This window comes from Paenibacillus sp. JT22N15 (assembly GCF_059383755.1).
This window is the reverse complement of the sequence record NZ_JBXENV010000007.1, coordinates 1-115343: the sequence shown is the minus strand read 5'-3', so window position 1 is coordinate 115343 and position 115343 is coordinate 1. Positions and strand designations below refer to the sequence as shown.

Below are 115343 nucleotides of genomic sequence, written 5' to 3'. Positions count from 1 at the left end.
TCCTCCTAATTGTCCAAATCAATTTAACGCAGGCTACGCTAATAATGTTTCCCGCGGCCGCGTATTGTATGTAATTAAAAAAAAGCAAAACCACGCCCCTTTTGAAGGAGGTGGTTTTGCTTGCCCATGAAATATTTAGCTATGCTCATCCATTATTTAAACAATATATGGTGCCACACATGAATGCCGTGCGAGCCTTTTTTGAGTCTCAGCAGCAAAGCCAGCCAAGATCTCACCGCATGGAACATGCTGAGCTTAGCCGTACAATGCCATTCCGTCTGAAAATAAGTTCCTTGGTATACCGGCTGCACCTGGAGCACCGGATCGGCTTTAAGCAGCACGAATTGTGAAATGACGCCCAGCATCGTCGTTTTAATCGACCATACTGCCCCCGTCGTCATGGCCGTCCACATCGCGTCTCCAACGCCTACCGTTGTCGACCATTTCCATTCGGTCAATTGCACCTTTTTCAGCAGCTGCTTGACCCAGCCTCGCAAATTATCGGTAACTTCCACCGCATGCTTCAGTTTTTCTATAAACCGCTGTACATTTTCGGCGTCAATTTTCCCCTGCTGCTCTTTGGAATGCTGTACGCCCGCACGGTTGGTACTAATTTGCTCATGCAGCCGAATCATGGCCCCCTGCAATTTCATCTGCGGGATCTTCACCTTATAGTGCAGCAGCCCGTACAGCCCTACAATTCGCACATCGATATGGTCAAGCTCGCCCTTCCTAGTCAGCTTTCCATATACACGCACCGGCGAAGCAAGGGCCAGCAGCAATAAGAACAAAAAAAAGAGACCTGCCGCCGTCATCAAGCCGTAAAGGTTTCCGGGCATTTTGCTTCCTCCGTTTTCCTATTATGGATTGAATATAGTATGACCCGGCGGTCAAATCTCATTCTCTGCAAGCTTGATTAATTCGGCGGAATCTCGTCAATGGTCATTTGCCGCTCGCCGATGCGTTCAAACAGCATTTGCGTCTGTTCTTCAAGGGCGTCTTCTACATCGATGTGCTTCGGCTCTGGCAAAGCTTTAATGCTCGACAAGCCGAAATAATCGAGGAACGCTTTGGTCGTGCCGTACAAAATAGGACGTCCTATTGCTTCCGCGCGGCCCACCTCTTCAATTAAATCTTTAGAGACGAGCGACTGAATCGCTCTATCGGTTTTGACACCGCGAATTTCCTCGATATCAATACGGGTAATCGGCTGGCGGTAGGCAACGATTGATAACGTCTCCAGCGCTGCTTGAGACAGCTGCGATCGTGTTGGCGTATAGGCCATCCGCTCAAAATAAGCTGCGTGATCAGGATGCGTCGTCAACCGATATGCACCAGCAACCTCCGTTACCTGAACGCCCCGCTCCTCCCGCGCCAAATCCCGGTGCAGCTCATACACCAAATCGGCAGCAAGCTCAGCATCAAACTGCATAATATCAGCAATTTGCCGCTTGGTCAGTCCTTCATCTCCTGCCATGAACAGCAGGCCCTCAATAATCGACTTCAACTTCTGATAATCCACTGTCCTCTGCATCCCCTCTCCAATGAATGACAATATCATCAAACAGCTGATGCTGAAAACAACGAATATGCTTCATCTTCATCAACTCCAAAATCGCCAAAAACGTTACGACGATTTCATGCTTGTCCATATTTTCACGAATCAGCTTTGAAAACTGCACCGTCTCATACTGCCGCAGTACTTCAACAATGTCGCGAATCCGATCCTTTACGGAAATTTCGTCCCGCTGCACGGTCGCCACAAATTGGCGCCTCGCTGCCTTTTTGAGCGCACGCTGAAAAGCCGCTACCAGATCAGACACATGCAGGCCCTCAAGCGGGTTAATGTCCTGCTCCTGCAAAAAGGGGGTCATGTCCTCCGGCTCACGCGAAAAAACGAGGCTCCGCTGCGTTTCCTTCTCGCGCAACTGCTCGGCAATTTGCTTGAATTTGCGGTATTCCACGAGCTTCTGAATGAGCTCATCACGAGGATCAAGGCCATCATCCGGCCAGTCCTCATATTCTTCCTCAAACACGGGCGGCTTCGGCAGCAGCTGCCTGCTCTTGATGGCCAGCAGCGTAGCTGCCATCACCAAAAACTCGCTGGTCACCTCAAGCTCCATCTCCGTCATTGCGTTCAAATAGTCCATATACTGATCTGTAATCTCATTGATCGATACCTCATGAATATCGATTTCTGCTTTATCAATCAAATGCAGCAGCAAATCCAGAGGCCCTTCGAAAGATTCCAGCTTGTAAAGCACTGACACTGCCATTTCCTCCCGACTAATCTTCCGATAAAATCGCTGCGCCACCCGTAAGCGTAAACAGCTGCTGCCAACACACACTAGCGGCATCCATCCGTTACGCTGAAAATATAGAAAGGCCTCTTCTCAGAGGCCCATCTCGCGAGCTGCAAGCCTTAAGCTTAATTATGCAGCAATTTTGTCAAATTAGCCATCTCTATTGCACTAGCAGCTGCTTCATACCCTTTATTTCCAGCTTTTGTTCCTGCGCGTTCAATCGCTTGCTCGATGGAATCAACCGTCAATACGCCAAAAATCGTCGGTACGCCCGTTTTCAAGCCAACAGCCGCTACCCCTTTGGCCGCCTCATTGCACACATAATCAAAATGCGGCGTTGATCCTCTAATAACGGCGCCAAGCGTAATAACCGCATCGTATTTGCCGCTCTCTGCCATTTTTTGCGCGATAAGCGGAATTTCAAAAGCTCCTGGCACCCAAGCAACCTCAACCTCATTATCCAAAGCGCCATGGCGTTTAAACGCATCAAGCGCTCCGCTCAGCAGCTTGCCGGCAATAAATTCGTTAAACCTTCCAACAACGATTCCGTAACGCAAGCCTTCCGATACTAAATGTCCCTCATATACATGCGGCATAATTAAATTCCTCCCAAATGGTTTTTATAATATTTTTAATATTACTGTTGTTCCTGGTTTTGATCCTGAAAATCGAACAGATGGCCCAGCTTCGCCTGCTTCGTCCGCAAATAACGATCATTGTCCTTATTCGCTTCCATTTGAATCGGCACACGCTCGGTGACTTCAAGGCCATAGCCTTCCAGCCCTTTAATTTTGCGCGGGTTGTTGGTGAGCAGGCGCATTTTGCGAATGCCGAGATCGCGCAAAATTTGTGCGCCAATACCGTAGTCCCGCAAGTCCGGCGCAAATCCAAGCTGCAAATTGGCATCGACCGTATCCAGCCCCTGCTCCTGAAGCACATAAGCTTTCAGCTTGTTGATCAGACCGATTCCGCGTCCTTCCTGGCGCATATAGAGCAGCACGCCATTGCCCGCTTCCTCAATTTGCGACAGCGCTGCCGCAAGCTGCGGCCCGCAATCACAACGATGCGAATGGAACACATCGCCCGTCAAGCATTCCGAGTGCACGCGCACAAGCAGCGGAGTTTCTGGATCAATCTCGCCTTTGACAAAAGCAACATGCTCCTTGCCGTCTACATCATTCGTAAAACCAATCGCTTTAAAATCGCCGAAATCCGTTGGCATATTAACCTCAACGACACGCTCGACGAGCTTTTCCTTCGCATTGCGGTATATAATCAGCTCTTGGATTGTAATAAGCTTGAGATCATGCTCATGCTTAAACGCCACGAGATCCGGCAATCTTGCCATCGTGCCATCTTCATTAATGACCTCGCAAATGACCGCTGCCGGTTCCGAGCCGCACATCAGGGCCAGATCGATACCTGCCTCTGTATGGCCTGCCCGTCTGAGCACACCGCCATCTTTCGCAATTAGCGGGAAAATGTGGCCCGGCTTGCGGAAATCTGCCGCCTTCGTGTTCGGGTCAATGAGCGACTTGACCGTCTCGGAGCGCTCATGCGCAGAGATGCCGGTCGTTGTGGAGATATGGTCAACGGAAACGGTAAACGCCGTTCCATGAAAATCCGTGTTGCGCGCTACCATCGGCGGCAGCTCCAATTGCTCCGCCCGCTCTGCGGTAATCGGAACACACACAAGCCCCCGCGCCTTTGTAATCATAAAATTGATGACTTCAGGCGTCGCCATGGAGGCCAGCGCAATGAGGTCGCCCTCATTTTCCCGATCCTCATCATCTACAACGATAACGGGCTTGCCAAGCAGCAAATCCTCAAGCGCTTCCTCAATCGTATTGAACAAAGATTTCTCTAAAGGCTGATCCTGCTGTCCCATAAAGCTTCCCTCCCTGATCATTCACCACTTCAACTAACCACTACCTGGTTATTACATAAATCCATTTTCACTTAAAAAAGCAGCGCTCAGCTTTGCTCCGCCAGCCTTGCCGGCTTTGCCGCCGGAAGCCGCACCAGCCTCGCGTGCTGGCTTGAAATGCAGCAAATGCTCCACATATTTGCCAATCATATCGCATTCGATATTAACCGAATCGCCTATGCGCTTATCCAGTAATGCCGTTTCTCCCAGCGTATGTGGGATGACCGATACCGAGAAGCCAGAATCATTCGTCCCGACAACCGTCAAGCTGATGCCATCAATAGCGATCGAACCTTTAGGAATGACATATTTCAGCGTTGCCGCATCATGGAGCTTTATGCTGAATATGACAGCATTAGCGTCGGTTTCCCTTTTGGCAATGATGCCTGTACCGTCAATATGCCCCTGCACCATATGACCGCCGAAGCGCCCTCCTGCCAGCATCGCCCGCTCCAGGTTGACCTGCTCCCCGGGCTTCAGCTGGTGAAGATTGGAGCGCCGGTACGTTTCTGGCATTACATCAGCATCAAAGGTGCTGCCTGTAAAGGAGATGACTGTCAGACAAACGCCGTTTACCGCTATGCTGTCACCCAGCGCTACGCCTTCGAGAACGCGGGAAGCAGCAATCGTTACTACCATAGCCTCACCCTGCTTGACCACCCGTTTCAACTTGCCGACTTCTTCAATCAGACCTGTAAACACGGCCAGCCCTCCTCTCTAAACATCGCGATAGACAGGGTAGCCGCTAATGCAAATATCAGCTCCCGCTTGTTCCACCTGCATACGCTCCAGCTCAATAGCCTGTGCCATTTTCTCGAAGCCTTCAAAATCAAAGGTGCCGGGAGCGGCTGCCCCGCCAATAATTTTAGGTGCCATATAAAGCATGATTTTGTCGATGAGTCCGGCTGTCAGCATCGCGCCATTAAGCTTGCCGCCACCTTCCAGCAAAACCGAACCAATTTCCAGCTCGCCAAGCTTTCTCATCGCTTCTGGCAAATCCACCTGCTTGCCAGTGCCTGCCCGAATGAGCTCAACGCCAGCTGCCAGCAGCTCCTGCGCCTTGGCATCATCCGCCTGCTCAGTTGCGATGACGATCGTCCTTGCCGTCCGATCCGTCACCACACGCGCGGTAAGCGGCAGCTTAAGGCTGCTGTCGATGACTATACGCACCGGATGCAGCGCCGGAACGTCCGCTCTCGTCGTCAGCTGCGGATCATCGGCAAGCACGGTGCCGATACCGACCATGATGCCCATATGCTGATGGCGCAGCGTGTGCACCTGCTCCCTTGCCGCACTGCCCGTTACCCATCTGCTGTCGCCGGTGCGGGAAGCGATTTTGCCGTCGAGCGTGCTCGCTGTCTTAAGGGTGACAAACGGCAGCTTCGTCGTAATGTATTTGTTGAATTTCTCATTCATTTGGTTGGAGCGGTCTCCGAGAAGGCCTACTTCAACCTCAATGCCGCATTCCTTCAGCCGTTCAAGGCCACGCCCAGCTACCTGCGGGTTCGGATCGGTCGTAGCCACGACTACCCGTGCGACCTTGGCATCAATGAGCCGTTCGCAGCAAGGAGGCGTCTTGCCAAAATGGCTGCAAGGCTCCAGCGTCACATAAGCGGTGGCGCCTTCCGCTTCCTCTCCCGCCATTTGCAGCGCATGCACCTCGGCATGCCCGGTTCCCCGCTTGAGATGCGTGCCAAGGCCAATAATCCGGCCATCCTTTACAACGACGCAGCCGACGACGGGATTAATATCCGTCTGCCCCGCCGCTTTCTCTGCCATATCCAGTGCCAAGCTCATATAATAACTGTCATTCAAAATATCCATGAACGCAAAAAACCTCCATTAGCAACATAGCCAACGGAGATGAGAGTATTCCTTAGAGACCCGCTTTCAAGTACACAAATAATCGATTTTAACAGACCTAATTGCCCAGCAAAAAAAAGTGCAAGCAAATAAGCATGAAATCACGCCTTGAAAGTGTCTCCTTCTCCCATCCAGACTGTACTGTCGGTCCCGGAATTGCACCAGGTCAGCCGTATACAAACCGCTCATGCGTTCACACGCTCTGAATGGAATGTACACGGGTCACGGACTGACAGGCAGCAGCTATGTCGCTTCATCGTTCAAAGCGCTTAGACAGCCTCCTGATCACCGCCGGTTGGGAATTTCACCCGACCCCGAAGGAAAGTCACTGTATTATTTTTATAAAATATTGGTCACTTACTTTTAAAATGTAACTCTGATGAAATGTTACCACCGCAAAATTGAAAAAGCAAGAAATTTCGATTTTAATTCTCAGGTTAGCAGCCACACTGTTCTATTCTTTTGTAAAAAAGCCGCTTGTTTTTCCGACGAATCGAAAAAACAAACGGCCTTCCCGCAACGATTAAACCGTTACGATTTCAACTTTTTCCATTTTTTCGCCTTGGCGGAACGTGTCAACATGCTCCATGCCTTTAGCGACTTTGCCAAATACAGTGTGTCCGCCATCCAAATGCGGCTGTGGAGCATAGCCGATGTAGAATTGGCTTCCGCCTGTGTTGCGTCCAGCATGCGCCATTGCAAGCGTACCACGCTCATGCTTGTTCGGGTTAATCTCACAGTTGATTGTGTAGCCAGGTCCGCCAGTGCCGTTGCCTGTAGGGCAGCCGCCTTGAGCAACGAAGCCCGGAATTACGCGGTGGAAAGTCAAACCATTATAAAAACCATCGTTTGCAAGCTTCTCAAAGTTTGCAACTGTGTTAGGCGCATCTTGATCAAAAAGGTCAATAATAACCTCTGCTCCGTTTGCCATTGTAATTTTCGCTTGTTTTGCCATCTATTAAACATCTACCTTTCTATATCCGAATAAGACTACGTTACCAAATTTAACCCTTATTTCGCAAGGGCTGTTTTGCGAAGTCTTGCCGGAAGCAAGTCATTGCCGACAATATTGTCCAAAGATTCGCGCTGAACGACGAGATCAGACACGCCATCTTTGACAAATACGACGGCTGGACGGCGGAAACGGTTGTAGTTGCTCGCCATCGAATAATTATAAGCGCCCGTGCAAAATACTGCAAGCAGATCGCCGCTGTTTGCTTTCGGCAATTCCAGATCAATAATGAGCTTGTCGCCGCTTTCGCAAGCTTTGCCCGCTACGGTAACGGTCTCTTCGTTCGCTTCGTTCGCACGATTCGCAAGCATCGCTTCATAAACGGATTGATACAGCGCCGGACGCGGGTTATCCATCATGCCGCCGTCTACAGCGATATATTTGCGCACGCCTGGTATTTCTTTGCTCGTTCCAACGGTATAAAGCGTTGTGCCTGCATCGCCAACCATGCTGCGGCCTGGCTCAACCCAAATTTCAGGAAGCGGGAAATCCGCTGCCGTAAAGCTGGAAATAAGCGTATCCGTGATCGCTGCCACGTATTGAGCAACTGGAAGCGGGGAATCTCCGTCAACATAACGGATGCCGAAGCCTCCGCCAAGGTTGATAACCTGGAACGTCAAGCCAAGGTCTTGGCGAATTTCAATCGCAAACGCCGACATTTTCTCAACAGCCATCTGGAAGCCGTCTACTTCAAAAATTTGCGAGCCGATGTGGGAATGAACGCCAAGCACATCCAGATTGGACAGCTCCATCGCTTCTTTAATCGCCTGCTTAGCCGCGCCATTCGTCAAGTCGAAGCCGAACTTGGAATCCTGTTGGCCTGTGGAAATATAGTCATGCGTATGCGCCTCAACACCCGGCGTAATCCGCAGCAAAATTTTAACTGTCAAGCCTTTGTCCTTCGCCAGCGCATTAAGCACTTTAAGCTCAATAGAATTGTCTACTACGAAGCAGCCGATGCCTGCATCAAGCGCCATGTTGATTTCATCCGGCGATTTATTGTTGCCGTGAAAGTGGATGCGCGCTGCCGGGAAGCCCGCTTTCAGCGCCGTATGAAGCTCTCCGTCGGAAACGACGTCAAGTGACAGGTTTTCCTGCTCGGCAAGCGCACACATGGCCATTGTGCTGAATGCTTTGCTTGCATAGGCCACTTGGAATTGCAGGCCGGATTGTTGAAAAGCAGTCACATATTCATTCGCACGCTTACGCACAAGCGCCTCATCGACAATATATAGCGGCGTACCATATTCTTTCGCCAGCTCCGTTACATCGCAGCCACCGATTTCCAAATGCCCCTGGGCATTAACTTTGCTCGTTCCATGCAAGTACATTGTTATTATTCCTCCATACGTGAATAGATTCGATTTGCACCAATAGCAACAGTATATCGTAATCTACCCGCAAGCGTAATGGATAATTTAACATGTCATTTGCATTTTTTCCGATTTCACTCCGTTTTAGGCATTTTATCGAGCTGCTGCGGCCGCAGCAGATTGGGCCGCTTGCGATTTTGCAGCACGGGCGTCCGGAAAATAATACTCATCATCGCTCTGAAGTCGAACGGGATGAACGGCCACATGTAAGGGCGGTTGAATGAACGCTCCATGCACAAAAACAGCAAGATGACCGTCGTCCCGACAATAAAGCCAGGAACCTGGAGAGCAGCTACAAGCGTAATGAGCACAAGTCTGATAATCCGGTTCGCCAGGCCCAGCTCATAGCTCGGCGTCGCAAACATGCCAATAGCCGCAACCGACATGTACAAAATGACCTCGTTGACGAAAATGCCTGTCTTCACTGCAATATCCCCAATGAGAATAGCCGATACGAGCGACATCGCCGTTGCCAGCGAAGTTGGTGTATGCACCGAGGCGAGGCGCAGCAGATCGACGCCGACCTCTGCCAGCAAAAACTGCACGAGCAGCGGCAGCTTGCCGGTTTTTGAAGGTCCGAGAAATTCCAGCGCCTGCGGCTTTAGCTCAGGATGGATAACGAACAGCAGCCAGAGCGGCAGCAGAAAAAGCGAGGCGAATATGCCAATAAATCGTACCCAGCGCAGATAGGTACCGATAAACGGCGTCTGGCGATTTTCCTCGACATGCTGGATAAGATCGAAATACGTCGTCGGCAAAATCATGACGCTCGGCGACGTATCCACGAAGACGACAACTGCCCCTTCAAGCAAATGTGAGGCTACGACGTCTGGACGCTCAGAGTAACGCACAAGCGGGAATGGGCTCCAGCCCCGTTTAACGGTCGCCTCCTCCAGCTGCTTGTCGGCAAGCGGAAGGCCGTCAACCTTGACGATCGAAATTTTTTCCTTAATGGATTTAAGCAATTCCTTGTCTACCAGATCGTCAATGTAGGCGATACAGACATCCGTCTGCGTTCGCTCGCCGATCTGCACCAGCTCGTAACGAAGCTGCGGGTCGCGCAGTCTGCGCCGTACAAGCGATATATTCATCATCAACGTTTCGACGAAACCGTCACGGCTGCCCCTGACGGCCCGCTCCAGGCTCGGCTCGTCCGGCGAGCGGGCCGGGTAGTTTTTGGCGTCAATGAGCAGCGCCGTCGCTTCCTTGTCGATGAACAGCGCCGTTCCCCCAGAGAGAATGCCCGTCAGCAGCTTGTTCCAATCCTGCTCAGACCTAACTTGAGTCGCTGGCACATACATATCTAGAAAGGCATGCAGCGCATCGGATGACAAATCGTCCGGCTGCAAATAGGTCAGCCGCTTAAGCACTTCTGTTTGCAGCGTATCCTTTGCCAAACCGTTCATAAACACGAAGGCAACCCGCCGCTCGCCGAAGATCATTTCCCGAACGACAACATCGAAGCTGGTGCCGTAGCCAAGCTCATTTTTCAGCCGCTCCAGCACGTCATCCAAATCAGAAGGTATTCGTTCCTCTCGGCCATCCTGCCCTTGCTTGCTGCCCTGCCCTTTGCCTTGCGACTTCCTTCGTCCCAGCGTTTTAGAACGGGCATGCAGCGGCTGGCCGTGGCCATGCTGCCCTTCCTCCCTATTTTGCTGCTGGTCGCTTCTACTCTCCTCGCGTCGCTCCTGATGCTCCCCTCCAACAAGCTGCTTGGCGTGAATAAACTCCTTCACCTGCCGCCAGCCTCGTTTTCTTTTGCCGGATGAATGGATGTCCCTATCTGTATCCGTGCCCCGCTCATTTCCCAGCTTCATCATGTCAGGAATACTAGCGTGCTTGTAATCTTGTCCCGGTTCATTATGCTGCTCCTGATCCTTATCCATCTTCTTCCTTCACCTCACTCAGTTCTCCAGCATTGCCATCTTATTTCTCTGCCATTTTCCTACCATTGATACCAAAGCCAGTCCAGCAGCGATCCCAATGTTTTGCCAAGCACCATCGCCATCACAAGGCCAACTAAATAGTCCGACAAATGGATGCGTTTGGCGAGGATGGGGAAGACGTTCAGCACCTCCGTAAGCGCCGCCGCAAGCAAGCCGACGAAAATGCCGTTCAGCAGCCCGGCAGCCATTTGTGATGTAATGCCTGCAAGCGAAAGCTTCCAATCGAAAAAATCTGCGAATGTCCAATAGACCGCCCCGCTTATAACGGCCGTCTCAAACCAAATGGACAGGCTATAGGCATAAGCGATCTGCGCAAGCCGCGGAATAAGATCCAGCACCGTTAGCAGCGCCACCAGTCCGCTGCCTACTGCAAGTCCTCCCGATAAGCCCAGCATGACAATAAATGCATGAATCGGCCAATCAAGCATCGTCCTCACTCCGAGCGGTTTGGCGATCATTTTTTTTACGCATCTCGTCGGCGATGACGTAGGCGTTCACATTTTCCTGGTAGGTGAACAGCTCTACCTCAAGCGGATTCGGCTCTTCATTGAACCTTTTTCGGAACAGATGGTTGAAAAACAGCACCATGCCCAGCCCTATGCCGAAGGAATATGGAATTTGAAACCACAGCGGATGCTCGTTATGCTCTCCGGTAATCAGCTCGACGATCCGAATATGGACCTCCTTCATGCTGACGTCGGTATGGAAGTTCATAATTGCCAGACCCGCGCCAAAAAACAGCAGCAGCCACGAAAAAATAAGCAGCGGAATCCGCGGCTTGGGCGGCTTGTCCGCAATCATGACCAACACCTGCGGATCGCCATAGGCTTCAATAGACAAGCCTGGCTCAAGCTCCCGCAGCCGGCTGACGATTTGCAGCAAATCGATGACGACGCGGTTGCCGTCTGGCTTGCTGTGACGATATAGAACGAGCTGGCCCAAGCGGCGTTCCTGCTCTTCGGACTCGCCAAGCAGCCTCGCCGCCTGCCCGAGCGTCACTTCTTTCCCGGGGCGTATTCCAATCCGCTTGCGCAAGCGCAAATAGAGAGGCTGCCGCTGCATCGTATCCATCCGTCATCAGTCCTTTATCTGTACTTGGGTTCGTTTCCCTTTTAGTATGAGAAAAACAGGAATAAGATAGTCACGCTGCAGCAGGTAAAAACAAGAAAAAAAGATCAAACCGCCTACAAGGCGATTTGATCTTTGATGGACTGCAATATTTTTTTCTCCAGACGCGACACCTGTACTTGTGAAATGCCTAGACGACTCGCTACTTCTGATTGCGTCTTGTCCCGGTAATAACGCAAATACACGATGAGCCGTTCCCGCTCGCTAAGGCCTTCGATAGCCTCGGTAAGCGCAAGCTTGTCGAACCAGCGCTCCTGCGAATCATCGGCAATTTGATCCATCAGCGTAATGGGATCGCCGTCATTTTCAAATACCGTCTCATGAATCGAGGTTGGCGGCTTATTCGCTTCCTGCGCAAATACGACATCCTCCGGCGTAATGCCCAGCCGTTCCGCTACTTCACTAATAGTCGGCAGCCGTCCCAGCACCTTGGAAAGCTCGTCTTTCATTTTGCGCACCTTATTCGCCGTTTCCTTGAGCGAGCGGCTGACTTTAAGCGTACCGTCATCTCGCAAAAACCGCTGGATTTCACCGATAATCATCGGCACGGCATAGGTGGAAAATTTAACATCATAGGAAAGGTCGAATTTGTCAACCGATTTGAGCAGACCAATACAGCCGATCTGAAACAGATCGTCAGGCTCATAGCCCCGGTTGATGAAACGTTGAACTACTGACCATACCAAACGAATATTGCATCCTACAAGCGTGTCCCTTGCCAACGTGTCGCCAGACTGGCTTAACGCAATAAGCCGCTTTACTTCCGCATCATCCAAATACGGCTGAGCCGTTTGTTTCAACCCGGAATCCATGAGGTTCAACCCCTATGCGCTAGTTGTATAGCGCTTTTTTCGATTCAATTCGTTTCAGCATGCTGACGCGCGTACCGCCGCCAAGCTCGCTGACAACCTCGAATCGGTCCATAAAATTTTCCATGATCGTAAAACCCATGCCCGAGCGCTCAAGCTCCGGCTTGGAAGTGTAAAGCGGCTGGCGAGCCAAGTCCAAATCTTCAATACCGCGTCCATGGTCAATAACCGTCAAGGAGATCGTTTCTCCTTCAATATAACCCTCTATCGTCACTTTGCCGGCTGCGTCGCTATCATAGCCGTGAATAATCGCATTGGTTACCGCTTCCGAGATTGCTGTCTTTAAATCATTCAGCTCCCCAAGCGTCGGATCGAGCTGGGAGACGAAGGCTGACACCGCTACGCGGGCAAAAGCCTCGTTCTCTGAGCGGGCGCTGAAGGTTAATGTCATTTCATTGCTTCGCTTCACGATACCACCTCCAGACTTGAAATCGCCATCCGTTCATTATCATGAATTTCCAAAATTTTAAACAAGCCCGACATTTCAAAAAGCCGGTGAACGCTTGGACTAACGGCGCAGACAACCATTTTCCCGCCTCTTGCCTTCACCTGCTTATACCTGCCCAGAATGACGCCAAGCCCCGAGCTGTCCATGAATTGCAAATCCTTCAAGCTGAGAATGATGTGGTCGCTGCTTCCTCGTAAAATCGCATCCTCCATCTTGACCTTGACGACGTCGGCTGTATGATGATCCAGCTCTCCGCGCAGACGTACAATAAGCACATTGCGATAATGCTCCAGTTCAGCTTGCAAATTCATAATTGCTGTTCATCTCCTTTAAGCTGTGCATTTGGATAGAACTAGCATTTCTCCAGCGGGGCATGTGTTTCCTGCACGGCGACAAAACTAGAAGCAGAGCCCTAAGAGGTGACAAAATATGCAGCTTAAGCTCGCTATTTTCTGGCAAAACGCACGGAATGAATCCAGATTACCCTGTTCAATCCGATTTAATCCGGTTTAAGCGAACAATCCGCCAAACGAGCGCTTCAGCATTTTCCACCAGCCAGCCCGTTCAATCGTCTGCGGCGCATCAACGGGGAATTCCTTCAGCAGCTTGTCTCCCTGATAGACGAGAAGCTTGCCGATCGGCGCACCAATCGCAACAGGCGCTTTAAGCGAGCCGTCGATTTTCAGCTCATAGCGGATATCGCTCGTGTTTGCCCCTTTTTTGAGCAGCACGCTGTATGCATGGGGAGCGACCAGCTCAAGCTCGGACACCACGCCCTTCTCCACATGCACCTTGCCCATGGCATCGCCCTCTTTAAAAATCGGATGCGTCATATATTGGGCAAACGCATAATCAAACATTTGCGACACTTCCGTATTGCGTGTCTTCGTATTCGGCTCGCCCATTACGACTGCAATGATGCGAAGCCCATCCCGTCTTGCCGTGGCCGACAAGCAAAACTTAGCTTCATTCGTAAATCCGGTTTTCAGGCCGTCTGCACCGCTATAGAACCGCACAAGCTTATTTGTGTTGACGAGCCAGAATGGCTTCTCTGACGTTTTACGCAAATAATCCTGATACATTCCCGTGTATTTCGTAATATTCGTATGCTTGAGCAGCTCACGCGACATAACCGCAATGTCATGGGCCGACGAATAATGATCCTTTGAAGGCAAGCCGTTGCAATTGGCAAAATGGGTTTCCTTCAGCCCGAGCTGCTTCGCTTTCTCATTCATCATCGCCACGAATTGCTCCTCGGTGCCTCCAAGCTTCTCTGCCATCGCAACAGAAGCATCATTGCCAGAGGCTAGAGCAATTCCTTTAATCATGTCGTCAACGGTCATTTCCTCGCCGGGCTCCAGAAAAATTTGCGAGCCGCCCATGGAAGACGCATATTCGCTCGTCTGCACCTTGTCGGTCAGCTTGAGCTTGCCGTCAGCCAGCGCCTCCATAATAAGCAGCATCGTCATAATTTTGGTGATGCTTGCCGGAGGCAGCTGATCATGGCTGTTTTTCTCGTAAATAATCGTTCCACTGTCCGCATCCATAAGAATGGCAGAACGGGCCGATGGCGCCAAATGAGGCTCCGCGCTTCCGGACTGCTCCGCTGCTGGCAGCGATGGGAAGAGCGGTGTCTCAGCCGCTTCTGCCGCGAATACAGCGGTTGGCAAAGAGACAGCTAGCGCAAGGATGCATAAGCACAGTTTATTCCGTAGTTTTTTCAAGAACAGATTCCCTCCTATGAAGCTGCGGCATGCCCGTACTCCGCAAAATGTTCGGTTCACGGGAATTCGCCGCAATTCGGCTATATTTAAATATAAGAATTTATAAGTTTTACACTTATAAATGGGCTTATATTTCACCCGCGAAACGGAAGCTTTGCCGCCAAAGGACGGCTTCAGCCGTTTACGCTTGTCTTCCACAGTGTCGCCTGTTTTTATGTAAATTATTCCAAAATGCTTATATTCGCAAAAAAAACCGCCCTCGCAGAAGCTTTAGCTTCCTGCAAGAACGGTTTTTGAATTTTTTATGTCATTACTTGCCAATTAAATCTAATTACCCCTTTTTATTGCGACAGTCGCCTTCGCTAAGCATCATTTGGCAGTTCTCAACATACGCTTCATGCCACTATCTCTGTTTATTTATGGCTGGAAACAGTACGTCGCTCTTCCTGCGCACGCACGATTAAAACGTCTAGCGATTGGCTTAGCCGCAGTACCTCTCGGTGAAGAAAAGTTTGTTTGATAAGCGCCGTCTCAACCATTTTATCGCGCAACTTCTCCATCTCCAAGAGCAATTGCTTGTCCATTTAACTCCACTCCATTTTTCTATAATTACGGACATTATACGACGATGGCGTTTTAAAATACTGTCACAATGAGTCGAGCCAATTGTTACAATTGTGTTACAAGTTTGCGGACAAAATAACACCAATTTCCAGCTTATTTAAACTACTTAAGCAGTAAACTGTTCTTTAAATGAGCGGAACCAAACCTTTTACAAGGTCTAAAAATTGAGATTTCACGCGCTCTGCCGTCTCCATAACCTCTTCGTGGTTAAGCGGCTGATCCAAAATCCCCGCAGCCATATTCGTAATACAAGAAATGCCAAGAACTTCAATTCCCGCATGTCTTGCGGTTATCACTTCCGCAACGGTCGACATTCCGACAGCATCTGCCCCCAAAACGCGCAGCATGCGAATTTCCGCAGGCGTTTCATACGTCGGTCCGAGCAGTCCAGCGTATACTCCCTCAGCTAGTGCAAGCCCTTGGCTTGCCGCAAGTTCACGGGCAATACCGCGCAGTCGTTTGCTGTAAGCCTCCGACATATCAGGGAAACGAACGCCCAGCTCGTTATCATTTGGGCCAATCAGCGGGTTTTTGCCTGTCATGTTCAGGTGGTCAGAAATCAGCATCAGGTTGCCGGATTCAAACGCAAGGTTGACGCCGCCAGCCGCATTCGTCACAAGCAGCGTTGATACGCCAAGTGCCTTCATTACGCGTACCGGAAATGCCGTCAGCTCTGGGCCGTAGCCTTCATACATATGAAAGCGGCCGCGCATCAATAGTACTGGCCGGCCGGACAAGGTGCCAATGAGAAGCTCTCCTGCATGGCCTTCCACTGTGGACACCGGGAAATGCGGAATATCGTGGTACGCAATCGTCACTGGATTTTCCAAATGATCGCCTAAAACACCAAGACCGGAGCCCATAATCAGGCCAACCTCTGGCAACAAGTCCGTACGTCCGGCAATGTAGGATGCCGCTTCTTTAATTTGTGCTGCTGTAATTACGCTCATAGTTATAGCCTCCAAGTCGTTCGTTCATTCATTCTTTAGTTGATTTAATTGATTTAATTGATTTAATTGAATCAATTAAGCTTCAAGCAATTCGAGAAAGCTTGTGCCGTTTGGCGGAGCCTTTACATTGAAGTTGTCAGCAATCGTCGCTCCTAAATCGGAGAAGGTTGCTCGCGACGCTAGCTGTCCAGGCTGCTTGAATGCTGGGCTATAAAGCAGCAGCGGCACATATTCCCGCGTATGGTCCGTACCCGGATGAACGGGATCATTGCCGTGATCTGCGGTAATGACTAGCAAATCGCGCGGTCCAATCGTTTGCGTAAGCTCAGGCAAAGCGCGGTCAAACTCTTCTAGTGCGGCGGCGTAGCCTTCTGGGTCTCTGCGATGTCCGTACAAGGAATCAAAATCAACGAGATTCGTAAACAGCAAGCCCTTAAAAGGCTCCTTCAAAGCAGCTATCGTACGGGCGATGCCATCAGCGTTGCTCTTCGTGGGCGTAGAAGCATTAATGCCCTCTCCATCAAAAATATCATTGATTTTCCCGATGGAAATCGTGTCGAGTCCGCCATCTTGCAGGGCATTAAGCACCGTAGGCTCCGGCGGCTTGACTGCATAATCATGGCGATTAGGCGTACGCTTGAACGCGCCCGGCTCCCCTTCATAGGGTCTGGCGATAACCCGCCCTACCGTATATCGCTCATCCATCGTCAGCTCACGCGCAATTTCGCAAGCGCGGTATAGTTCGTCTAGCGGGATGATGCCTTCATGCGCTGCAATTTGAAAAACACTGTCAGCAGAAGTGTAGACGATCCATGCTCCCGTCTCCATTTGCTCAGCGCCCAGCTCGTCCAAAATTTCCGTACCGCTTGCCGGCTTATTGCCGATGACCTTGCGTCCTGTGCGCTCCTCGAATAAAGCGATCAGCTCATCCGGGAACCCGCCTGGAAACGTCTGAAAAGGGACCGTCAGCTTCAGCCCCATCAGCTCCCAATGCCCGGTCATCGTATCTTTGCCAACCGATACCTCCTGCATTTTTCCATAGTAAGCGCCAGACTGTCCCTCTGCCGGCTTCCAATCGCCGAGCGGCGCAATACGGTCAAGGCCAAGCTGGCGCAAATTTGGCAGGCTTGTCCCCTTTACTCTTTCTACGATATGCCCAAGCGTATGCGAGCCAACGTCGCCGAACGCCTCCGCATCCGGCTGTTCGCCAATTCCAACGCTGTCGAGCACAATAACGGCAATACGATCAAATTTACTCATGTAGTCCCAACCTTTCTGGTAGTATATCTGGTGAAGAACAATGTGCTTATGTGAAAGGTTTGACTTTCCACCAACATTCGGTGCGCATCCGCACTGCCTGACCTAGTCTTAAGCAGCCGCTGACTTTGCTATCTTTCAAGCGCGTGGATGCGCGCTGTTGTATACATCTTTCATTTTCACCTTTGTCAGTTTGGAGTATTTCTGGGTTGTAGCAACATCGGCGTGGCCAAGCAGCGCTTGTACGGTACGCACATCAGCGCCGTTTTCGAGCAAATGGGCAGCGAACGAATGGCGCAGCGTATGCGGCGTAATATCCGCTTCAATGCCGGCCTCTTTTGCATACTTTTTGACCGTCTTCCAGAAGCCCTGCCGCGTCATCCGCGTCCCCAAATGATTCAAAAAGAGCGCGTCCTCCTGCTTGCCGTGCCGCTGCAGCCCGACTCGCCCATGCTCCAAATAATCTTCCAGCGCTTCTGCAGCTTTTCTTCCAAATGGAACAATACGCTCCTTCCGGTTGCTGCCTACACACTGAATAAAGCCGAGCTGTTGGTTGACGCTTGGCACATCCAGCGAAATCAGCTCCGACACGCGCATGCCAGTCGCATACAGCAGCTCCAGCATCGCCTTGTCCCGCTTTCCTGCAGTCGTCACGCATTGCGGCGTATCCAGCAGCAGACTTGTATGCTCCATCGATAAAATTTGCGGCGGCTTCGTTTCCTGCTTCGGCGATTCAATATAGATGGAAGGGTCGCGATCAATGAAACCTTCAACCAGCAAATAATGAAAGAAAGCGCGTATCGACACGATGTGCCGCGATAAAGTAGACGGCTTGCGCCCATCCTCCTTTAATTGCAGCAAATAATGCGCCAAATGATGCTTTTGCACAGCCGATGCTGACTCGATATTCTGGCTTTCCATATAATCCAGTAGAAACAGCAAATCCCGCCCGTACGACTCCAATGTATTTTTCGACAAGGAGCGTTCCACGCTTAAAAAACGAATAAATGAGTTCACCAAAGATTTCATCCTGTTTCCTTTCATGCTTCCAGCCTTTGCACGCCATTAAAGCGTACTTCGGTATTTCCACACCAAGGATCATAAATCCTGCTTGGCGAGCTTTTTATCCTGCCCAGCTATTCGCCGTACCAATAGAAAAAGCGCAGCCTATCCGCTATATTACCATTATCCCACTCATATGTACTATGCCAAATGGCCTTAACGGCCTCGCCTTGCGGAACTTCATAAGGATTGCTTGGCGACACGACATCAACGAGCCAATCATAGCCGCCAGTGGCGACGATGAACAAACCGATGAACAGCAGCATAAATACGAAGCGGCTGAACCATTTGCGCGCAGACAATACCATTAGCCTCTCGCCCCTCTCTATATATGCGAGCAGGTTTGTCCCGCCCATTTTACCATATGATGAGAGAGGGGCTTATATGCTCAAGCAAGCAGTGTTTGAATCGGTGTAAATGGCAGTTCCAGTGCCGCCGCCACCTGCTCATAGGTTAATTTGCCGCTATGCGTATTGACGCCTTTCTGCAGAGGCTCGCTGAGCTTTATCGCCGCCAGCCCGTCATTTGCGAGCAGCAGCGCGTAAGGCATGGTGACATTCGTCAGCGCAAAGGTCGAGGTGCGCGGCACAGCACCCGGAATGTTCGCTACCGCATAATGGATGACGCCATGTTTGACGTAAACTGGGTCCTTATGCGTAGTAGCCCGGTCAACCGTTGCAATGGAGCCGCCCTGGTCAACGGCGACATCGACGATGACTGCGCCTTTTTTCATCGTTTTGACCATTTCCTCCGTCACCAGATGAGGCGCCTTCGCCCCCGGAATCAGCACAGCGCCAATAAGCAAATCCGCCTTCGCCACCGCCTCGGCAATATGATACGTGCTCGACATTACGGTCTGAATGCGGCCGCCAAATATATCATCCAAGTAACGCATTCGATCAAGACTGCGCTCAAGCAGCACGACGGTTGCTCCCATGCCAAGCGCAACCTTCGCGGCATTCGTACCGACGATGCCGCCCCCGATAATGACGACCTCCCCCGGTGCTACCCCAGGCACACCGCCCAGGAGGACACCTCTGCCGCCGTTAAACGCCTCCAGAAACTGGGCGCCAACTTGTACTGCCATACGTCCTGCAACCTCGCTCATTGGCGTCAGCAGCGGCAGACTGCCATTTTGAAGCTGAATCGTTTCATAGGCTATAGCAGTAACCTCGCTGTCCATTAAAGCTTTCGCCAGCTCCGGCGCAGCCGCAAGATGCAAATAGGTGAACAAAAGCTGCCCTTTGCGGAAAAATCCATATTCCTCTGGGAGAGGCTCCTTTACTTTCATAATCATTTCTGCGCGTTCCCATACTCCAGCAGCCGAGTCTACGATTACGGCACCCTCGCTTGCATAATCGCCGTCTTGAAAGCCGCTGCCATCTCCTGCCCCTGTCTGTACTAGCACTTGATGTCCCGCTGCTTTAAGCATGGTGACGCCTGCTGGCGTCAATGCTACCCGGTATTCACTCGTTTTTATTTCTTTGGGAACGCCAATGATCATGAAAAAACCTCCTAAAGAAAATAATGGGGATATAGCCATATTGTACGTCAAAGGCTTGTCCTAAGCGATACAATTTCCATCTGCTGCAAAAAATATGTACTTGGGGACGAATACCCAGTCCACACCTCGCCCTCCTCCATACACTACACAAGTAGTCTCATGTCTGCCTAATAAATGGAGGAGGAGCCCATCATGCCTCGATTAGATAACCTGATCGCTTCCTGTTCTGCCTATAAACCTTCTAAACATACAGAACGCCAGCTCATCAGCTTTACTACGCACAGCTCCTATAAACGCTGCTTGCGCCTGCTCGAATCGCGCGGCATTCATCCATTCAAAACGATGCCTGGCTGCAAAATGATCGGTTTTCTGCTTGACCGGCGCAGCTCGTGGAAACATATTATCCGGCATCCTGAGGTTAAGCTAATGGAGCGGGATGTTAAAATCCGCAAGCATGATACCGCTCCCCAAATGGCAACCCGCACCATAAAGCCAAATCTCCCCATTATAAAAACGACTGTAGACGCCAATAAGGTGCCTTGGAATATTAAAAGAGTACAGGCGCCGCTTGCTTGGAAGCGCACACTTGGCAGACCTGTCAAGCTTGCCATTATTGATACCGGCATTGCCAAGCATCCCGATCTGCGCATATCGGGCGGTGTCAATACGATGGGCGGCACAAGCTATTACGATGACAATGGCCATGGCACTCATGTTGCCGGCATTGCGGCAGGCAGAGGCTTAACAGGACTGTATGGCGTAGCTCCCAATATTAAGCTGTATGCCGTGAAGGCATTGGACCTTTACGGTTCAGGCTACGTGTCCGACATTGTAGATGCCATTGAATGGTGCATTCGCAACAAAATGAATGTCATTAATATGAGCTTTGGCATCGTCAGCGGCCAGCACAGCGATTTGCTGCGCCAAGCGATCAAGCGGGCAGCGAAGCAGGGCATCGTCATTACTGCCTCAGCTGGCAATGAGGGGCCAAATACGACGACGATCGACGAGCCAGCTTCCTTTCCGGAGACGATCGCTGTCGCTGCTACCAATCGGCTCAACCAGATCGCCGATTACAGCAATCGAGGAATGGGCATTGATGTTGCCGCGCCGGGAACAGAAATCATCTCTACTTGGCTGAATGGCAAATATGCCATCATGTCAGGAACGAGCATGTCGTCTCCCCATGTGGCTGGCGGTGCTGCTTTATTGCTGTCCGTAAGGCCAAAGCTAAGCTCCGCCCGTGTATCGACTGTTCTTCGCAAGTGGTCTGTACCGTTAAAAGGCTATTTGCCCACTGCGCAAGGCTCCGGCCTGCTGCGGCTCGGGCGCATTCGCAATGTAAGCTCCTGATCCAGCGGGCCACGCTATACTCCAACCCGAACGTCTTTCCTCATATGTAACGCCAAAACGGCTTCGCCGTCCAGAAACACTGGGCAGCAAAGCCGTTTATGATTCTTCTTTTTTCGCATTCGCATTCTTCTCATTGCATTTACGACAAATGCCCTGGAAGTCCAATCGATGGTCGAGAACCGAAAAACCATATTCCTCTTCCAATCGTTCCTCAAGTGGCAGCAGCCAATCGTCCTTAATCTCATCCATCGATCCGCATTGCACACAAATAAGATGATGATGATGGTGCTTGCTGCTGTCCGTTCTCAGATCGTATCTGGCAACCCCGTCGCCAAAATTAAGCTTCTCCACTACATGCATTTCGCTTAATAGCTCAAGTGTCCGATACACTGTTGCAAGGCCAATTTCTGGCGCCTTGTCCTTCACAAGCATGAACACATCTTCCGCGCTCAAGTGATCTTCCTCATTCTCAAGCAATACACGTACTGTTGCTTCACGCTGCGGGGTTAATTTGTAGCCCTGCGACTGCAACTGTTGTTTAATCTTATCAATCCGGGCTTCCATGATTTCCCCCCTACCACACATGTCTGCGCCAACATCAGAAAACGTTTGCTTTCATTATAGAGTCAAACCCTTGTGAAAGTCAAACATTTTGGCGTGGATTGGGCATCAGATTGCCGCGGCGGAAGCGTCTAAAATCGGTGCTGCCCAGCTCATTAACAGTGGAGAGACGTAAGCTTCAATCAAAGCGGCTCCGATTAAAACCATCAGCATCAGCATCGCTGTCGTCGTAAAGCTCAGCATTTGCGGGGCAAGTGTGCCGTTTTGCCGCATCAGCCTATTTTTCACCACATACAACGAAAAAGACAGCGCCGAAGCGCTCGCCATCAAAATGGCCGGCACAATAATTAAATTAGGCGGCGCAATCGAGACGAGCGAAAACAGCACGCCCTTCCATGAATATTGTGTAATGAGCGTACCGAGCGCAAAGCCGACAAGCACGCCTTTTAGAAAATCCATAGCCAGCACCAGCGGTATGCCGACAACGGTAATGCCAAGGAACCACAGCACCAGCAGCCATTTTCCATGAAAAAAAACGCGCTCCCAAAACGTAGCCGCGCTATCCGCAACCGCCCCGCCATGCATAAGCTGTACATACTGGCTCATATCCGAAGCCAAATCCTGCTGCTGCTCAAAGGTGAGCGCATTTACCATCAACCCGCCAAAAATGACGCCCACGACAAACAGCACGCCCACAAACACATACAGCGTCAGCTGGCTCCCTGCGGGCCCCTTCCCCATCCGCGAACGCATAGCCTTCCCCCTCTTGTCCCATGTGATAAAGTGTATGTTCCTTTAAGCACACCTATGACGGGAGAGAAGGAGCTTATACGCTTCCTCTTTCTAAATGGGCAGCTTGCCTGTCAGCAAATACAGCTTCCACACGTAGACGGCCATAATCGTCTTGGCATCACTGATGCGCCCTTCGGAGATATAGGCTTCTGCTTCCTCAAGCGTAATCGCCATCACTTCCAGAAACTCATCCTCATCCGTCTGCTGCTTGCCAGAAACGACCTGATCCGTGAAATAAACATACAGCTTCTCATCCGCAAAGCCCGGCGACGTATAAAAAGCGCTCACAAGCTGCAGCGTATCCGCTTTGTAGCCCGTCTCCTCTTCCAGCTCGCGCCTCGCCGCCTCGAGTGGATCCTCACCAGCATCCAGCTTGCCTGCCGGCAGCTCAATCTGAAATTTCTCCAGCGGCTTGCGGTATTGCTCAACGACGAGCAGCTTGCCATTTAATAGAGCGATGACAGCCGCAGCGCCCGGATGCTTGACGATTTCCCTAGTCGCCGTACTGCCATCCGGCAAGGCGACCGTATCTACCTGCAGCGAAATGATTTTGCCAGAAAAAATCGGTTCGGTATGGGTTGTTTCTTCTTTCCAGCGATTAATTTCCTCATTCATGAATGAATATTCCCCTTTGCGTGTAAGAATAAAGTAACGTGCATAACTTGTCCGATATCCGCATACCTATCCTTATCCAAATATTTTTGATAGTGAAGGAGCTTAGGTAACGATGAAAACCTATACAAGCGTCAGCCATCTTCGCCTTGTCGGCAAAGGATGGGAAATTCGCCATCAACTGCGCCTCATGTCCTGCAAGGCAGCAAGCGGAGCTTCTGAACCGTTAGCAAGCTTTTTGACGCGAACTAGCTCATAATAATGGGTTCTGAATCATAAAAGCGCCAGCAGACTGCCGCCTAAATACATGGAAAACAAGCGATACGCCCGGGAAAATGCTCTTTTCCTGACCTATCGCTTGTTTGGTTTCTCTACTGCTATGCTGCAGGGCCTATTAAGCTTTAGCTGCCTGCTTCATAATCTCAACGACCAATTCCGTCGTTTTGACTAGATCGGCTACTTTAATTTGTTCCTGCGTCGTATGAATATGCTCGTAGCCAACAGCCAAGTTAACCGTCGGCACGCCGAGTCCATTAAACACATTGGCATCGCTGCCGCCGCCGGAGTGGAAGGTTTTTGGCGTCAATCCGATCGCCTTAATCGCCGTTTGGGCAAGCTGCACAACAGCATCGCTCTCATCGTACGAATAAGACGGGTAAATGACCTCGCTGCTGAACACGCCTTTGGCGCCAAACTCCGCTGCTGCACTTTCTACCGCTTCACGCATAGCATCCAGCTGGGCATCCAGCTTATGCTGCACAATACTGCGTGCTTCCGCATTCAGCTTCACATAATCAACGACGATATTCGTAGCGCCGCCGCCTTCAAAAGAGCCAATATTCGCTGTCGTTTCCTTATCGATGCGGCCGAGCGGCATTCTTGCAATCGCTTTTCCTGCCACTTGGATCGCACTGATTCCCGCTTCCGGGTTAACGCCAGCATGAGCTGACTTGCCGTGAAACTCAATGGTGACTCTCGCCTGTGTTGGCGCAGCAACCGCAATTTCGCCTACTGAGCCATTTGAATCGAGCGCGTAGCCGAATTTCGCCTTCAGCTTGGACGCATCCAGCGCGCGAGCTCCGAGCAGTCCCGACTCCTCGCCTACGGTAATGACAAACTGGATAGGACCATGCGGAATCGATTGTTCCTTAAGCACACGAATCGCCTCAAACATCGCGGCAAGACCCGCTTTATCGTCCGCTCCAAGAATGGTAGTGCCATCGCTGCGTATGTACCCATCTGCATCAATTTGCGGCTTAATACCTACACCAGGCGTTACCGTATCCATATGGGAAGTAAAAAAGATAGTCGGAGCATTTTCCACACCGGATGCTTCCAGATAGGCAAATAGATTACCCGCGCCATGACCTGTTTTGGCTGCCGCATCATCCTCTTCCAGCGAAAGTCCCAGCTCTCCGAATTTTTTCTTAAGCTCAACGCTTATAAGCTGCTCATGCTTCGTTTCACTATCAATTTTCACCAATTGTACAAATTCATCTACTAACCGTTGCTCATTAATCATTAACGTTTCCTCCGTTCGTCATTTTCGACTATAATAGGGCTTATAGAAATGTTTAGAAAGGAGATCTGCCTTGTGAATCCTTCCAAGTATGTTCGAATTGTAGCCATCGTGGTTATTGCTGCCATGCTGTTATCCAGCTTGGTTGCCGGCATCGGCATGCTGTTCTCTTATTAGAACAGCATCCTGCGCAAAACCAAATACATCGCAGAAATGCGGCAGCAGCTGCTGCGCCGCTTCACTTACCGACAGCTCGCGGCCCGTCAGCGTATTAAATGAAGTGACGCCGAACTGTTCGATGCCGCACGGCACAATGCCGCTAAAGCCACTCTCCGCAATGCCCGCCTCTATATTTAGCGCAAATCCATGACTCGTCACAAATCCGCCGCGCTTTCGCGCCCGATTAAATTTCACACCGATAGCCGCAATTTTCTCATCCCCTACCCACACGCCGGTGTACTCGGGCTTCCTGCCTGATTCAATGCCATAATCCTTCAGCCAATTGATGATGACTTGTTCGACGTTGCGCAAATAAGCATGCAGATCGAGGCCGACCGCATCCAGATAAAGCAGCGGATAGCCGACAAGCTGGCCAGGCCCATGATACGTAATATCCCCACCGCGATCAATTTCAAATACAGAAATGCCCCGCTCTGCAAGCTCCTTCTCATCCAGCAGCAAATGCTCGGGATGGCGGTCTGAGCCAAGCGTATAGGTCGGCGGATGTTGAAGAAGGAGAAGCGTCTCCGGACGCTCCTCCTGATCAACTTGCTTCACCATCGATTTTTGCAGCTCCCATGCCTCCGCATAGCCAAGCATGGAAATATAACGGGCTTCAAGCGGTTTCTTCCCATAAGGTACATGAGTAGAGTCAGTCATAGCGGCGTCCCTCATTTCTAATACAATTTCGTATCGTTGTTGAAGCTCTCCAAATTCTCCTTCACCTTTTGCATAAAACGACCGCAAATAATGCCGTCCAAAATGCGGTGATCCAGCGACAAGCAGAGGTTTGCCATCGAGCGAATCGCGAGCATGTCATTAATGACAACCGGACGCTTCACAATCGATTCAAACGTCATAATGGCCGCTTGCGGATAGTTAATGATCGGATGCGTAATAATCGAGCCGAAGGAGCCCGTATTGTTAACGGTAAACGTACCGCCCTGCATGTCAGCCAGCGTTAAGCGCCCTTCGCGTCCACGGCGAGCCAAGTCGTCGATTTCTTTCGCAAGTCCCGCGATCGTTTTGTGATCGGCGTTTTTTATGACGGGAGTCGCAACCGATTCCTCGGTACCTACCGCAAGCGATATGTTAATGTCGCGCTTCACGATGATTTTATCGACCGCCCACATGGAGTTCATAATCGGGAATTCCTTGATCGCATTAACGACTGCTTTCAACACGAAAGCGAGATAGGTCAAATTAATGCCCTCGCGCTTCATAAATTCATCTTTCACCTTGTTGCGCAGCACGACGAGATTCGTAACATCAACCTCAATCATCATCCACCCATGCGGAATTTCGGTGACGCTCTGTTTCATATTACGTGCGATTGCGCCGCGAATCGGCGTAACCTCAATATAATCTTCGCCTCGTCCAGGCACCCCTGAAACGGGAGAATCATATTGCTGAATCGTTGGCAGGCGCGGCGTTTCGGTCAAATGCAAGCCAGTTGAACGAACTTGCTCAATACTTGGCTCCCGGCCGGTTTGCGGGCTGGCTTTGCTCACAGAACTGCCTGCCGCTCCGCCCGATTCGACGAAGGTAAGCACGTCTTTACGGGTAATACGACCGCCAAGACCAGTCCCCGGAACGTCGCTCAAACGAATATTATGCTCGGCTGCCAGCCTCTGAACAGCTGGAGAGAAGCGATTGCGCATCGACATATCTCCTTCCGCCTCCTGTGCACCGCCTTGCTGAGCTGTAGACAAGCCCGCGCCTTGCGCTGCTTCACTATAACCCGATGGCGCCCCGCCAGTAGCCTGCATTTCTGCTGCGCCTTCCGTTTCGATTAGGCATACCGGCGTCCCAACAGGAACCGTTTCACCGTTGCCAACCAAAATTTTAACCATCGTACCCGATACCGTAGAAGGCAGCTCCGCGCTAACCTTGTCCGTAATGAGCTCACAAATGGGCTCATACATGTCAATGTGGTCGCCAGGCTGCTTAAGCCACTTATCGATCGTTGCCGATACGAGCGATTCCGCCAGCTGCGGAATAACAATCTCCGTCACCGATTTCATCAATTATCCATCTCCCTAAAGGCTTGTGCTACGTGGACTGGCTTTCGTCCAAATTAACGCATTGCAGCGAAATAACTGCTTCGAGCAAGCATTAATACAAAGCCAAATTGCGCATAGCCTCTTTCACTTTTTCTTTATTCAGCAGGAAAAACTTCTCGCCAGGCGGATTAATAGGCATCGCCGGAGCGTCCGGTCCGCATAAACGCATAATAGGAGCGTCCAGCTCATATAACAGCTGCTCCGCAATAATAGCCGACACTTCGGCGCCAACGCCGCCCGTCTTATTATCCTCGTGAATGATTAACACTTTGCCTGTCTTGCGAACAGACTCCAAAATAGCCTCTTGATCAAGCGGCTGCAGCGTGCGCAAATCAAGTATATGAGTGCTGATGCCTTCCTGGGCAAGCTCCTGCGCTGCCTGTTCAACGAACAGCAGCGGCATGCTGTAGCTGATGACGGTAATATCGTCGCCTTCACGCAATACATTTGCTTTGCCAATCGGCACAATATAATCGTCATCTGGTACTTCGCCGGTAATCAGCTTGTAGCATTTTTTATTTTCAAAAAAGAGAACCGGGTCCGGGTCGCGTACAGCAGCCTTTAGCAGCCCTTTCGCATCGTAAGCCCGGTATGGCGCTACAATTTTCAAGCCAGGCGTCCCGAAAAATACCGATTCCGGACACTGGGAATGATACAGCCCGCCAAAAACCCCGCCGCCAATTGGGGCGCGAATAACGATCGGACAGCTCCAGTCATTGTTGGAGCGGTAACGAATTTTAGCCGCTTCGCTTATGATTTGATTCGTTGCGGGAAACATGAAGTCCGAATACTGCATTTCTGCAATTGGCTTCATCCCGTACATAGCTGCACCAATAGCTACACCGGCAATTGCCGATTCCGCTAGGGGCGTATCCATAACGCGCTGCTCTCCGAACTGGTCAATTAAACCTTTCGTCGTTGTAAAAACGCCGCCCTTGACGCCAACATCCTCGCCAAGCACGAACACGTCTTCATCGCGCTCTAGCTCTTCCTTCATGCCAAGCCTAATCGCTTCAATATATTCAATAACAGCCACTAAATGTCGCCTCCTTGCCCAGCATCTCCTGCATACACATGGTCAAGCACCGATTCCGGCGTTGGGAATGCTGCCTTGTCGCCGTATTCAGTCGCTTCGTCGATTTGCTTCTTAATGCCCGCAAGCAGCTCGGCATCCTTCTCCTCGGTAAGGAGTCCACAGTCGATCAAATACTGTCTATATTTTGGCAGTCCATCCTTCGCCCGGTTCTCATCGACCTCTTCCTTCGTCCGATAAGCAAGATCATTATCCGAAGTCGAATGCGGAGACAAGCGATAAACCATAGCCTCAATAAGCGTCGGCCCCTCGCCAGCAATCGCACGCTCGCGCGCCTCTTTCACGGTGCGGAACACTTCCAGCGCATCATTGCCATCAACTTGCACGCCAGGGAAGCCATAACCAAGCGCCCGATCCGCAACGCGGCCTGCAAGCTGCTTGTGAACGGGTACAGAGATTGCATATTGATTATTTTCACACATAAAAATGACCGGAAGCTTATGAACGCCTGCAAAATTGCAGCCTTCATGGAAATCGCCCTGATTGCTCGAGCCTTCTCCAAACGTTACGAAGCTTACGAGCTCCTGCTTCTTCATCTTTGCAGCGAGTGCAATGCCTACAGCATGCGGAACCTGGGTCGTTACAGGACTTGAGCCTGTGACAATACGCAGTCTTTTGCTGCCAAAATGCCCTGGCATCTGCCTGCCGCCGCTATTGGGATCTTCCGCTTTCGCAAACACGGACAGCATTAGCTCCTTCACCGTCATTCCGACGGACAATACAAAACCGTAATCCCGATAATAAGGCAAGTAATAATCGACTGTACGATCAAGAGCAAATGCCGCGGCTACCTGTGCCACCTCTTGACCCACACCCGATACGTGGAAGTTGATTTTTCCTGCCCGCTGCAGCAGCAAATTGCGCTCATCAAACTTGCGCGCCAGCTGCATCATGGCATACATTTCGACAGCCTGCTCATCCGTTAAGCCAACTGCGGCATGACGGGATTGCTGCTCAATTGAACCGGATTTCCCCATGAGAATTCGGCCTCCTTTAAAAATGCAAGAGTGTTTAAGCTACGCGCTTATACTCGGCTTCTATTTTACCGCGAAACGTGCTTTTGCCGCCAAAGTACGAGGGCAACCGTCTACGCCTGACTACAATTAAAACCAGGTACTAATACTTGATATTACCCATTATAACCTCTTTTTACGGAAAAAGAAAACCCATGCTTTAAGCAAGCATGGGCAGCTGCTAAATCGCAGTCGCCTTTCCGTCTATCGCCAGCATCGCCTCACCCAGCGCTTCAGACAGCGTTGGATGCGGGTGAATCAATTGCCCGACTTCCCAAGGTGTTGCATTGAGAAATCCAGCAAGCGCAGCTTCCGAAATAAGATCGGTCGCATGCGGGCCTATCATATGGACGCCCAATATGTCGCCTGTTGTACGGTCGGCTATCACTTTCACGAAGCCGTCGGCATCTCCAAGCACGAGTGCTTTGGCAATCGCTTGAAACGGGATTTTACTCGTCTTAATGTCATGGCCTTTCGTTCTCGCCCCATCCTCCGTCAATCCGTAGGAGGCAATTTCCGGACGCGAGTATACACAGCGGGTTATGAGATGAGGCTCTATCGCCGCATGACCCTGTCCGCCCATATGCTCCACAGCAGCAATTCCTTCATGCGCTGCTGCATGCGCAAGCTGGACTCCGCCGATGCAATCGCCGATCGCATAAATATGCGGCTCATTCGTCTGGCCAAATTCATTAATTTGAATAAAGCCGTCCTTCGTGCGAATATCGGTATTTTCAAGCCCGATTCCTTCCACATTTGCTTGACGGCCTACGGCCAGCAGCAGCTTGCTTGCACTTAGCAGCACATCGCCATCCGCAGTCGTAGCCGGTATCGAAACTTCCCCGTCTCCCACACTTAGCTCAGTCGTGCTGAGCTGCACGCTTGTAAGTACACGAACGCCGCGGCGCTTGAGCAATCGCGTAAGCTCAGCCGACACCTCGGCATCCTCGCCAGGAAGCAGCCTTGCTCCCGCTTCAACGAGCGTCACCTGCACGCCAAAGTCCTGCATCATCGATGCCCATTCCACGCCAATTACACCGCCGCCAACGATCAGAATCGAAGCCGGAAGCTCTTCTAATGCAAGCGCGTCATCGCTTGTGAGAATATACTCGCTATCTGGCGTTAGGCCAGGCAAAGAACGCGGTCTGGAGCCTGTTGCAATAATCAGGTTTTTGGAAACGACCTGCTCCATTTCTCCATCTGCCAGCTCAACAGCAAGCGATCCGCTGCGAGGCGAGAAAATGGAAGGGCCAATGACGCGGCCTCTGCCTTTAATGACTTGAATGCTATGTTTTTTCATTAAATATTGCAGCCCTTTATAAAGCTGTTCCACCGTCTGCTCCTTGCGGCTTTGCACTTTATCGAATTGCAGCGAGATCGCTCCGTCAGCTATTGCAATGCCATAGGCATCAGACTCCAGCAAGGTGGCGTATACTTCTGCGCTTCTAAGCAGCGATTTGCTAGGAATACAACCTTTATGCAGACAAGTTCCGCCAAGGTTGTCCGCTTCGACGATCGCTACGCTTTTCCCCATTTGGGCCGCGCGGATTGCCGCCGTATAACCTCCCGGGCCGCCGCCCAGCACAGCTACATCTACTTCTATCGCCATCTATTTTAACCTCCACCTGTATTTCTATATATATGCTAGCAAATGATGTCCTTGATTAGTCACCATCTCCGCTATATTTAAGAGCGTCGTTTGTTTGCATCATTATTATTGTAACCTTTTTAGCAGCGGTTTTCATCGTAAACTTTTCGGAAATAGACACTTTTCCCTGAAAAGGGTATCATAATAGCACAAGCCTATCTCACTATTATTAAGGAGTCATTCGATTATGAAGCTAGTTACAGCAAGGCTGATTGCTATTTTGCTGCTCGTCATTCCAGGCATACTTGCCTGCATTGGATTTTTGAAAATGAAAAATGCTGTCTACAACTATTTTGTATCCTTCGGCTACGATGATATTCAGCCAAACTTTGAATGGCTGCCCTTCCTGCTGGGCCTGCTGATGTTCGCCATTGGTGTCGGCTTTATCGGCGGCTGGACTTTTTTTCGCGACCGCAAGCGCAACTATGTTGCTTCCCGTTTCCGTCCAAAGCGCCCCAAGCCGCCAAAGCCAACCGCTTAGCCGCTTAAACGCTGCAATCATTGCTCCCTTGCATCAAAACAAGCTCCTGCTGGAATGCCACGTTTCATCTAGTGGTCCGTGGGGGCTTTTGTTTTTTTCAGAGTATAGCGATCATCCATCCCACAATGTGTAAACCTTTACAAATCAGCTGACTATATAAATTGAACTAATGAAAGCAATAGGGCTGGGAAGAAGCGTAGAGAAAGGTTGGAACTGTAGAGAGCGATAGCGTCCGCCTTTGTTTTCGGATTTCACCCTTAACGAGGAATAGAATTTAGAAATCAGAAAACAACAGCGGCCGGAAGTCCAATTTTTCTCGTAGTGACGACCATCGCCCCCATGCGAATCAATAGTTCAACTTATATAGATTGTAAAAATCTATAATAAATTTTCATTTTTCCGTCATATATATTATTTTCGTTTCCATTATTTCCGATATAACCATTAGGCAATCATCATAATCAATAAAAGGGGGTGCTTTCCATTTCTGCAATATCGTCTGCCTCATCAGCATCACGGTCAAAATCCGCTTCAACTGCTTCATCGCGAGAAACCACATCCGCTTCGCCTCGCGAAAAAGAAATTCAGGCACTCATGAAGCAAAAAGCAAGATTAAACGAAGAAATGCAATCCGTCAAAACGAATGAAAAGCTCGACACGAAGCTGAAAATGGAACGCGTTAAAGCGTTAACCGCTTCTATTTCCCAAATTGACGCACAAATTTCACAGATTCGCGCGGAAGAAATTCAGGAAAAAACTAAAATGGGCGCCTCTAAGGACGACCAGCCTAAAAAAAGCACTTCGGACAATCCTGAGAAAAATATGGACCAGGCTGTTAAAAACAGCATGACCTATGATCATCTCGGCAAGCTCGCCGGCGTTCGCGAAAAACTGCAAGGCTCCAACGTCACAATGGAAAGCGGCATTCGTTTTGATCGCATGGTCATAGAATCGAATCCGCACAACGACGCTGGAAAATTCGCTATGCTGGAAAACGCCGAGCAAACCGTATTCAAGCTGAAACGGGAAATGATGGCCAAAACTACTCGCCAAATCCATGTCGTGGATCAAAAAATGAAAGAACTGGTTGACGATTTGGGAACAACGGATGACAGCTCTTCAGAGAATGAGACGGAAACTGTTGGTGGCAAAATGCTCGTAGGTTCAGTCGCAAATCAAGACAAGGTAAGGGAACGCAACAATAGGCAAACAGAGGAAGAACCCCAAGCTTCTGCACAGAAAGCAAACGTACCGTCATCTGCAGCTGCGCAATCCATCGATATTCGGGTATAACGATTGAACAGCTTATACGTCCATGAGGTTAATGGATAATCCCGCTCCTTTACTGGTTCTCTGTAACCAATAGAGGAGCGGTTTTTTTATCGTAGCACTTCCTTAAAAAGAAGGATGATGTCCACTATGTTCTAGACTTCGATTTGTTGCGCTTTGCGATTCCATATTGGATAGCGCGGTACATTCACGGAATACAAAGTGCTTACATCCCAAACATTTATTCGAATCCAGATGGATCAAGGCACAGCCGATCGCTTCACCAGTATGATCAAAGAAGTGATGAGCCCCGATCCGCTCATATAAACCTGTTTTTTTGAGCACTTGCAACGGCTGCGGCTGGACCCCTGTCATCAGTACGATTCCTCCGAGCTTCTGGAACGCCTTGACTATAGTAGTCAGATTGGCTGCTCCTGTCGTATCCATAAAGGGCACTTTCCCGAGACGCAGCAGCAAAATGGTACACCTCTGTTGAACCGTATCCCTCATATCCTGTTCAAACTTATTCGCCGCCCCAAAAAACAAAGGTCCGTCAATCGTATATATACTGATTTGGGGACAATCATGACCTTCGTATACCATATTTGCTCTGACTTTTTCATGTTTATGGTTAGGATCTGGCAGCACCTTCTCGACCGTTAAGGATTGGCTCATACGTTTCACAAATAAAAGCAGAGCCATCAGTAATCCCACTTCAACTGCCGTTGTCAAATTCGTAAATACGGTGAGAATAAAAGTAATGGCAAGTAAAAGGGAATCACTCGTTTTCGTTTTTAAAATATGCATAAAAGCGCTTCGTTCACTCATGTTCCACGCAACTACCATTAAGATTGGAGCCATGCTAGCAAGCGGGATATCGGACGCATAAGGCGCAAACAGTATAAGCACCAGCAAAACGACGAAGCCATGAACGATGCCCGAAATCGGTGAGACCGCTCCGCTTTTAATATTAGCAGCTGTTCGTGCAATGGCTCCCGTTGCCGGTATTCCACCAAAAAACGGCGTTATCATATTGGCAATTCCCTGCCCAATAAGCTCGCGATTGCTGTTGTGCCGATTGCCAGTCATGCCATCGGCTACTACAGCGGACAGCAGCGATTCAATCCCGCCCAACATAGCAATAATAAAAGCAGGCTTAAGCAAATTCACTATTCGCTCCCAGGTCATGTCAGGTATACGAAAAGCAGGCAGCGTGCTCGGAATCGTTCCATAAGCAGAACCTATAGTTGCCACCTCCCCGTTGAAAAATAAAGCAGCGACGAAGCTCGAAACAACGAGCCCCAGCAATGACCCAGGCAACTTAGGCATAAATCTCGGAGCCAGCAAAATAATCATCAAACAAATTCCGGCCGTCAGCAGACTGTAGCTATTTATAGTCGAAGCATGTAACCCGATTTCTTTCATATTGGACAAAAAATCCTCATGCTTTTCGATCCCCTTCAAACCCAAAAAGCTAGCCATTTGTCCACTGAAGATGATTACGGCAATGCCCGCGGTAAACCCAATTGTAACAGGCCGAGGTATGAAGGCAATCAACGAGCCTAGCTTAAAAAGGCCCATAGCCACAAGCATAATGCCAGCCAGAAAACCGGCAAGCAATAAATTTTCGTACCCATATTGCAGTACAATAGCGAACAGAATAGGAATAAAAGCACCCGTTGGGCCACCAATCTGAAATTTTGAACCTCCGAAAGTCGAGATAAGGATGCCCGCTATAACGGTCGTATATAGTCCATATTCAGGCCTGACGCCTGAAGCAATAGCAAACGCCATTCCAAGTGGAATGGCGATAATACCGACAATGACACCCGAGACCATATCCTTGCGAAGCGCAGATAAATGATATCCATCAAATCTCCCTCTCCCCTTCATTTTTCATAACCTTCTTTTCTTCATATATTTGATTATTTGAATATAAAGAAAAGATACTCCTGTGCTCCCTTTATGTCAAACACACGAATCAGCCAAGGATGCGTATAAGTCGTTATAAAAAGCAAAAAAACAAGGTTTTCCTATTTGATGCTCACGGATTCCCTTGTTTTTTCAATTATGGTTCTTTACGAATATTTTCCAATAAGGAAATAGCGTCGACGAGATGATTGTCAAAAATCTGTTTCGTTACCGACAATAAATCCTTAATTAATGGATCACGCAAGGAGTAAATGACCGAGGTGCCTTCTTTCACACTGTGGACAACGTTTTTGTTGCGTAATACAGCAAGTTGCTGCGATACGGCGGAACCTTCCGATCCTAAAATGCTTTGCAGCTCATTTACGTTCTTTTCCCCTTCGCTTAACACTTCAAGGATGCGAATTCTCATTGGATGAGCCAAAGCTTTATAAAAATCGGCTTTAAACTGTTGAATGTGCTGATTCATAAACTGCTCCTTAATAGTAAACTTTTGAATATATGAATATCATAGCATACATCCAGAAATGATTGATAATGAACTGTAGGCTTGTTGATTATTTTCATGGCGCGTATAATACTTAATATATTCATACTTTTGAATATTTGATTTTAAAATGATTCACAGGAGAGGAAAGGATTCGAATGCCCGGCTTTACGATTCAACAACCATCTAGAGAAAATTCGCTAATCCTTGATGAAGGACCACAAAAAATAAGCAAGCAAGTGGTCATTGACCTTGGAATGGCCTCCCTGCAAGCGATAGGTTCTGACCATATTTGCAAAGTTTGCATTTCAAATAGCGGTTCCTGCTGCAGCGGCTGCCGACATCTTTCAGATCGGGTTGGATGCCAGCGCCGCAATACAAGCTGTACCGCATGGTTATGTGGGTTTATTAAATATGTCCTTTATGAAACGGGATATTTGCAGCAGTGGAACGATTTTTGGGAGCAAGTGCCTGGACAGGACTTCCGCGTAGATTACACGCCAGACTCCTTTTCCATTCATCATTCTTTAAAGCTTCCAAACATGCGCAGCTTAAGCGAAGCGCTTGCTGCCGATTTGCAGGAATTGGCTCAAACCCATATCGCGATCGGTTTTATTTTAACACTTAGAGAGAAGCTGGATAAAAATATAGATCAATTCATGTTTTATCATGATGAACCTGCGAAACAAGCTCGCATTAGAAAAAGAATCGAATTTTTATCTCTCCCGTTTGAACGCTTCCATCTAGCCTTACATGATTTTATGGAGAAGCGCAGCGCTCTGACTGATGAAAAAGACGGATTATCGAGCTAAGTGAGAAAATCTAACTTTGATTAGGGACGGGCAAGCAGAAGCCTAGATTCTCTAGTTAATCAAATTCGATTTCTCTGAGATGGGAGCAGCTCATGCTGGGTTCTGCTGAATACTATGTTTGTTGTGCGGCAACTTACGTTTTATTCGAACTCACATGGGCTTTTTTTCTGCTGTTGCACCTCGTAACATTAACTATCCAATTTATGAATCAACCCCAATCATAATCAATGATTTTAACAAATTGACCCGTCTCGGTATTTCGTTCATATGCAGAAAACGGTTCGTCATCTACAAATGCTAAAAAAGAATCGTCAATATTAAGCGCCGCTCCAAGTGATACAATTTGGTAATTTTCCAGATTCCCATTGTATCCTTCAGGTTCATGGCCGCTAAAAAAGATCCAGCCTAAATGATTTTCTTCATTCGGCTCATCTTTCAGCATGAGATTGAAGCTTCTCTTTTCTAGAGCATCTCGGGTCATTACGATTTTTGTATCCATATAATAATTCCATTTGCTCGCTTCTGGATCTTCCAGCTTCGTATCGCATATATGCTCATAAGTAAATTGAATTTCTTGTCCATAGCTTAGTTCAGTTATGTAAGATGGTATATTTCTGAGTAAGCCCTTGAAGTTGTCCTCATTACGCTCCACAATTTCAACCCACATTCTTTCGCCAATAAATTGCTCGTGCTCCTCATCGGACAAAAAAATCAATTTTACAAGATCCCCAGCCTGTAACAGCTTTAACATTGGAGGGCTAGGCAAATAAAAAGTGTAAGGCGCTTCTTTGTTTCGATCATATACGCTATCAAGCGTCCAAGTCATGAATATTCCACCTTATTCATTCGTAGTATTTAGCAGCCGTATGCCCATAATGCCATTATAACAATAGTTTAATTGTGCGACTACAAGCGAGAAATTTTTTGAAAAATAAAATACCGTTTGTTATTGGACTATCACAATCCAATAACAAACGGTATAGGCAATTCGCTATTGGTCGGTTTCGACTTGCTGATGTTAATCGTATAGCCGAAGATAAATGAAATCGAATCAATGTTGCCGAAGCCCTGTGCATCAAGAGTATTGAGGGAGTGAAGTCATTATTTGGGACTTACTTCTTTAATGATAGACAACCTACCAAAACCAAATATTTATCGGGTTCCAGTAGGATTAATTACGGGCAAAATCGCCTAAGAACAAGTTAAGCGATTTTCGTAGTAATGTCAAATCCCTTCATTGTATTCGGAACGGGTTGGATTCGTGACGTTATTTCATATACGCTTGAATAAGCTGAGAACCAACTTTTTTTATTGAAAATCTGTCCTTCACTGTTTTCGCACCAAATTCACCTAATAATCGAGCCCTACGGGGTCTACTTAATATGCTATTGACATCTTCCGATAGCTTTTTAACAGTGATAGATACAATAGCTCCATGATCTCCAAAGTGAACTCGAATTATTTCGTTTATATTCTTAGGCTCTACTACACCGCAGTATCCCGCAACTCCTGTCGCGATAACTGGTCTTGCACACGCCATGGCTTCAAGTGCAACACGCCCTGTCCCCACAATGACATCTGCTGCATAATAAGCATGTTGTATGTCTGGTAAGGGAGGACGAATATATATTGCTCGTCTACCAAGACGGCGGTTAGCTTTAGCAGCAAGTTCTTCGAGTTTTGATCTCGTCACGGAAGAACCAGGGCCAAATAAAACAGCTACAAAATTAAGGTTATTTTTTGCAACAATCTCTGATGCCAAGATCACTTTTTTTGCTATGGGCAATTTATCAGATGAGAATCTTCCAGCATAAACAAGAATCTGGGCAGATAGTGGTAAAGTAAGTGCTTTTCTCCACTTTTTTTTATTAGATATCGAATTGAATGTTAGAGTATCGATCCCATTAGGTATCATTAGGATTTTATTGGAAGAAATTTTCATGTGTCTAACCAACCAGTTTGATAAATTTGGCGAAACAGCAATGAGATGTTTTGCCACTTTTGACGTAGCTAACAAAGCAGATTGTTTATGATAAGTACCATGCACAGTAGCAATCAATGGTATTTTATATTGTCGATGCAAAATTGCTGCATATCGAAATGACATAGAATCATGGGCGTGTAAAAGCCCGTACCTTCCTTTTGAAATGATCAAGGATAATAAGGATATTCGTTCTACTAACGATTTTTTTTGGGGGGATAGAAGGTGAACAGTAATCCCTGCTTTTTTAAACGAATTTAAAAGTGGCCCTCCCATAGTAACAACGCCAATTCGAAACCCTTTTGATATTAAATATCGGGAAACAGAATGAATGTATTTTTCGGTTCCTCCAGTATTTAACTGCGAAACGAACATTAAAATATTCACATTTTCACCAACCTCACTTAAGACTCTAACAGTGGAGATCAATAACTTACTGACCGTTTGGTCTATTCAGTAACATCGGTTATGTGCTTTTTTAGCAGTACATCAATTGGTTTGGATTTACCGCCCTGGCAAACGTTAGTTACAATCTTTTTCGGATGGCCTAATCGACCGATCACACCTGTCGTTTCCCATTTGCCTTTTGGGTTTTTCTGCACCATAATCCTAAGGTCAAAAAGTCGGTTGTTGTGCCGCAGTAAATGGATTCCATATTGAATGACATATTTTTCGCTTTTCGTTTTCTTATGGATGGAACTAGTCATACTATTAATGGAGTTGAACGTCCTTGTGACAGTATTTAGTTGGTATTTATAAGAACCTTGCCCTAGCATTTCCACACCTATGATGCCCTTGCCACCAGTTCCCCTATTTGGCTTGACATAGACCATTTTGTACTTGTTTTGTAACGATTTGCTTACATTCTTTTTTAATTATAAGTCCAACCATATTCAGCCGACCCCTTTTACATAATGAGTATCCGTATCAAAGTATGTGCCTTTACTAAAGGCTGCTTGTGCTAATGTCCGTAGCATAGGGGCTGATTGGTGTGTACATTAGTCACTATATCTGAGTAGGTGACTTCTGCAAATGCAAATATCGACTCATCAACTAGCAAAAGGCACTAAGTTCGAAACGCACATTACATTATCAAGGTTAACTCCGTGGGAAATACAGTCATGATAACGGCGGGGGTACAAGAAGACGAAACGGCAAACATCCTAGCGGCAAAAAAACTGTTGGATTTACTACAGAAGGACATCCTCCACATCGAAAACGGAATGTTGATTATCGTTCCAATCGTTAATCAGATCGCCTATAAACGGCGTATCAGGGATATTCTCGATTTGAAACGGACAATCCTGCGTAAACCCAATCAAGCAGCGAGTCACCCACTTTCGGCCGCATTATTTCGGTTAACGACTGAGTAGTATATTGATCTACATGAAGCTAGAGGCATTTTTCGGTCCGTGTCCAGCTTCACCAGCACGAGCAAACAGCATGCGATGAGTGCGATCCCAATCTGTTACGGCGTAGTCGATGTAGCCACCCTTCTTGATTTCTTCTGCCGTCAAAATTTTCTTGACCTTCCGCTGAACCTTTGGGTTCTCTACGCTTTCGACTGGATTCTTCGGTATCTCGCGTTCGACCTTGTAAAGATAATTGAAAAACACTTTGATGTTGCGAACGTAATTTGCAATGGTTGTCATTGACACTTCTTTTTTTGTAGTCGGTGCGATTCTCTGGGTGGTTTTTGTCTTTTGACTCAGCATTGTTTACGAGTGCGCACTTGCTCCTCTCACGAACATACTTGATGTATTGTCGAACATGACCCGACTGAACTTTTTTAACATCTTCATCTGGAATTCTTCAAGCAAGTACTTTCCGAACAGCTTCAACGTCTGCTCATAACTTGCCAAGGTTTTACGCGAAAGGTTTTTGGATAAACAGTAAAGCATGAAATTATCCAGTTGAAAGTCAAAATCGATCATAAGAAATACCACTTATTTATTGGTTTCGAAGAACCAATAAATAAGTGGTATCAGCTGGTTTGCTATTCAAAAGTTTATCGGTTCAAATTACCCATTTTCGGATATTTATAGCCATCCCTGTTTTTGACATTGACACTCTCAAACCCTTGATACAACAGCAATTAACTCACCTTATGCTCAATCCGCAGCTTATCAGCAACCATCGCTATAAATTCAGAGTTCGTTGGTTTCGACTTGCTAATATTAATCGTATAGCCAAACAGGTGGCTGATGCTGTCGATGTTGCCGCGCGTCCAAGCGACTTCAATAGCGTGGCGAATCGCTCGTTCGACGCGGGAAGGTGTCGTTTTGAATTTTTCGGCGATTGCTGGATATAGCGTTTTTGTAATCGCACCCAAAATTTCGATATTGTTATACACCATTGTGATAGCTTCGCGCAAATACTGGTAGCCTTTAATATGAGCAGGCACGCCAATTTCATGAATGATGCTTGTAATATTGGCATCCAGATTTTTGCCTTTAGCAAGCGGAACAACATTCGATTTCACTGTTGACGAACTCGAATTGTAAGAAGATGATGCCGAGTACGAAGAATTCCCGAACAGCTGGCGAATCCGGTTAGCCAAAATATCCATATCAAATGGCTTAAGAATATAATAAGAAGCACCCAATTGAACTGCTTTTTGTGTAATATTTTCTTGACCAAAGGCGGTCAACATAATGATTTTAGGCATTGGCGAGATATTCATTTCCCGCAAGCGCTCCAAAACGCCAAGTCCGTCCAAATGAGGCATAATAATATCAAGAATGAGTACATCCGGTATTTTACGGGATTCTTCCAAGTGCCTCAGCACTTCTTCACCGTTATACGCTACACCACTCACATTCATATCACTTTGATCGGATATGTATTCCGATAACAAATTAGTAAATTCTCTGTTGTCATCTGCCAATAATACATCAATTTTTTGCAAGATATTATCCTCCCTCAAATGATAATCCAATTTTCACTCTTGAACCTTCCCCTAGTTGTCTTGAGTAACATTTTCGACACGCTGATATAAATTCCTTCTGTCGAAAATTATTTTTCTTTATTTTTTTTCGCAATACCGTTATACTGATTATTTATTTACAATTAGCGCTTCGTTTCGCTGAGTTTCGACAAAAGAAGGTGTCCAACAAAAGTAAAACAACCGCCTGCAGCGTATTCGCTCCCTGCCGCTGGCGGTTGTTTTTATGCTGCTGTTTGACTGCCTTGCTGCAATGTAGATTTTAATAACACCCCTGCATCTTGAAGCATCCATTCAATGAAACATCCATAACCTGATGTAGGGTCATTTACGAACACATGGGTCACCGCTCCAACCAGCTTTCCATTTTGAATGATGGGGCTGCCCGACATACCTTGTACAATGCCACCTGTTTTATCAAGCAGACGCTTGTCCGTTATTTTAATAACCATTCCTTTAGTTGCCGGACTGTTCTGCTTCATAACATGAGCAATTTCAATATCAAATTTCTCAACCTTTTGACCATTTACTACGGTATAAATTTGAGCGGTGCCTTCAGCTACTTCCTCAGCAAAAGCAACCGGCATCGCATTGCTGTTATAGCTGTGGGTAGGATTTTCATTCATTTTGCCAAAAATGCCAAATGGGGTGTTTCGTTCCACATTGCCCAGCACTTTGCTTTCCTTCACAAAATGGGCCCTTTTTTCGCCTGGCTCGCCATTTTGGCTTTTGTTAATCGACGTTACGCTGGATTGAAGAATTTGGCCATCACCAACTTCAATAGCTGTTTGCGTGTCCATATCTGTAATGACATGTCCAAGCGCGCCGTAAACGCCCTGATCAGGGGCATAAAACGTCAGTGTGCCTACACCGGCAGCAGAGTCGCGTATATAAAGCCCTAGCCGCCACGTTCGATCCTCAGCATCATAAGAAGGATTCAAAACGGTTTTGCCTAAATGCCCGCCTCGCTTATATACAATATCAAGCGCTTTCTTGTTGTTGCCTGCATGATCAACGAGTTCTGCAACTTTCCTAACTTCAGAAACCTTTTGACCATTGATCTTGACGATTAAATCGCCCAGACGCAATCCTGCGAGCTCACCTGGAGATTGTTTACTGCCATTCTGACTAGTCACTTGATGATGACCGACGACTAAAATTCCGGCTGACTTCACCTTGACCCCAATGGTTTGACCACCAGGAATGACCTTTAAATCAGGTACAACATTGACTTTCACCGTCTTGAAAGGAATTTTACCGAATAATTTCACTTTCATCCTCGTCTCGCCGCTTTGCTGCGAATGTAAGGATAGCGGTTCGTTCAAATTGACTGATAAAGACCGGGTCGATGAGCCATTCACTTGAAGCATACGCGGGTCCACCGTAACTTGAGCATGAACAGGAACTCCATATTGTAATCGTTTCGATTGGCCAGTGAACAAACGCAGTTCATTCGGGATTGAGGCTAAGTGCTGAAACGGTGTGGAGAAGCCTACCATGCAAATCAAAATCACGAGAACCAGACCGAACCATCTCTTCCTCTTGCTGGAGTTCAATGATTTCACGCTCCCTGTAATTCCATCGCATGACGATAAAGGATTAATCGCCATTGGCGTACCTTTAAGTTACCCCGCCCCCACCGTTTTATGACCACAAAAAACTTCCCTTAATGCCCTCCATTAGGCTCCTTTCTGCCGCAATGCCAAATCAAGCATTTCTTGTGCATGATGTCTCGTTTTCTCGGTCACTTCAACCCCGCCCAACATGCGGGCTAGCTCCTCTATTCGGGTATTGCTCATAATTTCTTTAATGGAGGTAGCTGTACGTTGATTAACGACTTGCTTGCGAATTTCATAATGGTGATCAGCCATACAAGCTACTTGCGGTAAATGCGTGATCGAGAAAATTTGGCAACGACGCGATAGTTGGGAAAGCTTCTCCGCAATCGATTGAGCTGCACGTCCGCTAACACCTGTATCCACCTCGTCAAATACGAGTACTGGAATTTGGTCATGCTCAGCAAATATCGCTTTCAGAGCCAGCATAACGCGCGACATCTCGCCGCCTGATGCGATTTTATTCAATGGCTTAAGCGGCTCTCCAGGGTTCGGAGCCAGCATAAATACCGCTTCGTCACAGCCATTGCTATTAAGCACAACAGCGGTTTCCTTTTGATCGTGCTGCTTGATTCTGTCCATTTGTACAGAAAAAATCGTGTTAGGCATTTGCAGTTGACGCAGCTCGCGCTCAATGGACTCAGCCAATCGTGTAGATGCATGATTGCGCAGCTTGGACAACTCCTCAGCAAGTTCAAGTGCTGACTTATACAACGTTGCTTCGCTATTACGCAGTTTTTCTAAATAGTCATCGCGGTTTTCGATCTTGTCGCGTTCCACGACGATGCTTTTATAATAAACGAGAATATCCTCAATGCTCTCGCCATATTTGCGTTTCAAACCATGAATGAGATCGAGACGATCTTCGATAGTCGCAAGCTGCTCTGGATCTGATTCAATGGTATCTCTGTAATCTCTAAGTTGAAAAGCGGCATCCTCAGCTTGATAATATGCCGATTGGAGCTGTTCCAGCAGTGGCCCGACAATAGTGGGATCATATGTCTGAATATCCGAAAGCTTAATAATCGCTTTGTTTAAAGCATCCAAGCCAGCATCGCCATACAATAAAGAATATGCTTCGGTTACATTGTCCATCCGTTTGCTGGCGAATTGCAGCTTGCGTTTCTCTTCAGCCAAGCTTTCATCTTCTCCAACCTTGAGCTGGGCGTTTGAAATTTCTTCGATTTGAAAACGGTACAAGTCCAGCATTTGCACATTATGGCGTGCTGAATCTTCAAGCTCACGCAGCGCCGCTCTTGCCTGCTGCAGCTCTTTATATACCGCTTTATAAGTCTGCTTGCGCTCAATGAGCAGGTCACCTGCGAACATGTCAAGCCATTCCAAATGCCTCTCTGTGCGCAGTAAAGATTGATGCTCATGCTGACCATGAATATTAACTAAGCATTCTCCAATTTCACGAAGCATCGTCATAGTAACCAGCTGTCCATTCACTCGGCTGCTGCTTTTGCCTTGGGAAGTGAGCTCACGACGAATGACGAGCATCTCGTCATGTGATGCCTCTACCCCTAGTCTCTCCAGCACATGCCATACGGGATGCATCCGCGGCAAATCAAACATCGCATCCATTTCCGCCTTCTGACAGCCATACCTGACCATATCTGCGGAGCCTCGTCCTCCAACAATTAAGCTAAGCGCGTCAATAATGATGGATTTACCCGCTCCCGTCTCCCCCGTCAAAACATGAAAGCCATGGTGGAACGAAACCGTCACCTGCTCAACTACAGCTAAATTTCGAATGGACAGCTCTCGCAACATAAACTGATGCCTCCTAAAATTGGTATGTTAGTTTAGTTCAACAGCTCCAGCAACCTTTCTACAACCTCATTGCTTTGAGCTTTCGTGCGGCAAATGATCAAAATCGTATCATCTCCGCAAATGGTTCCCATTACTTCCTGCCACTCCATATTGTCCAGCAGCGCGCAGATCGTATTGGCTGTGCCCGGCAAACACTTCATTACGACAAGATTGTCTGTGAAATCGATGTTCACGAAGTGATCGAGCAGTGCCCGCTTGAGCTTGTGAATCGGATTGATCCGTTGTTTCTCCTGCGGCAATGAATATCTGTATCGGCCATCCTCTGCTGGAACTTTAATGAGCATTAGCTCCTTAATATCACGTGATACTGTAGCTTGTGTTACCTGCAATCCGGTATTGCGAAGCGCTTCAACTAGCTCCTCCTGCGTCTCCACAACCTGATTCGTAATTATTTCCTTGATTTTAAATTGACGTATCCCTTTCATAAATAAAGCGCCTCCCAAACATGCTATTCTACAACTGAAAAACAACTTTTCTAATGGAGCGTTCCTTCACATTAATAAACAGGATGCCCTGGCATTTCGGCAGCAACAACGCGTATACAAGCAGCCTGTCTCTTATTCCGCTTCCCGTCCAATCCATCGGCATACGATCCCTTGCAGTCTTCACGATGTATAACTCTCCGCCAAGTTCTGCAATATAATCAATATACAAACGGCTGTCCAGTTCTTGGCCATCCAGGTCAATCTGAATGGGAATTCGGTGTTTGCCTGAGACGACATGATAGCCACTCTGTTCAAGAAACAAAATGTTCTCATCATTCGGATCAAGCGGGACACCTTTACCAAGCTTCAAGCGGTTGAAGGAGGCTGGCTCATGAAGCCAGCGATGAAACAATCGAAACAACCACAGGATTAACAAGGCTGAGGCAACTAGCATAATTAACCAGTCACCGTATTTGTCCATATGCAACCCTCCATCCAAAACATCCATATATGTAATGGTTCGAGATGGAGGGTGTATATTCCTGTCAATGTTTATAAAGCGAACGCATGTTTGGTTGAGTCCAGTGTATCAAAAAAGACCCAACTCTGTAAAGCAAAAAATAGGGGAACACCCGATCGCCTTAGCGATGCAGGCATTCCCCTCGCAGCTTGCTACTGTTTTTCAGCGGAAAAGGTGCCGCTCGCCTGCTTGACGAGCTCCATAATTGCCGCATCATCGGGAACCTGCTGATTAGGCTGGTTTTCCCAAATCCAGTAAGCCAAAAATTCAATATTGCCTTCTCCGCCTGTAATAGGAGAAAAGGAAAGATCACGCAGCGTATAACCCATCTCAGCGGCCGCCAGCGTTACATGCCTCAGCACCTCTGCATGCACCTTCGAATCCCTTATAACACCTGATTTCCCTACTTTATCGCGCCCTGCCTCAAATTGCGGTTTGATCAATGCCATCACGCCTGAGCCCGGATCAATCAATCCCGAAAGTGCAGGCAAAATGAGCTTCAATGAGATAAACGAAACATCAATGGTAGCAAAAGTAGGCTTGGGCCCAAGCAGCTCCTCAGGCTTCATATAACGGAAGTTAACACGCTCCATGACGTTCACGCGTGGGTCTTGGCGAAGCGACCAATCCAGCTGATTATAGCCGACGTCAATGGCATAGACGTATTCCGCTCCATTTTGCAAAGCGCAATCTGTAAAGCCGCCTGTTGAAGCACCAATGTCCAGCATCGTACGTCCAACGAGATCCAGCTCAAAGGCGCGAATTGCCTTCTCCAGCTTTAAGCCCCCACGACTGACATAGGCATGAATAGCCCCTTTTACTTTAATATCCGCCGTGCGGGCAACTTTCATTCCGCTCTTGTCGATCGGTTCGTTATCCACCAGAACAAGGCCTGCCATTAGCGCTTTCTTCGCCTTCTCCCTGCTTTCATAAAAACCGCGCTCGACGAGCAGCACATCTATTCGTTCTTTAGGTGTCGTCATTCTTTTACCTAGCCTTCTAATGCTGTCCGGTTACGCGCATTTTACTGCGAGGATGCATGTTTTTAAGCTCAGCTGCTATCCGTTCGCCCGTCAGGCCAACTTCAGCGCGCTGTTCTTTAATGGAACCATGTTCAATAAACTGGTCCGGAATACCAACGATACGAATCGGCAAACCATAAATGCCGCGCAGCGAATAAAATTCAAGAATCGCACTGCCCAAGCCGCCAAGCTCCGCGCCTTCTTCCAGCACGATGATGTTTTTACCTTCATTCGCAAGTGACAGAAGCATTTTCTCATCCATCGGCTTAATAAAACGTGCGTTTACAATGCGGACATTCATGCCGTCGCGCTTCAGCAGATCCGCTGCTTCTTCCGCCACTTGAAGCATGGGGCCAATAGCAATAATAACGGCTGAATCGCCTTCGCGAACCGTCTCCCATGAGCCTATAGGCAGCGGCAGAAGCTCAGCATCAATCGTTACGCCAAGTCCATTGATCCGCGGATAACGGACTGCAATCGGACCATCATTATAATCAACCGCCGTCTTCATCATCCGGCGAAGCTCATTTTCATCCTTAGGCATCATTAAGACCAGATTCGGCACATGGCGCAGGAAGGGAATATCATACACGCCATGATGGGTTTCTCCATCGGGACCTACAAAGCCTGCACGGTCGATAGCAAAAATAACATTCAGGTTCTGGCGGCAAATATCATGCACAACCTGATCATAAGCCCTTTGCAGGAAGGTAGAATAAACGGCAAATACCGGCTTCATTCCTTCGATCGCAAGTGCTGCAGACATCGTCGCCGCGTGCTGCTCGGCAATACCTACGTCGATCATGCGGCCTGGAAAACGCGCTGCGAATTCCATTAATCCCGATCCACCCGGCATAGCAGGTGTAACCGCTACGATACGCTTATCCTTCTCTGCGAGCTCAATCAGCACATCGCCAAATACTTGCGTATACATAGGCGAGCCAACGGCCTTGACGACCTGACCTGATTCGATTTTGTAGGGGGAGATGCCATGCCATTTATGGGAATCTGCTTCAGCAGGAGAGTAGCCTTTCCCCTTCACCGTCACGACATGCACAAGAACAGGGCCTGGAACTGAATCAGCCTGACGGAAAATATCAAGCAGCTGCTCCATATCATGCCCGTCAACCGGTCCTAAATAAGTAAGACCGAATTGTTCAAAAAGAATGCCCGTTACGAGCAAATATTTCAGGCTGTCTTTAAACTTTTCTGCCGTCTTGGCCAGCTTCCCGCCGACAGCAGGAATTTTGTTCAAGAAATGCTGCAGCTCTTCCTTCGCTTTCTGGTAATGGCGGTCTGAGCGAATTTTGCCCAAATATTGATGCATCGCGCCGACATTTGGCGCAATAGACATCTCATTGTCGTTCAGCACGACAATCATTTTCTTCTTTTCATGGCCGATATGATTAAGCGCCTCGAAGGCCATGCCGCCAGTCAAGGCTCCGTCGCCAATGACGGCTACGACACGATTGTCTTCGCCTTTAAAATCTCGCGCCATCGCCATGCCGATTGCTGCAGAAAGCGATGTGCTGCTATGTCCAGCTTCCCACACATCGTGCTCGCTCTCGTCGCGTTTCACAAACCCGCACATGCCTTTATATTGACGCAACGAATCGAAGCGATCCATGCGCCCTGTTAAAATTTTATGCACATAAGATTGATGGCCTACATCAAATACAAATTTGTCATTCGGGCTGTCAAATAAATAATGCAGAACGAGCGTTAGCTCCACAACTCCCAGATTGGAAGCAAGGTGACCACCCGTAACGGAAAGCTTCTCAATGAGAAACTGGCGCACTTCGCTTGCAAGCTGCTCCAGCTCTTTCTTGGATAACCCTTTTAAATCCTGAGGCCCGTTTATATGTTCAAGCAGCACAGTACTTCCTCGCTTTCGCGAACAGCAGCCTTCACTGTTCAATAGACGTCAAAATATTTAAACTATTATAACATAGGCATTGTTTTTTTCCCAATCCCCAAGGCATTAGAGCGAATTAATGATCCCTCTGCACCAGATAATCGGCGATTTGCAGCAGTCTGTCCGGTGCTGCAAGTCCTGCATCAAGCACAGCCGACTTCGCGTCCTGCGTCAAACGCTCTACTTGAGCCTTGCTCTCCTCAAGCCCCATCAGATAGGGATAGGTTACTTTTTGTTGCTCGACATCGCTGTTCGTCTTCTTGCCAAGCTTGCTCTCATCGCCAATCAAATCTAGAATGTCATCTTGAATTTGAAAAGCCAGCCCAATATTGCGGCCATATTGCTCGAGCAGCTTGATTTGCGCTTCTGTAGCACCGCCAATACGTGCGCCAGCTGTAACAGAGAACACAACCAAATCTCCGGTTTTGTGCAAATGAATATATTCAAGCTCTGCAAGCGACGTGATGCCCTGCTCACCCAGCATATCTGCTACTTGCCCGCCAACCATGCCTCTGGCTCCGGCAAGCATTGCCAAATCTTCCACGATATCGAGTGCAACCTGTGCACTGACACCACCAGCTTTAGCCGCTTTAGGAATTAAATGAAACGCATGGGTCAGCAGCGCGTCACCAGCCAAAATCGCCATCGCCTCTCCGTACACCTTATGATTCGTGAGCTTGCCGCGGCGGTAATCGTCATCATCCATCGCTGGCAAATCATCATGGATTAAGGAGTACGTATGTATGCATTCAATTGCGCATGCAACAGGCAAAGCTTTGCTCACCGTATCTTCATTACCGCTAATAGCCTCAGCTACTGCAAGCACAAGAGCGGGCCGCAAGCGTTTTCCACCTGCTTCAAGGGAATACATCATGGATTCACGGAGCTTATCCGGAACCTGCCACTGCGCAGGCAGCACTTCGGTCAGTGCTTGTTCTACGATGGCGGCGCATTGCGCCAAATAGGATTTTACCAAAACCGTGTCGCTCAAGCGTTATTCTCCTTTGTCTTCGCTCGGTGGAGCAAACGTTTTTTTCTGAAAGCCCTGCTCTGTCTCAATAAGTGTCTCGATCTTCTGCTCCACCTGCTCCAGCTTGCCACTGCACAGCTTCGACAGACGCATGCCCTCTTGAAATAGATCAATCGCTGTTTCCAGCGGAACATCGCCGTTTTCAAGCTTTTCTACAATCGTGTCAAGCTGCTCCATTGCCTGTTCAAAACTAAGCTCGGCTGCTTCCTTTTTTGCCACTGCTGCTCTCTCCTTCCAACGACGATACTTCGCAGGTCATCTGCCCATCTGCTAGTTTAACCTTTACGGTATCCCCTGCCTTCACATCTGCTACTGACTTGACCAAGCGCTGCTCCGATTCTTCATAAACTAACCCGTATCCTCTCGCCATTACCTTCAGCGGACTAAGCGCATCAAGCTGGCGTATGGAGCTATGAAGCTTAAGCTGCTTCTCCTGCAGCGTTTGCTGGATAATCTGTTCCAGCCGTTTCGAAGTTCCTTTGAGCCTGCTTGCCGCAAACTGCACGCGCTGCCCTGGATGATGCCCGGCAAGCGTCGCTTGCAAACGCTCCAGCCTGCTTCGCCCGCGGTGTGCTGCCTTTTGCGTCCGCTGGCGCAAGCGTTCCTCCAGCAGATCAAGACGCTGCGCCTGCTCCAGCAAATATTTGCGAGGATAAAGAAAAAATGGCGAACGGCGCACACGCGCAAGCTGCTCCTTGCGGCTGCGAATGACCTGGCGCAGCGATTGCTCCAATTGCTGGCGCTGCCTGCTTAAATGCTTCTCCAGCTCGGCTGCATGCGGTACAGCCAGCTCGGCCGCTGCCGTAGGCGTCGCCGCCCGCAAGTCTGCAACGAAGTCAGCAATCGTGTAATCGGTCTCATGGCCGACGGCGCTAATGATTGGAATAGCGGATGCCGCTATGCTGCGCGCTACCTGCTCTTCATTAAACGCCCAGAGCTCTTCAAGCGAGCCGCCGCCGCGCCCTACAATTAATACGTCGATTTCTCCAAAACGGTTCATTGCTTCTATTGCATGTGAAATGGAAGGTGCTGCTTGCGCTCCTTGCACTAAAACCGGATAAACATAAATACGCGCAGCAGGATAGCGGCGCTGCAGCGTAATCATCATATCGCGGACTGCTGCCCCTGTCGGCGAAGTAATCAGACCGATCGCCCCAGGAAAGCGTGGAATCGGGCGTTTGCGCTCAGCGGCAAACAGCCCTTCTTCCTCCAGCTTGCTCTTCAGCTGCTCGAAAGCGAGGTACAAGCTCCCAATACCATCTGGCTGCATGGCAGAAACATAAAATTGATAGTTGCCATCCCGCTCATAGACAGAAATGTTTCCGCGCGCCATCACTTTAGCGCCTTCACGAGGAATAAAAGGCAGCCGCTGGTTATGCGATGCAAACATGACGCATTTCAACCGACTGTCTTTATCCTTGAGTGTAAAATACATATGGCCGCTGGAATGATGCGTAAAATTAGATATTTCTCCGCGCAGCCATACATCGCCAAGCACAGCGTCCGAGTCCATTTTCATCCGGATATATCGGTTAATGTCCTTTATCGAATAAACCCGCGGCTGTTCTTTCATCGCCTTACTCTCCGATTCCGTTTGCGCGTTTGGCTGCCTTAATCGTGTTCTGGATCAGCATCGTAATCGTCATCGGACCAACGCCGCCCGGTACTGGCGTAATATAACCAGCTGTTTCCAGGCAATCCTCGTAATCCACATCGCCCGCCAGCTTGCCATCAGGCAAACGGTTAATGCCAACATCAATAACGACTGCTCCTGGCTTCACAAACTTGCTGTCAATCGCTTTCGCTTTGCCAATGGCTACGACAAGAATGTCCGCCTGCTTTGCGATCTCTTCCATGTTGGCTGTTTTGGAATGGCAGATCGTCACCGTGGCATGCTCTCTAAGCAGCAGCATTGCGACAGGCTTTCCGACAATATTGCTTCTTCCAATGACAACGGCATGCTTGCCTGCAATATTAACGCCGCTGCGTTTAATCAGTTCAATAACGCCCGCTGGCGTACATGGCAGCAAGCTGTCATCGCCTATTACGAGATTACCCACACTTTCCGGATGGAAGCCGTCTACGTCCTTTTCCACGCGAATCGCGTCGATAACGGCTTTCTCGTTAATATGTTTAGGCAGCGGCAGCTGCACCAAAATACCATTAATGGTATCCTGAACATTAAGCTTGGCGATCAGCGCCAAAACTTCCTCTTCCGATGCCGATTCAGCCAGTCGGTGAACCTCGGAATATAACCCCAGCTGCTGGCAGGCTTTTTCCTTGGAACCGACGTATACTTTAGAAGCAGGATCATCTCCAACCAATACAACTGCAAGACCCGGAACAACACCCTTTTCTTTAAGCGAAGCCGTATCTGCCCCAATTTCCTCACGAATAAGATCCGAAATCTGTTTGCCTAAAATGATATGTGCGCTCATAATGTGTCGCTCCCCTTCTTGCCGACCGGCCTTCTGTGCCGGCGGTTTCCTAGTTTGTATGATCAGGCTCGGCTTTCAGTTGCTCAAGTCCGCTAATCAGCTTGCCTAACACGCCATTTACGAACTTGCCAGACTCTTCCGTGCCAAAATGCTTAGCGAGTTCAATTGCTTCATTTATAACCGCTTTCGGCGGTACATCGTTGCTGAATACCATCTCAAAACAAGCCAGACGCAAAACCTGGCGGTCTACCCGAGACAGCCGGTCTACCTGCCAGCCAGTCAAATGATCCTGCAGCATGTCGTCAATCGCCGCTTTGCGCTCCGCGACGCCCATCACAAGCTGTCTTACAAAATCATCATCCGTATTGCCAATATCCCCTGGCTCCGCGCCGATTTCGTTGGCAGAATGTGCTTCTTCAAGAAGCATGTCTACCGCTTCGTCAGCCGTAACTTCATTCATTTCCATCTGGTACAAACTTGATACTGCAATTTCTCTCGCTAATCTACGTTTCATGGGACCTCCAAAGCAGTTGCACTGCTTACTGAAATTTATTATTGCTAGCGTAAACGGTTTTCGCCCTTAACATATCGACAAAGCCTATTTCGCGGTAAAATAGAAGCCCATTATAAGCATTTCACTTATAAAGCCTTAGAACTTCAAAAAAACCTATGATCTCCTCCCTGCCTCGAACAACCGGCAATCCGGCTTCCGGAGAACGGAGGAGACCACAGGATTATCTAAACGGGCGAAATCTTTCCATTAGTACGCTCCACACTTGCTGCCATGGAGCGGCCGGATCCTGCCGCAAGTCTTTCTTTTTGCCTATCCAATACCCAATTGAAATGAGCAGCATAAAAACCAGCATATCCCAAAAACCTGCAAACAAATACACGAAGCCAAAAAAGAGTCCTGCTGCTGCGCCAATTGTCCGCTTTCCGTAATGAACCCAAAATTCCCTCCACATCCGCTAGCCCACCTCTATTCCACGCGACTCTTGTACATGCCTGTCTGAATGACATTCGCCACAAATACCGTCACATTTGAAACCGGTATCCCTGTAATATCCTCAATATGGCTTTTGACAGCAAGCTGAATCTCTTCCGTGAGCGTTGGGATTGAGCTTTCTCCATCAACAAACACGCGAAGCACAATGTCAAGGCCAGAGTCGGAAGTACGAATGCGCGCACGCAAATCTTTAACCCCGCGACGCTTGGAAGCTGCTTTGAGAGCTAGATTTTCAATCGTTTCAATGGAAATGCGAATGTCGCCAAAATCTGTCCGTTGATCAATTGAAGGCGGAGCTGCAGAACCTCGATGCAAGGAAACAATAAAAAATCTCAAGCTGAGCAAAAACAATACAATCCCAGCAATCATAACGGAAATCTGAATCGATGGCTGCTCAAACATACGGTCTAAAGCCGTAAGAAGCGCTCGCTTCGAAATCCAATTAAAGCCAATACATGCGATCATAATGGAAGCGGCACCGATTACGATGCTATAAATAAACAATAGCAGCTTGTCCACAATTCTAAACAATGCAAATGCCTCCTCCGGGCAGACCGAATGAAAACCCCCTTGCGCCGAGCGGCATGCCGATCACGAGGGGGTTATAGTCAATTCTCTTCCATGCAGTTATTACTTGACGCGCAGCAGTTGGTCTTCCTCTACCGGCTTCTCAGCAGCTTTGAAATGAACATCGTGAATATGTACGTTCACTTCAATAACATGAAGACCTGTCATCGTTTCAATCGAACGTTTCACATTACGCTGAATTTCCGAAGCGATTTCTGGAATGCGGTTGCCATATTCCACAATAATGGATACATCAATCGCCGCCTCACGCTGTCCAACATCAACTTTAACGCCTTTAGACAAATTTTTACGGCCAAGCATCTCTGCGATTCCACCTGCGAAACCGCCGCTCATGCCAGCTACACCAGGCACCTCAACTGTAGCCAGTCCAGCAATGACTTCAATAACCTCGGGTGCGATTTGAATAACGCCAATGTCCGTTTTCTCATACTCCGTTGCTGTTGTACTCATGATAGCTTTACACCTCCCTAAAGTTGCGCGTCCCGCCCTGCATCGGACGGGTAAAGCTTCCGCATCTTATTTCTATACTATATCATTCGCCATGAAATATGACAAACCATTACAGATTGTCCCCAGCTTTTGCCGCAGCCTGCTCTGGATGGAAAACATCATATTCCTCGAGGAACTTGATATCAAAATTTCCTTCAATAAACTTTGGATGCTCCAACAGTTTTTGATGGAAAGGAATCGTTGTTTTTATGCCTTCAATCGCGAATTCAGACAAAGCTCGCTTCATGCGGGCAATCGCTTCCTCACGCGTTCTTCCCCAAACGATCAGCTTGGCAATCATGGAGTCGTAATGCGGCGAAATCGTATAACCCGGATAAACCGCGCTGTCGACCCGCACGCCCGTACCGCCCGGCGCCAGATAGAACGGAATGTGTCCAGGAGACGGCATAAAATTGCGCTCGGAATCCTCGGCATTAATCCGGCACTCTATCGACCAGCCATTAATCGCAAGATCTTCCTGCTTAAAGGAAAGAGGATTGCCTTCTGCTACGGAAATCATCTCTTTTATCAGATCGACATTCGTTATCATTTCTGTAACGGGATGCTCGACCTGAATCCGAGTATTCATTTCCATAAAATAAAACTGGCCGTCCGGCCCAAGCAAAAATTCAAGCGTACCTGCACCTGAATATTGAACGGAAAGCGCTGCGCGAACAGCCGCTTGTCCCATCGCTTCACGAAGCTCAGGAGACAAAACTGGACAAGGCGCTTCTTCGACCAATTTCTGGCGACGACGCTGAACCGAGCAATCGCGTTCAAAAAGATGTACAGCATTGCCATGCTTGTCCGCCATTATTTGAACTTCGACATGCTTCATGCCTGTCAAATATTTTTCTAAATAGACGCCTGCATTGCCGAAAGCTTTCTGAGCTTCCTGCTGCGCCGTCGTAATTTGCTGAACGAGCATTTCCTCGCTGTCAGCAATACGGATGCCTTTGCCGCCGCCGCCTGCTGTCGCTTTAATAATAACGGGATAGCCGATCTGACGTGCAACTTCAACCGCTTCTTCCATTGTCTCAATGAGGCCTTCAGAGCCGGGGATAACCGGAACGTTCGCCTGCTGCATCGTTTGCTTGGCTACCGCCTTGTCGCCCATTTTGCTAATCGCCTCAGGCGAAGGCCCAATAAACGTAATGTTGCACGATTCGCAAAGCTCCGCAAAATTCGCATTTTCAGCAAGGAAGCCATAGCCTGGGTGAATCGCATCGCATTCCGTTATAGTAGCAACGCTCATCAGGTTCGTTAAATTCAGATAGCTGTCCTTCGACAAAGTAGGACCGATGCAATAAGCTTCATCTGCAAGGCGCACATGGAGCGAATCGCGATCCGCCTCCGAATAAACGGCTACGCTTGTAATGCCCAGTTCGCGACATGCGCGAATAATACGCACGGCGATTTCGCCGCGGTTGGCAATAAGGATTTTTTGGAAATTCACATTGTTACTCCTTTCAAATGGCTAGTTCTCCCAGAAGGAGCAATGCTGTTATTCCGGCTTCACCAGAAATAGCGGCTGCCCGTATTCCACCAATTGACCATTCGTTACAAGCACTTCGACGATTTCGCCGCGCACTTCCGCTTCCAGCTCATTCATTAGCTTCATCGCTTCCAAAATGCAAACGACGCTTTTCTCGGATACGCGATCCCCTGGCTTGACGAATACCGCAGCATCAGGGCTTGGCGAGCTGTAAAACGTACCAACCATCGGGGAAGTGATTTGGTGCAAATTCTCACTTGCAGCGCGCGCTGCAGGCGTCTCAGACGCTGTAGACTGCGAAGCTGGCTCAATAGCAGGTGCCTGTGTGTAAACGGGAGCAGGCTGCTGTGAATATGTATGCGTTAGCGGGGCTGCTTGCACATTGACGACTTCCGTTTTCCCGGGCTTGCGAATTAGCAGGCGAGTCCCTTCGTTTTCGATTTCCAGCTCATGAACGGAGGTTTGATCGACCAGCTTGATCAATTCTTTAATCTCGCTCAATTTGAACATGAATGTTTCACTCCTTAAAGTTTTGCGGTAGCAAAACCGCTTCGTAAGCATCCGCTTAGTTTTGCGGTAGCAAAACCGCTTCGTAAGCATTCGCCTAGCTTTGCGGCAGCAAAACCGCATAGTAGCTTAGCTTGCATTGTTCACTTTTATTAATGGGCACAATAACGTTTAACATTATATCATAAACGCTGAGGAACACGAATTATTTTTTACAAATGCATAAAATAACCCTTAAACAGCCGCCTGTTCCCTTCGTAAAAATCGTTTTAAGCACTCTATAGCTTCAGTCGCTGTATTAAGCATAATGGGCGAGGCAGGCAAAAATTGAACCGCCCATCATTAAAAAACGCAGTCCAGGCAATAAAATCATAGCCTGAACTCCGCTCTTTTTTGATCATGAGGATCAAATGGAAAATAAAGAAGGAAACTGCCGGATAATTCCGTTCGTCATGACATCTGCCATTCCCATTGCCTGCGATTCGATGGGATCGCTTAGGGCGACGTTTTGCTCATAGTTTTTTGCGAGTCGTGCCGCTACTTCGCCTGTAAGCAGCCTAAGATGCTCATCGAGCATCCTCTTCCATTCCTCTTTGGACCAATAAGGATTTATTTGGCCCAGGAAGTCGGAAATGGCTTCTGCATTCATATACCAGCGTTTTTGTGCATCCGCTGCCGCTGCGCTATCGCCAGCCTGGAGAGCCTTGACGAGTTCAGCTGCAATGACAAGATGCTCCCTCAGCAGTTCGGCAAACTTTGCCGCAATCACCCTGCCATACAAAGGTTCAAGCAACGCTGCAAAGTCTGTAGCGTTCCTTAGCAGCCTAGCCGTCGTTGCTTGTTCGTCACCAAGGCGGTCAACAATGCTGTTCACCGTCAATCTTGTCCAGTACACATGCTGTACCCACAATGTCCGCAGTTTGCGGTTCAATTCCATGCTGGATGATGTCCAGCATGCAGGATGAAGCGATTTGGCCATTTGATGGGGATGGGTAGGATAATAGCGATACATAATGTGTCGTAGCTCCTTTTTATTTTTTACATTATATAGGCGCAGGGCGAGTGTCGTGCACGATCGGGCATAAGAAAAATCCCGGAAGCGCCAGCTTAACTGACTTCCGGGATTTTCTGCTCAGGCAACGATTAATTAAGGTACAAATTGCACCGATACCTGATCCGCATTGATTTCCATTTTTTTCATAACGAGATCCACAATATCAGCTGCTTGATTTTTCTCCAGCTTCTCGCTCGCTACGACGACTTTATAAACGTTGTTTTCTTCATCTACAATGGCGGATTCATAATTTTGCATCAGCTGCTCTTCTAGCTCTGTCAGCTTTACATTTTTTTCTTCAAGCATGGACAGCTGTTTTGCCGCTTCAGTGGATTTTTCTTTATCTACCTGCGTATTTGCGATATCTGCCATCAGCTTATCAAGCTCCTCGTTGTTTTCCTGCGTCCGCTTCTCCTGAATATCGGCGAATACGCTCGTTGCGGCCCCCCCTTGCTCATACTGCTCCAGCACCTCTTTGTCAGTCTCGCTCACTCCATTGTCCGCTCCTTGCTGCACCTCATCCACAACGATGCCGCTGCCCGCTGCCTCAGTCGCACCTTGTCCCACCGTCTGCTCGAGCTGCGAGTTGTCTGTCAGCAAATCTGGCGAGCTTGCATCCTGCGTAAACAAGTAATAGGCGGACAGTACCACCATCAAGCTGAGCATCGATACGAGCCAAATCGTTTGTCTTTTCGTGTTCATGTGAACACCCTCCTCAAAATGGTATAAAAGCTAATCTACTGCTTCCTTGGTGCAACAGAAATGCGGGATGCCGCGACATTTACGCCTTTTTCGACCGCATCTATAATTAAACGCCTGACGGTTACGTTTTCCGCCCCCTTGGCTACGATAAGGACACCGCGAATGCGCGGGTTGATCGTCTTTTTAATAATCGGCTTCTGATCGCCGGACACCTCGACGAGTACAACCTCGCCATCCTTGTTAATCGCCGTAATATGCCGTTTGCCCCCGTTTTTGTCATTCTCGTCTGTAACCGACTGCGTCTCCTTCTCGTTGCGTTCAACGACGATTTCCTCTGTTGAATCAATGGTGACCAGAACATCCACCTCGCCAACACCGACGATTTTCTCCAAAATTTCCTTCAGCCTCGCCTCCAGCGGCTGCTCCACCGCTTCGAATGAGGCTCCTTCATGCGAGCCTGGGCTGGTCCAGGCCGTGTCATCTACTGACTGCAGATTTTGCCCCTGCCCCTGTACGGAAGGCTCAACCTTGTTATAGGTGAGAAAAGAATTAATCAGCATCAGCAGCGCTCCAACACAGCCGATAATGAGCAGGAGGCGCAGCATTTTTACTCGCTTCGGTCCCCCAGGGCCTCCGCCCGCCATCGCTTCCAGCTTCTCCAGCCACTTCGCCACCTGTCATTATCGCTCCTTTCGCTTCACTTTTCTCCGCGAATGCTTGCCGGCTGGCGAATAATGATGGCCTCGGGAGATAAACCCCAGCCCTCGGCGAGCACAGCTCTCGTCTGCTTGTCAAGCTCTGCGTTTACGGGCTGCCATAACGGTTCATCCGCAGCACTCTGCGCTTCTGATGAATGATTCGGTCCAGTCTCCAGCAGCTCAGGCACCATAACCTCAACGCTCACTGGCTCCACTGCTTCGACCTGTCTATTTCCCTCCTGTACTTCCTGTGTTGAATTCGCATCCGCAATTGCAGGAGATCCTCTCGGCGAGGCTGCCTCTTCTTCAGGAAGCATCTGAGGAAACGTCACTGTCACCGTATCCATATCGACCATCTCAACATCCCCTTCCTTGATCCATTTTAGTTTGACTTCAACCGAGCTTGCCGTCTGGCCCGTATAGCGAACGATTGCGGTTTCCATTGCTTTGGAAAGCGTACTGCCGGTCAGGCTAGCCGCCTGCTGCTGCTGCTTGCGTTTAAGCTCCTCCGCCTGACGCTGAATGTCGGCAAGTGTTGGCATTTTCACCTGCCGCTGCGCCGTGCTCATCTCCCATTGCTGGATGCCCGCGCTCAGTCCCGCCGTTACGTCGCCTTGCAGCAGGCGAAGCAGTGGAGACAGCAGCGTCAGCAGAACAAGAAGGCCGATAACAAGTCTGGCATAGCGCAGCATCGCCCTGTTGGGCAGCAGCAGCTCGGTGCATACAGCGAGCATTATGACAGCGATAATGTCACGCAGCCACTCGCCCAGCCAAGCTACCATGCGATTCGCCCCCTTTTTGTCAAAGCATCCCGTTTACCGCACCATCATTGCTGCATTTCCTGCTGTCAGCACGATCGTGACGGCCAGGAAAAACATTAAGCTGACGGCAGCCAGCGCAGCAAACACATAGATCAGCGTCTTGCCAATCGTTTGCAGGCAGGCCACAATCGGTGAATCTCCCAGCGGCTGCATGACGGCGGCGCATACATTGTAAATTAGCGCCAGCGTCAAAATTTTGATTGCGGGAAAAGCACTGATAAACAGCAGCATAATGACGCCAGCGAGCCCGATTGCATTTTTCGCCAGCATGGAAGCCGATATGACGGTATCCGCAGCATCCGAAAACATGCGCCCGACGACAGGAACAAAATTGCCTGTGACGAACTTGGCCGTTCGCATCGTTACACCGTCGGTCACCGCTCCCGTTGCTCCCTGCACTGAGACGACACCGAGGAAAATCGTAACCAGCGCGCCTAAAATGGTAATGCTGATGCTGCGCAGCAGATTGGCAAGCTGGGTCACCTTGAAACGCTCGGTCATGGCGCTGACGATATGCAAAATGGCCGAGAAAAACAACAGCGGGAATACGAGCGTATAAACAAGCGTGCCTACGACATGAATCATAAAAATAATGAGCGGATGCAGCACCGACACCGTCATGACATTGCCCATCGACGCAAGCAGCGCGAGCAGCAGCGGAAGCATCGCCAGCATGAATTGGATCATGCTTTCTATCGCTTCCTTCGCATAGCCGATCGCTACATTAAAGCTGTTGACCGTGATGATAAGGATGACCATAAAGGTAATGGAATAAGCTACCTTGCTGACCGCATTGCGCTCGAAGGCGCTTTGCAGCGTTTCCAGCATCATGCTGAATACGGTAAGCGTGACGATTGTGACCAGCAGCTTGCCATTGTAGAGCACCTCGTGCAGAAAATAAGACAGCAGCCCTTTCAGCACCGTTTCCAGCTTGAGCCCTTCTCCGCCCGGCAGCAGCATTTGGGCAAAGCTCGGCAGCTTCTGCTCAGGGAAAAATCCGCCATATTCGTTTTTGAGCTCGTTCCAGTATTTCTCCACCGCATCCGTATCCATATCGTTCAGCCCGCTGCCGGTCAGCTGACCGAATGCGGCTTGCGCCTGAGCCTGCTGTGTTTGCTGCTGCTGCAAGGACTGCGATTGCTGGCTTTGCTGAGTCTGCTGCGACTGATAGGTTTGTGGAGAAGACGTTGGCTGTGAAGCTAGCTGCTGATAAGAAGCCTGTTCCGACTGCCAAGCTGATGTTGACACACCTTTCGCTGCAGCCTCTGAGCTTGGCACAAGCAGCAAAAAGTACAATACAGCAGCTAACAGCGTAAACCAAACGGCGTTCGACGGATAGGAGCTGCCAGCAAGCTTTATCCTCAACTGGCTCCTCCTCCTGTCGGCAGCAGGTTGATGACCGTTTCGATAATGACGCTGATGATCGGCACCGCCATGACGAGAATTAATATTTTGCCAGCGAATTCGATTTTCGACGCAATGCTTTCCTGTCCGGCATCCCGGACAATTTGAGCGCCAAATTCAGCGATGTAGGCAATGCCGATTATTTTCAGCACCGTCTTCAAATAAATAGAAGGAATGCCGGAGCGATTCGCCAAATCAGTAAGCACCGCGATGACGGAATCGATTTTGCCAAGCAGGAACAGAAAAATAAAGAGGCCGGTAAATGCCGCAAGCAGGAAAGCGAACAGCGGCTTTTGCTCTCGAACGACAAGGATGAGGACTGTTGCAATCAGCCCAAGACCGACGATTTGAATGATTTCCACTTCGCTTCACCTACTTGCGGCTTCTCTTCAAGCTAGCTACTGGAACAGAAAAATCGTTTTAATTTCCTGAAACAGCTCGTTCAGCATACGCACGACCATAAACAGAACTACAACAAAGCCGATTAATGTCACCCAATGCGCCATATCTTCCTTCCCCATCTGCTTAAGCACCGTATGAATCATCGCGATGATAATTCCGATACCGGCTATTTGGAAAATGGCGCTCACATCCATATTCATTTCCGCGGCACCCCATTAAACCATCAAAATAACGAGCAGCACGGCGATTAAAACGCCGAGGCTTTTCCACATCGTCTCATACCTCGCCTGGTCTTCCCGCGCCGAATCTTCCTCCGCCTTCAGTTGAATGAGCGCCAGCTTCAAATGCTTAAGCTGATCCTCACGGTCGCTAATACCGAGCGTTGAGCCAAGACGGATCAACACCGCCTGCTCGCTTGCCCGCATGGCCGTAGTTCCCCAAACCTCGCGAACCGCCCGCTCCCAGCTTTCTGGAAACGAAAGCCCTTCCTCGCTTGCAAGCCCTTCTGCAGCCAGCATCAGCATCCGGTTTAGTGGAGCCGGAACAAAAGCTGCGGTTCGAGTCAGCGCCTCCGGCAGCGGTGTATGCCCGTAGCCAATTTCCGTTTCAAGCCTCTGAAGCGCGTGAGCAGTATGGCGAAGCTGGCGGGGTCTAGCGGCAAAACGCGCCGCCTGTTGAAAGCCAAGCATCGTTCCGGCGAACAAAATCAGCAGCGCGCCAAGCAGCTTCAGCACATGGCATCGCCCCGCATCAGCCCGGAAAACAGCGGCGCAGCATCTTCGGCTAAACGCGGTACTGCTGCCGTTGGCTCGCGCGCCGCCCAGCCTCTTACGCAAGCTTCTGCCGTAAGCACCCGGTGCATAATGCCCGAAGGCGTTCGGCGCAGCTCGACAATAAGGGCGAAAGCCCCTTCCTCTAGCAGCGAGCGCAATACAGGCCGCCCTCTGGCATCCTCGGCATCATACGCATGAGCTGTCGCTATGACGCTGACACCGGCATGGCTGGCTTCCCGAATCGCCTCGCCATCCTCGGGACGTCCAATCTCATCTGCAATAATGACATCGGGCGACATCGAGCGCAGCAGCATCATCATTCCTTCTGCCTTGGGGCAAGCATCCATGACGTCGGAGCGCGGGCCAATATCAAAGGTTGGAATGCCGCGGACACAGGCGGCTATTTCCGAGCGCTCGTCCACGATTGCAACTTTTCTGCCCGCCCAGCTTGCAGCATCCCCGCCTCCCCATAACCCGTAGCTGACGGATCTTGCAATGTCGCGAACGAGCGTCGTCTTGCCCTGCTGAGGAGGGGCCAGCAGCAGTGTGGAGCGGATCGTTTTGCGCGATCGGTCCAGCAGCTTCGGCATGAGCGGGGTCGCTGAGCCGGGTACCTCCCTGGCAATCCGAATATTAAAGGCGCCTATTTCACGAATGCCGCGGACACTGCCGTTATCGAGAACGGTACGCCCTGCAAGTCCAACCCGATGACCGCCTGCAACTGTAATGAAGCCCCGCCTGAGCTCCTCTTCCATGGCATACAAGGAGTAGTTGGTCATCCGCTCCAGCAGCTTGCGGCAAAGGTCAGCAGTAGGCTTGTACGCTCCGCCTGCTTGGGTTAAGAGCGTGCCGTCGTTTGCAGCGAAACGCGATTGGCCTGCCATGCCAATTTCCAGCGGGCGCCCTTCGCGAATCCGTATCTCTTCCAGCTGCTCCTGAACCTGCGCAGGGAGCCGTTCCAATATCGCTTTCAGCTCTAGCGGCAACAAATGCGTAATACGGCTAAGCATGCGTTCATCACTCCCGGATGTTTGTCCTTAGTCCTCTTATATGTATGCTTGGCCAGCTAAAATATGTCCAACTGGATCGAAAATGCTAGATTAGAATTTATTTAACTAGGAGCAGACCGCCTCTTATAGCGAGAACGGCAGCTAAATATATAAAAAGGCCTTCGTTCTCGGGTACAGCGCCGATTCTCGTTATTTTTTCAAAATACCAATCATTAAACATAGAATGCCAGCTGCTACCCAAGCAAATTTGCTATAGGACAGCTTGTCTGCAAGCCCTACCAAACCAATCGTCGTCGTCGCAATCAAAATCAGCGGCCCTACTAGCGCCAAAGAGGAATTGACGAGAAGCGCCTTGTCGATCTGATTGAGTTTAAGCATAATAATAGCTGCGCAAATTTCGATGGTTCCCGAGGCAAAGCGCAAGGATGCCATTGCCAGCACGATTTTATTCAGCATAAAAATCCACCTCCACCCTTGTCCAGCCGACCTGTTTCTAGCTTATGCAGCAGACTACGGCATTCATGACCGCTGCACTTGGGACACATGCCTAGAAGAAGGTGCATATATTGCAGGCATAAGGCTATGAGAAGCTAAGGCAAAGAAAGGCGGATAACGACATGCAAGTTGAGGTCATATCAAGCGTGAATGAAGCCAGCCAGGCGCGCTTTCATCATAAAACAGCCATCGTTGTCGATGTATTGCGGGCTGGCAGCACGATTGTGACGGCGCTTGCGGCCGGGGCCGAAGCCATCGTTCCGGTAGAAACAGTTATGGAGGCTAAAGCAGCGCAGCAGCAGGGGGATTTACTAGGGGGGGAACGATTTTGCCGCAAAATATCCGGCTTTGACCTTGGCAATTCGCCTGATGAATATGAAGCGAATACGATTCGCAACCGACGTATTATATTGACCACAACGAACGGAACGCGCGCGCTGCAAAAATCGGCCCGTGCCGATTACGTATTGACAGCCGCGCTAATGAACGCTGCTGCCTGCGCCCGTGCGGCGCTCGCGCTGCGGCGCGATGTCGTCATTTTATGCGCAGGCTATAATGATGCTTTCGCTGCCGAGGATGGCTATGGCGCCGGACTGCTGCTTGAGCGGATGATGCAGGCAGGCATAAATGCTTTGGAACTGGACGACTTCGCAATCGCTATGCTCGGCTTCTACCGCAGCCGCAGTTCTGCTGCGCTCGAAACACTCGCCTCCGGATCCACAGGCAAGCGGCTGCTCAAGCTTGGTCTCCAGCGGGATATTGAAGCATGCGCAGCCGTCGATATTTATAAAGACGTTCCCGTACTGCAAGGAGAGAAGCTCGTGCTGTTGACGCGCTGAATCGCTTATAAAAATAAAAGCAGCAGACTAAGGCGAGAAAATAATCACGCCCTAGCCTGCTGCTAGTCTCGCTTTAGGCTGCTACTCCAGCACAAGCGCTTTATTGAGAAATTTATTTTTCATTATTTTGTGATTGATCCGTCCGATCGTTGACTCATCTTTTGGAACTGGTGCGAATCGATAGAGCAATAACCATCTGAGGCACGCAATGGCTTCAAACCTTTGAACTTCTTCTTTATCAAATTCACTTTGTGCTAAATATGCATTTTGGAATAACGTGGCTAATGGTTCCCCATTGTATAAATAAATTAAAAAGCTCGTCCAGGCAAAATCATACCTGACATCCCCTAATTGCCCATTGGTCCAGTCAATGATCGTGTATTTCCCTTGATTTTCTACTACGTTCCCTAAATTAAAGTCACCGTGGATAAACTTATTTTGCTGCATATTTGAACCATTAATTAGCTCTATTAATTCCGTTTGAATGTCTTGATGCTCTTCGATTTGCGGGTAAAAATAACGGATAAAATCGTATTTCCTATGAAGCAGAGGATCTAATTCCTGGTCGGATACTTTATGGATGTCCAACAATAATTGAGCCAAATGCTCAACTTGCTGATTCGTTATTTGGGAAAGCGGGCTGCCATCATAGCTGGTTAACAGCGCCTTATGCCCGGAAGCGGTGTGGCCCCATCCATATGCTGCCGAAACAGAAATGCCTATGTTCCAAAGCGCTTGCAGCAGGACATATTGAAAATGAACATCTGGATCGGAATCCTTGTCCCATATTTTTAGAACAAAGCTGTCCGTAACAGACGAATATTTCCACACATGGGCCTCCAGTCCAGCCGGCATGCTGCTGCAGGCTAGTTCTTGTTTCAGCAGCTCATTCATGAAGCTCGTGCTCTCAGCCCAAACCATTTCATTTAAGAACACCACATTTGAACTCCTTCCATTTTGTTTAATCATATCTAATTGTACTTAATCTTACCTCTCTGTAGATCCCCATATATGCAAAAAAGGCAAAGAGCGATTGCTCCTTGCCTTTTTGATTTCTCTTACATGTTTCTTACATTAAAGCAAGTCGTCTAACGACGGTCCTGTGGCCCGCCAACGAAAGCTTGCTCAGCTGTATCCAAACCGTATGCCGTATGCAGCGCACGCACCACTTCTTGCAGCGGCTCAGCATCGATGACGCAGGAAAGTCTGATTTCAGAAGTGCTGACCATCTTAATGCTGATGCCAAGACCTGAAATCGCTGCGAACATCGTTGCAGCAACGCCTGGATTGCTGACCATGCCAGCACCGACGATTGAAACTTTAACCAGGTTTTCTTCAGAAGTCACTTTGTTGTACGGAAGCTCTCCGTGCAGATTTTCAATGACTGCAACCGCTTTGTCTTTATCATCGAGCGAAAGCGTGAAGGAGAAGTCGGCTGTGCCGTCCTGTACGCCGCTTTGCACAATAATGTCCACATCCACGCCATTATTTGCAAGCGCGCCAAATACTGTCGCGAGCACGCCTGGCAAATCTGGAACGCCCAGAATGCTAATTCTAGCTACATTTTTATCGAATGCAATACCGCGAACGACAGCGCCTTGTTCCATCGTTACTTCCTCCTTTACACTTGTACCTTCGTTGTAGGTAAAGCTTGAACGAACGACCAGCTTTACATTGTAATGCTTTGCGTATTCAACTGCACGCGGATGAAGCACAGCAGCTCCCAGATGGGCAAGCTCCAGCATTTCATCATACGAAATTTCTTCGAGCTTGCGAGCGCATTTCACAACGCGCGGATCGGTCGAATAAATGCCATCCACATCGGTGTAAATTTCGCACACATCCGCTTTAACCGCAGCTGCCAGTGCAACTGCTGTCGTGTCGGAGCCGCCACGTCCCAGCGTCGTAATGTCGCCTTCCTCGGACATGCCTTGAAAACCGGCTACGATAACAATATGGCCCGCATCCAGCTCCTTAATCATGCGCTCAGTACGAATATCTGTAATTTTCGCCTTGCTGTGTACAGCATCCGTACGGATTCCCGCCTGCCAGCCTGTCAACGAAACGGCGTGGTGTCCCAGCTGGTGAATCGTCATCGACAAAAGCGCTACCGATATTTGCTCGCCTGTCGTAAGCAGCATATCCATCTCGCGCGCTGGCGGATTAGGATTAAGCAGCTTCGATTGGTCGATCAGATCATCCGTTGTATCCCCCATTGCAGATACGACAACAACAACGCGGTTTCCCGCCTGCCTATTTTCAATAATTCGTTTTGCTACCCGTTGCATCCGCTCCGGCGTTCCCACCGAGCTTCCGCCAAACTTCATCACTATCAACGACAAAGCTGACTCACTCCCAACCTTGACATATACATGCAAGTCAATATTATAGCACAACCATCATGCATCTGGGTATATCCCATCACAAAAATACAAGCAACCTTCACAGCTTCAGCATGCTATTTGGAAACGTCGGTGCCGAAATATTTTGTTGAAATTTCCAAATATGTACCGTCCTTTTTCATATCCGCAAGCGCCCTATTGACGGCGATAACAAGCTCATCATGCCCTTTCGTAAACAAAGCGCCGCTTGCCGTTGCCTCCGACATTTCATCAACAATTTTGAGCGGCGCCTCCGGCTCGCGATGCTTTAAGTCTAAATAAGTTAACCCATCATTAACCGTCGCGTCCACTTCACCGGACAACAACAAGGAAATCGCATCATCAAAGCCTTTGGACGGCACAATTTCCGCCCCATACCGCTGTGCAATATCAAGCAAATTGCTTGTCAGCGATTGTGCCGCCTTTTTCCCTTTCAAGTCAGAAAGCTTCTTAATATCCGTGTTATCCTGATTCACAATGAGCACAATATGGGAGTAAATATAAGGATCGGAAAAATAATATTGCTCCAGTCGATCGTCCCGAATGCTGACTTGATTAAAAACAACATCAAACTTCCCCGCATCAAGTCCCGCAAATATTTCAGCCCACGGCGTTTCAATAAATTCAGGCTCCACGCCAATACGCTTGCTAATTTCTGCAGCTATCTCTACATCGAATCCGACAAGCTTGCCGTTTTCGTCATGATAAGTAAAAGGCGCATACGTTCCTTCCGTTCCTATACGCAGCTTGCCGCTTGCTTGAACAGCCTTCAGGGAGTTTTGCCCACCAGTTGCCGCTTCCCCCGAACTTGCAGCTGGCTGATTCGTTGCATGCGGCTCCGGTCCCGTGCCACAGGCCACCAGCAAAAACCAACAGGCTGCCAGCAGAAAAACAAAGCTTTTTCTTGCCATTCACTCTACTCCTCTACGTCATCGCTAGATGCATGAGCTTAACTATTATATTGAATGTTACAATAGTAAGCCTTTATACATCAATGCTTTTTACGATAAAAATGAGAAGTTCGTGTGAAGTTTAGACGGTTCATATAAAAAAGCTGCTCCAAGGGCCAATTGCACCCTTGAAGCAGCTCATTGCCATCTCCTATGCGCGGGAGATGTATTTTCCTTCGCGAGTATCGATCAACAGCACATCGTCCTCATTAATGAACAATGGAACTTGTACGTTGTGTCCCGTTTGAAGCTTTGCATTTTTAGTTGCGCCGGTTGCCGTGTTGCCTTTAATGCCTGGCTCCGTCTCAATAACTTTCAGCTCAACGCTGTTCGGCATTTGGATACCGATGATTTCGCCTTGGTAGCTGGAGATGTTGACCGTCATGTTTTCGATCAGGAAGTTGATTTCCCATTTCAGCTGCGATTCGTTCAGTTCGAACTGGTCATACGTTTCGTTGTCCATGAACGTGTACTCGGAACCGGAGTTGTACAAGTATTGTACAGCACGGTTTTCGATGATCGCACGAGCAAGCGATTCGCCTGCACGGAACGTTTTCTCAACAACGTTGCCGTTGCGGAGGTTTTTCAGCTTGGAGCGCACGAATGCCGCGCCTTTGCCTGGCTTAACGTGCTGGAAATCGGTTACGGAGAAAATGTCTCCGTCTACTTCAATTGTCAATCCTGTTTTAAAATCATTTACTGAAATCACTGCTGATTACCTCCTGGGATTAGAAAAATAGCAAGCTTGATCGTGCTCGTTTACCGCTGTTACCACAACTTAGCCTAAAGTAAGAAACGCTTTAGTCGATGCGGTTAATATTTTAATACCGGTGTCCGTAATTACGATGTCATCCTCGATCCGTACTCCGCCGAAACCGGGGAGATAGATGCCAGGCTCAACCGTTACCGTCATACCGGGGGTTAAAATCGTTTCGCTAAGCTTGGACAAACGGGGAGCCTCGTGCACTTCCATGCCGAGTCCGTGTCCGGTGCCATGACCGAACTTGTCGCCATAGCCGTATTTCGTGATGACATCACGCGTCAAAGCATCCGCTTCACGGCCTGTCATGCCCGGACGGATATGAGCAAGCGCATTCAGCTGTGCCTCCAGCACAATGTCATAAATTTCGCGATGCTTGTCCGTTGGCGTACCAACGACAACCGTGCGCGTAATATCAGAGCAATATCCTTTCAGATAAGCGCCGAAATCCAGCTTCACGAATTCATTGTTGCCGATAACCCGCTCGCTTGCTTTGCCATGCGGCAAGGCTGAGCGCTCTCCGGACGCTACGATCGTCTCGAACGAAGAGGAATGAGCACCATGGCTGCGCATGAAAATTTCCATCTCCAGCGCGATATCGCTTTCCTTCACGCCAGGCTGCAGCAGCTTCTGGATATGCGTAAATGTCGCATCCGCTAGATCAGCAGCCTCCTGCATCACTTGCAGCTCCGACTCGTCCTTGATCATCCGCAGGCCTTCAACAAGCCCCGCTACTGGATGAAGGGCAATGTCGCCAAGCACAGCTGTCCAATCAGCGAATTCGCCGTAAACGACATGCTCCTGCTCAAAGCCCAGCTTGCTGATTTTTCTCGCTTTCAACAGCTCTTTCACCGTTTCCATCGCTTTAGGCGCATGTTCAACGATTTCATAGCCGATCGCCTGCTCAGGAGCCTGCGTCATATAGCGGAAATCGGTCAGCAAAATGCTGTCGCTTAACGTAATGAGGACCATACCAGAGGAGCCTGTAAATCCGCTTATATAACGGCGATTGTATTCGCTGTTAATAAGAATAGCTTCCAGACCCAGCTCCGTAAGGGCGCTGCGCAAGAGATTCACTCTTTCCTTTGACATTTATGTTCATCCCCTTTCCGTTTTTTTAAGCCATCTTCAGCTTACGAGCAAGTGCCGCAAGGCCAAGCTCATAGCTCTGTGGACCGAAACCTGCAATTTGCCCGACCGCTACAGGTGCAATAACCGACACGTGACGGAATGCCTCGCGCGTATGTATGTTGGACAAATGCACCTCAACTACAGGAAGAGCTACCGTACTTAAAGCATCGCGCAGCGCATAACTGTAATGCGTAAACGCTCCGGGATTAATAAGTATGCCATCCTCTGCGCCATAAGCGCTATGTATCCGATCAATAAGCGCGCCCTCATGGTTGGATTGAAAAAAATCCAGCTGTACATTCAGACCCTTCGCCTGCTCCAGCAAGTTAGCCTCAATATCAGCAAGCGTAGCCGATCCATAAATTCCTGGCTCACGAACACCAAGCATATTCAGATTCGGGCCATTAAGCACCAGAATTTTGAGCATTTGCACACCTCCCTAACGGACAAATCAATGCTAAAGACAAAGATCAATTGCCATTTTACCACATATGCCCGCCGCTTGAGAAGGGACAACTATTCAGCTTGCTTGTACAGGCTCTCGGGACGCCTCGTCTGTAAATTCAAAAGCAATGGTGTAGCCGATAAAAACGCCCCATAGCAAAAAGACACATAGTTCGGCGCTAAGCGTATTCCAGCCTGTTTTCCACACCGTTCGAGTCACATGCAGCATCGGCCCTACAGCAAGAAAAACGATCGCCCACCAGGCGAGCCCATAGAGCACACCAGGCCATGGACCTTTGAGCTTGCGGAACAGCAGACCGTATAGCAGCGCAGCAATTATTGAAAAAATAATGTAGCAGCCAACGCCTACTACTATGCCCCAGCCCGACTTCAAAAAGGAGGAGCGGAAAAACGGGTCCGCCATTATGCCTGGCAGCTCCAGTGTAAATTTCATTTCATAAAAAAACCAGCGTAATATGCCCCAAATCAGGCCAGCAAAAAAGCCCGTCGATAAGCAATACGTCCAAATATTCGTATGATGCTTGCCTTCATATGGATTGCCGCCTTTTCCGGCGGTCCGTTTATTTTGTTTATTTTCTGCCATCGTTTCCTTCGCCTCCAGCTTGTGATCACCTGTCGCCTCCTAAATAAAAGAAGCCATGTTTTAGTATGTGAAAAAAAGCATAGAAGTAACCGCCTCTGTTGGCAGCTGTTTCTGGATTGCCCAAGCAGCTCAAACGTTGGCAATTGCCGCACCGATCAAGTACAATAGAACTATTCGCAAGAAAATGAAAAAAAATGATTCGTCACCTGATTGGGACGATACACTTTTAAGGAAGGTGACCAACACTTGTCGCAAAAGCCAAAAAGCATCTATGGAGGACAAGCTGTCATTGAAGGCGTCATGTTCGCAGGAAGCCATGTCAATGTTACAGCTGTTCGCCGAAAAAATGACGAAATCATCTTTTATGAGGTTCCGCGGACGACGAAGCGCTGGATCCAGCAGCTGAAAAAAATTCCGATTGTGCGCGGTGTTGTCGGCATAATAGATTCCAGCGCCAAAGGCTCGCAGCATCTGAACTTTTCTATGGAAAATTACGCGGAGGATGAGGCGAAGGAAGAAGCCGCCAAAAATCCCGAAGCACAGCCAAAGCCTGAGAAGGAGCAAAAATCCGGTTTCAGCCTAAGCATGATTGTCGGTGTTGCCGTGGCAGGCGTGCTGTCGTTTATTTTCGGCAAGCTGATTTTCACCGCAGCTCCCGCTGCGCTGGAAGAACTATTGTTCAGCAATGTATTTGAGAGCAAAATCGGTCATAACCTATTAGAAGGACTTATCAAAATCATTTTATTGCTTGCTTATTTGTATCTGATGTCGCTCACGCCGATTATCAAAAGACTGTTTCAATATCATGGCGCCGAGCATAAAGTAATTAGCGCTTATGAAGCTGGCGAGAAGCTTACGATCAGCAATGTGCAAAAATACAGCCGCCTGCACTATCGCTGCGGCAGCAGCTTTATTATTTTCACCGTCATTGTCGGCGTTATTATTTATTCGCTGCCTTTCTTCACTTGGGATTCCATCTGGGAAAGAATTTACATTCGTATTTTGCTGCTCCCTATCGTTCTCGGCATTTCTTATGAGGTGCTGCGCATTACAAATGCGATGCGCGACATTCCCGTGCTGCGCTATCTCGGCTACCCGGGCCTGTGGCTGCAATTGCTGACAACGAAAGAACCGAAGGACGATCAGGTTGCCGTATCCATTGCTTCCTTCAACCGGATGCGCGAGCTTGATCAACAAATGACCAATATTAAAGCGTAAGGGCGGAATGATTATGGCAAACAGGCCTAAAAAATGGAGCGTGCCGGCAATTATTATTATGTCTTTGCTTGGCATCGGAGTTATTTATGGCGTTTTGACCGATATGCGTTCATTCCTAATCCCGATTATCGTATTCGGCCTCATTTATGTGCTTTACAAGTTCCCGCCTGACCACTGGAGAGGCCGTTCCGGTTCTGCTTCGCCTAAGGTGCGCCCTGGCAACCGCTCACAGCCTGCCAAACGCCCGAAATCGCAGCGTACGCCGTTCCGCGTTATCGAAGGCGGCAAGGAAGATGATGATCTGCCGAAGTATCATTAAGCCACTGTAGCCCGCTATGACAGCTGGCCAACCACGCAAAAAGAGCGTAACCTCGATTTCTCGGAGGTCACGCTCTTTTTTTGGGTAATTGCACATCATACTGCGTTTCACTTCATATTTGCGTTATCACTCATTATCGAGCTCGGCGCGAACCGCTTTAAGGTCGTCCAATCGGGAAGGATCACGTTCGAAAAATGCGACGAGCGTCTCGATGCAGGTGATCGAATCCCAGCTTAAATGATGCTCAATGCCTTCGACATCCTGATAAATATTCTCATCTTGGACGCCGATAATGGCCAGAAATGATTCCAGCAGATGGTGGCGCTCCACAAGCCGCTTGCCCATCTTCTTCCCTTTTGTCGTTAATACAAGACCACGATATTTCTCATAAATTAAATAGTTATCTTTATCGAGCTTTTGAATCATCTTCGTCACTGACGAAGGGTGAACCTCCAGCCCTTCCGCAATATCCGACACTCTCGCGTAACCTTTTTCGTCTATGAGCTTATAAATTCGTTCCAAGTAGTCTTCCATGCTCGGTGTCGGCATTGAAGAACCCCCTAACCCAACTTCTTTCACCTTGTTTCCTCGGCGTTACTCTAGTATCATACACTGTTTTGAAACCTGTCTGCAACCTTAAGGACAATCCCGGCTGCGCAATAATTAATGGCATTCGCGATTTAGAGCATTTCTTGAAATATAAGAATTTATAAGTTTCACATTTATCATTAGGCTTATATTTCTCGGACTGAAACGCGCTGCGCCGCCAGAGGTGGCTTTTGGCCGTTTCACCTTGCAACTCCCAGTTTGAAGCCCTTTCCTTTGTCGCACATTATAACTTAAGCTTCTTATTTGAAGCAACAAAGCACAGGAGGTGCCGCTCATGGCTCCCACTATAGAGGAGCGTCCAAAAACAGCGCTGAAGAGCTTATCCTTCGTTCCCGAGCTCGTCTATTTTGAACCGGATGCGCTTAATTATCCGAAAGGCAAGCGCATTTATGACTGGGTGCAAAAGGAAGGCATTCCTTTCCGCATAACAAGCTCGCATAACCGGATTACCAATTTGCCCGGTGAAACCGAGCTTGAGAAATACCGGATTGCCAAACGCACCCTCGTCGTCGGCATTCGCAAAACGCTAACCTTTGATACGTCCAAGCCATCAGCGGAATATGCCATTCCCATTGCGACCGGCTGTATGGCGCATTGCCATTATTGCTATTTGCAGACGACGCTCGGCGCAAAGCCCTATATTCGCGTTTATGTCAACATCGATGAGATTATCGGCGCTGCCAAGCAATACATCGACGAGCGAGCACCGGAAATAACCCGCTTCGAAGCCGCTTGTACGTCCGATCCCGTCGGGCTGGAGCCCATTACAGGCAGCCTGCGCGAGCTGATTGAATTTATGGCGGAGCAGCCGCTAGGCAGACTGCGCTTCGTGACGAAATTCCATCATGTCGACTCTTTGCTGGATGTTAAGCATAATGGCCATACCCGCATTCGCTTCAGCGTCAACAGCAAATATGTGATCAAAAATTTCGAGCCAGCCACCTCCCGCTTCGAGCAGCGAATTGAAGCCGCAGCCAAAGTAGCTAAAGCCGGTTATCCGCTCGGCTTTATCATTGCGCCGATTATCTGGCATGAGGGCTGGGAGGAAGGCTACGCCGAGCTGCTCGCATCGCTTGCAGAGGCGCTGCCTGAAGAGGCACAGCAAGCCGATCTAACCTTTGAGCTTATCCAGCACCGTTTTACGAAAACAGCGAAAAATGTGATCGAGCGCCGCTATCCGCGCACGAAGCTGGAAATGGACATTGAGAAGCGCAAATACAAATGGGGCCGCTGGGGACAAGGAAAATATGTCTACCCTACAGAACAAGCAGATGCGCTCCGATTGTTTATATCAGAGCGCATCTTTGAGCATTTTCCACAAGCGAAAATTGAATATTTCACTTAAAACTTCAGCCAATCCGGCGTAATGAGGTTAAGCCACGACGTAATTTGCGTCATTTGATCGGTGAAGAGCATAATGCCGAGCACAATCATAATCGCTCCGCCGACCTTCATCACCGTATTCGTATATTTCAGCAGCCATCTCGCTGAGCCTAGGAAAAAAGCCAATACGAAAAACGGAATGGCAAAGCCTAAAGCATAAGCCGTAGTCAGCTTAAACCAGGTATTCGGCTCGGATGCCGCCAAAGCCAGAATCGCCGTTAAGGCAGGTCCTGTGCAAGGCGACCACCCGGCCGAAAAACCGATGCCAAAAATAAAGGAGCCTAAATAGCCGGTTTTTTTCGAAGCATCAAACGGCAGCTTGCGCGTCTTCATCAGCAATTGCGGCTGAAAAACGCCGAGCAGGAACAGCCCCATCAGCACAATTAAAATCGCCGATAATTTGCGGATGAGCGGCTCATATTCGCTGAACGTTTCCGCGAACACATTCGTACCGTAGCCAAGCGTGTAATACACCGTACAGAAGCCGATAATGAAAAACAGCGTATGCAGCATCGTACGAGAGCGCATTTGCTTGCTCGTATGCTCATTATTTTTGAGATCGCTGACGGAAATGCCGGTTATGTAAGATAAATAAGATGGATACAAGGGCAAGCAGCATGGGGAGATGAAGGAAGCAAAGCCCGCCCCCAATGCGAGCCAAATATTAAGATCGTTCAACGTACAGCACCTCGATTTTGATTAACTCCCTGTTCTTATTCCCCGCTTGAACAGCAAGAGGCCCAGCAAAATAACAATCAGCAGAAGCACGATCGTGCCGCCCGGAGCCAAATTCCAAATCCCTGCAATCATCAAGCCGCAAATAACGGCAATTTCACCAATAATGACGACGGTAATAATGCTCTGCCGAAAGCTGCGCGCAATAATAAGACTGCAAGCTGCTGGAATCGTCAGCAGCGCAGACACAAGCAGCGCTCCAACAATTTTGATGGAAGCACTAATGACAAGCGCGGTTAGCACGCTAATCATAACATTATAAAAACGGACGGGCAACCCGCTCACCGCTGCTGCATCCTCATCAAAAGTAAGCAAAAACAGCTCCTTCACCTGCAGCCTGATGGCTACAAGGACGACAACCGTCACCACGGCAATCGTAATTAAATCGATGTTGCTCAGCGTATAAATGCTGCCAAATAAATAGCCGCTGACATTGACATTAAAGCCCTTGCCCATCGTGAATAAAATCGAAGCCAGCGCAACGCCGCCCGACATAATAATCGCAATGGACAGCTCGGCATAGGATTTATAGGCTTTCCTCAGCTTTTCAATCGCAAACGAAGCTGCAACAGCGAACAGCAGGCCTACCGCAACCGGATACACCCCAATTAAGAAACCAAGCGCAACGCCCGCAATGGATACATGCGACAGCGTATCGCCGATCATGGACAAACGGCGCAGCACGAGAAAAATGCCCATTAGCGGCGCTGTTACTCCGATAAGCAAGCCGCCAATCAGCGCCCTTTGAAAAAATTCGCTAGTAACGATCTCCAACCTGAACAACCTCTTCTCTGCTATCCATTTCCTGACGAAGCCCGCGCAGGCTGTGAGTCAGATCATCTTGCGCACAATTTTGCAAATCATGCGAATGCTTTTTGTAAAACTTCAGCTTGCCGCTTTGCGCTGCCTGATGCAGCCCCAAATAAGTGCGGATCATCTCCATATCATGGGACACCATGAGGAAGGTGATATTGTGATGCTGATGCATATGCTTGATCATATGGAAAAAGCTTTCCTGCGTCTCTGAATCGATCCCAACGGTAGGCTCATCCAAAATAAGCAGCGACGGATTGTTAATAAGCGCCCGCGCCAAGAAAGCACGCTGCTGCTGGCCGCCGGACAGCTGGCCGATCCGCTTGTCCGCCAAATCCTCGATTTTCATCGCATGCAGGGCGTCATCTGCCTTTAAGTGATCGCTCTTCGTAATACGGCGAAACAGCTTATTGCGCCCGTAAAGGCCCGATAGCACCACTTCGCGAACCGTCGCTGGAAAAAGGGGATTAAACGCATTTTTTTGCGGCACATAACCGATTTTTTCCCATGCCTTAAATTGGCCTACCGGCTCGCCGAACAAACGAATGACGCCGCTCTCCGGCTTTAGCAAGCCGACAATCATTTTGAGCAGCGTTGTTTTTCCCGCGCCGTTCGAGCCAATCAGCCCGATAAAATCACGCTCGCGAACGCTTAAATTAAGTCCGGTAATGACGCGCTGCTGCTGATACGAGAAGGTAACGCCCTCCAGCGATATAATATCCTGATGGCAGTCTCCTGCCGGGCTGGAAAGCAAGTCCGCTTCTGGCAGCCTCTCTGTCACTTGTTGCATCCTGTCAACCTCCCTTGCTTTTTACTATATTGCTATACTTCCCTGATTATATCATTAATAAAGCGCCGTTTACCTAGAGACTGCGACGAAATAAAGTACCGTTAATTTCCTCGCAGCTCCTTATTGCAGTGCTTTCAGAAGATTTTGCAAATTCGCTTCCATCAGCGTAATGTAGGTATCGCCATTTTTCTCCTGCTCTGGCGTCAGTCCTTCTACTGGATTCAGCATCAATGTGTCTACCTTCGCTTCGCTCGCGAGCGTATCCGCAAGTGCCGGAGATACAAGCTCCTCGAAGAAAATATAGCGAATGCCTTGTTCCTTCACAAATTTGGCGATATTCAGCAAATCCTGCGCTCTAGGCTCAGCATCAGCCGATAATCCCATTATAGCCGTTTGCGTCAAGCCATAGTCGCGGGCCAAATAACCAAACGCCTGATGGGATACTACGATATCCTTCATCGTCGTTTTGGACAGCTCCTGCTCGAACTTCGCATCGAGTGCTGCAAGCTTGCTGTGCAGCGCCTCATAGTTCGCCTCATATTCGGTTTTGTGGGCACTGTCCACTTGAATGAGGCTATTTTTCACATTTTCAGCCATAATGATTGCCGATTTCGGGCTGACCCAAGTATGCGGATCGACATCGAGAGCGTGCTCATGATCATGCTCGTCAGCAGCTGCACCGTCTGCTTCTTCGCTATGCTCTTCATGATCCGCATGCTCCTCTGCCGTTTCAGCGCTGTGATCATGCTCCTCTTCGGAACTGCCTTGAATCAGCTCAATACCTTTGCTCATTTCGGCCGTAATGATCGTCTGATCGTTCGGCAATCCTTTCAGAAAGCTGTCCGTCCAGCCTTCCAGTCCTGCTCCATTGTAAAGAAACAGCTGCGCTTTGGAGGCGGTGCTGAGATCTTGGCTTTTCGGCGTCCAATCATGCGGCTCCACTCCTGCCGGGATGAGGTTGACGACATTGACATATTCACCGCCAATTTCTGAAGCGAAATAATAGAGAGGATAAAAACTAGTCACGACATTCGTCTTGCCTTCTACGATAGAAGACTTCGAATTGCTGCCGCATGCGGACAGCACAAGAACAACCGATAACAATAAAGCGGCCATAGCCGTTATTTTCTTGCTTGAAAATACCTTTTTCATTTCGCAAATGCTCCATTTCTGTGAATACCGTTTTCTTTTAGTAATCGTTATGATTACGTTCAGATTATACGAGTGCTTGGCATCACTGTCAACTGCTATTCGCATGTTCCCGGTCTACACCGAGCAGAACGCTATGCGAGTATGGCGGTTGTGTGTCTATTCCGCCCCCGCTGTCGAAAAAAATAAAGTCCTAGACTCATAACGTCCCATTAAGGCAACAGTCACTTATGTTGAGAGTAACATAAGTTGCCTTTGGTACGTCTATGTTACAAACAAGGGGGGAAGAACATGAGGATAATAGGGTGCGTTTTACTGCTGCTACTCATGGGGCTTGCGATCATAGCTTGCAGCGAACCTCAAGCTGAGAAGCTGACCACAAAGACATTGCAAGAACTCTACCCAGGGGATATTATGAATGTGGATTCCATGGAGATTACGGACGGCAGCTCGGGCGAGCGGAAATGGTTTGCTAACAAAAAACAGATTCAAGAGTGGATCAATCAAGTGAAAGACATGAAATTCGAGCCAGATCCGAACCAAGAGGACCGGAGCGGCTTCCTGTACGCGGTATCCTTGCGGGAAGGTCACGAGAGCAAGCTGGGATTCACTCCGAATTCGCAGGGCAGTCATTATTACATCCACAACGAGGAATTGACCAACCGAATTCAAGAGATGTTTGTAAACGGGGATACCACAAAAAACGATTAATAAGAACCGTACCAAATCGGCATTCATTGCGCTAACAGAGAACGTTATTTCAATGACCACAACGGCAGTCTAAAACTTATTTATCAAAAACTAATAAAAAGAGAACCGAAGCGGAATAGCTCCGCCCGGTTCTCTCTTATGCTGCTTGCTTTACTGCAATTCCCTTTATTTCACAACAGCGCCATTTGGCATATCGTCCGGCACCGTCGCCAGCGTTAGCTGGTCGCCGTGCGACGCAGCCAGAATCATCCCTTGCGACAATTCTCCCCGCAGCTTCACCGGCTTCAGGTTCGTCACACAAATCACCTTCCGGCCGACAATCGACTCTGGCGTATAAAATTTCGCAATGCCCGAAACGACCTGGCGCTGCTCATAACCGAGATCAAGCTGCAGCTTCAGCAGCTTGTCGGCTTTCTTCACAGGCTCGGCAGCAATGACTTGCGCCACTCGCAGCTCTACCTTGGCGAAATCGTCGATGCCGATTTCTTCCTTGCTTTCTACCGGAGCCGCGTCTGCTGCGGCTCCTTCCCCTCCAGCGCCAGCCGCTTGCTGCGCGGCTTCCGGCTGCGCTTCCGCTTTGGCAGCGCCGCCCCCCATCTCGGCTGCGATAAAAGCAACCTCATCCGCCGTCTCCAGGCGTGGGAACAGCGGGCTGTCCTTCTGCACCCGCGTGCCTGCCGGCAGCTGCCCGAACGTGCGCATGCTCTCCCATGACGTCAGCTCGCCCGGCTGAATGCCGAGCTGCTTCCACAGCTCACGCGGCGCATGCGTCAGGAACGGCTGGAGCATAATCGATGTGATGCGCAGCGCTTCCGCCAAATGCTGCATGACCGCAGCCAGCTCCGCGCGCTTTCCTTCATCCTTCGCCAGCGTCCACGGCTGTGTCTCATCAATATATTTATTCGTCCGGCTGACGAACTGCCAAATCGCAGCGAGCGCTACAGAAAACTCCATGTTTTCCATAGCAGCCTCCACAGAAGCAATCGTATCCTGCGCCAGCGCTTCAAGCGAAGCGTCGAATGGTGTGATTTGTCCGGCATAAACTGGAATCTCGCCGTCAAAATATTTATCAATCATCGCAACGGTACGATTAAGCAAATTGCCGAGGTCGTTGGCAAGATCAAAGTTAATACGCTCGACGAAATTTTCCGGAGTAAAGGTGCCATCGGCGCCGAAAGGCACCTCGCGCAGCAAATAATAGCGGACAGCATCGAGGCCATAACGGTCGATCAGCATAACCGGGTCCACAACATTGCCCTTGGACTTCGACATTTTGCCGTCCTTCATGAGCAGCCAGCCATGGGCAAATACCTTTTTCGGAATCGGAAGATTGAGTGCCATGAGCATAATCGGCCAATAAATCGTATGGAAACGAACGATTTCCTTGCCCACGAGATGGACATCCGCCGGCCAGAAGCGCTCATATTTAGCCGCAGCCTCGGGATCATCGCTGCCATAGCCAAGCGCCGTAATATAGTTGGACAGTGCATCAATCCACACATAGATGACATGCTTCGCATCGCCTGGCACTTTAACGCCCCAATCGAAGGTCGTACGCGATACGGCTAGATCCTCCAAGCCCGGCTTGATGAAATTGTTGATCATTTCATTTTTGCGTGATTCCGGCTGAATAAAATGAGGGTTGTCCTCATATAGCTTAAGCAGGCGGTCTGCATATTTGCTCATCCGGAAAAAATAGCTCTCTTCCTTTACGAGCTCAACCGGGCGTCCGCAATCCGGACAATTGCCGTTTTCAAGCTGGCGCTCTAGGAAAAAGGATTCACACGGCGTACAGTACCAGCCTTCATACGTACCCTTATAAATATCTTCTTGCTTCAGCAGCTGATCAAAAATTTTCTCAACGACCTTCTTATGGCGCTCCTCCGTCGTGCGAATAAAGTCATCATTGGAAATTTCCAGCTTCGCCCACAAGCTTTTAATGCCGACAACGATATCATCGACGAATTGCTGAGGGGTCTTGCCTTGCTCCTGTGCTTTGCGTTCGATTTTCTGCCCATGCTCATCGGTTCCAGTCAGGAACCAAACGTCGTAGCCGCGCAGCCGCTTGTATCTTGCCATCGCGTCGCCCGCCACCGTCGTATACGCATGCCCAATATGCAGCTTGTCGCTCGGATAATAAATCGGCGTAGTCAAATAAAATGTTTTGTTGTCATTCGCCATTTCAGCAGCCTCCCAAATTTCGATTCTAAAAACACATAAAAACGCAAAAAACTCCCGTCCATCATGGGACGAGAGTATAAAACTCACGTGGTACCACCCAAATTCCCCTTGCATCTTCTCCTGATTCGCAGAAAAAAACGCAATGGCTTCGTGTGCCGCCGATTGAAGGCGGACAATACCGTTAACGCCGGTCAAACGCTGCTCTCTTACCCGCTCCCGCCTAGTCAAACCTAAGGCAGCGCGCTGCTCAAAAGCAGATCCTCCAGGACCATCTTCCAACTTTGCCCGTACCGGCTCACACCTTATTGCCCGGCTCTCTGCGACGCAGCTTCCATTGTACTTATCCATTCATCGGACTCATATATGACAAAATATACCGAACAGCCAGCCCTTCTGTCAAGTAGGCTGATCCCCATCGCTCTGCTTTCCGCCCTTTACGGGAGGAACCGGATCGTAGCCACCGGCGTGAAACGGGTGACAGCGGCTAATCCGCCGCGCCGCAAGCCATGAGCCCCTGAGCACGCCATGCTTCTCAATGGCCTCCAGCGCATAGGCGGAGCATGTGGGAGTAAAGCGGCAGGAAGGCGGCAAATGCGGTGAAATCGCTTTGCGGTAAAAATGAATCGGCGCCTGAACGACACGTCTAGCAACAGGTCTCTTTTCCATTAGCTTTGCGCTGCTGCTTCTTCCTGATCACAGTCTTTACAATAACCGAACACTTCAAACTTGTGCTTGACGATTCGGAAATCAGCGGGCGCAGTCGTCTGCTCCATTGGGCAGCACATAATTGGATACGTTTTGCCGCAGTTCAGACAAATCATATGGTGGTGGTGGTCATGCTCGCGGCAATGCAGCTTGAACTTGACGCCTTCCTCGAACACCACCTGCTCCAGCACGCCAAGCTCCTCCATGACACGCAGGTTGCGGTATACGGTATCAAAGCTAAGTCCGGAATAAGACTTGCCCATGTATTCATAAACGTCCTTGGGGGCCAAGTAGCCCGGCGATTCTGCGAATAGCTTGGCCAGCGTCTTGCGCTGGTCGGTAATGCGCAGTCCTTGGCTCGACATGATTCTCACAATATCTTCAATCGTATGCGTATGTGAATGTGCATGTGTACTCATGCCACAAACCTCCTGCTTCTGAAATTCTCTCTCTCCCAATAATGCCGAAAAAAAAGACTCTCGTCAATGAGAGCCTTCCTGCCGCTGCTTTTTTAACCGTTCAACCGCATATTAATAAGGAAGCTCGCGACCATGGCCACAAACAAAATCAGGCTGATAATTCCAAACGTCAGTCGTATTTTGTGCGCCTTGCGAAGCTTGTCCCCGTTGCCTGTTTCCAGCTTGGCGAGCGTATAAGAGCGCTGCATAAAAAGAAATAAAATTAATGAAGTGACAAAAAACATATTGACGATAAACCATACTGCTGTCCAAAACATATCGACGCCTCCTCTAACCGCAAATTCCCTGAGCTACAGGAACCATCGATTTAATATCCACATAAATACAACGAAGCTGACAACTGCCCCACCGATGCATATCCAACCGGAACGGAACCGCTGCCCGAACATACGTAAAATGCCAAAGCTCAACAATCCGAAAATGAGCAGCAAAAAAACGACGCCCAAAATAAATAACGCTGGCGATACATTGCTGACATCTACTAAACTCACGCGATACACTCCCCCATAACATTTCTATCTAGCATTATAAGGGATTTGCCCTGCATAAAGCCAGTGCTAACGATAGGCGTGCCGCCACTTTCCTGCCATAAGTAACGAATTTGTCACGATTTCAGGTTTAAAATATCGGGACTGCCCTTTATAGAAGGATCATGTAGAGGGGGATTTGATTCCATTCATCAATATGGAAACCCCAGTTTAAATATTCGATACCCATCTTGATAAAGTTGGCTCCACAAAATGGAAGAACTTAATCTTCAGAATAACTTCAGAATTACCTTATTAAAATCTAAAGCTTTATAAAGTAAGCTAGAAGCAGTGTCTACAAATATGAAAGCTTTGCTACAAGACGTTTAGCCTTAGGTCACGTTCAAGTTGCAGGAGATATCGTCTATACTTACGCAATACGCTTGCTGTGAATCGCTACCGCACTGACAGCAGCCATTGTCCTCGTCCAATTATTTCTGCCAATTCAGAAAGCGATTTATAAGGAGATAGATGCATGAAAATGACCATTCTAGTAGCTGAAGATGAACAGGAAATTCGCGACGTCCTTCACATTTATTTGCGGAATGAAGGCTACCTTGTCCGGGAAGCGGAGGACGGGACGCAGGCTTTGAAAATGGTTCAGCAGGAAAATATTGATCTGATTATTCTCGATATTATGATGCCTCATTTGGATGGCATTCAAGCTTGCCTCAAAATCCGCGAAATATCGAATGTTCCTATTATTATGCTCTCTGCTAAAGGGGAGGATTTAGATAAAATTATGGGTCTTTCCACAGGCGCAGATGATTATGTAACGAAACCATTTAACCCCCTTGAGCTGATCGCTCGGGTAAAAGCCCAAATCAGGCGGCAGCATTTCGCTTCCAGCAAGCCAGCCATAAATGACTCTGAAATAGCTATGGATGATTTGGTCATTAATCGAGACCAGCATAGCGTTGTCGTGCGCGGCCATGAAAAATCGTTAACCCCCATTGAATTTTCCATTCTGGAATTGTTAGCGATGCACCGGGGGCAAGTTTTTAACGTCGATAAAATCTATCAAAGCGTCTGGAAGGAACATACCGCGTTTTATTCGGAAAATACAGTGATGGTTCATATACGCAACATCCGCGAGAAAATCGAGGTCAATCCTAGAGAGCCGCAATATATTAAGACGGTCTGGGGAGTGGGATACAAAATTGAAAAATAAGCTATGGACTTATTTATTCGGCAAAAAAAGCATTCGCGTCCAGATGCTTTGGGCTTTTATTTTCAGCCTGATACTTGCTACTTTATTCAGCACGATCTATTCCATGCAGCGACCCCAATCCGGTTTTATTTATAAATTTTTGCCTATAGGCATTTTTGTGCTCTCTTTTTGGTTCAGCTTCATATTAATGACCCGCCGTACGATCCGTTATTTCAAGACGATTACCGATGGCCTCAAAGCAATGTCCTTCGGGAATTTAAGCTACCGGATTCCGTTATCCAGCCAGGATGAATTAGGGCATGTAGCACAAAATATCAATGATATGGCGGAACAATTGCAAAGCAAGCTTGCGCGGGAGCGACAGCTGGAAAAATCGAAGATGGAACTGATCACCTCCGTTTCGCATGACTTGCGAACACCGCTGACCAGCATTATTGGCTATTTGGATTTATTGAAAACCCACTCCTTCCAAGATGTTCAGGAGCAAGAAAGGTATATCGACAATGCTTATAACAAAACCCAGCAGTTGAAAAAGCTAATAGACGATTTATTCGAATATACGCGGCTTAGCGACCCGGATGTCCGTTTATCTTTTCAGGAAATCGATTTCAACAGATTATTGGCGCAGCTTGTTACTGAATTTGAGCCTGTAGCTCAGGAACAGAACATTATAATAAAAAAAGCGTTGCCTGCTGTACCTGTCATAGCTCTCATGGATACTGGAAAAATGGTCAGAGCGATCGACAATTTATTAATGAATGCCTTGAAATTTTCCGTGAAGCCCGGAGAAATCACCGTAAAGCTTTTTGTGCAAGAAGGACGAATTACTTTAAGTGTTGAAAATGCGGGCCAACCGATAACGAAGGAGCAGGAGGAGCAATTGTTTGAACGATTTTATAAAATGGAGCCCTCCCGCAACCATGCCCATATGCCTGCCGGCTTTGGCCTTGGTCTATCGATTGCTAAACATATCGTCGAGCTGCACAATGGACGGATCTGGCTTAACCATCATCAGGGGCATTATGCGTTTTGCGCCGAATTTAAGCACCCGCAGCAGCAGCTTTAAGCATCCAGCTTGCTTTTCATGATATCTCGCCTATAACCGCACCTCCTTTTTACGGCAAACATATACAAATGCGGGAGGCATGTTTAAGGGCACAAATGTAATTTTTTCAATTTCAAAATGCTCTTTAAGCTGCGATCTCATCTGCAAGGAGTATTGAAAAGCAATGAATAGACCGTCATCTTTAAGCGATACGAGAATTTGCTCCATCAGCTTGTCTCGCAGCGTTTGCGGGAAATTGGTAAATGGCAGTCCGCTAATAATGCAGTCCAACTGCTTGATCGCTTCCGTATGCAGCGATGCCTGGAGGTAGCTGCTGTCCTCATAGCTTGAAAATTCGGGATAATGCTCCTGCAATTGTTCACGCATATAAGGGTCTTTTTCAAAAAGGATAACCTTAGTCGCTTTCTTTTTGGCTGCTTGAATGTATTTGGTTATCGCACCGGTACCGGCTCCCAGCTCTGCGATACTCGTTGCTTTGTTCCAGGGAACTGACTCCAGCATTTTTTTCGCGAGAAATTTTGAGCTTGGCGTTACGCTGCCGATTTGTCTGGGCGAACGCAAAAATTTATGTAGAAAAAGCAGTTTTTCCTTTTTCCAACCGTTTACATTTATCATCATCGTATCCCCCTTTATTTCACTTTCCTTATGCTATCCAAAAAATCTGAATATAAAGTGAGGGGGAAACTAAAGGAATTCTTAAGATTCTGAACGTATACAGTGGCATCGAAGATTATGGCGGTATACCTCCCCCGACATTCCCCTGACTCAATAACCGTTTAAAATATGTGTCAGCATGAAGCGCAGCGTATAGTCATTCCCTAGCTCAGGCGGTATACTTTTTTCAGAGGTGACTGTATGTTAGACCGCCACATCGGAGGATTACTTATGAATACGATTATGATTGTCGAAGACGAGGACGCCATCTCCCGGGTGCTCGCAGCCTATATACGCAAGGCGGGATTTGATTGCCGCATCTATCGCAACGGACGGGAAGCTATTGAAGCTTTTGATGCGGCAGTTCCTACGCTCGTTATTCTCGATGTTATGCTGCCGGGCATGAATGGCTGGGAAGTGTTGAACCATATTCGCTACAAAAGCGCTTGTCCCGTCATTATGCTGACGGCTAGAGGCGATGTAAGCGACCGGATTCTGGGGCTCAACGAAGGAGCCGATGATTATATGACGAAGCCGTTTGAGCCAGAAGAGGTTGTCGCCCGCATTCATGCGGTGCTCAGACGGCCGCCCCGCTCCCTCGTCAGCTCGGAACAGGTTACGTTTGGGAGCATTCGCATCGATTTTAAATCACATACGGTTTACTTGAATGGTGCCAGTCTTTCGATCACTCCCCGCGATCTGTCGCTGCTCATGTTCCTCGCCGAGCATCCGAACCAGATTTTTTACCGCGAGCAGTTAATAGATAAAGTTTGGGGAATGGATTATGAGGGCAGCGATCGGGCAGTAGATTTGGCCATCAAGCGTTTGCGCAAGCTGCTGCTGCATTGGCCGCCAGAAGAAGGAGAAATCCGCACCCTGCGGGGGACGGGGTATATGCTTTATGCCAACACCCACTAATCGTCGCCAAACGCTGCTCAGCCGCTGGACTTTTCGCTATGTGCTCACCTTATTCATAGGGCTGCTTATCATTGGATTGGTATCGATTTTCTGGATTCGCCAGGAGACGCTGCATGAGCGGAAGCAAAACCTCAAAGCCTTTGCGCAGGTCGCCTCGCAGTATGTGAGCCAAGAAAGTGGACAAATCGTCATTCCGGGCCATTTCTATGAATGGATCGACCGCACCCAGCGCCGCTACTCGCTGCCGGGACAATTTTCATTGCGCGTATTTGATCATAACGGGACCGCTATTTTTATTAAACAGGGTCCCAGAGACAGAGATGCTGCTCCAGCCCTCCCTCCACTTTCGGGTGAGTTGAACGTCACCCTATCAGATGATCAATATACGCTGACAACGCCAATATGGGGCAAAAACAAAGGGGAGGCCATCGGATCGCTTGCCATTTCCTACGACTACAAGGAGTTAGTCCATGTTAATCAGAATTACGGCCTCATCGGTTCACTGCTGCTTGGCTCAGGCTTGCTGGGCTGGCTCATCATCTACTTTCTGTCGCGAAATTTAAGAAGGCCGATCAAGCAGCTCGCTGAAGCGCTGAATCAGATGGAGGCTGGCAATTATCAGGTAGTCGTACCTAACCATGTGAAGGAAAAGGAAATACACGACCTGCTGGTATCGTTCCAGACGATGGCTGCGCGCCTCGGCACATTGGAAGAGCTGCGGACGGAGCTGCTTGCCGGCGTGACACATGAGCTGAAAACACCGATTTCCTCCATTCATGGCCTTATTCATGCCGTTCGCGATCAAGTGGTTGCGGAGGAGGAAGCAGAGGAATTTCTGGAAATTTCCTTGCAGCAGACACGCAGGCTTCAGCATATGGTCACCGACCTGCTGGATTTCAATGCCTTCGCTTCCGGTAAAATCAGCGTCCGACAGGACACGCTTGATCTCGGCAAGCTAGTTGGCGAAATTGTATACCAATGGGGACTGTTGGATCCTGTAGAGGGGCTCGAGCTATCAGCCGATATTCCAACCGGTGCTTTTCTGGCTGTCGGAGATGCAAGCCGCATTCAGCAAATTATTGTGAATTTGCTGAACAATAGCAGGCAAGCGCTGCAAGGCCAAGGCCGCATTCATGTCTCTCTATCGGAATCTTCAGCTGGCAGCTATGAAATTAACGTTCAGGATAACGGTCCAGGCATATCGAAAGAGGAGCAAAAAAATATTTTCGAGCGATACTTTCGCGGTGAGCGTAAAAAGCTTGCTGTCGGCGGCCTAGGCCTCGGTCTTACCTACAGCCGAATGCTTGCCATTGCCATGGGGGGCCAGTTGAATTTAAAGCACAGCACGCCGCAAGGGACGACGTTTCAGCTATTGCTCCCTAAGCAGCCGTAGCCACTCGTTTGGCCGTTTCGAGGCGTCCAGCAATCTTGGTGTCTGTCTAACCATCTTAGTGTCTGCCAATTAATTAAGGTCAGTCAGCAGCATCTGGCTGGCACTTTTCTTTGCAATCGTATGGCTACTTTCGAATTTAGTCTCAAACGTATTCAATAATCGACTTGGCGGACACAGCAGCCGCTATTTAAATAGAATCACGGGTTTTGGCACAGGCTGCGGACTCAGGAGACGCTAATGTGCTGCCAAAAGCCATTTTGAGGCGATGATGTGGGCAATAGCGGTTTTCCTGTCCGCATAAGATCCGAAACCAGATTAATAGCCAGAATAGCGGAACCTCTGTCCTTCAGAAAAGAGTTGAGCGTCCCCCGGCTGCGTTTTCTACGCAATAGTGTTTTCAGCATTCGTTTTTTAGCATTCGTTTTTTAGCATTCGTTTTTTAGCATTCGTTTTTCAGCATTAGTGTTCTCAACAATAATGTTTCAGCTACAATGGCATGCTGCGGTTCCGTAAGCCTTGAATCGTCAGATGAGATTTTCCTCGAATAAGTGCTTAGTAAGGCTCCGCAACACGGCTCCGGTTTGTCTATACACCTACCTGGCAACTGAAATGGATTTAATTATTTTGGTTTTTTTCTCCCCATTCACATAGCTGTTCCAAAACGGGTAATAGCGTTTCCGCTTTATCGGTGAGACTGTATTCGACTTTAGGCGGAACCTGAGGATACTCTTTCCTGTTCACCAAACCGTCCGCTTCCAATTCTTTAAGGTGTGAACTTAATGTTTTATAAGTAATCGTGCCAATCTGTCTTTTCAGATCATTAAAGCGAACCGGCTGGTTTTCTGCCAGGAGATAAATGATGACCATTTTCCATTTGCCACCAATAACGGATACTGTATAACCAAAAGGTGTATCTTGAATATTTTTAACTTTACCTTTATATTCAGCCATACTCATATTTACACTATCCTTTCGGGTAGTACCTATCAATAAAGTGCGTACTACGTTTTAATTTACGTTCAGTTTATACTAGCCTTACTTTGACGTAAAGGAGAACAAAACATGACTAATCAAACAATACGCCTGTTAATGCCGCAATGGCAAGGGGGCGACAACCCTAACTACTCTTTTGGAGCCGAACTGCTCGCTTGGCTAGCTCCGGACAATGATCAACCTCTTATTCATGTGCCCGTGCAAGCGTATGATGGCACTCCACTTGAAAACGAGAACGGTATAAAAGGGAGACAGCAGCTGCTTGAACAATTAGAGTCTGCTCAGCATATCATTAATGCCCATAAGCCAGATCGCATTATCATGTTTGGTGGCGACTGCTTAGTCGAACAAGCCCCATTTGCCTATTTGAACGAACGCTACGGTGGGGAATTAGGCTTAATTTGGATTGATGCTCATAGTGATTTAGTTAGATATGTGGGCTATGATAACGGACATACATTACCGCTCGGGAATTTGTTGGGAGAAGGGGATGAGGAGTTCGCAAAACATGTGAAAGTCCCTCTAAAGCCTGAAAATGTCTTTATCGCGGGATTAGCAGCTCCAACAGAGCAGGAATTTGAAGTCATTTCAGAAGCATTTCAAAGACTAGGAATAGCCCCTGTCGAACCAGACACCGAAATGATTCAAAGACTAGGTATTAAAACCGCAGGCACCGCAGAGCTATCAAGCAGCACGGAATCTATAAAGAAGTGGATTAAAGAAAGCGGCATTAAGCACTTAGCGATTCATCTCGATTTAGATGTGCTTGATCCAAAGGCATTTCGTTCTTTATTGTTCGCGAATCCCGAAGCCCCTTATCCTTATTCTCCTGCGGGAACGATGCAAATACCTCAGTTACTTCATCTGATTAAACAACTATCTGAAGAAACAGATGTAGTTGGATTAGGCATAACGGAACATTTGCCGTGGGATGCGATAAACTTGAAAAATCTGCTCGGAGAAATACCTATTTTAAATCAGTAGAGTCATTATCGGTAATTCTAATAGAACACTGTTCTGCTTATTCATAAAATACACTTTCGCGCTTTATGTTTGCGAGGGTGTATTTTTATGTGGCCGCAAATGCAAAAATCATGATTGGTTGGCGTTTCCATCCCCCATTCTCTCTCAACATCTTCCTGACACATAGCTATATTAATCTAAGTCCAGAACCACATCCCCCCATTTGAGAGGAGCTTCCCCTATGAAAGCCAAAAAAACGATCGTCACCCTGCTGATCCTGCTTGCGGTGAGTGCAGGTGCCGTTCAATTGACCACGGCCAACAGCAGTAATGCCAACCACGACGATAAGACGAATGAGGCAACAGCTCCAGCCCCAGTCCATAAGCAAAAAAAACCGGACAAACATCCCCCCTCCTCCCCGGTTTCTGAAAAGGCTAAGCCATCCGCTCATGCCGGGTCTGGATCAGGAGCGGGCATCAGCGTAACCGATCAGAACGGTTATACAATCTCGATCGAAGGCGGTTTTGACACAGATTCTGTGGATCATGGCCGCCCCGTTGTACTTATAGCTGCCGCGCTTGGCGTATCTACCGAAGTATTCCGTGAAGCTTTCAGCGGTGTAACACCTGCGGGCACCGAAAGCGGCGGCCCTACCTCTGAGCAGGCACAATCCAATAAAGCCGCTCTGCTGAAGGTGCTTGCTCCCTATGGCATTACTAACGACCGTCTGGATGAAGTATCGAACTACTACCGCTACAACGGCAGCAAGGGCGAGTTATGGACGCATACGGCGGCGACCGTTACACCCCTATTAACGAACGGCAAAGTGACCGGAATCAAAATCACAAATGCAGGTGCAGGCTATTCCTCCGCTCCTACGATAACCATCACAGGACCAACGGGCACCTTCTCCGCCACCACTACCGTATCCTATACAACGGATTTCAAGACAAACGGCAGTCTTACTGCGATTAAGTTAAATTAAAAAAGCAAAAAAAAGCTGCTATTGGTACTAAACCGATAGCAGCTTTTTTGCTAAAACTTATTATCGTATCCATAAGATCCACACATGAATCTTCAACGATTGAATTTGCAATCGTCTAGTCACCCTGCCCTTTTGTCAACCACAATTGAGCGGCTTCGGGCAAGCTCTGCAGTATTCGGAGGACATTTCGTAATAAAAGCAGCAGGTTTGACGAATAGAGGTCAACATTTCTCCGGCCCTGCCTGCCTTGGTCGGTTTTGCAAACTTCGCAAGCGGGTTGCGGCGTTCTCCAAATAGGGCCGCTGGTGCAGTTTCTGTCATAAACTTAAAATCGTCATGAAGACGCTGTATAACAGATGGATCGCCCTCTGCTTCCTCCAAACCATCCTCATATAGCGGAGCCACACGGACAAATGCATTTTCCCACAAAATCGCCAGCGGAACTTTGCCAGCTGCGGATAAAGAACGAAATAAGGGTGAAAGATGCTCCGCAAATAGCTGACGCAGCAGCTGCTCCCGCCATTCCAGCCGTTTTCCCGCCTCTGGCTCAGTAATCTCCAGTCCATCAATGCTCAAATTAGGAAACTTGGAGCCGCTCACCTTACTTTCACTTTCATCAGGCGAAGCCAGTCGGCAGTTATTTAACGTTAACGGCAAGCCCTTGTTATATACCGTCATCGCATATAAGACAGGTGCAGTGTATAGAAAAGCATAGCGCTTCGCAAGCATGGATGCTGCTACTCTTCTCGTTGGCGCGCCTATTTCACTTGCTAGTCGATCCAGATAGGACTTACATTTCTCTAGGTCTAGCAAATCTTGGGCTGCAATGGAGAGAGCAGCAGGCGGTTCCTTTTTTTCAGGCGTAAACTTGAACCTGGCTTCAAGCTCTTTCCACTGTGCAGGTGAAAGATTAACCGGCATGTTATCGCGTTCCAAGGAAAATTTCTGCAGTTCTATCCACAATCATATTAATCGCGATCGGCCCATAATAAGCAATCCATATGTTCGAATCTACTTCATATACTTGATTATTTTTCACGGCTTCAACACTTTTCCAAGTTTCCGTCTGCTGGAACTCCTCAACGACCTCCTTGAACATGTCGTCATGTACGAGGAAATAATGGTCTGCCCCTACTTCTGGAAAAGCTTCAAACGAAATTTGATAAGCCGTATCCTTCTCATCGAGCACCTGCTGTGGAGCAGACAAACCTAGATCGTTATATAAAATGTCCCCTGTGCGGTGGCTCGGCGTATGAATCCGTATGCCTTCATCACGTGGACGAATGAGCGCAACGGTCTGGTCTCCAAGCCTCGCCTTAAGCTCTTCCTTCAGCTTAGCTGTTTTCTCGTTATAAGCTTCCAGAACAGCACTCGCTTCTTCCGATTTTCCAACAATTTTGCCGAAGGTCGTTAAAGTATCGCGCCAATTCTCATCAAAATCGAGCATGATGGTAGGCGCAATTTTAGACAAGCTATCATATACTTTTTCCTGAAACTCTGTGCAAATGATTAAATCCGGTTCCATGGCAGCAATAGCTTCCAAATTCGGCTCATCCCTCGTACCGAGCAATTTAACATCCGTCAGCTTCTCGGATAAATACTCAGGGAAATCGGTTTTATCTGCCGCAGCTTTCACACTGCCCGCTGGCTGCTCGCTTAACGTCACCAGCTGGTCCACAAATTTAGTATCAAGCACCGCAATTTTCGTAGGATGCTGCTCCAGCGTTATTTCACCCTTTGCATGTTTAATAACGACCGGATAAGCTTGTTGTGCCGTTTGTGAAGCATTTGTATTTGATGAAACGGTGCTAGTTGGGCTGGCTCCTCCCGTATTGTTCCCCGAACCGTTGCCGGGCGCAGTTGCACATGCACCGAGCAACAAGATTAAGCTCAACATCAAACTGACCGCTAAAATAGACCCCTTGCTCCTATTCATTCCTAAAACTCCCCCGCTAATATGTTGATAATGATTATCACGCTCATTATTATAGGAGAGATTAGGACGGGAGCCAATGGAATATCCCGACACATAGGATGAACTTATGCGACTCTTTTGCCTATAATGCAGCGGGGAAACGCCACAAAACTTCTTAAATGCCCGGCTAAAATAATAACTATCCCCATAACCTACCGATTCCGCAATTACCTTTAGCGATAAATTCGTATTCAATAACATCGCTTGCGCATGGTCCATACGAATTCGAATCAAATATTCGAGCGGCCCAATGCTCAGCTTCGCCTTAAATAAGCGCTGCAGCTGCCTTTCGCTGCAATGAAGGGTACTTGCTATATCCTGAAGGCTGATGGGCTCAGCGTAACGCTCCTCCATAAACCGAATCGTCTGGCTAACGTAGTTTGGCTGGGCCATCGGCGTTCCCTCATGCGCATGGAGCTGCAGCAGGAGATCGTACACCAATTGGTGAAAAATAGCTCGCACATGGAATTTCTCCAATTGGGCATCAAGCAGCCAATAGGTGTGCATTTGCTCTATTTTGGCAAGGACACCAAGGGGATAGTTAGGAGCAAAGCCATATTGCATTTGGAAGGGATTATTGTCCCTATACACATTTAACAGCTCTTTGCGGCTGGGCACAGCGAGAACGGCTTTATAAAAAATCATATAATAATCGAATGGCTCAGCGACTTGGTTAATGTCGATCGTTGCGCCTTTCCCAGCGTGGCACACATAACAGCGATCGACGATATGCTCGGTACCGTCAATGAGGACTCTTGCCTCTCCAGCAACAGCTACCAAGAAGGCGCTCGCCGGCAAACGGAAACCTTGCACACTGTCACCCAATCGCAGCATAGACCGACGAACATCAAGCACCCGTATAGCCGCATGATTCCATAAGGGCAATTGTTCCTGCAACTTCATTATGTTCACCTTCCATGTCTATTTACAGCTTCCAACTCTTTCATTATAGTAAGAATCATTCTCATTATCAAAGAGTTTTTAAGCTGGTGCCAGCATAAAGGCTACAGCGACAGCCTAACGATTCGGCGATAATAACCAACGGCAAGCACAGCGAACACGAAATAAATGACCGTATACATCGCCATGGCAGCAGCTGCGGGAAATGTAATATCTGACAACGTCAGCGCAGAGGCGGCTTTCACGGCGACAATGGAATGGACCAGCCCGATTGCCAGCGGAATCGCGAATACAAATAGTTGTTTACGGATAATGCCGCCCATAATCTCTCGTTCCCCAAATCCAAGCTGGCGCAAAATCGTATAGCTCTTCCTCTCCTGCTCAGCCTCTGTCATCTGTTTAAAGTATAAAATACTGCCTGTTGCCATCAGGAATATAAACCCTAGAAAACCTGCTATAAAAATAATAAGCCCAAATTTTTGAAGCGACGCTTTGTAGTAAGTGTCAAAGTCCGGCCTGTTCTCAGCTGCCTTAACATATTTGGCGTAAAAACCGGATGCGACTGCCCGCTCGCTCTTGTCTGAAATTTGGTATGTATCTATTCGAATGGTCGCCTGTTCAGAAGCAGCAGGCAGCTGCTCACGAATCGCATATAACGTTGCTTCCGGCACGACAAGTTGACCGCCCGTTACGTTGTAGTTCATCGCATTACGATCGATGCCTTTCATAACCTTAATGGTGAGGGGGATTCCGCTGGCTTCAAAATCCACCGTTTGTGGAAATAGAACGGTATCCGGCTCCTTGCTTAACGCTGGCCTCTGTCCTTTATACCAAACGGCCTCGCCTTGCCTAGGCAGGACATTATCGGCGCCGCTCCCCTGCAGTTGTTCTGCTGCGAGCAGCAAGAGGCTGCGTTCTCCTTCCCGGCTATTGCTAAAAGTGCCTGTCAGTCGAACAGCCTCAACCGATTGATGCTTAAACGTTAGCTTTGCCTGCTCCAGCTCCGTACGAAATGAGCGTGCAGCCTGACTACTATTTTCAAAAATAAAATCGTAAGGCAGCATCCCACGCGACTCGCTCTCGGCTGAATAATACAGCGAATAAGCGATTGCCACCATGGTTAGAGTCATCGCTGACAAAACCGTTATGAGCGTGAGCGAGCTCGCATTCGCATTCATTCGATGCATGACTGGAGCGAGGGACAAGCTGTTTTTCAGTCCAAGCTGTCCGTTCCTGCTCCTTCGAACCGAGTAAAGCAGCCAGCCAATCGTGACACGAAATAGCAGGTAGGTTCCGAGTATAGTCGAGGCAAGAATAATCAGCATTCGCAAAAACAGCCCTTGCCCAAGCGGTTGGCTAGCTAGCATATAGCCCGCCGCGATCAGCACTATGCTAAGCAGTCCCATCATAGCGGAGAAAGCTGCTTTGGGCTGTTTGGGATGCTCTCCCTGCCGGCCCGCCTTGAACAGCTCGAGAAGCGTAGTACAGTAAACTTTAAACACCATTTGTATCCATGTAAGCCCGATGAGAATGGCAAACACCATAGCCGTTTGAATAGCTGCCGAGCTTGAGAAAGAGACGGAGATAACACTTTCGATCCCGACCAGTTTCAGCAGAATAAGTAAAAAAAGCCGCGATGCGATTGCACCAACTCCAATCCCAAGGAGGAGTGCTCCTATTCCAAGGAGCATATTCTCGGCAATGAGCAGCAGCAGCACCCCTCTGCGCGTCAGGCCTATCAGCTGATACAATCCGATTTCCCGGCTGCGGCGCCCTAGAAAAATACTGTTCGCCTGCAGCATGAATATGACCACTATGGCCAGCAGCAGCAGCCCTGACACTTTAAACAACGATGCGAATTGAATATCTCCGAATATCGCGGTCATGATGGACGTATCATGCTGCAAGGTAGCGAATACAAAATATAGGGCTGTACTTGATATAAGCGCAAAAAAATAAAGATAATAATGCTTCATGTTTTTACGCATGCTGCGGATAACCAGTTCAAACAGTGTCAACATGGTCACCTCCGAGCACAGCCTGCACATTCATTATGTCTTTGAAAAAAGCTTGCCGCGTTTTGCTGCCCCGGTACACTTCAGAATAAAGCATGCCGTCCTTCAAAAACACGACCCGGCTGCAATAGCTTGAAGCTACCGGATCATGCGTAACCATCATAATGGTAAGGCTGCGCGACCGATTAAGCGTCTCCAGCTTTCCAAGCAGCGACGATGCTGCCTTCGAATCCAGCGCACCTGTCGGCTCATCTGCAAATACAATAGCAGGCTCGTGGATCAATGCGCGTGCGGCAGACGTCCGCTGCCGCTGGCCGCCGGAAATTTCATACGGATATTTATGGGCAATTTCCAAAATTCCCAGCTCCGCAGCAATCGTCTGAAATGCTGCCTCAGCCGCTTTTTTATTCAACTTGCCTAGCGATACGGGCAGCAAAATGTTCTCTTTTACACTTAACGTGTCTAGCAAATTATAATCTTGAAAAATAAAACCAAGCTTATTGCGCCGAAAAATAGACAGCTCCGCATTTTTCATATTCGAGATGTCCGCATCTTCAACGAATATTTTGCCTTCCGTCACTTTATCAATGGTCGACAACACATTAATCAACGTGGACTTCCCTGAGCCGGAAGGCCCCATAATGCCGACAAACTCCCCTTCTAAGACACGTAGATCGATCCCCTTAAGCACCTGCTGAACATTTCCTCTGACACCAAATGATTTACGGACCTGCTGCGCATGCAGCACGGTTTTTGGCAATTTGTTATGATTCATCTACATAGCCTCCTGCTCTGATCTAACATTCATTTTAGAGAAAAAGACCACACTCGTCGCTCGCATCAGATGACAAGCAGGAGGTTCTATGTGACACTATTGTCATATGAAACGGGCTTGATTTTAATATCTGCTATAACTGTCCTTTTTCCGCCCTTCATGTCCGAATAGCTTCGAACGCATTGCTTACAGGGAAGGTCATTTCCAGCGTTGTTCCTGCCTGCGGCCCAGATTGGACGGTCAGGCCAAGCCCGATTTTGTCCGCAACCGTCCGTGCTAAATAAAGCCCCAGTCCGGTTGCCGCATTTTGCAGCCTTCCGTTTCCTCCCGTAAACCCTTTATCAAAAATACGCGGCAGGTCATGAGCGGCAATACCTGGTCCCTCATCTTTAATCGTGATTCTCACATGCCCTTCAGGCGCAACGGTCGTCGACAGAAGTATCGTACCGCCCTGAGGGCTGTATTTGACCGCATTCGTCAGTAATTGCCTCATAATAAAACGGCACCATTTGCGGTCCGTCCTGACGATTGCCTCTTCCCCCTCAAACATGACGGCTATATTTTTCTCTACACACCAAGAGGCCAGCTCCCGGACTTCCAGAGCGGCAAGCTGCTGAATCCCAGCCTGTTCCACCACATAATCCGCCTCAAGCGCAGGCAGCCGTGAAATGTACAACTGCTGGTCAATGAGCAGATGAATGCGCAGCCATTCGGATTCGATTTTTCGCAGCGCCTGGTTGCTCCTATCGGCATCTATCGTTAACTTCATAGCGGTCAGCGGCGCTTTCACTTCGTGCACCCAAGCCGCCGTATAAACCTGCTCCACCGTGCGGGCCGCATAGCTATCTGCAAGCTTGTCCGAATACCAGTGACCTGCCGCTCGCAGAAGTTGATTTGTTGCTTCTTCATTATAAAAATAAGCAAGCGGCAGCGTTTCGATCCAGTCCTCCTCTATTTCTTCAGCCGTGCTTGCCAGTGCGCGCGCGTAGGCTGTTTCTTTTCGAAAGCGCCATCCTAAAAAAGCCAGCATTGCCAGCATGAGCAGGGCGTTCATATACAGCATCGAGACCGCTTGAATCGCAATGCCGTTGTCCAGCCAGATTAACAAATCCACGAACAGCAAAGAAAGCAGGTAGAACGCAATCCAGCTTTTTCTATCATATAAATAGCGGAGCAGCAACGCATTTCCCCCTCATAATGTGGCAGCCATGTAGCCTAGCCCTTTCTTGGTGACAATAGCTTCTTCCAATTGGAAAACCGTCAGCTTTTGGCGCAGCCGGGTTATGTTCGCTGTCAGCGTATTGTCGTTGACGAATTGTTCATCGTCCCACAGCTTGCGAATGAGATCGTGGCGGGATATGATCGTATCCTTCGCCTGGACGAGCACAACGAGAATAAAAAATTCATTTTTCGTTAGAAGCACATCCTGTCCGTTTTTACGAATGAGGCCGCGCTTCATATCTATAATAGAACCATTCCATTCGATCAAATCAGCCGCCGCTTCTCCATAAGCATAGGTTCTACGAAAAATCGCCTGAATTTGGGCCATCAGCACATCCATATGAAACGGCTTTTGAATATAATCATCAGCCCCCATATTCATCGCCATGACCATATCCAAAGGATGATCACGCGAGGATAAAAAGAGAATCGGCACTTTCGACACCGCCCGAATTTCCCGGCACCAGTGAAAGCCATCATACATGGGAAGCTGAATATCGATAATAACGAGTTGAGGCTGCTCTTTAATAAAAGTGTTCATCACATCATCAAACCGCTCTGGACTAGTGACTTGAAACGACCATTGCTCCAGCCTCTCCTTCAGCGAACGAAATATGGCCTCATCATCTTCAATCAGCAGTATTTTCAAATCCACTAGAGCCAAATCCCTTCTTCCAAGTGTTGCGCAGCCTCGATGAACCTCGCCAACTAAAGGGCTGCTTTCTACATCATACCATTCCAGGTTTGCACACAAAAAGGGGCGGCAAATCATTGCCCCCCAATCATACCTTATTTTAGCAGTGTTACGCCGGAAGCAGCATCGTGAACAACAGCGCCGCCAGCTCCTGCTTGTTTAACGCCCGCCGCGAGCCGTAATCAATCGCCCCGCCAGCTTCGATTACCTCCGGCCCATGCAGCTGCCATTTCACTATGGAGCTAACGGCGTCAATCGCCCATTTCGATGTGCCGGGCGCAAGCGGAGCAGTGGAATCCTGCGTCCTAATCCCCGTCATCGTCAGCAGGCGATAAACGATCGCTGCCGCTTCCTCGCGAAGAATAGGCCGGTCCGGCTCAAACAAGCCGGTCCCGGTCCCGCTCCCATTCAGCAGCCCCGCCTCAACGGCGGCTTGGATCGCTTTGCGATACGGGGAATGCTCGACGTCCTTAAATGAGGCCGGGTTCGTGGATTCAGGAATGCTCCATATCGCATTAAAAGCTTGGATGAAGGCGCCGCGGGTGACCGCCTGCTCCGGTTGAAACGGCTTAGACAAATCATCTGTCATAAGGCCAAGCGATTTCAATCCCAAAATGTAGCTGGCATAGGGATGACCAATTGTTACGTCAGGGAAGCCTTCCTGATACTCGGGTATTTTTGCTGCGTAGCTGAAAAGGTTAGCATATTTCAGATAGCTGATTTTCCCGTCCGCTTCCTCCTTGAATGCAAGGGGATTGCCCTGCTCATCCACAAACAGCAAATCATCGACCTGCTTCAATAGTTGACGGCTGGAAATATCGCTTACGGTGAGAGTGCCGTCGCCCGTCGCTTCGACCTTCGTTAGCAGCTTGATGCGCAAATCCGAATACAAGCCTTCAAACTTGGCGAGCTCCTTCGCAGGCAACGGCTTAAAGTCTGCAGCAGGTCGATATATCGATGGTTGATCGGCGTAATAGTGGTCCATAAATGCGGCAAACAAATCATTTCGCAAATCCTGATTCGAATTATAGGAAACGAAAACACCGGTTTTGCGATCTGGCAGCAGCCAGAGAAGCGAGCTGAAGCCAAGTATATCGCCTCCCTTGGAGATGACGGCTTCCCCGTTCGTATGGGACGGATTCACAGGCGCTTCAAAGCCGTAGGTCATATCCGGAAAATCCGGATCGATGGCGATGTGATACGTCGACATAGCCTTCACCGATTCAGGCGACAAAATAATCGTGCCGTCGGCCGCCCGGCCATCGTTCAGGAATACATTCATAAACAGCGCCATATCGGCGGCTGTCGATAGCATGCTGCCCTCCGGCCATTCGTTCGGCGAAAAACCGTACACCGGAATAGCGCCTCCCGCCGCATCATAAGAGGTGACGAGCCGTTCAGCTGCATTTTTAGTAAGGCTAAAATGGCTTGAGGTCATGCCTAGCGGCTCGAACAGATGCTTCTGCACATAGCTCCCGAAAGGCTCTCCGCTTACCTGCTGGACGATGTAGCCTTGCAGCCTTGAAGCAAAATTATCGTACATATAGGAGGTTCCCGGCTGGCGAATGACTGGCGGAAACACAGCAAAGATGCTTTCCTTAAGTGAAATCGGCTTTTGGGCGGGATCCAGCAAATAACTGGCATCTGTAGGCTCACGCACTTCAAAGCCCGTCGTATGCGTCAATAAATTTTCGATCGTAACCGGTGTACTATAGGGGTTGTTTACTTTGTAACCATCCAAATATTTTTCAATATTATCTTGCAGCGATATTTTCCCTTGATCGACGAGCTGCATAACGGCAGCCGCCGTGAACACCTTGGAGACCGAGGCGATTCGAAAGGTGGAACTATTCGCATTTACCGGTGACTTCTTCGTCAGATCGTTTACACCGTAGCCTTTGGATACGAGCACTTTTCCGTCTTGTACGACGGATATTACAGCGGCCCCGGCTTTTTGCTGTATGGCATCCTGCTCAAAAAAAGCATCGAAAAAGGCCTCCACCTCCTTCGCATCGCGCGGACCGCTCGTCAAAGGGGTGGGGGACGCGCTGCTGACTGAGGCATTCTGATTAATGGAGGCAGACGAATGGGATTGTTGGCGCTGCGCATACGCGCTTGCTTCCCCTGTAAAAGTCAGCGTCAGAAGTGCCGCCAAAATACCGGATGTGATGCAGGTTCGTTTCTTATGATGGATCAATTAAAATCCTCTCCTTGCTTACCCTAATTTTGGAGCTGGCTAGCTCGATCAAATCATTACTGCCGCTCCAACACCTTCATTTTAGGGTTTACAGCCAACACCGTCGTTCGATTTAGATGATAAACAGGAGAGGAATGGTTACATTTTTGTCATGTACGCCTACTTTGAAGATTGAGCAGCGGCAGGGTTACAGGCTGTCAACAAAATTCAAATAAGCTAGCGCGTTTGATTCTAATTTGCTTGCAGACGTTTCCGCCGCTGCATCAGGTTCATTTTCACCCGGCTCCGCTTCTGTACCATAAAAAGCAAAATAGGAGCGATAATCAGCACTGCAATACAGGAAGGAAATTTCAAAAGGAGCCAATACTTGTGCAAGTGTGTAGCGATATTTTCCCTCTTCCCGATAATTCTCTTCTGTTGCTCCAGCGGATACCGCTAACGCCACTTTGCGATTTTTTAATTTGTCCCCACCTTTAGAACCGAAGGCCCATCCATAAGCTAAAACCTCATCCAACCATTTTTTAAGAAGAGGCGGACAATTAAACCAATAAATAGGGAACTGAAACACCAGATTGCCATGCGCTTCAACCAACTGCTGTTCTTTCTCCACGTCGATGTTTCCATCAGGGTAAACCTTATGCAATTCATGTATCGTATATTTTTCTGGATATTTCGCAAGCTCTTCTATCCATCGCTTATTGATGACCGATGCTTCTATGCTGGGATGTGTGACAATAACGAGTGTTTTCAATGAAAGCTCCTCCTAAAGTGTGATTGGCCTCTTGAGTATAAAGCGCACGCTGCAATTATGTAAGTACGCACTTTAAGTACAGCTACTTACCTCAAGGTTAGTGTCAATCAGTCATCACACATAGGCAGTTGGCTAGGAGCCGCTTATATTGCCGCATGTGCTTTCCGCAGCTCATCCTGCAATTTGGCAATAGGTACTTGAGCTGGCTCAACCTCAGTCAGTACCGCTAAAGCTGCCGCTGTTCCGGCTGCCTGTCCGGTTGCCATACAGCTAGGGGTCAGGCGAGTTGTCGCGAGTGCCTCGTGTGAAGTCGAGATGCATCTCCCCGCCGCGAGCAAGTTGGGCACATTATGCGAGAGCAGGCAGCGAAACGGAATGTCATACGCGCCATCACCTGAGATGAAAGCAGCTGTTACCCCTTTTCCGGATGGGTTATGGATATCGATGGGGTAGCCACTGCGTGCTATAACATCGCTGTGCTTCCGTCCCTCTAACACATCTTCCTTCGTCAGTGAATAATGGCCGACAATTCGCCGCGATTCCCGTATGCCAATTTGCGGAGCAACCGCTGAGATGGAAGCCCGCTCAAAACCGGGTACATCGCGCTGCAGAAACTCCGCCATCATCAACACCTGCCGTCGCCCCTCCTGTTCAGCAAGTGTCAGATCCTCGGCACTAGTCGCATCCAGCCCCTGCACCCGTGTACAGTTAATCAGCACCTCATCCTCGGCTGGCCCCGTAAAAAACAGAATTTGATCACGGTTAATGGGCACATTCGCCTTCTTCCAGTGCGAATAGAATCCGCTCACACCAGTCAGCGGTAGACCCGGCAGCTCTGAAAAAGGGGTTTTTTGATAAAAGTCCTCCGGGTGGTCCATCATATATTGCTTTACTTTATCCAAGTTAACACCGCGCATCCTGAACTTCATCGTCATCGGCTGTGCCTGTTGATCCAGAGCACGCCCATGAAGCGTTTCTGCCCCGGAAAGGTAAGCGACGTCCGCATCACCGCTTGCATCCACAAATACTTTGGCACACACTTCCGTTCTGCCAGACTTATTGGTTACATGTACAGCCTCAATAACGCCTTCCCTCACCCCAACCTCGTCCACCATACTATGAAGCAGCAATTTGACGCCAGCCTCGCGCAGCATATCTACCGCAACGACCTGATAAATTTCCGGATGATAAGGCGTCAGCGTATGAACGAAACCGACCGTATCCCTGAGATGGCCAGGCGAGCCTCCGCGAGCCTGCAGCCGATCTACAATTTCCTGGGCGATGCCTTTAATGACCTGCTCGCCGCTGCTCGTATGGAATGTCATCCATGGATAGACCATTGCTGCCGTAGACATGCCGCCAACAAAGCCATAACGTTCGATCAGCACGGTTCTCACACCTTGCCGGCCTGCAGCAATGGACGCCGCTATTCCTGCAGGCCCTCCGCCAACAACGACAACATCTGCCTCTATTTTGTTATTCATTTCATCCTCCCTTTCGAAGCTGCACTTATTCCTTCAAGCCCGTCATGGCCACCCCTTCAATAAAACGCCGCTGGGCCAGAAAAAATACGATTAACAGCGGCACCGTTGCCATTACGGTTGCACTCATCAAATAATGCCAGGATGTGCCGACCTCATCTGTAAATAGCGACAGGCCAAGCGGAAGGGTCATCAAATGACGCGAATTAATGAAAATAAGCGGGTCAAAAAACTCGTTCCAAACCGTTACGAATGTGAAAATCGTCAACGTCGCCAGTCCAGGCTTGGCAATCGGCAGCATAATTTGTGCATAAATCCGAAATCGGCTACAGCCGTCTATCATCGCTGCCTCTTCCAGCTCCGTCGGCACCGTAATGAAAAACTGCCGCATCACAAAAATTCCGAACACTCCACCCGCCCCAAAGATCGGCAGCAGGATAAGCGGCAAATGCGTATCAATCCAATTAAGCTCACGCATGAACAGAAACATCGGAATCGCCGTTACCTCATGAGGAATCATCATCGCGCTGAGCAAAATCAGAAACAGGATATTTCGGCCCTTGAACGGTATTTTTGCAAACGCATAGCCGGCCAATGAGGCAAAAAAAACGGTGCCTAGCACAACTACAAACGCAATATATACACTGTTGAAATAAAAGCGGTGGAACGGAATCAGCTGGAAGACATCGACATAGTTTTGCAGCCGGAACGCAGGCGGGATCAGCTTCGGCGGATAGGTGAAGATGTCCTGCGGCTCCTTGAAGGAGGTAGACAGCATCCACAAAAATGGTACGAGCATAATAAGCGAGATGAAGCTTAAAAGGCTATAAACGCCAAACAGCGTCAGTGGCTTGCTAATGCCTGCATTAGGTGTCGCTTTCATTGAACACCCACCTTTTTCTGAGCTGCCATTGCAGCAGAGTCAACACAAGCACCACGAAGAACAGAACGAACGCCAGTGCTGATGCATATCCCATCTGAAACAATTTGAATGCTTTTTCCCAAATATAATACACCAGCACCTTCGTACTGCTGCTAGGCCCGCCTTGCGTCATGACATAAATTTGGCCAAATACCTTCAGAGAACCGATAATGGTCATAACGACGGTCAGAAATACAGTAGGCGTTATCATTGGCAGCGTTACATTAAAAAAGCTTTTGCCCTTGCCTGCGCCATCCAGCATCGCGGCTTCATACAAGGAGCGTGGCACCTGCTGAATGGCAGCAATAAAGAGCACCATGTTCAAGCCTACATTTTTCAAAACACTGGTTACAATAACCGATGGCATGGCCAGCTTCTCATCGTACAGCCACGCCGGCCCTCTAATATCCAGCAGCAGCAAAACCTGATTGATAAGCCCCGAATCCGTTGCGAACATATATTTCCAGACAATCGACCATACGATAAGAGAAGTCATGACGGGTACAAATATCGCTGTTCGGAACAGCCCAATCCCCTTGAAGCTTTTGGATAAAAGCAGCGCCAGCAGCAGGGCCAGCACAATATTAAACGGAACAAGGCCCACTGTAAAATACAGGGTATTGCCGAACACTTTCCAAAATAAATGATCTATCGCAATATTCCGATAATTATGAAGCCCGATAAAGTGGTGTTCACCAAGCAGCGGCCAGTCCATCAAGCTCATATAGAAGGCCTGCGTCATCGGAAACAGCAGCAGCAAAGTAAAACCGAGTACCATTGGCGAAACAAACAGCCAGCCTGCAATTTGCGCCTCCCGGACAAGCGGCCCTCTTCTTCGTTTTTTGCCCATTTCCTTCATGAAGATAACACCGCCTTCTAGCTCAATCTATCCATTGCATTGCGGAACTCGCTGACCGTTCTCCGCAGCTGATCCTCCGTCTTCCCGACTACGATTGCACCCAGCATAATCGCACTAATACCAGCATTGCGCAGCACGGCTACATCGCCAGGTACAAGCCGCCGCTGTGATGGAATAACAACCGGAAGCCCCGAATGCTCTACTAAATAGCGATATTTCATCACATCTGCAAAGCTGAGCGGCGTCCCATATTCGCTTCCCGGCACAATTGAAGCTTCCAGAGCGGTAAAGCCGAACTGCCCTGCGCTCTGCACAAGTGTGAGATCATAATGTTCATTGATTGCAAACGTTCGGTCAAGGCCTAGCTCCTCCAACAGGAGCGAAGGAAGATGATGGGCATATATTGAATAGAAATCAAAGCCCAGCGGAGCCAGTCTTTCCATGTCTGGTCTGGTCACGCCTTCAAGGCTCCCAGCTGGCACAACACCGAATGGTCCGTCAAACTTTTCCCGTATGCTGTGGAATACCGCCTCGTATTCGTCAAGTGAACCAAAGTGCGTGCCGCTAGCACGATGGCCCACATTGACATGCACCTTCAGTGCGTCAGCGCCCTCATCGAGCGCAGCTTGAGCCAGCGCCACATCATTGGCGGGCAGGCTGATGAATAAAGATAGCTTATGCTTGTTGAACTGCTCCTTTAATTTTCCCAAATCCATCCACTCCCTTAAATTTTTTTGTAGAGCTAGGCGGCCCGTCAGACGGACTGTCCCCCTTATACGGCTGCTTATTTCAAAATAGCGTCAACTTCCGTTTGCATTTTTGCCAAGTTTTCCTGCGTGCTGCCCGATCTGCCGAACAGGCGGTCGAAGCCCTGAAGAACGGCGTTGTCGATGTCCTGCCAGCGAATATGCCCCGGAAGCATGCGGGCCTTCGGCATTTCGTCGATAACCGCCTGAGTAATATGCTCTGCTGGCGGGTTGTTCGGCTGATTCAGGAACGCATCCGAATGAAGCACTGAGGTGCGCGGCGGGACAAAATAAGTCGCTGTCGCCTCTATACCGGCCTGGCTAGCGAAATATTTCAGAAGCTTCTTCGCTTCCTCAGGATGCTTACTGTCCTTGAACAGCGTGTAGCCCGCCTGTCCAAGCATCGGCACACTGCCCTGCGAGCCGGACGGCATCGGCGCTATGCTCCACTCGAAGCTCGTAATCTCTCTTGCTTTCGATACATAGCTGTAGTTGTCGAAGAACATCCCGACGTTGCCCGCATCAAAGCTGACCTACTCGCCAGCCTTCGGATGAGACTGGTCGGTGAACATCATGCGGCTCAGCATATCGAACGTTTCCAAGCCGTACTGGTCATTCCAGGTGAAAGCAGTTAAATCTGCGTTGAACGGTCCGCTGCCATTGGACCAGGAATAGGAGGATAAAATCGCCCATGTTTTCCAGTCGCGGAAAAAGTTTGCGCCATAGATGCGGCTTTTCGCATCGCTGTTTGAGATCGCCTTAGCGGATTGCTCGAATTGTTCCCATGTCCATTTGCCTTCTGAGGCAAGTATGTTCGGGTCTGTCCATTTTGCTTGATCAAACAGCGTCTTGTTATAGAACATAACGACAGGCGGCGTCGAGAAAGGCAAGCCCAGCAGCTGCTCGCCGTCGCGGAATAGGTCAAGGGTGCTAGGAATGTAATCGCCCAGCTTAAAGTCCGCGTCATTTTTAAATTCGGATACATCCGCCAATATGCCATTTTCCTTAAACTGGGGGATCATCCGCTCGGATACCCATGCGATGTCCGGCAGCGTCCTTCCGGCTGCCAGCACTGAAATTTTCTGCTGATACTCGGCGAACGGCACGGATTCCATCACCACCTGAATACCCGGGTTCTCCTGTTTGAAGCCAGCAATGAGCTTGTTGTACACATCCATATGCCCCTGATTGCCCCACATTAAAAACGTTAATTCGATGTCCTCCTTCTGCTCCGTACCCTTGTTTACAACGTTGCCAGAGTTCGTACTGTTGCAGCCGACAGCTATTACAATCGGTAAAATGGATAGAAGAGCCCGACTCGCTTTTTTCATAAAATCCCCCTTAGCAGCCATTAGTTTGTATTCCCTACTTAAGTATAGCGGTGGCTGTTGCCTTCCTTAAACCATGCAAATTGCAGAAATGGTGCGTTTTATTCCTCTATTTTCTTATCGCGGCTCATCTAAAAGCTGGAATCGGTAAATTGATCGCGATACTCGCCTGCTGTCTGACCTGTCTGCTGCTTGAATACAAGCATGAAATGCTTCGGGCTTTGGTGTCCGGACAGCCGTGCCACATCATAGATTTTCAGCTGCGTATGCACCAGCAGCCACTTCGCCCTTTCCATGCGCGCCTCCAATACATATTCCGAATAATTGACCCCCGTCTCGTTCTTAAACAGCTGGCTCAAATACGTCGCATTCAGGCTCACTTGGGAGGCGACGGTTTGCAAGCGTAAATCCCCGTCAATATGCCGTTTTACATACTCCCTGATGTCGCGGATAATTTTGCGAGTATCTCCGCCACTTCCCGTCTGTTCCAGATCTGCGGCTGCGGGCAGCGAAGTAGAAACGCCATACTTGCGATCCAGAAGCAGCTGGGCCTTTCGCATTGCAGCTACAAGCTCGTGCCGCTCAATCGGCTTCAGCAAATATTTGAACACGCCATATTCTATCGCCCTTTGCGCATATACAAACTCCCCGTAGCCGCTTAAAATAATAACGATCAGCTCCGGATACATTTGCTTCACCTTTCCCATCATCACCAGTCCGTCCATCTCTCTCATCCTGATGTCGGTGATCATGACATCGGGCATGTCACCCTTTAAATAAGCAATTGCCTCGCTGCCGCTTGCAGCCTCTCCTGTTACCTCAAACGAATGTACCGACTGATGGATCAGTTCCCGCAAGCCCTGGCGTATAACCGTTTCATCCTCTACGAGTAAAACCTTATACATCCTGCCCAGCCCCTGCCCTCTTAAAGTGGAATCGTAATCGTAACCGCGAAGCCCTGTCCCGGACTGCCATCCACCGCCAGGCTGCCGCCCTTGTCATACATAAGCACGATGCGTTGGAATATATTGCTTAGCCCCAATTCATCCTGACCGCTGAGCTGCAGCGACTGATTGGTCTGGTGCTTGCCTATCGCCTCGTTCAGCTTCTCCATTTCCGTCTCACTCATTCCTTTGCCATTGTCACGCACCGTAATAAGCAGTTCATCCTCGAAACGCAGGGCAGAAATCCAGATCGTGCCTCCCTCTTCTCGATCATCTATGCCATGATAGACTGCGTTCTCAACCAACGGCTGCAAAATAAGCTTCGGTATAAGGCAGTCCTTCACCTCATCTTCAATTTCGTACAGTACCTGCAGCTTGCCACCATACCGGACCTGTTGAATCCGCACATAGGAATCTACAAAATGGATTTCCTCCCAAAGCTGAATCCGTCTGTCCACCTTATCGATGGTGTATCGAAGCAGCTTGCCAAGGGCGGTCACCATATCAGACACCTCGGCATGCTTGCGCTGAATGGCCATCATATTAATCGACTCCAGCGTATTATAAATAAAATGCGGGTTGATTTGGCTTTGAAGCGCAGACAGCTCCGCTTCCTTCTCCCGCATGCCCAGTACAAATACCTCATGAAAGAGACGATTGATTTCCTCCATCATTTTGTTGAAGCCGCGCCCAAGCTGACCGAACTCATCATTGCTTAGCATCGTTACCCGCTTATTGAAATTCCCCTGCTCAGCTCGGGCCATCGCCTTCTTCAGCTCAATAAGCGGCCTTGTAATACGATAGGAAAGCAGCACGGCCAGCCCTGTAACCATTCCGACGCAAACCGCAGCAAACCATAGCGTAAAAGTCATCATTTCACGCGACTCCTTCTGGATAACGGCGATCGGCGTCAAGCTGATTACGGACAAGCCTGTATAGGAGGAATGATGCTGCACGAATAAATAATCGCGGCTGCCAAGCTTTTTCTTTTGCCTGTTCCTCATTTCCTGCAGCTGACCATCCTTTAACAGCTCGCCATAGGCGGAAACGCCGCCCTCTTCCACTCGCTCGAATATGAATCGCTGCCGGTCATCGACGATCAAAAGGCTTGCCTCCCGCTCAAAATTCAGGTTCGATAAAATATGGCCGAACGCCTCCACCTTGACGTCAATAATAATGTAGCCTAATCTCACTAGCGTTTTAGGCTCTCTAATAACTCTTGCGACTGATATGTAGGACTCCGAGTTTGGGCTGCTGTAATAGGACGGTTCATGAGGCGGGATGATTCTCCATTCCCCATCGGATTGATTCAGCTCTGAAAACCATGAATCCCGCCTGCTATCCCATACCGCATCGGCCGACATCGCATCTACGTTCGAAAATAAAATGCCGCTGTTGCTGATTAGATGAATGCCGCGAATTTCAGGTCGGTTGTATGCTTGCCCAGATGTATACAGCTTCATTTTCAAATAATCGTCGGATAGCGCCCAAGTCCCCGAGCCCATCGGCCCGTTGTATTTCGCCAGAATGGACAACACCATCTGATCATACAACGGCATAAGCGATAATCGTTCCAGGTCTTTCAGCATCCGATCAAGATTGGTGTTGATCTGTTGAACAATGTCGATGGTAAATTGTTCCGTCTTGTGATTAACCGTTGCTGAGAAATGACGATACGTCACCATACCCTGCAGGCTTAAAGGCAGCAAAATAAGCACGCTGAATAGGAGCAGCAGCTTAGTGCGCAAATTGCTTTCACTCAGATGACCCTTGAACCACTGATGCAAGAATGTCAAGATAATCAAGCTTGTCTTCCCCCTGTCGTGAATGGATAGGTCCTCCATTTCTTATTTGAAGTTTATATTATAATGGGAGAGGAATGAATCCTATCCCGTACCATTCGGAAAAGGTATGGAATATTTAGCAACAAAAAAACCACGCCTGTTGGACATGGTTTAGTCATAGTATAGTTGCTTGCTTTTGCGGTGAATTCTTGATCTACGACCTAACAAAAAAAGGCTATCCCTCACTTCCCCTTTCTATAAAATAATGGTTTATGTCCAGTCGTTGACTTGAACACTCTGCCGAAATGCGTCACGCTTCCGAAGCCTACCTTCCTCGCAATCAGATTGACCTTCATCGACGATTGCTCCAAAAGCTTTTTCGCCTCCTTGATCCTGACGCTGTTCAAATACTCCACGAACGTAAAGCCTGTTGCCTCTTTAAAAAAACGACTTAAATAATAGGGGCTGACATAAAATCTCTCTGCTAGCGGATGCAGCGACAGCTCTTGCATATAATGACTGTTGATATAGCGGACAACCTCCGAAATTCTTTCATGCATTGGACTTGGCGACTCTAGAGGCTCGATGCTGTTTTGTCTAATATGCCGGCAGCAAATAAGAAGCAGCTGTAGAACCAAAGTCTGCGCATACATCTCGAAGCCAGCTTTTTTATCCTGAATCTCCTCGATGATACGCTTGGATAGCGCCTCGATGGAGAGCCTGTCCTGCAAGGAGCATTTAATGATGATGTACTCCTGCTCAAACAGCGGCTGCAGTGTATCTATATAGGAGCCATTAGCCGAGGCCATGTTGCTCTCATGAATATTAATAATAAGCCGCTCATGCTGAGGCGTTTCCGTATTGGTCGTCCGGTGCAAAATATTTGGAGAGATGATAATAACATCCCCCTCATTGATCACCATGGTCCTGTCCTTAATAAAAAACTCCCGTTTTCCCGACATTAAATAAAAAATTTCATACGTGCTGTGAAAATGGCTGGCAGGCATATTGTGGCTTAGCGCCTTCCGGTGGGAAACCAATAAAGTCCCGTCCTTATTTTCATATTGAAAATCTCCCATCTTTAGGCTCCGCCCCTCATCTGTTATGTCATTTTATTATACGCCTCAGCTTATTTTCTGCAAGATATAAGAAGAATAAAGGTATTTTCGCAAAAAATGTACATAATCCTCTGCTAAACTAAGCTTAATACACGAAGGAGGAATGCACTCATGCAAGACACCCTTTCCCCCATCCAATGGGCCGAGAAGGCCTGCGAGGCGTTAATGGATAAATTTGAGCCGGAATTGCTTCCGCCAGACCGGTTTCACTATCATCAGGGCGTATTTCTGTCGGGTATGGAGAAATGCTGGCAGGAAACGAAGAAGGACAAATACAATGATTATATTAAACGCTGGGTAGACAGCCAAATTCTCGAGGACGGAAGCATCAAGAAATACAATCCGGATGAACTGGATGATATACAGCCTGGTGTTCTTCTATTTAGATTGTATGAGCAAACGGGCGACGAACGGTATAAAAAAGCGCTGCATACTCTTGTTCCCCTGTTAAAGTCATGGAAAACGAACCCTTCGGGCGGGTTCTGGCATAAGGAGCATTACCCGAATCAAATGTGGCTGGATGGCTTATACATGGCGGGCCCTATTGCCGTCCAGTTCGGCAAGACGTTCGGCGAAAGCGAATATTTTGACTTGATGACCTTCCAAGCGCTTATGATGGCAAAACACACCAAGGACCCGAAAACCGGCTTATTGTACCACGGGTGGGATGAAACGAAGGAAGCCGCTTGGGCTGATCCGGATACGGGGCTTGCTCCAGAGTTCTGGGGTAGAGCGATCGGCTGGTACCCTGTCGCCTTGCTGGAAATGTTCGAATACCTGCCTGAGGATCATAAGGATAAAGCAGCGCTAGTCCGTATTCTACAGGACCTGCTCCTTTCACTGACTAACTTCCAAGATGCTGCGACCGGTTTATGGTATCAGGTTGTCGACAAGCCAGAGCAGCCGGATAATTGGCTGGAAAATTCCTGTACCGCCCTGTTCGTTCATGCCATTGCCAAAGCGGTAAGATTCGGTTATCTGGATGCCAAGTATTTGCAATATGCTTGGAAGGGCTATCAGGGCGTTATTGATACGCTGAAGCTTGATGAGAATGGCAACGTCATCATAGGCCAAATCTGTATCGGCACAGGAATAGGTGATTACGCCCACTATATCGCCCGTCCTACCAGCGAAAATGATCTGCATGGCGCAGGCGCTTTTATTCTCATGTGCGTGGAAATGAGCTTGGCGGAAAAGATAGGTAAATAATACAAAAAAGCTGGAGCCTCTTTATGGGCTTCAGCTTTTTGCTGGATGAAAATCCTTTATACTTCCGCGGCATATTCATACCGTGCGAGGCATTGGATATCGATTTTCAGGAAATGGACTATGAAGATCCGTTCAAAAGTCAAAACGAGCATGGCCCGAAACCGTGTAATCAAAATAACCTTCTAAACGAAGCAGCTTTTCTTTCGCCTGCAAGCCTCCACTGTACCCCGTCAATGTGCCGTTCTTCCCGATAACACGGTGACATGGAATGACAATAGGAATCGGATTGGCCCCGTTGGCGCTTCCCACTGCGCGTGTGGCCTGGGGATTATTTATCATCTTCGCAATATCAAAATAACTGCGGCTTTGCCCATATGGAATTTTCATCAGCGCTGTCCAAACAGAAATCTGAAAATCAGTCCCCTGTAAATCAAGAGGGATCTCGAATGACGTGCTTTCCCCCTCACAATAGGACTGCAGCTGCTCCAGATATGGAGAAAGCCTGCTCTGATGTTCAATCAGCTTCGCATTAGGAAACTTCTTTCCTATCCATAACTTCAGGTTCATATGTGTGTCATCTGGCAACGCGATTAGACATAACCCTCGCTCGCTCGCCGCTACCTGCAGCGGCAAACCATTGAACAGGGAATGGGTAAATGTTGTCCAGTAAATTTCCGTTTGAGCCCCCATCATCCTCTACCACCCAGTAAACAGCGGCTTCGGCCCAGCATGCGTAGGGAAAAGCGGCAATACTTCCTCTGCCAACTCCTGAATGACTTCGGCAGGCGGCCGGCTCGAAAATTGGATGCCAAGCGCAGCATGATTGACGCCAACTGTCTGCCATTCCTCCAAAAGCTGGATCAGCCCTGCTCGCCCTGTACGCAATATGTATCCGCCACGAAGCGGCATTCGAGGATAATTAACATCTTCAACAAGATCAATCCATTCGTTGGTCATATGCGGCTTGAACATCCCGCCAGGGATTTTTTCCCGCCAAGCATTGATCTTACGTCCGAGCATTCGGGGACCTGTCTCATTTGCCGTAGCTTCGGGATAAGTGAGCCAGCCGTCACTGTGCTCTGCAATCCAATCTAAAGACTGCCTGCTTGAACCCGTCACGATAAGTGGAATACCGCCAGTTGCAGGCTTAGGCAGCAATTCAAGCCCTCCCATTCTACCAAGCGAAGATTGAATTTCAGAACTTCCCTGATGAATCAGCTCACGAAAAAATGCCACCGTCTCCCGAAAACGCACATCACGATTATCCGCATCTAGCCCATAAGCTGGAAACTCAGCAGGGCGGTCTCCGGAAGCAATCCCTAGCACAAGCCGTCCGCCAGAAAGTACATCTATGGATGCGGCGGCCTTGGCCAAATCAATGGGATGGCGAAGCGTGAAGATCGCGCTTCCTGTTACCAAGGATACGTTTTTTGTCCTTGCAGCAAGATAGGCCAGATAAACGAATGGATCGAATACTTGCCCAGCATCCCGGAAACCGGGATCAAATAGCGGAACATCCCGCACCCAGACGGCTGCAAAATTATTTTGATCAATCTTCTCAACTAGATCAGCTTGGCCCTGTAAAACATCCATCTGACCTGTATAAAATTTAAGTGGTAAAAATATGCCGATTGTCAGTTTGTCTGGGGCAAACATCCGGCCGAAACCCGGGTGATCATGAAAGGTCTCCATTGCCAACGTTGACTGGTGACCTGTATCTATTTTTTCATTGGAACCTATTTGTTTGTTCAATTCATTCTCCTCCTCAAGCGATAGTGTTCCTGTCATCTGGCATCTGGCATTCATCCAAATTCGACTGACTAAAAGTGATATAATTGTATTAAGCAATTGACCCCATAAGTAGTGACAAAACTAAACTAGATTATAGGGTCAATTAAGGTTACAAGGAGGATATGAATGATCGATTTGACGATATTGTTGAACAGAGATTCTGGAGAGGCGTTATACTCCCAGCTTTATCAATATATTAAGCAAGAAATTTTGAGCGGAAAGCTGGCCGCTGAGACACGGCTGCCTTCTATTCGGTCGCTGGCTGCCCACCTCCATATTAGCCGCAATACGGTGGATTTGGCCTATCAACAGCTGTTAGCCGAAGGTTATGTTCAAAGCAGGCCAAGGAGCGGCTTATATGTTATTGATCTGGAGCTGGAGTCGCTGCCTTTGTCGCATCAAATGAATAAGAAAGGGTTGAAAAATAGTACACAGGTTAGCTCGGCGATTCGATATAATTTTCGCTATGGCGATGTTGATGCTGCGCATTTTCCGTTTGCCACTTGGCGAAAGCTAGCCAATCTAAGCTTGCATCAGGATCAACTGGACTTGTGTTCATATGGCGATCCGCTCGGAGAACCTGGACTTCGAGAAGAAATCGCCAAATATTTGCATGGCTCCAGGGGAGTAAATTGTACGCCTGAACAAATTATGATTGGAGCTGGTGTTCAGTATCTACTGGGCGTGCTATCCCGCTTAATAGGTGGGGCGAACAACGGCAATGGCATGGCGATGGAAGAGCCGGGATATGACGGGGTACGGACGATTTTTTCACATCATGGTTTTCACATCCACCCAATCCCGCTGGAAACGGATGGGCTGAATATACAGAAGCTTTTTGAAAGCCAATCTCGCATCGTGTACATCACCCCGTCCCACCAGTTCCCCTACGGGATGGTTATGCCGCTCCCCAAGAGAATGCAATTACTGAAATGGGCAGCAGAACAGAATGGGATCATTATCGAGGACGATTACGATAGCGAATTCAGATATATCGGCAAACCCATACCGTCCCTGCAGAGCCTCGATACTCATGATCGCACGGTTTATCTAGGGACATTTTCAAAATGCCTGCTCCCTTCCCTGCGCATTGCCTATATGGTTCTGCCTCAGAAACTAATTGAGCTGCACGATGAGCAAGACTACCGATTATACGACCAAACGGTATCACATTTTCACCAAAAAACGTTGGAGCTGTTTATGAAAAATGGGCATTGGGAAGCCCACATTCGCCGGATGCGCAATGTCTACCGAGAGAAGCAATTCACGTTGATTTCAATGCTTCAGCAGCTGATGGGCGCTCAAGTATCCATAATCGGCCAGGATGCCGGACTTCATATTTTATTGCGTGTACATAATGGTATGGATGAACATCAGTTGATTGCCACTGCAGAGGAGGAAGGCGTCAGGGTCTACCCTGTATCTCCCTTCTGGGCACAGCGGGATGAGGCTGAGAAAACCATGGTGCAGATCGGTTTCGGTGGTTTGAGCAAGGAGGATATAACAGAGGGGGTTCGCATGCTATACCGCGCTTGGTTTGGGAAACGCCGCGACGTATGAATGCAACCGAAAATGAAACGCCATAACCGAAAAATTTATCGGCTATGGCGCATTGGAATGTGGTGTTATTAACCTATAATAGCTATTATACCTTTAAAGTAGTCACACTTTTATTTGTTCTAAAAACCACCAGCAGGATCGTGCTATTTGACTAGCCTCCGTACGATGCTTGCTGGATTCGAATTCCTTCTGAAGGGCCTTTACGACAATTTCAATAAGCGAGACATTCAACTCGTCCTGGGCTTGAAATAAAGCCAGAAGGCCTTTTGAGATTTCTTTTAATTTCGTTGATTCGTTTGATTTTTGAATCATTTTATTGAAATCGTGAAGCTCCTCTAGCAATGCCTCTTTATCTACATGACCCGTACGCGCAAATTCACTGGGATGAAAGAGGGCCAACGTTTGAGGATCAAGAATATGTTCTTTTCTTTCATGCATCGTGTGCAGTAATACCTCAACATAGGAGAGCACCTTCGGTACAAGCTCGTTCCATACAGGCTTTTGCCCATGAAAGCTTCTCCACGCATTGGCGATTTGATGCAGCATACCGTAGAAAAAAATAGAACCTTCGCTTGCATAAGGCCGGATCTCTTCTCCATATAACTGAGTCAATCGTTCAGATAACCACTTCAACTGCATATTCGCTAGGTTTGATGAATTAATTTCTCCTGAATAGAAACCCGTCCAATACAGCTCCCAAACGCGCTCTCTCTCAGGCAATGTCATCGGTATCGAAATTTGATCCACTAGCAGATCATATTCAGAAGCATAATGATCGTTTTCCAAGTTTTTTCGAATAGCGATATCCTCTTGCATCCGCTGCTCTAAAATGGCTTGCAAGCAATCATCCTTCGAATTAAAAAATTTGTAAAATGTCCCTTTCGATACGACTGATTTGTCTAAAATCATCTGGATCGTTGTATTAGCAACGCCATGCTCAATAAATAGGGTAAGAGCGGATTCTAATAGCAATTGTTTGCGACTACTCATATCTTGTCCCCACCAAATGTTTTTGCCCTTATTGTATCACGCTTCGGCTTCTCCGACATGGTTGCTATTGTGAGTACAGTTCTCCATAATTAGGATTCCTGTAGAGCGTTAATTTTGCGTTTTGCATAAAAACGAGCGCCTCCAGTAAGATGGGGTAGTCACGGGTCATAGCCCTTTAGCCATCATAAGGAGGTCGCTCT

121 protein-coding genes, 2 pseudogenes and 1 riboswitch are annotated in these 115343 nt (G+C 48.6%); of the genes and pseudogenes, 19 read left to right on the top strand and 104 right to left on the bottom strand.

The window, feature by feature from the left end; translation table 11 throughout:
* Positions 1 to 152: 152 nt before the first annotated feature.
* The 22 genes from AC50X8_RS15345 to ald form a co-directional block, all read right to left on the bottom strand.
* Positions 153 to 839, bottom strand: coding sequence for a DUF2953 domain-containing protein (locus AC50X8_RS15345; RefSeq protein ID WP_056028891.1), 687 nt, complete (start codon positions 837 to 839; stop codon positions 153 to 155).
* 77 nt (positions 840 to 916) lie between these two features.
* Positions 917 to 1522: an SMC-Scp complex subunit ScpB gene (gene scpB, locus AC50X8_RS15340; RefSeq protein WP_046231988.1), complete on the bottom strand. Its 606-nt coding sequence runs from the start codon at positions 1520 to 1522 to the stop codon at positions 917 to 919.
* Positions 1491 to 2270: a segregation and condensation protein A gene (locus AC50X8_RS15335; protein WP_056028893.1), complete on the bottom strand. Its 780-nt coding sequence runs from the start codon at positions 2268 to 2270 to the stop codon at positions 1491 to 1493. The genes scpB and AC50X8_RS15335 overlap by 32 nt, the downstream gene beginning before the upstream one ends.
* A 158-nt stretch (positions 2271 to 2428) precedes the next feature.
* Positions 2429 to 2899 (bottom strand): 6,7-dimethyl-8-ribityllumazine synthase, encoded by a 471-nt coding sequence (gene ribH, locus AC50X8_RS15330; RefSeq protein ID WP_056028895.1) that lies wholly within the window; start codon positions 2897 to 2899, stop codon positions 2429 to 2431.
* Positions 2900 to 2940: 41 nt separating this feature from the next.
* The gene (locus AC50X8_RS15325) at positions 2941 to 4191 is read right to left on the bottom strand and encodes a bifunctional 3,4-dihydroxy-2-butanone-4-phosphate synthase/GTP cyclohydrolase II (protein ID WP_494858695.1); all 1251 of its coding nucleotides are present in this window, start codon (positions 4189 to 4191) and stop codon (positions 2941 to 2943) included.
* Between the two features lie 51 nt (positions 4192 to 4242).
* On the bottom strand, positions 4243 to 4932 hold the full coding sequence (gene ribE / locus AC50X8_RS15320) for a riboflavin synthase (protein WP_056028899.1): 690 nt from the start codon (positions 4930 to 4932) through the stop codon (positions 4243 to 4245).
* A 15-nt stretch (positions 4933 to 4947) separates the two neighbouring features.
* A complete protein-coding gene (ribD, locus tag AC50X8_RS15315; protein WP_056028901.1) occupies positions 4948 to 6054 on the bottom strand; it encodes a bifunctional diaminohydroxyphosphoribosylaminopyrimidine deaminase/5-amino-6-(5-phosphoribosylamino)uracil reductase RibD in 1107 nt (368 codons plus the stop codon).
* Between the two features lie 154 nt (positions 6055 to 6208).
* A riboswitch (FMN riboswitch) is annotated at positions 6209 to 6419 on the bottom strand.
* A gap of 197 nt (positions 6420 to 6616) precedes the next feature.
* Complete coding sequence (locus AC50X8_RS15310; protein WP_056028903.1) at positions 6617 to 7048, bottom strand: peptidylprolyl isomerase; 432 nt, start codon at positions 7046 to 7048, stop codon at positions 6617 to 6619.
* 56 nt (positions 7049 to 7104) lie between these two features.
* Positions 7105 to 8436, bottom strand: a complete 1332-nt coding sequence (gene lysA, locus AC50X8_RS15305; RefSeq protein WP_056028905.1) for a diaminopimelate decarboxylase — start codon at positions 8434 to 8436, stop codon at positions 7105 to 7107.
* 116 nt (positions 8437 to 8552) lie between these two features.
* Positions 8553 to 10364: a spore germination protein gene (locus AC50X8_RS15300; RefSeq protein ID WP_235533013.1), complete on the bottom strand. Its 1812-nt coding sequence runs from the start codon at positions 10362 to 10364 to the stop codon at positions 8553 to 8555.
* A gap of 59 nt (positions 10365 to 10423) precedes the next feature.
* Entirely contained in the window at positions 10424 to 10852 is a 429-nt protein-coding gene (locus AC50X8_RS15295; RefSeq protein ID WP_056028907.1) for a stage V sporulation protein AB, read from the bottom strand.
* Entirely contained in the window at positions 10845 to 11495 is a 651-nt protein-coding gene (locus AC50X8_RS15290) for a stage V sporulation protein AA (protein WP_155972713.1), read from the bottom strand. Before AC50X8_RS15290 ends, AC50X8_RS15295 begins: the two co-directional genes overlap by 8 nt.
* Before the next feature lie 113 nt (positions 11496 to 11608).
* Positions 11609 to 12364: an RNA polymerase sporulation sigma factor SigF gene (sigF, locus tag AC50X8_RS15285; RefSeq protein ID WP_046231980.1), complete on the bottom strand. Its 756-nt coding sequence runs from the start codon at positions 12362 to 12364 to the stop codon at positions 11609 to 11611.
* Between the two features lie 19 nt (positions 12365 to 12383).
* Positions 12384 to 12812: an anti-sigma F factor gene (spoIIAB, locus tag AC50X8_RS15280; protein WP_056032668.1), complete on the bottom strand. Its 429-nt coding sequence runs from the start codon at positions 12810 to 12812 to the stop codon at positions 12384 to 12386.
* Between the two features lie 14 nt (positions 12813 to 12826).
* On the bottom strand, positions 12827 to 13180 hold the full coding sequence (gene spoIIAA, locus AC50X8_RS15275) for an anti-sigma F factor antagonist (protein WP_056028909.1): 354 nt from the start codon (positions 13178 to 13180) through the stop codon (positions 12827 to 12829).
* A gap of 198 nt (positions 13181 to 13378) precedes the next feature.
* Positions 13379 to 14593 (bottom strand): D-alanyl-D-alanine carboxypeptidase family protein, encoded by a 1215-nt coding sequence (locus AC50X8_RS15270; RefSeq protein ID WP_494880256.1) that lies wholly within the window; start codon positions 14591 to 14593, stop codon positions 13379 to 13381.
* Between the two features lie 413 nt (positions 14594 to 15006).
* The gene (locus AC50X8_RS15265; RefSeq protein WP_081418563.1) at positions 15007 to 15177 is read right to left on the bottom strand and encodes an aspartyl-phosphate phosphatase Spo0E family protein; all 171 of its coding nucleotides are present in this window, start codon (positions 15175 to 15177) and stop codon (positions 15007 to 15009) included.
* 165 nt (positions 15178 to 15342) lie between these two features.
* Positions 15343 to 16167 (bottom strand): purine-nucleoside phosphorylase, encoded by an 825-nt coding sequence (locus AC50X8_RS15260; RefSeq protein ID WP_494858686.1) that lies wholly within the window; start codon positions 16165 to 16167, stop codon positions 15343 to 15345.
* A gap of 75 nt (positions 16168 to 16242) precedes the next feature.
* Entirely contained in the window at positions 16243 to 17427 is a 1185-nt protein-coding gene (deoB, locus tag AC50X8_RS15255) for a phosphopentomutase (protein ID WP_494880255.1), read from the bottom strand.
* Between the two features lie 135 nt (positions 17428 to 17562).
* On the bottom strand, positions 17563 to 18453 hold the full coding sequence (gene xerD, locus AC50X8_RS15250; protein WP_056028917.1) for a site-specific tyrosine recombinase XerD: 891 nt from the start codon (positions 18451 to 18453) through the stop codon (positions 17563 to 17565).
* A gap of 107 nt (positions 18454 to 18560) precedes the next feature.
* On the bottom strand, positions 18561 to 18794 hold the full coding sequence (locus AC50X8_RS15245) for a DUF4227 family protein (protein ID WP_056028919.1): 234 nt from the start codon (positions 18792 to 18794) through the stop codon (positions 18561 to 18563).
* An 80-nt stretch (positions 18795 to 18874) separates the two neighbouring features.
* Complete coding sequence (ald, locus tag AC50X8_RS15240) at positions 18875 to 19990, bottom strand: alanine dehydrogenase (RefSeq protein ID WP_056028921.1); 1116 nt, start codon at positions 19988 to 19990, stop codon at positions 18875 to 18877.
* Between the two features lie 192 nt (positions 19991 to 20182).
* On the opposite strand from ald, the gene AC50X8_RS15235 reads away from it, so the two are divergent.
* On the top strand, positions 20183 to 21343 hold the full coding sequence (locus AC50X8_RS15235; protein ID WP_056028923.1) for a S8 family peptidase: 1161 nt from the start codon (positions 20183 to 20185) through the stop codon (positions 21341 to 21343).
* A 96-nt stretch (positions 21344 to 21439) separates the two neighbouring features.
* Here AC50X8_RS15235 and fur read toward each other — a convergent pair whose 3' ends face one another.
* The 3 genes from fur to AC50X8_RS15220 form a co-directional block, all read right to left on the bottom strand.
* Positions 21440 to 21907, bottom strand: a complete 468-nt coding sequence (gene fur, locus AC50X8_RS15230) for a ferric iron uptake transcriptional regulator (RefSeq protein WP_494858681.1) — start codon at positions 21905 to 21907, stop codon at positions 21440 to 21442.
* Between the two features lie 105 nt (positions 21908 to 22012).
* Complete coding sequence (gene spoIIM / locus AC50X8_RS15225; RefSeq protein ID WP_494858680.1) at positions 22013 to 22657, bottom strand: stage II sporulation protein M; 645 nt, start codon at positions 22655 to 22657, stop codon at positions 22013 to 22015.
* 90 nt (positions 22658 to 22747) lie between these two features.
* On the bottom strand, positions 22748 to 23311 hold the full coding sequence (locus tag AC50X8_RS15220) for an NUDIX domain-containing protein (RefSeq protein ID WP_056028929.1): 564 nt from the start codon (positions 23309 to 23311) through the stop codon (positions 22748 to 22750).
* Positions 23312 to 23423: 112 nt separating this feature from the next.
* Between AC50X8_RS15220 and mciZ the strand changes: the two genes are divergently transcribed.
* Complete coding sequence (gene mciZ / locus AC50X8_RS15215) at positions 23424 to 23567, top strand: Z-ring formation inhibitor MciZ (RefSeq protein WP_081418565.1); 144 nt, start codon at positions 23424 to 23426, stop codon at positions 23565 to 23567.
* A gap of 135 nt (positions 23568 to 23702) precedes the next feature.
* Here the strand turns inward: mciZ and AC50X8_RS15210 are convergent, their stop codons facing one another.
* Positions 23703 to 24830 (bottom strand): M20/M25/M40 family metallo-hydrolase, encoded by a 1128-nt coding sequence (locus tag AC50X8_RS15210; RefSeq protein WP_056028931.1) that lies wholly within the window; start codon positions 24828 to 24830, stop codon positions 23703 to 23705.
* Positions 24831 to 24878: 48 nt separating this feature from the next.
* Between AC50X8_RS15210 and prli42 the strand changes: the two genes are divergently transcribed.
* Positions 24879 to 25004: a stressosome-associated protein Prli42 gene (prli42, locus tag AC50X8_RS15205; protein WP_150131586.1), complete on the top strand. Its 126-nt coding sequence runs from the start codon at positions 24879 to 24881 to the stop codon at positions 25002 to 25004.
* Here prli42 and lipB read toward each other — a convergent pair.
* The 5 genes from lipB to lpdA form a co-directional block, all read right to left on the bottom strand.
* Positions 24960 to 25706: a lipoyl(octanoyl) transferase LipB gene (gene lipB, locus AC50X8_RS15200; RefSeq protein WP_056028933.1), complete on the bottom strand. Its 747-nt coding sequence runs from the start codon at positions 25704 to 25706 to the stop codon at positions 24960 to 24962. The two genes, prli42 and lipB, sit on opposite strands and share 45 nt — an antisense overlap.
* Before the next feature lie 17 nt (positions 25707 to 25723).
* Positions 25724 to 27070 (bottom strand): dihydrolipoamide acetyltransferase family protein, encoded by a 1347-nt coding sequence (locus tag AC50X8_RS15195; protein WP_494858675.1) that lies wholly within the window; start codon positions 27068 to 27070, stop codon positions 25724 to 25726.
* Between the two features lie 91 nt (positions 27071 to 27161).
* Positions 27162 to 28145: an alpha-ketoacid dehydrogenase subunit beta gene (locus tag AC50X8_RS15190; protein ID WP_056028937.1), complete on the bottom strand. Its 984-nt coding sequence runs from the start codon at positions 28143 to 28145 to the stop codon at positions 27162 to 27164.
* Positions 28145 to 29179: a thiamine pyrophosphate-dependent dehydrogenase E1 component subunit alpha gene (locus AC50X8_RS15185; protein ID WP_056028939.1), complete on the bottom strand. Its 1035-nt coding sequence runs from the start codon at positions 29177 to 29179 to the stop codon at positions 28145 to 28147. Before AC50X8_RS15185 ends, AC50X8_RS15190 begins: the two co-directional genes overlap by 1 nt.
* Before the next feature lie 217 nt (positions 29180 to 29396).
* Positions 29397 to 30824: a dihydrolipoyl dehydrogenase gene (gene lpdA / locus AC50X8_RS15180; RefSeq protein ID WP_056028941.1), complete on the bottom strand. Its 1428-nt coding sequence runs from the start codon at positions 30822 to 30824 to the stop codon at positions 29397 to 29399.
* A gap of 226 nt (positions 30825 to 31050) precedes the next feature.
* On the opposite strand from lpdA, the gene AC50X8_RS15175 reads away from it, so the two are divergent.
* Positions 31051 to 31344 carry a DUF2627 domain-containing protein gene (locus tag AC50X8_RS15175; protein WP_056028943.1) on the top strand — a complete coding sequence of 98 codons (294 nt, stop codon included), beginning with the start codon at positions 31051 to 31053 and terminating at the stop codon, positions 31342 to 31344.
* A 391-nt stretch (positions 31345 to 31735) separates the two neighbouring features.
* Here AC50X8_RS15175 and AC50X8_RS15170 read toward each other — a convergent pair whose 3' ends face one another.
* Entirely contained in the window at positions 31736 to 31936 is a 201-nt protein-coding gene (locus AC50X8_RS15170; protein WP_494880254.1) for a hypothetical protein, read from the bottom strand.
* A 2-nt stretch (positions 31937 to 31938) separates the two neighbouring features.
* Here AC50X8_RS15170 and AC50X8_RS15165 point away from each other — a divergent pair, with 2 nt between their 5' ends.
* Positions 31939 to 32637 (top strand): hypothetical protein, encoded by a 699-nt coding sequence (locus AC50X8_RS15165; RefSeq protein WP_056028947.1) that lies wholly within the window; start codon positions 31939 to 31941, stop codon positions 32635 to 32637.
* Between the two features lie 102 nt (positions 32638 to 32739).
* Here AC50X8_RS15165 and AC50X8_RS15160 read toward each other — a convergent pair whose 3' ends face one another.
* Positions 32740 to 34506: a SulP family inorganic anion transporter gene (locus AC50X8_RS15160; protein WP_494880253.1), complete on the bottom strand. Its 1767-nt coding sequence runs from the start codon at positions 34504 to 34506 to the stop codon at positions 32740 to 32742.
* A 175-nt stretch (positions 34507 to 34681) separates the two neighbouring features.
* A complete protein-coding gene (locus AC50X8_RS15155) occupies positions 34682 to 35011 on the bottom strand; it encodes an ArsR/SmtB family transcription factor (RefSeq protein ID WP_056028951.1) in 330 nt (109 codons plus the stop codon).
* 176 nt (positions 35012 to 35187) lie between these two features.
* Between AC50X8_RS15155 and AC50X8_RS15150 the strand changes: the two genes are divergently transcribed.
* Complete coding sequence (locus AC50X8_RS15150; protein WP_056028953.1) at positions 35188 to 35841, top strand: hypothetical protein; 654 nt, start codon at positions 35188 to 35190, stop codon at positions 35839 to 35841.
* Positions 35842 to 36049: 208 nt separating this feature from the next.
* Here AC50X8_RS15150 and AC50X8_RS15145 read toward each other — a convergent pair whose 3' ends face one another.
* From AC50X8_RS15145 to AC50X8_RS14990, 32 genes and pseudogenes are all read right to left on the bottom strand, one after another.
* Positions 36050 to 36667, bottom strand: coding sequence for an immunity protein Imm33 domain-containing protein (locus AC50X8_RS15145; protein ID WP_056028955.1), 618 nt, complete (start codon positions 36665 to 36667; stop codon positions 36050 to 36052).
* 441 nt (positions 36668 to 37108) lie between these two features.
* Positions 37109 to 38209 carry a glycosyltransferase gene (locus AC50X8_RS15140; protein WP_056028956.1) on the bottom strand — a complete coding sequence of 367 codons (1101 nt, stop codon included), beginning with the start codon at positions 38207 to 38209 and terminating at the stop codon, positions 37109 to 37111.
* A gap of 62 nt (positions 38210 to 38271) precedes the next feature.
* A pseudogene (locus AC50X8_RS15135) lies at positions 38272 to 38667 on the bottom strand (YheC/YheD family protein); the annotation flags it as partial.
* 345 nt (positions 38668 to 39012) lie between these two features.
* Positions 39013 to 39144 carry a hypothetical protein gene (locus tag AC50X8_RS15130; RefSeq protein ID WP_494880252.1) on the bottom strand — a complete coding sequence of 44 codons (132 nt, stop codon included), beginning with the start codon at positions 39142 to 39144 and terminating at the stop codon, positions 39013 to 39015.
* A 60-nt stretch (positions 39145 to 39204) separates the two neighbouring features.
* Positions 39205 to 39537 carry a hypothetical protein gene (locus AC50X8_RS15125; RefSeq protein WP_494880251.1) on the bottom strand — a complete coding sequence of 111 codons (333 nt, stop codon included), beginning with the start codon at positions 39535 to 39537 and terminating at the stop codon, positions 39205 to 39207.
* 380 nt (positions 39538 to 39917) lie between these two features.
* A complete protein-coding gene (gene spo0A / locus AC50X8_RS15120) occupies positions 39918 to 40730 on the bottom strand; it encodes a sporulation transcription factor Spo0A (RefSeq protein ID WP_056028967.1) in 813 nt (270 codons plus the stop codon).
* Between the two features lie 260 nt (positions 40731 to 40990).
* Complete coding sequence (gene spoIVB, locus AC50X8_RS15115) at positions 40991 to 42322, bottom strand: SpoIVB peptidase (protein ID WP_200931578.1); 1332 nt, start codon at positions 42320 to 42322, stop codon at positions 40991 to 40993.
* Between the two features lie 123 nt (positions 42323 to 42445).
* On the bottom strand, positions 42446 to 44158 hold the full coding sequence (recN, locus tag AC50X8_RS15110) for a DNA repair protein RecN (RefSeq protein ID WP_494880250.1): 1713 nt from the start codon (positions 44156 to 44158) through the stop codon (positions 42446 to 42448).
* A 32-nt stretch (positions 44159 to 44190) separates the two neighbouring features.
* On the bottom strand, positions 44191 to 44643 hold the full coding sequence (gene ahrC, locus AC50X8_RS15105) for a transcriptional regulator AhrC/ArgR (RefSeq protein WP_046231955.1): 453 nt from the start codon (positions 44641 to 44643) through the stop codon (positions 44191 to 44193).
* A 28-nt stretch (positions 44644 to 44671) separates the two neighbouring features.
* Positions 44672 to 45124 (bottom strand): hypothetical protein, encoded by a 453-nt coding sequence (locus AC50X8_RS15100; protein WP_494880249.1) that lies wholly within the window; start codon positions 45122 to 45124, stop codon positions 44672 to 44674.
* Positions 45125 to 45315: 191 nt separating this feature from the next.
* On the bottom strand, positions 45316 to 46146 hold the full coding sequence (locus AC50X8_RS15095; RefSeq protein WP_056028976.1) for a TlyA family RNA methyltransferase: 831 nt from the start codon (positions 46144 to 46146) through the stop codon (positions 45316 to 45318).
* Positions 46147 to 46162: 16 nt separating this feature from the next.
* Positions 46163 to 48061, bottom strand: coding sequence for a 1-deoxy-D-xylulose-5-phosphate synthase (gene dxs / locus AC50X8_RS15090; RefSeq protein ID WP_056028978.1), 1899 nt, complete (start codon positions 48059 to 48061; stop codon positions 46163 to 46165).
* A gap of 115 nt (positions 48062 to 48176) precedes the next feature.
* Positions 48177 to 49091 carry a polyprenyl synthetase family protein gene (locus AC50X8_RS15085; RefSeq protein WP_056028980.1) on the bottom strand — a complete coding sequence of 305 codons (915 nt, stop codon included), beginning with the start codon at positions 49089 to 49091 and terminating at the stop codon, positions 48177 to 48179.
* A gap of 3 nt (positions 49092 to 49094) precedes the next feature.
* A complete protein-coding gene (xseB, locus tag AC50X8_RS15080; RefSeq protein WP_150131581.1) occupies positions 49095 to 49349 on the bottom strand; it encodes an exodeoxyribonuclease VII small subunit in 255 nt (84 codons plus the stop codon).
* Complete coding sequence (gene xseA / locus AC50X8_RS15075; RefSeq protein ID WP_494858566.1) at positions 49321 to 50703, bottom strand: exodeoxyribonuclease VII large subunit; 1383 nt, start codon at positions 50701 to 50703, stop codon at positions 49321 to 49323. The genes xseB and xseA overlap by 29 nt, the downstream gene beginning before the upstream one ends.
* Positions 50704 to 50707: 4 nt before the next feature.
* On the bottom strand, positions 50708 to 51568 hold the full coding sequence (gene folD / locus AC50X8_RS15070; protein WP_056028984.1) for a bifunctional methylenetetrahydrofolate dehydrogenase/methenyltetrahydrofolate cyclohydrolase FolD: 861 nt from the start codon (positions 51566 to 51568) through the stop codon (positions 50708 to 50710).
* A gap of 49 nt (positions 51569 to 51617) precedes the next feature.
* Complete coding sequence (gene nusB / locus AC50X8_RS15065; RefSeq protein WP_046231948.1) at positions 51618 to 52082, bottom strand: transcription antitermination factor NusB; 465 nt, start codon at positions 52080 to 52082, stop codon at positions 51618 to 51620.
* A gap of 220 nt (positions 52083 to 52302) precedes the next feature.
* A complete protein-coding gene (locus AC50X8_RS15060; protein ID WP_494858563.1) occupies positions 52303 to 52533 on the bottom strand; it encodes a DUF2273 domain-containing protein in 231 nt (76 codons plus the stop codon).
* Between the two features lie 14 nt (positions 52534 to 52547).
* Positions 52548 to 53105, bottom strand: coding sequence for an alkaline shock response membrane anchor protein AmaP (gene amaP, locus AC50X8_RS15055; RefSeq protein WP_099519842.1), 558 nt, complete (start codon positions 53103 to 53105; stop codon positions 52548 to 52550).
* A 99-nt stretch (positions 53106 to 53204) separates the two neighbouring features.
* Positions 53205 to 53612: an Asp23/Gls24 family envelope stress response protein gene (locus tag AC50X8_RS15050; protein ID WP_046231945.1), complete on the bottom strand. Its 408-nt coding sequence runs from the start codon at positions 53610 to 53612 to the stop codon at positions 53205 to 53207.
* 109 nt (positions 53613 to 53721) lie between these two features.
* The gene (accC, locus tag AC50X8_RS15045) at positions 53722 to 55107 is read right to left on the bottom strand and encodes an acetyl-CoA carboxylase biotin carboxylase subunit (RefSeq protein ID WP_494880248.1); all 1386 of its coding nucleotides are present in this window, start codon (positions 55105 to 55107) and stop codon (positions 53722 to 53724) included.
* Between the two features lie 48 nt (positions 55108 to 55155).
* The gene (accB, locus tag AC50X8_RS15040; RefSeq protein WP_046231943.1) at positions 55156 to 55656 is read right to left on the bottom strand and encodes an acetyl-CoA carboxylase biotin carboxyl carrier protein; all 501 of its coding nucleotides are present in this window, start codon (positions 55654 to 55656) and stop codon (positions 55156 to 55158) included.
* Between the two features lie 403 nt (positions 55657 to 56059).
* Entirely contained in the window at positions 56060 to 56665 is a 606-nt protein-coding gene (locus AC50X8_RS15035) for an acetylglutamate kinase (protein ID WP_494880247.1), read from the bottom strand.
* Positions 56666 to 56800: 135 nt separating this feature from the next.
* Positions 56801 to 57409: a SpoIIIAH-like family protein gene (locus tag AC50X8_RS15030; RefSeq protein ID WP_056028992.1), complete on the bottom strand. Its 609-nt coding sequence runs from the start codon at positions 57407 to 57409 to the stop codon at positions 56801 to 56803.
* A 35-nt stretch (positions 57410 to 57444) separates the two neighbouring features.
* Positions 57445 to 58083: a stage III sporulation protein AG gene (gene spoIIIAG / locus AC50X8_RS15025; RefSeq protein ID WP_056028994.1), complete on the bottom strand. Its 639-nt coding sequence runs from the start codon at positions 58081 to 58083 to the stop codon at positions 57445 to 57447.
* A gap of 23 nt (positions 58084 to 58106) precedes the next feature.
* Positions 58107 to 58889, bottom strand: coding sequence for a stage III sporulation protein AF (gene spoIIIAF / locus AC50X8_RS15020; RefSeq protein WP_056028996.1), 783 nt, complete (start codon positions 58887 to 58889; stop codon positions 58107 to 58109).
* 33 nt (positions 58890 to 58922) lie between these two features.
* A complete protein-coding gene (gene spoIIIAE, locus AC50X8_RS15015; RefSeq protein ID WP_494880246.1) occupies positions 58923 to 60293 on the bottom strand; it encodes a stage III sporulation protein AE in 1371 nt (456 codons plus the stop codon).
* Positions 60290 to 60694, bottom strand: coding sequence for a stage III sporulation protein AD (spoIIIAD, locus tag AC50X8_RS15010; protein WP_056028998.1), 405 nt, complete (start codon positions 60692 to 60694; stop codon positions 60290 to 60292). Before spoIIIAD ends, spoIIIAE begins: the two co-directional genes overlap by 4 nt.
* Before the next feature lie 36 nt (positions 60695 to 60730).
* The gene (spoIIIAC, locus tag AC50X8_RS15005) at positions 60731 to 60934 is read right to left on the bottom strand and encodes a stage III sporulation protein AC (protein WP_046231940.1); all 204 of its coding nucleotides are present in this window, start codon (positions 60932 to 60934) and stop codon (positions 60731 to 60733) included.
* Between the two features lie 15 nt (positions 60935 to 60949).
* Positions 60950 to 61468 (bottom strand): stage III sporulation protein SpoIIIAB, encoded by a 519-nt coding sequence (gene spoIIIAB / locus AC50X8_RS15000; RefSeq protein WP_494858555.1) that lies wholly within the window; start codon positions 61466 to 61468, stop codon positions 60950 to 60952.
* Positions 61462 to 62517 carry a stage III sporulation protein AA gene (gene spoIIIAA, locus AC50X8_RS14995; RefSeq protein WP_056029002.1) on the bottom strand — a complete coding sequence of 352 codons (1056 nt, stop codon included), beginning with the start codon at positions 62515 to 62517 and terminating at the stop codon, positions 61462 to 61464. Before spoIIIAA ends, spoIIIAB begins: the two co-directional genes overlap by 7 nt.
* 189 nt (positions 62518 to 62706) lie before the next feature.
* Positions 62707 to 62973, bottom strand: a complete 267-nt coding sequence (locus AC50X8_RS14990) for a YqhV family protein (RefSeq protein ID WP_056029004.1) — start codon at positions 62971 to 62973, stop codon at positions 62707 to 62709.
* A 161-nt stretch (positions 62974 to 63134) separates the two neighbouring features.
* Between AC50X8_RS14990 and AC50X8_RS14985 the strand changes: the two genes are divergently transcribed.
* The gene (locus AC50X8_RS14985; protein WP_494858553.1) at positions 63135 to 63851 is read left to right on the top strand and encodes a 2-phosphosulfolactate phosphatase; all 717 of its coding nucleotides are present in this window, start codon (positions 63135 to 63137) and stop codon (positions 63849 to 63851) included.
* An 81-nt stretch (positions 63852 to 63932) separates the two neighbouring features.
* On the opposite strand, the gene AC50X8_RS14980 is transcribed toward AC50X8_RS14985, so the two are convergent.
* From AC50X8_RS14980 to AC50X8_RS14950, 7 genes are all read right to left on the bottom strand, one after another.
* Positions 63933 to 64706: an aminoglycoside phosphotransferase family protein gene (locus AC50X8_RS14980; protein WP_494880474.1), complete on the bottom strand. Its 774-nt coding sequence runs from the start codon at positions 64704 to 64706 to the stop codon at positions 63933 to 63935.
* Between the two features lie 233 nt (positions 64707 to 64939).
* Complete coding sequence (locus AC50X8_RS14975; RefSeq protein ID WP_056029010.1) at positions 64940 to 66193, bottom strand: aspartate kinase; 1254 nt, start codon at positions 66191 to 66193, stop codon at positions 64940 to 64942.
* A 116-nt stretch (positions 66194 to 66309) separates the two neighbouring features.
* Positions 66310 to 67143, bottom strand: a complete 834-nt coding sequence (locus tag AC50X8_RS14970) for an amino acid ABC transporter substrate-binding protein (protein WP_494858549.1) — start codon at positions 67141 to 67143, stop codon at positions 66310 to 66312.
* Positions 67144 to 67333: 190 nt separating this feature from the next.
* Entirely contained in the window at positions 67334 to 67891 is a 558-nt protein-coding gene (efp, locus tag AC50X8_RS14965; RefSeq protein ID WP_046231928.1) for an elongation factor P, read from the bottom strand.
* Positions 67892 to 67960: 69 nt separating this feature from the next.
* Entirely contained in the window at positions 67961 to 69034 is a 1074-nt protein-coding gene (locus AC50X8_RS14960) for a M24 family metallopeptidase (RefSeq protein WP_494858547.1), read from the bottom strand.
* 25 nt (positions 69035 to 69059) lie between these two features.
* Positions 69060 to 69500, bottom strand: coding sequence for a type II 3-dehydroquinate dehydratase (gene aroQ, locus AC50X8_RS14955; RefSeq protein ID WP_056029016.1), 441 nt, complete (start codon positions 69498 to 69500; stop codon positions 69060 to 69062).
* A gap of 93 nt (positions 69501 to 69593) precedes the next feature.
* Positions 69594 to 70121: a YqhR family membrane protein gene (locus AC50X8_RS14950; RefSeq protein WP_081418569.1), complete on the bottom strand. Its 528-nt coding sequence runs from the start codon at positions 70119 to 70121 to the stop codon at positions 69594 to 69596.
* Between the two features lie 300 nt (positions 70122 to 70421).
* On the opposite strand from AC50X8_RS14950, the gene AC50X8_RS14945 reads away from it, so the two are divergent.
* Positions 70422 to 71339: a DUF1385 domain-containing protein gene (locus AC50X8_RS14945; protein WP_056032677.1), complete on the top strand. Its 918-nt coding sequence runs from the start codon at positions 70422 to 70424 to the stop codon at positions 71337 to 71339.
* Between the two features lie 13 nt (positions 71340 to 71352).
* Positions 71353 to 71658 carry a hypothetical protein gene (locus tag AC50X8_RS14940; RefSeq protein WP_494880245.1) on the top strand — a complete coding sequence of 102 codons (306 nt, stop codon included), beginning with the start codon at positions 71353 to 71355 and terminating at the stop codon, positions 71656 to 71658.
* Between the two features lie 126 nt (positions 71659 to 71784).
* Here the strand turns inward: AC50X8_RS14940 and mntR are convergent, their stop codons facing one another.
* Positions 71785 to 72207 (bottom strand): transcriptional regulator MntR, encoded by a 423-nt coding sequence (mntR, locus tag AC50X8_RS14935; protein WP_056029020.1) that lies wholly within the window; start codon positions 72205 to 72207, stop codon positions 71785 to 71787.
* Positions 72208 to 72541: 334 nt separating this feature from the next.
* On the opposite strand from mntR, the gene splB reads away from it, so the two are divergent.
* Positions 72542 to 73612 (top strand): spore photoproduct lyase, encoded by a 1071-nt coding sequence (gene splB, locus AC50X8_RS14930; protein ID WP_494880244.1) that lies wholly within the window; start codon positions 72542 to 72544, stop codon positions 73610 to 73612.
* Here the strand turns inward: splB and AC50X8_RS14925 are convergent.
* The 4 genes from AC50X8_RS14925 to AC50X8_RS14910 all read right to left on the bottom strand — a co-directional run bounded on the left by AC50X8_RS14925 (position 73609) and on the right by AC50X8_RS14910 (position 77140).
* The gene (locus AC50X8_RS14925; RefSeq protein ID WP_056029024.1) at positions 73609 to 74328 is read right to left on the bottom strand and encodes a cytochrome c biogenesis CcdA family protein; all 720 of its coding nucleotides are present in this window, start codon (positions 74326 to 74328) and stop codon (positions 73609 to 73611) included. The genes splB and AC50X8_RS14925 overlap by 4 nt on opposite strands.
* A 21-nt stretch (positions 74329 to 74349) precedes the next feature.
* Positions 74350 to 75159: a metal ABC transporter permease gene (locus AC50X8_RS14920; RefSeq protein ID WP_056029026.1), complete on the bottom strand. Its 810-nt coding sequence runs from the start codon at positions 75157 to 75159 to the stop codon at positions 74350 to 74352.
* Positions 75143 to 75988: a metal ABC transporter ATP-binding protein gene (locus AC50X8_RS14915; protein WP_056029028.1), complete on the bottom strand. Its 846-nt coding sequence runs from the start codon at positions 75986 to 75988 to the stop codon at positions 75143 to 75145. The genes AC50X8_RS14920 and AC50X8_RS14915 overlap by 17 nt, the downstream gene beginning before the upstream one ends.
* Positions 75989 to 76108: 120 nt before the next feature.
* Positions 76109 to 77140 carry a metal ABC transporter solute-binding protein, Zn/Mn family gene (locus AC50X8_RS14910; RefSeq protein WP_494880243.1) on the bottom strand — a complete coding sequence of 344 codons (1032 nt, stop codon included), beginning with the start codon at positions 77138 to 77140 and terminating at the stop codon, positions 76109 to 76111.
* A gap of 384 nt (positions 77141 to 77524) precedes the next feature.
* On the opposite strand from AC50X8_RS14910, the gene AC50X8_RS14905 reads away from it, so the two are divergent.
* A complete protein-coding gene (locus AC50X8_RS14905; protein WP_494880242.1) occupies positions 77525 to 77848 on the top strand; it encodes a hypothetical protein in 324 nt (107 codons plus the stop codon).
* Positions 77849 to 78013: 165 nt separating this feature from the next.
* On the opposite strand, the gene metG is transcribed toward AC50X8_RS14905, so the two are convergent.
* The 5 genes from metG to AC50X8_RS14880 all read right to left on the bottom strand — a co-directional run bounded on the left by metG (position 78014) and on the right by AC50X8_RS14880 (position 81704).
* The gene (gene metG / locus AC50X8_RS14900; protein ID WP_494880472.1) at positions 78014 to 80029 is read right to left on the bottom strand and encodes a methionine--tRNA ligase; all 2016 of its coding nucleotides are present in this window, start codon (positions 80027 to 80029) and stop codon (positions 78014 to 78016) included.
* 396 nt (positions 80030 to 80425) lie between these two features.
* Positions 80426 to 80695, bottom strand: a complete 270-nt coding sequence (gene yidD, locus AC50X8_RS14895; protein WP_494880241.1) for a membrane protein insertion efficiency factor YidD — start codon at positions 80693 to 80695, stop codon at positions 80426 to 80428.
* Positions 80695 to 81153 (bottom strand): Fur family transcriptional regulator, encoded by a 459-nt coding sequence (locus tag AC50X8_RS14890; protein WP_056029040.1) that lies wholly within the window; start codon positions 81151 to 81153, stop codon positions 80695 to 80697. The genes yidD and AC50X8_RS14890 overlap by 1 nt, the downstream gene beginning before the upstream one ends.
* A 92-nt stretch (positions 81154 to 81245) precedes the next feature.
* Positions 81246 to 81470, bottom strand: a complete 225-nt coding sequence (locus AC50X8_RS14885; RefSeq protein WP_494880240.1) for a hypothetical protein — start codon at positions 81468 to 81470, stop codon at positions 81246 to 81248.
* 33 nt (positions 81471 to 81503) lie between these two features.
* Entirely contained in the window at positions 81504 to 81704 is a 201-nt protein-coding gene (locus tag AC50X8_RS14880) for a hypothetical protein (protein ID WP_046231914.1), read from the bottom strand.
* A 511-nt stretch (positions 81705 to 82215) separates the two neighbouring features.
* On the opposite strand from AC50X8_RS14880, the gene AC50X8_RS14875 reads away from it, so the two are divergent.
* Both AC50X8_RS14875 and AC50X8_RS14870 read left to right on the top strand, forming a co-directional pair.
* Complete coding sequence (locus AC50X8_RS14875; protein WP_056029044.1) at positions 82216 to 82911, top strand: response regulator transcription factor; 696 nt, start codon at positions 82216 to 82218, stop codon at positions 82909 to 82911.
* A complete protein-coding gene (locus tag AC50X8_RS14870) occupies positions 82901 to 83977 on the top strand; it encodes a HAMP domain-containing sensor histidine kinase (RefSeq protein ID WP_494880239.1) in 1077 nt (358 codons plus the stop codon). Before AC50X8_RS14875 ends, AC50X8_RS14870 begins: the two co-directional genes overlap by 11 nt.
* Positions 83978 to 84007: 30 nt before the next feature.
* On the opposite strand, the gene AC50X8_RS14865 is transcribed toward AC50X8_RS14870, so the two are convergent.
* Positions 84008 to 84592, bottom strand: a complete 585-nt coding sequence (locus AC50X8_RS14865) for a class I SAM-dependent methyltransferase (RefSeq protein ID WP_494858804.1) — start codon at positions 84590 to 84592, stop codon at positions 84008 to 84010.
* A gap of 270 nt (positions 84593 to 84862) precedes the next feature.
* On the opposite strand from AC50X8_RS14865, the gene AC50X8_RS14860 reads away from it, so the two are divergent.
* The gene (locus AC50X8_RS14860) at positions 84863 to 85549 is read left to right on the top strand and encodes a response regulator transcription factor (protein ID WP_494880238.1); all 687 of its coding nucleotides are present in this window, start codon (positions 84863 to 84865) and stop codon (positions 85547 to 85549) included.
* Positions 85533 to 86942, top strand: a complete 1410-nt coding sequence (locus AC50X8_RS14855; protein WP_494880237.1) for a HAMP domain-containing sensor histidine kinase — start codon at positions 85533 to 85535, stop codon at positions 86940 to 86942. The genes AC50X8_RS14860 and AC50X8_RS14855 overlap by 17 nt, the downstream gene beginning before the upstream one ends.
* Before the next feature lie 615 nt (positions 86943 to 87557).
* Here the strand turns inward: AC50X8_RS14855 and AC50X8_RS14850 are convergent.
* Entirely contained in the window at positions 87558 to 87899 is a 342-nt protein-coding gene (locus tag AC50X8_RS14850) for a winged helix-turn-helix transcriptional regulator (RefSeq protein ID WP_056029051.1), read from the bottom strand.
* A gap of 105 nt (positions 87900 to 88004) precedes the next feature.
* Between AC50X8_RS14850 and AC50X8_RS14845 the strand changes: the two genes are divergently transcribed.
* On the top strand, positions 88005 to 88919 hold the full coding sequence (locus tag AC50X8_RS14845) for an arginase family protein (protein ID WP_494858531.1): 915 nt from the start codon (positions 88005 to 88007) through the stop codon (positions 88917 to 88919).
* A 220-nt stretch (positions 88920 to 89139) separates the two neighbouring features.
* Entirely contained in the window at positions 89140 to 89883 is a 744-nt protein-coding gene (locus AC50X8_RS14840) for a hypothetical protein (RefSeq protein WP_494880236.1), read from the top strand.
* Positions 89884 to 90018: 135 nt separating this feature from the next.
* Here AC50X8_RS14840 and AC50X8_RS14835 read toward each other — a convergent pair whose 3' ends face one another.
* The 16 genes and pseudogenes from AC50X8_RS14835 to AC50X8_RS14760 all read right to left on the bottom strand — a co-directional run bounded on the left by AC50X8_RS14835 (position 90019) and on the right by AC50X8_RS14760 (position 109554).
* A complete protein-coding gene (locus tag AC50X8_RS14835) occupies positions 90019 to 90819 on the bottom strand; it encodes an IucA/IucC family C-terminal-domain containing protein (RefSeq protein ID WP_494880235.1) in 801 nt (266 codons plus the stop codon).
* The gene (locus AC50X8_RS14830; protein WP_494880234.1) at positions 90806 to 92761 is read right to left on the bottom strand and encodes an ABC transporter substrate-binding protein; all 1956 of its coding nucleotides are present in this window, start codon (positions 92759 to 92761) and stop codon (positions 90806 to 90808) included. Before AC50X8_RS14830 ends, AC50X8_RS14835 begins: the two co-directional genes overlap by 14 nt.
* A 101-nt stretch (positions 92762 to 92862) precedes the next feature.
* Positions 92863 to 94776, bottom strand: coding sequence for an FtsX-like permease family protein (locus tag AC50X8_RS14825; RefSeq protein WP_056029061.1), 1914 nt, complete (start codon positions 94774 to 94776; stop codon positions 92863 to 92865).
* A complete protein-coding gene (locus AC50X8_RS14820) occupies positions 94763 to 95548 on the bottom strand; it encodes an ABC transporter ATP-binding protein (RefSeq protein WP_494880233.1) in 786 nt (261 codons plus the stop codon). The genes AC50X8_RS14825 and AC50X8_RS14820 overlap by 14 nt, the downstream gene beginning before the upstream one ends.
* A 157-nt stretch (positions 95549 to 95705) precedes the next feature.
* Entirely contained in the window at positions 95706 to 96728 is a 1023-nt protein-coding gene (locus AC50X8_RS14815) for a sensor histidine kinase (protein ID WP_494880232.1), read from the bottom strand.
* 12 nt (positions 96729 to 96740) lie between these two features.
* Positions 96741 to 97418 (bottom strand): response regulator transcription factor, encoded by a 678-nt coding sequence (locus AC50X8_RS14810; protein WP_494880470.1) that lies wholly within the window; start codon positions 97416 to 97418, stop codon positions 96741 to 96743.
* Positions 97419 to 97572: 154 nt separating this feature from the next.
* Entirely contained in the window at positions 97573 to 99660 is a 2088-nt protein-coding gene (locus AC50X8_RS14805) for a serine hydrolase domain-containing protein (protein WP_494880231.1), read from the bottom strand.
* Between the two features lie 187 nt (positions 99661 to 99847).
* Complete coding sequence (locus tag AC50X8_RS14800; protein WP_494880230.1) at positions 99848 to 100411, bottom strand: NAD(P)H-dependent oxidoreductase; 564 nt, start codon at positions 100409 to 100411, stop codon at positions 99848 to 99850.
* 143 nt (positions 100412 to 100554) lie between these two features.
* Positions 100555 to 101895 (bottom strand): FAD-dependent oxidoreductase, encoded by a 1341-nt coding sequence (locus AC50X8_RS14795; RefSeq protein WP_494880229.1) that lies wholly within the window; start codon positions 101893 to 101895, stop codon positions 100555 to 100557.
* Positions 101896 to 101920: 25 nt separating this feature from the next.
* Positions 101921 to 102775, bottom strand: a complete 855-nt coding sequence (locus AC50X8_RS14790) for a carbohydrate ABC transporter permease (RefSeq protein ID WP_056029071.1) — start codon at positions 102773 to 102775, stop codon at positions 101921 to 101923.
* The gene (locus tag AC50X8_RS14785) at positions 102759 to 103673 is read right to left on the bottom strand and encodes a carbohydrate ABC transporter permease (RefSeq protein ID WP_494858520.1); all 915 of its coding nucleotides are present in this window, start codon (positions 103671 to 103673) and stop codon (positions 102759 to 102761) included. Before AC50X8_RS14785 ends, AC50X8_RS14790 begins: the two co-directional genes overlap by 17 nt.
* Before the next feature lie 17 nt (positions 103674 to 103690).
* The gene (locus AC50X8_RS14780; RefSeq protein WP_494880228.1) at positions 103691 to 104389 is read right to left on the bottom strand and encodes a hypothetical protein; all 699 of its coding nucleotides are present in this window, start codon (positions 104387 to 104389) and stop codon (positions 103691 to 103693) included.
* A 68-nt stretch (positions 104390 to 104457) separates the two neighbouring features.
* Positions 104458 to 105597: pseudogene (locus tag AC50X8_RS14775) on the bottom strand (ABC transporter substrate-binding protein).
* A gap of 281 nt (positions 105598 to 105878) precedes the next feature.
* Positions 105879 to 106652, bottom strand: a complete 774-nt coding sequence (locus AC50X8_RS14770) for a response regulator transcription factor (protein ID WP_056029078.1) — start codon at positions 106650 to 106652, stop codon at positions 105879 to 105881.
* Positions 106653 to 106672: 20 nt separating this feature from the next.
* Positions 106673 to 108496 carry a sensor histidine kinase gene (locus AC50X8_RS14765; protein ID WP_494880227.1) on the bottom strand — a complete coding sequence of 608 codons (1824 nt, stop codon included), beginning with the start codon at positions 108494 to 108496 and terminating at the stop codon, positions 106673 to 106675.
* 221 nt (positions 108497 to 108717) lie between these two features.
* Complete coding sequence (locus AC50X8_RS14760; protein ID WP_494858509.1) at positions 108718 to 109554, bottom strand: helix-turn-helix domain-containing protein; 837 nt, start codon at positions 109552 to 109554, stop codon at positions 108718 to 108720.
* Between the two features lie 150 nt (positions 109555 to 109704).
* Between AC50X8_RS14760 and AC50X8_RS14755 the strand changes: the two genes are divergently transcribed.
* Complete coding sequence (locus AC50X8_RS14755; RefSeq protein WP_494880226.1) at positions 109705 to 110802, top strand: glycoside hydrolase family 88/105 protein; 1098 nt, start codon at positions 109705 to 109707, stop codon at positions 110800 to 110802.
* 132 nt (positions 110803 to 110934) lie between these two features.
* Here AC50X8_RS14755 and AC50X8_RS14750 read toward each other — a convergent pair whose 3' ends face one another.
* Positions 110935 to 111492 carry a methylated-DNA--[protein]-cysteine S-methyltransferase gene (locus AC50X8_RS14750; protein WP_494880468.1) on the bottom strand — a complete coding sequence of 186 codons (558 nt, stop codon included), beginning with the start codon at positions 111490 to 111492 and terminating at the stop codon, positions 110935 to 110937.
* Between the two features lie 6 nt (positions 111493 to 111498).
* Complete coding sequence (locus tag AC50X8_RS14745; RefSeq protein WP_494880225.1) at positions 111499 to 112554, bottom strand: LLM class oxidoreductase; 1056 nt, start codon at positions 112552 to 112554, stop codon at positions 111499 to 111501.
* Positions 112555 to 112719: 165 nt separating this feature from the next.
* On the opposite strand from AC50X8_RS14745, the gene pdxR reads away from it, so the two are divergent.
* On the top strand, positions 112720 to 114153 hold the full coding sequence (pdxR, locus tag AC50X8_RS14740; protein WP_494880224.1) for a MocR-like pyridoxine biosynthesis transcription factor PdxR: 1434 nt from the start codon (positions 112720 to 112722) through the stop codon (positions 114151 to 114153).
* Positions 114154 to 114255: 102 nt separating this feature from the next.
* Here the strand turns inward: pdxR and AC50X8_RS14735 are convergent, their stop codons facing one another.
* Positions 114256 to 115143: a TetR/AcrR family transcriptional regulator gene (locus tag AC50X8_RS14735; protein ID WP_056029094.1), complete on the bottom strand. Its 888-nt coding sequence runs from the start codon at positions 115141 to 115143 to the stop codon at positions 114256 to 114258.
* Positions 115144 to 115343 lie beyond the last annotated feature (200 nt).

Excerpts from the sequence above, each read along its gene's own strand:
- AC50X8_RS15345 (WP_056028891.1), bottom strand. The coding sequence starts at position 839 with ATGCCCGGAAACCTTTACGGCTTGATGACGGCGGCAGGTCTCTTTTTT.
- ribH (WP_056028895.1), bottom strand. The coding sequence starts at position 2,899 with ATGCCGCATGTATATGAGGGACATTTAGTATCGGAAGGCTTGCGTTAC.
- AC50X8_RS15325 (WP_494858695.1), bottom strand. The coding sequence starts at position 4,191 with ATGGGACAGCAGGATCAGCCTTTAGAGAAATCTTTGTTCAATACGATT.
- ribD (WP_056028901.1), bottom strand. The coding sequence starts at position 6,054 with ATGGATATTTTGAATGACAGTTATTATATGAGCTTGGCACTGGATATG.
- AC50X8_RS15310 (WP_056028903.1), bottom strand. The coding sequence starts at position 7,048 with ATGGCAAAACAAGCGAAAATTACAATGGCAAACGGAGCAGAGGTTATT.
- lysA (WP_056028905.1), bottom strand. The coding sequence starts at position 8,436 with ATGTACTTGCATGGAACGAGCAAAGTTAATGCCCAGGGGCATTTGGAA.
- AC50X8_RS15300 (WP_235533013.1), bottom strand. The coding sequence starts at position 10,364 with ATGGATAAGGATCAGGAGCAGCATAATGAACCGGGACAAGATTACAAG.
- AC50X8_RS15295 (WP_056028907.1), bottom strand. The coding sequence starts at position 10,852 with ATGCTTGATTGGCCGATTCATGCATTTATTGTCATGCTGGGCTTATCG.
- AC50X8_RS15290 (WP_155972713.1), bottom strand. The coding sequence starts at position 11,495 with ATGGATACGATGCAGCGGCAGCCTCTCTATTTGCGCTTGCGCAAGCGG.
- sigF (WP_046231980.1), bottom strand. The coding sequence starts at position 12,364 with ATGGATTCCGGGTTGAAACAAACGGCTCAGCCGTATTTGGATGATGCG.
- spoIIAB (WP_056032668.1), bottom strand. The coding sequence starts at position 12,812 with ATGACATTAACCTTCAGCGCCCGCTCAGAGAACGAGGCTTTTGCCCGC.
- spoIIAA (WP_056028909.1), bottom strand. The coding sequence starts at position 13,180 with ATGAATTTGCAAGCTGAACTGGAGCATTATCGCAATGTGCTTATTGTA.
- AC50X8_RS15265 (WP_081418563.1), bottom strand. The coding sequence starts at position 15,177 with ATGGACAAGCAATTGCTCTTGGAGATGGAGAAGTTGCGCGATAAAATG.
- AC50X8_RS15260 (WP_494858686.1), bottom strand. The coding sequence starts at position 16,167 with ATGAGCGTAATTACAGCAGCACAAATTAAAGAAGCGGCATCCTACATT.
- deoB (WP_494880255.1), bottom strand. The coding sequence starts at position 17,427 with ATGAGTAAATTTGATCGTATTGCCGTTATTGTGCTCGACAGCGTTGGA.
- xerD (WP_056028917.1), bottom strand. The coding sequence starts at position 18,453 with ATGAAATCTTTGGTGAACTCATTTATTCGTTTTTTAAGCGTGGAACGC.
- AC50X8_RS15245 (WP_056028919.1), bottom strand. The coding sequence starts at position 18,794 with ATGGTATTGTCTGCGCGCAAATGGTTCAGCCGCTTCGTATTTATGCTG.
- ald (WP_056028921.1), bottom strand. The coding sequence starts at position 19,990 with ATGATCATTGGCGTTCCCAAAGAAATAAAAACGAGTGAATACCGGGTA.
- AC50X8_RS15235 (WP_056028923.1), top strand. The coding sequence starts at position 20,183 with ATGCCTCGATTAGATAACCTGATCGCTTCCTGTTCTGCCTATAAACCT.
- fur (WP_494858681.1), bottom strand. The coding sequence starts at position 21,907 with ATGGAAGCCCGGATTGATAAGATTAAACAACAGTTGCAGTCGCAGGGC.
- spoIIM (WP_494858680.1), bottom strand. The coding sequence starts at position 22,657 with ATGCGTTCGCGGATGGGGAAGGGGCCCGCAGGGAGCCAGCTGACGCTG.
- AC50X8_RS15220 (WP_056028929.1), bottom strand. The coding sequence starts at position 23,311 with ATGAATGAGGAAATTAATCGCTGGAAAGAAGAAACAACCCATACCGAA.
- mciZ (WP_081418565.1), top strand. The coding sequence starts at position 23,424 with ATGAAAACCTATACAAGCGTCAGCCATCTTCGCCTTGTCGGCAAAGGA.
- AC50X8_RS15210 (WP_056028931.1), bottom strand. The coding sequence starts at position 24,830 with ATGATTAATGAGCAACGGTTAGTAGATGAATTTGTACAATTGGTGAAA.
- prli42 (WP_150131586.1), top strand. The coding sequence starts at position 24,879 with ATGTTTAGAAAGGAGATCTGCCTTGTGAATCCTTCCAAGTATGTTCGA.
- lipB (WP_056028933.1), bottom strand. The coding sequence starts at position 25,706 with ATGACTGACTCTACTCATGTACCTTATGGGAAGAAACCGCTTGAAGCC.
- AC50X8_RS15195 (WP_494858675.1), bottom strand. The coding sequence starts at position 27,070 with ATGAAATCGGTGACGGAGATTGTTATTCCGCAGCTGGCGGAATCGCTC.
- AC50X8_RS15185 (WP_056028939.1), bottom strand. The coding sequence starts at position 29,179 with ATGGGGAAATCCGGTTCAATTGAGCAGCAATCCCGTCATGCCGCAGTT.
- lpdA (WP_056028941.1), bottom strand. The coding sequence starts at position 30,824 with ATGGCGATAGAAGTAGATGTAGCTGTGCTGGGCGGCGGCCCGGGAGGT.
- AC50X8_RS15175 (WP_056028943.1), top strand. The coding sequence starts at position 31,051 with ATGAAGCTAGTTACAGCAAGGCTGATTGCTATTTTGCTGCTCGTCATT.
- AC50X8_RS15165 (WP_056028947.1), top strand. The coding sequence starts at position 31,939 with ATGAAGCAAAAAGCAAGATTAAACGAAGAAATGCAATCCGTCAAAACG.
- AC50X8_RS15160 (WP_494880253.1), bottom strand. The coding sequence starts at position 34,506 with ATGAAGGGGAGAGGGAGATTTGATGGATATCATTTATCTGCGCTTCGC.
- AC50X8_RS15155 (WP_056028951.1), bottom strand. The coding sequence starts at position 35,011 with ATGAATCAGCACATTCAACAGTTTAAAGCCGATTTTTATAAAGCTTTG.
- AC50X8_RS15150 (WP_056028953.1), top strand. The coding sequence starts at position 35,188 with ATGCCCGGCTTTACGATTCAACAACCATCTAGAGAAAATTCGCTAATC.
- AC50X8_RS15145 (WP_056028955.1), bottom strand. The coding sequence starts at position 36,667 with ATGACTTGGACGCTTGATAGCGTATATGATCGAAACAAAGAAGCGCCT.
- AC50X8_RS15125 (WP_494880251.1), bottom strand. The coding sequence starts at position 39,537 with ATGCTGAGTCAAAAGACAAAAACCACCCAGAGAATCGCACCGACTACA.
- recN (WP_494880250.1), bottom strand. The coding sequence starts at position 44,158 with ATGTTGCGAGAGCTGTCCATTCGAAATTTAGCTGTAGTTGAGCAGGTG.
- ahrC (WP_046231955.1), bottom strand. The coding sequence starts at position 44,643 with ATGAAAGGGATACGTCAATTTAAAATCAAGGAAATAATTACGAATCAG.
- AC50X8_RS15100 (WP_494880249.1), bottom strand. The coding sequence starts at position 45,124 with ATGGACAAATACGGTGACTGGTTAATTATGCTAGTTGCCTCAGCCTTG.
- AC50X8_RS15095 (WP_056028976.1), bottom strand. The coding sequence starts at position 46,146 with ATGACGACACCTAAAGAACGAATAGATGTGCTGCTCGTCGAGCGCGGT.
- xseA (WP_494858566.1), bottom strand. The coding sequence starts at position 50,703 with ATGAAAGAACAGCCGCGGGTTTATTCGATAAAGGACATTAACCGATAT.
- folD (WP_056028984.1), bottom strand. The coding sequence starts at position 51,568 with ATGAGCGCACATATCATTTTAGGCAAACAGATTTCGGATCTTATTCGT.
- nusB (WP_046231948.1), bottom strand. The coding sequence starts at position 52,082 with ATGAAACGTAGATTAGCGAGAGAAATTGCAGTATCAAGTTTGTACCAG.
- AC50X8_RS15060 (WP_494858563.1), bottom strand. The coding sequence starts at position 52,533 with ATGTGGAGGGAATTTTGGGTTCATTACGGAAAGCGGACAATTGGCGCA.
- AC50X8_RS15050 (WP_046231945.1), bottom strand. The coding sequence starts at position 53,612 with ATGAGTACAACAGCAACGGAGTATGAGAAAACGGACATTGGCGTTATT.
- accB (WP_046231943.1), bottom strand. The coding sequence starts at position 55,656 with ATGTTCAAATTGAGCGAGATTAAAGAATTGATCAAGCTGGTCGATCAA.
- AC50X8_RS15035 (WP_494880247.1), bottom strand. The coding sequence starts at position 56,665 with ATGTATCGCTATTATCCTACCCATCCCCATCAAATGGCCAAATCGCTT.
- AC50X8_RS15030 (WP_056028992.1), bottom strand. The coding sequence starts at position 57,409 with ATGAACACGAAAAGACAAACGATTTGGCTCGTATCGATGCTCAGCTTG.
- spoIIIAF (WP_056028996.1), bottom strand. The coding sequence starts at position 58,889 with ATGGTAGCTTGGCTGGGCGAGTGGCTGCGTGACATTATCGCTGTCATA.
- spoIIIAC (WP_046231940.1), bottom strand. The coding sequence starts at position 60,934 with ATGAATATGGATGTGAGCGCCATTTTCCAAATAGCCGGTATCGGAATT.
- spoIIIAA (WP_056029002.1), bottom strand. The coding sequence starts at position 62,517 with ATGCTTAGCCGTATTACGCATTTGTTGCCGCTAGAGCTGAAAGCGATA.
- AC50X8_RS14990 (WP_056029004.1), bottom strand. The coding sequence starts at position 62,973 with ATGCTGAATAAAATCGTGCTGGCAATGGCATCCTTGCGCTTTGCCTCG.
- AC50X8_RS14985 (WP_494858553.1), top strand. The coding sequence starts at position 63,135 with ATGCAAGTTGAGGTCATATCAAGCGTGAATGAAGCCAGCCAGGCGCGC.
- AC50X8_RS14980 (WP_494880474.1), bottom strand. The coding sequence starts at position 64,706 with ATGCCGGCTGGACTGGAGGCCCATGTGTGGAAATATTCGTCTGTTACG.
- AC50X8_RS14970 (WP_494858549.1), bottom strand. The coding sequence starts at position 67,143 with ATGGCAAGAAAAAGCTTTGTTTTTCTGCTGGCAGCCTGTTGGTTTTTG.
- AC50X8_RS14960 (WP_494858547.1), bottom strand. The coding sequence starts at position 69,034 with ATGTCAAAGGAAAGAGTGAATCTCTTGCGCAGCGCCCTTACGGAGCTG.
- aroQ (WP_056029016.1), bottom strand. The coding sequence starts at position 69,500 with ATGCTCAAAATTCTGGTGCTTAATGGCCCGAATCTGAATATGCTTGGT.
- AC50X8_RS14950 (WP_081418569.1), bottom strand. The coding sequence starts at position 70,121 with ATGGCAGAAAATAAACAAAATAAACGGACCGCCGGAAAAGGCGGCAAT.
- AC50X8_RS14945 (WP_056032677.1), top strand. The coding sequence starts at position 70,422 with ATGTTCGCAGGAAGCCATGTCAATGTTACAGCTGTTCGCCGAAAAAAT.
- AC50X8_RS14940 (WP_494880245.1), top strand. The coding sequence starts at position 71,353 with ATGGCAAACAGGCCTAAAAAATGGAGCGTGCCGGCAATTATTATTATG.
- mntR (WP_056029020.1), bottom strand. The coding sequence starts at position 72,207 with ATGCCGACACCGAGCATGGAAGACTACTTGGAACGAATTTATAAGCTC.
- splB (WP_494880244.1), top strand. The coding sequence starts at position 72,542 with ATGGCTCCCACTATAGAGGAGCGTCCAAAAACAGCGCTGAAGAGCTTA.
- AC50X8_RS14915 (WP_056029028.1), bottom strand. The coding sequence starts at position 75,988 with ATGCAACAAGTGACAGAGAGGCTGCCAGAAGCGGACTTGCTTTCCAGC.
- AC50X8_RS14910 (WP_494880243.1), bottom strand. The coding sequence starts at position 77,140 with ATGAAAAAGGTATTTTCAAGCAAGAAAATAACGGCTATGGCCGCTTTA.
- metG (WP_494880472.1), bottom strand. The coding sequence starts at position 80,029 with ATGGCGAATGACAACAAAACATTTTATTTGACTACGCCGATTTATTAT.
- yidD (WP_494880241.1), bottom strand. The coding sequence starts at position 80,695 with ATGGAAAAGAGACCTGTTGCTAGACGTGTCGTTCAGGCGCCGATTCAT.
- AC50X8_RS14890 (WP_056029040.1), bottom strand. The coding sequence starts at position 81,153 with ATGAGTACACATGCACATTCACATACGCATACGATTGAAGATATTGTG.
- AC50X8_RS14885 (WP_494880240.1), bottom strand. The coding sequence starts at position 81,470 with ATGTTTTGGACAGCAGTATGGTTTATCGTCAATATGTTTTTTGTCACT.
- AC50X8_RS14875 (WP_056029044.1), top strand. The coding sequence starts at position 82,216 with ATGAAAATGACCATTCTAGTAGCTGAAGATGAACAGGAAATTCGCGAC.
- AC50X8_RS14865 (WP_494858804.1), bottom strand. The coding sequence starts at position 84,592 with ATGATAAATGTAAACGGTTGGAAAAAGGAAAAACTGCTTTTTCTACAT.
- AC50X8_RS14860 (WP_494880238.1), top strand. The coding sequence starts at position 84,863 with ATGAATACGATTATGATTGTCGAAGACGAGGACGCCATCTCCCGGGTG.
- AC50X8_RS14855 (WP_494880237.1), top strand. The coding sequence starts at position 85,533 with ATGCCAACACCCACTAATCGTCGCCAAACGCTGCTCAGCCGCTGGACT.
- AC50X8_RS14850 (WP_056029051.1), bottom strand. The coding sequence starts at position 87,899 with ATGAGTATGGCTGAATATAAAGGTAAAGTTAAAAATATTCAAGATACA.
- AC50X8_RS14845 (WP_494858531.1), top strand. The coding sequence starts at position 88,005 with ATGACTAATCAAACAATACGCCTGTTAATGCCGCAATGGCAAGGGGGC.
- AC50X8_RS14840 (WP_494880236.1), top strand. The coding sequence starts at position 89,140 with ATGAAAGCCAAAAAAACGATCGTCACCCTGCTGATCCTGCTTGCGGTG.
- AC50X8_RS14830 (WP_494880234.1), bottom strand. The coding sequence starts at position 92,761 with ATGAAGTTGCAGGAACAATTGCCCTTATGGAATCATGCGGCTATACGG.
- AC50X8_RS14820 (WP_494880233.1), bottom strand. The coding sequence starts at position 95,548 with ATGAATCATAACAAATTGCCAAAAACCGTGCTGCATGCGCAGCAGGTC.
- AC50X8_RS14795 (WP_494880229.1), bottom strand. The coding sequence starts at position 101,895 with ATGAATAACAAAATAGAGGCAGATGTTGTCGTTGTTGGCGGAGGGCCT.
- AC50X8_RS14790 (WP_056029071.1), bottom strand. The coding sequence starts at position 102,775 with ATGAAAGCGACACCTAATGCAGGCATTAGCAAGCCACTGACGCTGTTT.
- AC50X8_RS14785 (WP_494858520.1), bottom strand. The coding sequence starts at position 103,673 with ATGAAGGAAATGGGCAAAAAACGAAGAAGAGGGCCGCTTGTCCGGGAG.
- AC50X8_RS14780 (WP_494880228.1), bottom strand. The coding sequence starts at position 104,389 with ATGGATTTGGGAAAATTAAAGGAGCAGTTCAACAAGCATAAGCTATCT.
- AC50X8_RS14770 (WP_056029078.1), bottom strand. The coding sequence starts at position 106,652 with ATGTATAAGGTTTTACTCGTAGAGGATGAAACGGTTATACGCCAGGGC.
- AC50X8_RS14760 (WP_494858509.1), bottom strand. The coding sequence starts at position 109,554 with ATGGGAGATTTTCAATATGAAAATAAGGACGGGACTTTATTGGTTTCC.
- AC50X8_RS14755 (WP_494880226.1), top strand. The coding sequence starts at position 109,705 with ATGCAAGACACCCTTTCCCCCATCCAATGGGCCGAGAAGGCCTGCGAG.
- AC50X8_RS14750 (WP_494880468.1), bottom strand. The coding sequence starts at position 111,492 with ATGGGGGCTCAAACGGAAATTTACTGGACAACATTTACCCATTCCCTG.
- pdxR (WP_494880224.1), top strand. The coding sequence starts at position 112,720 with ATGATCGATTTGACGATATTGTTGAACAGAGATTCTGGAGAGGCGTTA.
- AC50X8_RS14735 (WP_056029094.1), bottom strand. The coding sequence starts at position 115,143 with ATGAGTAGTCGCAAACAATTGCTATTAGAATCCGCTCTTACCCTATTT.